The 114228-nt window shown below is 45.0% G+C and carries 117 protein-coding genes and 1 tRNA gene (2 of these 118 running past the window's edge); 52 read left to right on the top strand and 66 right to left on the bottom strand.

Going from position 1 to position 114228, the window contains the following annotated elements:
* The 4 genes from R7070_RS00845 to ompV form a co-directional block, all read left to right on the top strand.
* Positions 1–773: the 3' portion of an ABC transporter permease gene (locus tag R7070_RS00845; protein WP_005373926.1), read on the top strand. The gene continues 127 nt to the left of window position 1, outside the view; the window shows 773 of its 900 coding nt (coding positions 128–900); its start codon lies off the left edge, out of view; its stop codon occupies positions 771–773.
* Positions 766–1995, top strand: a complete 1230-nt coding sequence (locus tag R7070_RS00840; RefSeq protein ID WP_256900364.1) for a glycine betaine/L-proline ABC transporter ATP-binding protein — start codon at positions 766–768, stop codon at positions 1993–1995. Before R7070_RS00845 ends, R7070_RS00840 begins: the two co-directional genes overlap by 8 nt.
* Positions 1996–2255: 260 nt before the next feature.
* Positions 2256–2789 carry a copper resistance protein NlpE gene (locus R7070_RS00835; protein WP_005373930.1) on the top strand — a complete coding sequence of 178 codons (534 nt, stop codon included), beginning with the start codon at positions 2256–2258 and terminating at the stop codon, positions 2787–2789.
* A gap of 221 nt (positions 2790–3010) precedes the next feature.
* A complete protein-coding gene (gene ompV / locus R7070_RS00830) occupies positions 3011–3787 on the top strand; it encodes an outer membrane protein OmpV (RefSeq protein ID WP_017635134.1) in 777 nt (258 codons plus the stop codon).
* Between the two features lie 75 nt (positions 3788–3862).
* Here ompV and R7070_RS00825 read toward each other — a convergent pair whose 3' ends face one another.
* The 3 genes from R7070_RS00825 to R7070_RS00815 all read right to left on the bottom strand — a co-directional run bounded on the left by R7070_RS00825 (position 3863) and on the right by R7070_RS00815 (position 7373).
* Positions 3863–5533, bottom strand: coding sequence for an ABC transporter substrate-binding protein (locus R7070_RS00825; protein WP_238967305.1), 1671 nt, complete (start codon positions 5531–5533; stop codon positions 3863–3865).
* 160 nt (positions 5534–5693) lie between these two features.
* A complete protein-coding gene (locus R7070_RS00820; RefSeq protein WP_206970401.1) occupies positions 5694–6308 on the bottom strand; it encodes an outer membrane beta-barrel protein in 615 nt (204 codons plus the stop codon).
* Between the two features lie 180 nt (positions 6309–6488).
* Positions 6489–7373 carry a LysR family transcriptional regulator gene (locus tag R7070_RS00815; RefSeq protein ID WP_206970403.1) on the bottom strand — a complete coding sequence of 295 codons (885 nt, stop codon included), beginning with the start codon at positions 7371–7373 and terminating at the stop codon, positions 6489–6491.
* A 93-nt stretch (positions 7374–7466) separates the two neighbouring features.
* On the opposite strand from R7070_RS00815, the gene R7070_RS00810 reads away from it, so the two are divergent.
* Complete coding sequence (locus R7070_RS00810; protein ID WP_005373940.1) at positions 7467–8348, top strand: DMT family transporter; 882 nt, start codon at positions 7467–7469, stop codon at positions 8346–8348.
* Positions 8349–8411: 63 nt separating this feature from the next.
* Here the strand turns inward: R7070_RS00810 and R7070_RS00805 are convergent, their stop codons facing one another.
* From R7070_RS00805 to pncB, 4 genes are all read right to left on the bottom strand, one after another.
* Complete coding sequence (locus tag R7070_RS00805; RefSeq protein WP_206970406.1) at positions 8412–9191, bottom strand: methyltransferase domain-containing protein; 780 nt, start codon at positions 9189–9191, stop codon at positions 8412–8414.
* A gap of 170 nt (positions 9192–9361) precedes the next feature.
* Entirely contained in the window at positions 9362–9880 is a 519-nt protein-coding gene (locus R7070_RS00800; protein ID WP_005373945.1) for a glycine zipper 2TM domain-containing protein, read from the bottom strand.
* A gap of 214 nt (positions 9881–10094) precedes the next feature.
* Positions 10095–10454: a hypothetical protein gene (locus tag R7070_RS00795; protein ID WP_033906302.1), complete on the bottom strand. Its 360-nt coding sequence runs from the start codon at positions 10452–10454 to the stop codon at positions 10095–10097.
* Between the two features lie 320 nt (positions 10455–10774).
* Positions 10775–12085: a nicotinate phosphoribosyltransferase gene (gene pncB, locus R7070_RS00790; RefSeq protein ID WP_005373949.1), complete on the bottom strand. Its 1311-nt coding sequence runs from the start codon at positions 12083–12085 to the stop codon at positions 10775–10777.
* A gap of 298 nt (positions 12086–12383) precedes the next feature.
* Between pncB and R7070_RS00785 the strand changes: the two genes are divergently transcribed.
* The 4 genes from R7070_RS00785 (at position 12384) to R7070_RS00770 (ending at position 15229) form a co-directional block, all read left to right on the top strand.
* Entirely contained in the window at positions 12384–13109 is a 726-nt protein-coding gene (locus tag R7070_RS00785) for an NUDIX domain-containing protein (protein ID WP_005373953.1), read from the top strand.
* 32 nt (positions 13110–13141) lie between these two features.
* On the top strand, positions 13142–13795 hold the full coding sequence (locus R7070_RS00780; protein ID WP_213903201.1) for an isochorismatase family protein: 654 nt from the start codon (positions 13142–13144) through the stop codon (positions 13793–13795).
* Between the two features lie 29 nt (positions 13796–13824).
* On the top strand, positions 13825–14181 hold the full coding sequence (locus R7070_RS00775; RefSeq protein WP_042523322.1) for a VOC family protein: 357 nt from the start codon (positions 13825–13827) through the stop codon (positions 14179–14181).
* A gap of 154 nt (positions 14182–14335) precedes the next feature.
* A complete protein-coding gene (locus R7070_RS00770; protein WP_005373960.1) occupies positions 14336–15229 on the top strand; it encodes a DMT family transporter in 894 nt (297 codons plus the stop codon).
* Here R7070_RS00770 and R7070_RS00765 read toward each other — a convergent pair whose 3' ends face one another.
* The gene (locus R7070_RS00765; protein ID WP_054865466.1) at positions 15230–15970 is read right to left on the bottom strand and encodes a DNA-binding transcriptional regulator YciT; all 741 of its coding nucleotides are present in this window, start codon (positions 15968–15970) and stop codon (positions 15230–15232) included. It lies immediately after the preceding gene.
* A gap of 217 nt (positions 15971–16187) precedes the next feature.
* On the opposite strand from R7070_RS00765, the gene R7070_RS00760 reads away from it, so the two are divergent.
* The gene (locus R7070_RS00760; protein WP_005388723.1) at positions 16188–16667 is read left to right on the top strand and encodes a peptide-methionine (S)-S-oxide reductase; all 480 of its coding nucleotides are present in this window, start codon (positions 16188–16190) and stop codon (positions 16665–16667) included.
* 38 nt (positions 16668–16705) lie between these two features.
* Here R7070_RS00760 and R7070_RS00755 read toward each other — a convergent pair whose 3' ends face one another.
* From R7070_RS00755 to R7070_RS00740, 4 genes are all read right to left on the bottom strand, one after another.
* On the bottom strand, positions 16706–17761 hold the full coding sequence (locus R7070_RS00755; protein WP_042523324.1) for an NAD(P)H-dependent flavin oxidoreductase: 1056 nt from the start codon (positions 17759–17761) through the stop codon (positions 16706–16708).
* A gap of 187 nt (positions 17762–17948) precedes the next feature.
* Positions 17949–19352: an ethanolamine permease gene (gene eat / locus R7070_RS00750; protein ID WP_149192166.1), complete on the bottom strand. Its 1404-nt coding sequence runs from the start codon at positions 19350–19352 to the stop codon at positions 17949–17951.
* An 11-nt stretch (positions 19353–19363) separates the two neighbouring features.
* Entirely contained in the window at positions 19364–20248 is an 885-nt protein-coding gene (eutC, locus tag R7070_RS00745; protein WP_238844260.1) for an ethanolamine ammonia-lyase subunit EutC, read from the bottom strand.
* On the bottom strand, positions 20241–21653 hold the full coding sequence (locus R7070_RS00740) for an ethanolamine ammonia-lyase subunit EutB (protein ID WP_025768012.1): 1413 nt from the start codon (positions 21651–21653) through the stop codon (positions 20241–20243). The genes eutC and R7070_RS00740 overlap by 8 nt, the downstream gene beginning before the upstream one ends.
* Before the next feature lie 184 nt (positions 21654–21837).
* Here R7070_RS00740 and R7070_RS00735 point away from each other — a divergent pair, with 184 nt between their 5' ends.
* Complete coding sequence (locus R7070_RS00735) at positions 21838–22788, top strand: helix-turn-helix domain-containing protein (protein WP_031781237.1); 951 nt, start codon at positions 21838–21840, stop codon at positions 22786–22788.
* A 44-nt stretch (positions 22789–22832) separates the two neighbouring features.
* Here R7070_RS00735 and R7070_RS00730 read toward each other — a convergent pair whose 3' ends face one another.
* Positions 22833–23360 (bottom strand): TetR/AcrR family transcriptional regulator, encoded by a 528-nt coding sequence (locus R7070_RS00730; protein ID WP_005373975.1) that lies wholly within the window; start codon positions 23358–23360, stop codon positions 22833–22835.
* Positions 23361–23482: 122 nt separating this feature from the next.
* On the opposite strand from R7070_RS00730, the gene R7070_RS00725 reads away from it, so the two are divergent.
* A complete protein-coding gene (locus tag R7070_RS00725; protein WP_017635120.1) occupies positions 23483–23704 on the top strand; it encodes a hypothetical protein in 222 nt (73 codons plus the stop codon).
* Between the two features lie 98 nt (positions 23705–23802).
* On the opposite strand, the gene R7070_RS00720 is transcribed toward R7070_RS00725, so the two are convergent.
* Both R7070_RS00720 and R7070_RS00715 read right to left on the bottom strand, forming a co-directional pair.
* Positions 23803–24174: a VOC family protein gene (locus R7070_RS00720; RefSeq protein WP_054865462.1), complete on the bottom strand. Its 372-nt coding sequence runs from the start codon at positions 24172–24174 to the stop codon at positions 23803–23805.
* Positions 24175–24233: 59 nt separating this feature from the next.
* Positions 24234–25124, bottom strand: coding sequence for a LysR family transcriptional regulator (locus R7070_RS00715; RefSeq protein ID WP_054865461.1), 891 nt, complete (start codon positions 25122–25124; stop codon positions 24234–24236).
* A gap of 109 nt (positions 25125–25233) precedes the next feature.
* On the opposite strand from R7070_RS00715, the gene R7070_RS00710 reads away from it, so the two are divergent.
* On the top strand, positions 25234–25845 hold the full coding sequence (locus R7070_RS00710) for a LysE family translocator (RefSeq protein WP_258664356.1): 612 nt from the start codon (positions 25234–25236) through the stop codon (positions 25843–25845).
* Positions 25846–25975: 130 nt separating this feature from the next.
* On the opposite strand, the gene R7070_RS00705 is transcribed toward R7070_RS00710, so the two are convergent.
* The 3 genes from R7070_RS00705 to R7070_RS00695 all read right to left on the bottom strand — a co-directional run bounded on the left by R7070_RS00705 (position 25976) and on the right by R7070_RS00695 (position 28213).
* A complete protein-coding gene (locus R7070_RS00705) occupies positions 25976–26185 on the bottom strand; it encodes a hypothetical protein (RefSeq protein WP_115386481.1) in 210 nt (69 codons plus the stop codon).
* Between the two features lie 105 nt (positions 26186–26290).
* Positions 26291–27889 carry a chaperonin GroEL gene (gene groL / locus R7070_RS00700; protein ID WP_053304624.1) on the bottom strand — a complete coding sequence of 533 codons (1599 nt, stop codon included), beginning with the start codon at positions 27887–27889 and terminating at the stop codon, positions 26291–26293.
* Between the two features lie 33 nt (positions 27890–27922).
* Entirely contained in the window at positions 27923–28213 is a 291-nt protein-coding gene (locus R7070_RS00695; RefSeq protein WP_005373989.1) for a co-chaperone GroES, read from the bottom strand.
* Positions 28214–28480: 267 nt separating this feature from the next.
* Here R7070_RS00695 and R7070_RS00690 point away from each other — a divergent pair, with 267 nt between their 5' ends.
* Positions 28481–28831, top strand: a complete 351-nt coding sequence (locus R7070_RS00690) for a rhodanese-like domain-containing protein (RefSeq protein WP_025768015.1) — start codon at positions 28481–28483, stop codon at positions 28829–28831.
* A 96-nt stretch (positions 28832–28927) separates the two neighbouring features.
* Here the strand turns inward: R7070_RS00690 and R7070_RS00685 are convergent, their stop codons facing one another.
* From R7070_RS00685 to R7070_RS00670, 4 genes are all read right to left on the bottom strand, one after another.
* On the bottom strand, positions 28928–29326 hold the full coding sequence (locus R7070_RS00685; RefSeq protein ID WP_005373991.1) for a GFA family protein: 399 nt from the start codon (positions 29324–29326) through the stop codon (positions 28928–28930).
* Between the two features lie 251 nt (positions 29327–29577).
* Complete coding sequence (locus tag R7070_RS00680) at positions 29578–29841, bottom strand: DUF3012 domain-containing protein (RefSeq protein ID WP_005373992.1); 264 nt, start codon at positions 29839–29841, stop codon at positions 29578–29580.
* Positions 29842–30035: 194 nt separating this feature from the next.
* Positions 30036–31055, bottom strand: coding sequence for a type 2 isopentenyl-diphosphate Delta-isomerase (gene fni / locus R7070_RS00675; protein WP_005373993.1), 1020 nt, complete (start codon positions 31053–31055; stop codon positions 30036–30038).
* 238 nt (positions 31056–31293) lie between these two features.
* Complete coding sequence (locus R7070_RS00670) at positions 31294–33093, bottom strand: cation:proton antiporter (RefSeq protein ID WP_005373994.1); 1800 nt, start codon at positions 33091–33093, stop codon at positions 31294–31296.
* Positions 33094–33533: 440 nt separating this feature from the next.
* On the opposite strand from R7070_RS00670, the gene R7070_RS00665 reads away from it, so the two are divergent.
* Positions 33534–36197, top strand: a complete 2664-nt coding sequence (locus tag R7070_RS00665; protein WP_411912984.1) for a DUF2339 domain-containing protein — start codon at positions 33534–33536, stop codon at positions 36195–36197.
* Positions 36198–36285: 88 nt separating this feature from the next.
* On the opposite strand, the gene R7070_RS00660 is transcribed toward R7070_RS00665, so the two are convergent.
* Genes R7070_RS00660 through flgB form a run of 12 tightly spaced genes read right to left on the bottom strand, consistent with a single transcriptional unit; the run spans position 36286 to position 46276 of the window.
* Positions 36286–37326 (bottom strand): flagellin, encoded by a 1041-nt coding sequence (locus tag R7070_RS00660; protein ID WP_042523339.1) that lies wholly within the window; start codon positions 37324–37326, stop codon positions 36286–36288.
* A gap of 18 nt (positions 37327–37344) precedes the next feature.
* Positions 37345–38244, bottom strand: coding sequence for a flagellar hook-associated protein FlgL (gene flgL / locus R7070_RS00655; protein WP_005373998.1), 900 nt, complete (start codon positions 38242–38244; stop codon positions 37345–37347).
* A gap of 13 nt (positions 38245–38257) precedes the next feature.
* The gene (flgK, locus tag R7070_RS00650; protein ID WP_005374000.1) at positions 38258–39631 is read right to left on the bottom strand and encodes a flagellar hook-associated protein FlgK; all 1374 of its coding nucleotides are present in this window, start codon (positions 39629–39631) and stop codon (positions 38258–38260) included.
* The gene (locus R7070_RS00645; RefSeq protein WP_005374002.1) at positions 39632–40180 is read right to left on the bottom strand and encodes a rod-binding protein; all 549 of its coding nucleotides are present in this window, start codon (positions 40178–40180) and stop codon (positions 39632–39634) included.
* A gap of 10 nt (positions 40181–40190) precedes the next feature.
* Positions 40191–41327 (bottom strand): flagellar basal body P-ring protein FlgI, encoded by a 1137-nt coding sequence (locus R7070_RS00640; RefSeq protein WP_086026720.1) that lies wholly within the window; start codon positions 41325–41327, stop codon positions 40191–40193.
* Positions 41312–41983 (bottom strand): flagellar basal body L-ring protein FlgH, encoded by a 672-nt coding sequence (flgH, locus tag R7070_RS00635; RefSeq protein ID WP_017635111.1) that lies wholly within the window; start codon positions 41981–41983, stop codon positions 41312–41314. Before flgH ends, R7070_RS00640 begins: the two co-directional genes overlap by 16 nt.
* Positions 41984–42015: 32 nt before the next feature.
* Positions 42016–42801, bottom strand: a complete 786-nt coding sequence (gene flgG, locus R7070_RS00630) for a flagellar basal-body rod protein FlgG (RefSeq protein ID WP_005374008.1) — start codon at positions 42799–42801, stop codon at positions 42016–42018.
* Positions 42802–42825: 24 nt separating this feature from the next.
* Complete coding sequence (flgF, locus tag R7070_RS00625; protein WP_005374009.1) at positions 42826–43557, bottom strand: flagellar basal-body rod protein FlgF; 732 nt, start codon at positions 43555–43557, stop codon at positions 42826–42828.
* Positions 43558–43569: 12 nt separating this feature from the next.
* Positions 43570–44766 (bottom strand): flagellar hook protein FlgE, encoded by a 1197-nt coding sequence (gene flgE / locus R7070_RS00620; protein WP_005374010.1) that lies wholly within the window; start codon positions 44764–44766, stop codon positions 43570–43572.
* Between the two features lie 27 nt (positions 44767–44793).
* Positions 44794–45477, bottom strand: coding sequence for a flagellar hook assembly protein FlgD (gene flgD / locus R7070_RS00615; RefSeq protein WP_318141071.1), 684 nt, complete (start codon positions 45475–45477; stop codon positions 44794–44796).
* A complete protein-coding gene (gene flgC, locus R7070_RS00610) occupies positions 45477–45911 on the bottom strand; it encodes a flagellar basal body rod protein FlgC (RefSeq protein ID WP_176311422.1) in 435 nt (144 codons plus the stop codon). Before flgC ends, flgD begins: the two co-directional genes overlap by 1 nt.
* 2 nt (positions 45912–45913) lie before the next feature.
* Positions 45914–46276: a flagellar basal body rod protein FlgB gene (gene flgB / locus R7070_RS00605; protein ID WP_005374013.1), complete on the bottom strand. Its 363-nt coding sequence runs from the start codon at positions 46274–46276 to the stop codon at positions 45914–45916.
* Between the two features lie 77 nt (positions 46277–46353).
* On the opposite strand from flgB, the gene flgA reads away from it, so the two are divergent.
* The 4 genes from flgA to R7070_RS00585 all read left to right on the top strand — a co-directional run bounded on the left by flgA (position 46354) and on the right by R7070_RS00585 (position 48754).
* Positions 46354–47151 carry a flagellar basal body P-ring formation chaperone FlgA gene (gene flgA, locus R7070_RS00600; protein ID WP_025768020.1) on the top strand — a complete coding sequence of 266 codons (798 nt, stop codon included), beginning with the start codon at positions 46354–46356 and terminating at the stop codon, positions 47149–47151.
* Positions 47152–47287: 136 nt separating this feature from the next.
* Positions 47288–47569, top strand: a complete 282-nt coding sequence (flgM, locus tag R7070_RS00595; RefSeq protein ID WP_005374016.1) for a flagellar biosynthesis anti-sigma factor FlgM — start codon at positions 47288–47290, stop codon at positions 47567–47569.
* 20 nt (positions 47570–47589) lie between these two features.
* Positions 47590–48027 carry a flagellar export chaperone FlgN gene (gene flgN, locus R7070_RS00590; RefSeq protein WP_005374018.1) on the top strand — a complete coding sequence of 146 codons (438 nt, stop codon included), beginning with the start codon at positions 47590–47592 and terminating at the stop codon, positions 48025–48027.
* On the top strand, positions 48008–48754 hold the full coding sequence (locus R7070_RS00585; protein ID WP_042523341.1) for a lytic transglycosylase domain-containing protein: 747 nt from the start codon (positions 48008–48010) through the stop codon (positions 48752–48754). Before flgN ends, R7070_RS00585 begins: the two co-directional genes overlap by 20 nt.
* A 435-nt stretch (positions 48755–49189) precedes the next feature.
* On the opposite strand, the gene R7070_RS00580 is transcribed toward R7070_RS00585, so the two are convergent.
* The gene (locus R7070_RS00580) at positions 49190–49708 is read right to left on the bottom strand and encodes an NUDIX hydrolase (protein WP_005374021.1); all 519 of its coding nucleotides are present in this window, start codon (positions 49706–49708) and stop codon (positions 49190–49192) included.
* Between the two features lie 277 nt (positions 49709–49985).
* Between R7070_RS00580 and R7070_RS00575 the strand changes: the two genes are divergently transcribed.
* Together R7070_RS00575 and R7070_RS00570 are read left to right on the top strand one after the other, a co-directional pair.
* Positions 49986–50252, top strand: coding sequence for a DUF333 domain-containing protein (locus tag R7070_RS00575; RefSeq protein ID WP_005374023.1), 267 nt, complete (start codon positions 49986–49988; stop codon positions 50250–50252).
* 249 nt (positions 50253–50501) lie between these two features.
* A complete protein-coding gene (locus R7070_RS00570) occupies positions 50502–51158 on the top strand; it encodes a hypothetical protein (protein ID WP_256900359.1) in 657 nt (218 codons plus the stop codon).
* On the opposite strand, the gene R7070_RS00565 is transcribed toward R7070_RS00570, so the two are convergent.
* Complete coding sequence (locus R7070_RS00565) at positions 51148–51990, bottom strand: YdcF family protein (protein ID WP_318141070.1); 843 nt, start codon at positions 51988–51990, stop codon at positions 51148–51150. The two genes, R7070_RS00570 and R7070_RS00565, sit on opposite strands and share 11 nt — an antisense overlap.
* Positions 51991–52121: 131 nt before the next feature.
* Between R7070_RS00565 and R7070_RS00560 the strand changes: the two genes are divergently transcribed.
* The gene (locus tag R7070_RS00560; RefSeq protein WP_017819764.1) at positions 52122–53492 is read left to right on the top strand and encodes an L-serine ammonia-lyase; all 1371 of its coding nucleotides are present in this window, start codon (positions 52122–52124) and stop codon (positions 53490–53492) included.
* A gap of 121 nt (positions 53493–53613) precedes the next feature.
* Here R7070_RS00560 and R7070_RS00555 read toward each other — a convergent pair whose 3' ends face one another.
* On the bottom strand, positions 53614–53850 hold the full coding sequence (locus tag R7070_RS00555; RefSeq protein ID WP_054579233.1) for a hypothetical protein: 237 nt from the start codon (positions 53848–53850) through the stop codon (positions 53614–53616).
* A gap of 248 nt (positions 53851–54098) precedes the next feature.
* Between R7070_RS00555 and R7070_RS00550 the strand changes: the two genes are divergently transcribed.
* On the top strand, positions 54099–54974 hold the full coding sequence (locus R7070_RS00550; RefSeq protein ID WP_318141069.1) for a LysR family transcriptional regulator: 876 nt from the start codon (positions 54099–54101) through the stop codon (positions 54972–54974).
* A 68-nt stretch (positions 54975–55042) separates the two neighbouring features.
* Here R7070_RS00550 and R7070_RS00545 read toward each other — a convergent pair whose 3' ends face one another.
* The 5 genes from R7070_RS00545 to R7070_RS00525 all read right to left on the bottom strand — a co-directional run bounded on the left by R7070_RS00545 (position 55043) and on the right by R7070_RS00525 (position 60701).
* A complete protein-coding gene (locus R7070_RS00545) occupies positions 55043–55912 on the bottom strand; it encodes a LysR substrate-binding domain-containing protein (protein ID WP_115386473.1) in 870 nt (289 codons plus the stop codon).
* A gap of 136 nt (positions 55913–56048) precedes the next feature.
* Entirely contained in the window at positions 56049–57029 is a 981-nt protein-coding gene (locus R7070_RS00540; protein WP_065275126.1) for an OmpA family protein, read from the bottom strand.
* A 455-nt stretch (positions 57030–57484) separates the two neighbouring features.
* Entirely contained in the window at positions 57485–58609 is a 1125-nt protein-coding gene (locus tag R7070_RS00535; RefSeq protein ID WP_115386472.1) for a M14-type cytosolic carboxypeptidase, read from the bottom strand.
* A gap of 113 nt (positions 58610–58722) precedes the next feature.
* A complete protein-coding gene (locus tag R7070_RS00530; RefSeq protein WP_115386471.1) occupies positions 58723–60123 on the bottom strand; it encodes an FAD-dependent oxidoreductase in 1401 nt (466 codons plus the stop codon).
* Between the two features lie 218 nt (positions 60124–60341).
* Positions 60342–60701: a DUF3316 domain-containing protein gene (locus tag R7070_RS00525; protein WP_064369428.1), complete on the bottom strand. Its 360-nt coding sequence runs from the start codon at positions 60699–60701 to the stop codon at positions 60342–60344.
* A gap of 412 nt (positions 60702–61113) precedes the next feature.
* Here R7070_RS00525 and R7070_RS00520 point away from each other — a divergent pair, with 412 nt between their 5' ends.
* Together R7070_RS00520 and R7070_RS00515 are read left to right on the top strand one after the other, a co-directional pair.
* Positions 61114–62040, top strand: a complete 927-nt coding sequence (locus R7070_RS00520) for a VirK/YbjX family protein (RefSeq protein WP_181881307.1) — start codon at positions 61114–61116, stop codon at positions 62038–62040.
* Between the two features lie 12 nt (positions 62041–62052).
* Positions 62053–62604, top strand: coding sequence for an outer membrane beta-barrel protein (locus R7070_RS00515; RefSeq protein WP_085569210.1), 552 nt, complete (start codon positions 62053–62055; stop codon positions 62602–62604).
* Between the two features lie 68 nt (positions 62605–62672).
* Here the strand turns inward: R7070_RS00515 and R7070_RS00510 are convergent, their stop codons facing one another.
* The 5 genes from R7070_RS00510 to R7070_RS00490 form a co-directional block, all read right to left on the bottom strand.
* Positions 62673–63578, bottom strand: a complete 906-nt coding sequence (locus tag R7070_RS00510; RefSeq protein WP_225455338.1) for an EamA family transporter — start codon at positions 63576–63578, stop codon at positions 62673–62675.
* 66 nt (positions 63579–63644) lie between these two features.
* Positions 63645–64349 carry a phosphonate utilization transcriptional regulator PhnR gene (gene phnR, locus R7070_RS00505; protein WP_005374048.1) on the bottom strand — a complete coding sequence of 235 codons (705 nt, stop codon included), beginning with the start codon at positions 64347–64349 and terminating at the stop codon, positions 63645–63647.
* Between the two features lie 9 nt (positions 64350–64358).
* A complete protein-coding gene (locus R7070_RS00500) occupies positions 64359–66083 on the bottom strand; it encodes a putative 2-aminoethylphosphonate ABC transporter permease subunit (protein ID WP_256900356.1) in 1725 nt (574 codons plus the stop codon).
* 8 nt (positions 66084–66091) lie between these two features.
* The gene (locus tag R7070_RS00495) at positions 66092–67198 is read right to left on the bottom strand and encodes a putative 2-aminoethylphosphonate ABC transporter ATP-binding protein (RefSeq protein WP_256900355.1); all 1107 of its coding nucleotides are present in this window, start codon (positions 67196–67198) and stop codon (positions 66092–66094) included.
* A gap of 260 nt (positions 67199–67458) precedes the next feature.
* The gene (locus tag R7070_RS00490; RefSeq protein WP_171342663.1) at positions 67459–68469 is read right to left on the bottom strand and encodes a putative 2-aminoethylphosphonate ABC transporter substrate-binding protein; all 1011 of its coding nucleotides are present in this window, start codon (positions 68467–68469) and stop codon (positions 67459–67461) included.
* A 266-nt stretch (positions 68470–68735) separates the two neighbouring features.
* Here R7070_RS00490 and phnW point away from each other — a divergent pair, with 266 nt between their 5' ends.
* From phnW to phnX, 3 genes are all read left to right on the top strand, one after another.
* Positions 68736–69839 carry a 2-aminoethylphosphonate--pyruvate transaminase gene (phnW, locus tag R7070_RS00485; protein ID WP_005432490.1) on the top strand — a complete coding sequence of 368 codons (1104 nt, stop codon included), beginning with the start codon at positions 68736–68738 and terminating at the stop codon, positions 69837–69839.
* Positions 69840–69865: 26 nt separating this feature from the next.
* Positions 69866–71245, top strand: coding sequence for an aspartate aminotransferase family protein (locus R7070_RS00480; RefSeq protein WP_171345927.1), 1380 nt, complete (start codon positions 69866–69868; stop codon positions 71243–71245).
* Positions 71246–71325: 80 nt separating this feature from the next.
* A complete protein-coding gene (gene phnX / locus R7070_RS00475) occupies positions 71326–72141 on the top strand; it encodes a phosphonoacetaldehyde hydrolase (RefSeq protein WP_171345928.1) in 816 nt (271 codons plus the stop codon).
* An 85-nt stretch (positions 72142–72226) separates the two neighbouring features.
* Here the strand turns inward: phnX and R7070_RS00470 are convergent, their stop codons facing one another.
* Positions 72227–73255, bottom strand: a complete 1029-nt coding sequence (locus R7070_RS00470) for a LacI family DNA-binding transcriptional regulator (RefSeq protein WP_005442357.1) — start codon at positions 73253–73255, stop codon at positions 72227–72229.
* A 248-nt stretch (positions 73256–73503) separates the two neighbouring features.
* Between R7070_RS00470 and R7070_RS00465 the strand changes: the two genes are divergently transcribed.
* The 3 genes from R7070_RS00465 to R7070_RS00455 are packed head-to-tail and all read left to right on the top strand — an operon-like array spanning position 73504 to position 75560.
* Positions 73504–73947 (top strand): PTS sugar transporter subunit IIA, encoded by a 444-nt coding sequence (locus R7070_RS00465; protein WP_005384357.1) that lies wholly within the window; start codon positions 73504–73506, stop codon positions 73945–73947.
* A 59-nt stretch (positions 73948–74006) separates the two neighbouring features.
* Positions 74007–74294, top strand: coding sequence for a PTS sugar transporter subunit IIB (locus R7070_RS00460; protein WP_005374080.1), 288 nt, complete (start codon positions 74007–74009; stop codon positions 74292–74294).
* A gap of 9 nt (positions 74295–74303) precedes the next feature.
* Positions 74304–75560, top strand: coding sequence for a PTS ascorbate transporter subunit IIC (locus tag R7070_RS00455; protein WP_005384349.1), 1257 nt, complete (start codon positions 74304–74306; stop codon positions 75558–75560).
* 187 nt (positions 75561–75747) lie between these two features.
* Here the strand turns inward: R7070_RS00455 and R7070_RS00450 are convergent, their stop codons facing one another.
* Both R7070_RS00450 and R7070_RS00445 read right to left on the bottom strand, forming a co-directional pair.
* On the bottom strand, positions 75748–76110 hold the full coding sequence (locus tag R7070_RS00450; protein WP_053307151.1) for a hypothetical protein: 363 nt from the start codon (positions 76108–76110) through the stop codon (positions 75748–75750).
* Between the two features lie 9 nt (positions 76111–76119).
* On the bottom strand, positions 76120–78150 hold the full coding sequence (locus R7070_RS00445) for a S8 family serine peptidase (protein ID WP_256900353.1): 2031 nt from the start codon (positions 78148–78150) through the stop codon (positions 76120–76122).
* Positions 78151–78616: 466 nt separating this feature from the next.
* Between R7070_RS00445 and R7070_RS00440 the strand changes: the two genes are divergently transcribed.
* Positions 78617–79873, top strand: coding sequence for a type 2 secretion system lipase (locus tag R7070_RS00440; protein ID WP_017819748.1), 1257 nt, complete (start codon positions 78617–78619; stop codon positions 79871–79873).
* A 155-nt stretch (positions 79874–80028) separates the two neighbouring features.
* Here the strand turns inward: R7070_RS00440 and R7070_RS00435 are convergent, their stop codons facing one another.
* Positions 80029–80628, bottom strand: a complete 600-nt coding sequence (locus R7070_RS00435) for a TetR/AcrR family transcriptional regulator (RefSeq protein ID WP_033906273.1) — start codon at positions 80626–80628, stop codon at positions 80029–80031.
* 111 nt (positions 80629–80739) lie between these two features.
* On the opposite strand from R7070_RS00435, the gene R7070_RS00430 reads away from it, so the two are divergent.
* On the top strand, positions 80740–81282 hold the full coding sequence (locus tag R7070_RS00430) for a carboxymuconolactone decarboxylase family protein (protein WP_005374097.1): 543 nt from the start codon (positions 80740–80742) through the stop codon (positions 81280–81282).
* A gap of 96 nt (positions 81283–81378) precedes the next feature.
* On the opposite strand, the gene R7070_RS00425 is transcribed toward R7070_RS00430, so the two are convergent.
* The 3 genes from R7070_RS00425 to R7070_RS00415 are packed head-to-tail and all read right to left on the bottom strand — an operon-like array spanning position 81379 to position 85911.
* On the bottom strand, positions 81379–82755 hold the full coding sequence (locus R7070_RS00425; RefSeq protein ID WP_081886416.1) for an efflux transporter outer membrane subunit: 1377 nt from the start codon (positions 82753–82755) through the stop codon (positions 81379–81381).
* 14 nt (positions 82756–82769) lie between these two features.
* On the bottom strand, positions 82770–84734 hold the full coding sequence (locus R7070_RS00420) for a MacB family efflux pump subunit (RefSeq protein WP_033906271.1): 1965 nt from the start codon (positions 84732–84734) through the stop codon (positions 82770–82772).
* Between the two features lies 1 nt (position 84735).
* Positions 84736–85911 (bottom strand): efflux RND transporter periplasmic adaptor subunit, encoded by a 1176-nt coding sequence (locus R7070_RS00415; protein WP_033906270.1) that lies wholly within the window; start codon positions 85909–85911, stop codon positions 84736–84738.
* 771 nt (positions 85912–86682) lie between these two features.
* On the opposite strand from R7070_RS00415, the gene R7070_RS00410 reads away from it, so the two are divergent.
* The 4 genes from R7070_RS00410 (at position 86683) to R7070_RS00395 (ending at position 89910) form a co-directional block, all read left to right on the top strand.
* Positions 86683–88026, top strand: a complete 1344-nt coding sequence (locus R7070_RS00410) for an OmpP1/FadL family transporter (RefSeq protein WP_115386462.1) — start codon at positions 86683–86685, stop codon at positions 88024–88026.
* A gap of 78 nt (positions 88027–88104) precedes the next feature.
* Positions 88105–88824, top strand: coding sequence for a carbonic anhydrase (locus R7070_RS00405; protein ID WP_054574512.1), 720 nt, complete (start codon positions 88105–88107; stop codon positions 88822–88824).
* A gap of 79 nt (positions 88825–88903) precedes the next feature.
* The gene (locus R7070_RS00400) at positions 88904–89455 is read left to right on the top strand and encodes a YtfJ family protein (RefSeq protein WP_005374105.1); all 552 of its coding nucleotides are present in this window, start codon (positions 88904–88906) and stop codon (positions 89453–89455) included.
* Positions 89456–89475: 20 nt separating this feature from the next.
* A complete protein-coding gene (locus tag R7070_RS00395; RefSeq protein ID WP_047102813.1) occupies positions 89476–89910 on the top strand; it encodes a hypothetical protein in 435 nt (144 codons plus the stop codon).
* Between the two features lie 79 nt (positions 89911–89989).
* Here the strand turns inward: R7070_RS00395 and R7070_RS00390 are convergent, their stop codons facing one another.
* Together R7070_RS00390 and yjjG are read right to left on the bottom strand one after the other, a co-directional pair.
* Positions 89990–90529 carry an NUDIX domain-containing protein gene (locus tag R7070_RS00390; protein WP_017635078.1) on the bottom strand — a complete coding sequence of 180 codons (540 nt, stop codon included), beginning with the start codon at positions 90527–90529 and terminating at the stop codon, positions 89990–89992.
* 51 nt (positions 90530–90580) lie between these two features.
* Positions 90581–91255 (bottom strand): pyrimidine 5'-nucleotidase, encoded by a 675-nt coding sequence (gene yjjG, locus R7070_RS00385; RefSeq protein ID WP_005374109.1) that lies wholly within the window; start codon positions 91253–91255, stop codon positions 90581–90583.
* 138 nt (positions 91256–91393) lie between these two features.
* Here yjjG and R7070_RS00380 point away from each other — a divergent pair, with 138 nt between their 5' ends.
* The 6 genes from R7070_RS00380 (at position 91394) to R7070_RS00355 (ending at position 95578) form a co-directional block, all read left to right on the top strand.
* Entirely contained in the window at positions 91394–92317 is a 924-nt protein-coding gene (locus R7070_RS00380; protein ID WP_053307145.1) for a LysR family transcriptional regulator, read from the top strand.
* 115 nt (positions 92318–92432) lie between these two features.
* A complete protein-coding gene (locus tag R7070_RS00375; RefSeq protein ID WP_029795225.1) occupies positions 92433–92747 on the top strand; it encodes a hypothetical protein in 315 nt (104 codons plus the stop codon).
* A gap of 47 nt (positions 92748–92794) precedes the next feature.
* Positions 92795–93481, top strand: coding sequence for a helix-turn-helix transcriptional regulator (locus tag R7070_RS00370; RefSeq protein WP_005497912.1), 687 nt, complete (start codon positions 92795–92797; stop codon positions 93479–93481).
* A gap of 164 nt (positions 93482–93645) precedes the next feature.
* Positions 93646–93828: a hypothetical protein gene (locus R7070_RS00365; RefSeq protein WP_021035913.1), complete on the top strand. Its 183-nt coding sequence runs from the start codon at positions 93646–93648 to the stop codon at positions 93826–93828.
* A 1064-nt stretch (positions 93829–94892) separates the two neighbouring features.
* Positions 94893–95210 carry a hypothetical protein gene (locus R7070_RS00360; protein ID WP_235213034.1) on the top strand — a complete coding sequence of 106 codons (318 nt, stop codon included), beginning with the start codon at positions 94893–94895 and terminating at the stop codon, positions 95208–95210.
* Positions 95198–95578, top strand: coding sequence for a hypothetical protein (locus R7070_RS00355; protein ID WP_005374128.1), 381 nt, complete (start codon positions 95198–95200; stop codon positions 95576–95578). Before R7070_RS00360 ends, R7070_RS00355 begins: the two co-directional genes overlap by 13 nt.
* Positions 95579–95665: 87 nt before the next feature.
* Here R7070_RS00355 and R7070_RS00350 read toward each other — a convergent pair whose 3' ends face one another.
* Positions 95666–96220, bottom strand: coding sequence for a sugar O-acetyltransferase (locus R7070_RS00350; protein WP_256900352.1), 555 nt, complete (start codon positions 96218–96220; stop codon positions 95666–95668).
* Between the two features lie 129 nt (positions 96221–96349).
* Positions 96350–96748, bottom strand: coding sequence for an OsmC family protein (locus R7070_RS00345; RefSeq protein WP_005374132.1), 399 nt, complete (start codon positions 96746–96748; stop codon positions 96350–96352).
* Between the two features lie 202 nt (positions 96749–96950).
* On the opposite strand from R7070_RS00345, the gene msrB reads away from it, so the two are divergent.
* A complete protein-coding gene (gene msrB, locus R7070_RS00340) occupies positions 96951–98093 on the top strand; it encodes a peptide-methionine (R)-S-oxide reductase MsrB (protein WP_047102816.1) in 1143 nt (380 codons plus the stop codon).
* A gap of 33 nt (positions 98094–98126) precedes the next feature.
* Positions 98127–98273: a DUF2256 domain-containing protein gene (locus R7070_RS00335; protein ID WP_005374142.1), complete on the top strand. Its 147-nt coding sequence runs from the start codon at positions 98127–98129 to the stop codon at positions 98271–98273.
* A 61-nt stretch (positions 98274–98334) separates the two neighbouring features.
* On the opposite strand, the gene R7070_RS00330 is transcribed toward R7070_RS00335, so the two are convergent.
* The 3 genes from R7070_RS00330 to R7070_RS00320 are packed head-to-tail and all read right to left on the bottom strand — an operon-like array spanning position 98335 to position 101938.
* The gene (locus R7070_RS00330; protein WP_017819732.1) at positions 98335–99042 is read right to left on the bottom strand and encodes an SDR family oxidoreductase; all 708 of its coding nucleotides are present in this window, start codon (positions 99040–99042) and stop codon (positions 98335–98337) included.
* Positions 99042–100586, bottom strand: coding sequence for a cryptochrome/photolyase family protein (locus R7070_RS00325; RefSeq protein WP_053307139.1), 1545 nt, complete (start codon positions 100584–100586; stop codon positions 99042–99044). The genes R7070_RS00330 and R7070_RS00325 overlap by 1 nt, the downstream gene beginning before the upstream one ends.
* Entirely contained in the window at positions 100586–101938 is a 1353-nt protein-coding gene (locus R7070_RS00320) for a DASH family cryptochrome (protein WP_047102819.1), read from the bottom strand. Before R7070_RS00320 ends, R7070_RS00325 begins: the two co-directional genes overlap by 1 nt.
* A gap of 349 nt (positions 101939–102287) precedes the next feature.
* On the opposite strand from R7070_RS00320, the gene R7070_RS00315 reads away from it, so the two are divergent.
* Positions 102288–103301 carry a GGDEF domain-containing protein gene (locus R7070_RS00315; RefSeq protein WP_256900351.1) on the top strand — a complete coding sequence of 338 codons (1014 nt, stop codon included), beginning with the start codon at positions 102288–102290 and terminating at the stop codon, positions 103299–103301.
* 90 nt (positions 103302–103391) lie between these two features.
* On the opposite strand, the gene R7070_RS00310 is transcribed toward R7070_RS00315, so the two are convergent.
* A complete protein-coding gene (locus tag R7070_RS00310; protein WP_005374156.1) occupies positions 103392–103970 on the bottom strand; it encodes a malate synthase in 579 nt (192 codons plus the stop codon).
* A gap of 174 nt (positions 103971–104144) precedes the next feature.
* On the opposite strand from R7070_RS00310, the gene R7070_RS00305 reads away from it, so the two are divergent.
* Complete coding sequence (locus tag R7070_RS00305; protein ID WP_080773721.1) at positions 104145–105701, top strand: DUF3612 domain-containing protein; 1557 nt, start codon at positions 104145–104147, stop codon at positions 105699–105701.
* Between the two features lie 387 nt (positions 105702–106088).
* Here R7070_RS00305 and R7070_RS00300 read toward each other — a convergent pair whose 3' ends face one another.
* A complete protein-coding gene (locus R7070_RS00300; protein WP_053307138.1) occupies positions 106089–107444 on the bottom strand; it encodes a diguanylate cyclase in 1356 nt (451 codons plus the stop codon).
* A gap of 132 nt (positions 107445–107576) precedes the next feature.
* On the opposite strand from R7070_RS00300, the gene R7070_RS00295 reads away from it, so the two are divergent.
* Together R7070_RS00295 and R7070_RS00290 are read left to right on the top strand one after the other, a co-directional pair.
* Complete coding sequence (locus R7070_RS00295; protein WP_005374161.1) at positions 107577–108182, top strand: alpha-ketoglutarate-dependent dioxygenase AlkB family protein; 606 nt, start codon at positions 107577–107579, stop codon at positions 108180–108182.
* A 69-nt stretch (positions 108183–108251) separates the two neighbouring features.
* Positions 108252–109340: a DUF3541 domain-containing protein gene (locus R7070_RS00290; protein WP_256900350.1), complete on the top strand. Its 1089-nt coding sequence runs from the start codon at positions 108252–108254 to the stop codon at positions 109338–109340.
* 54 nt (positions 109341–109394) lie between these two features.
* Here R7070_RS00290 and R7070_RS00285 read toward each other — a convergent pair whose 3' ends face one another.
* Complete coding sequence (locus R7070_RS00285) at positions 109395–110603, bottom strand: NupC/NupG family nucleoside CNT transporter (protein WP_017635515.1); 1209 nt, start codon at positions 110601–110603, stop codon at positions 109395–109397.
* Positions 110604–111015: 412 nt separating this feature from the next.
* Between R7070_RS00285 and R7070_RS00280 the strand changes: the two genes are divergently transcribed.
* From R7070_RS00280 to R7070_RS00270, 3 genes are all read left to right on the top strand, one after another.
* Positions 111016–111198, top strand: coding sequence for a hypothetical protein (locus R7070_RS00280; protein ID WP_021035910.1), 183 nt, complete (start codon positions 111016–111018; stop codon positions 111196–111198).
* Positions 111163–111246, top strand: a tRNA-Leu gene (locus R7070_RS00275). The genes R7070_RS00280 and R7070_RS00275 overlap by 36 nt, the downstream gene beginning before the upstream one ends.
* A gap of 32 nt (positions 111247–111278) precedes the next feature.
* Positions 111279–111890, top strand: a complete 612-nt coding sequence (locus R7070_RS00270) for a DUF2913 family protein (protein ID WP_005384170.1) — start codon at positions 111279–111281, stop codon at positions 111888–111890.
* A 78-nt stretch (positions 111891–111968) separates the two neighbouring features.
* Here the strand turns inward: R7070_RS00270 and R7070_RS00265 are convergent, their stop codons facing one another.
* Positions 111969–113369, bottom strand: coding sequence for a tryptophanase (locus tag R7070_RS00265; protein ID WP_104976313.1), 1401 nt, complete (start codon positions 113367–113369; stop codon positions 111969–111971).
* A gap of 298 nt (positions 113370–113667) precedes the next feature.
* Positions 113668–114228 carry the 3' end of an NADH:ubiquinone reductase (Na(+)-transporting) subunit B gene (locus R7070_RS00260; RefSeq protein ID WP_054579217.1) on the bottom strand. The gene runs 684 nt beyond the window's last position, so the window shows 561 of its 1245 coding nt (coding positions 685–1245); its start codon lies off the right edge, out of view; the stop codon is at positions 113668–113670.

Below are 114228 nucleotides of genomic sequence, written 5' to 3'. Positions count from 1 at the left end.
TGTTTGATCCACTCCTTGCGTTTCTTGTCTGGTTTGAAAAACTTCTGATTTCTACACCTTGGTTCATTATTTTAGGTGTCTGCACCACTCTCGTTTATGCCGCCAGCCGCTCTTGGAAACTGGCCGCTGCATGTTTTGGTTCGCTGATTCTGATTGGCTATTTTGGAATGTGGGAAGACACTATGCGTACGCTCAGTATCATCACTGTATGTACTATGCTTGCCATCGCACTTGGTATCCCTATAGGCATCGCTATGGCGCGCTCTAATCGCATTCAGTCGGTGGTAACACCATTACTCGACGTCATGCAAACCATGCCGGCATTTGTGTATCTCATTCCAGTTGTGATGTTATTGGGCATCGGGAAAATTCCTGGCCTTATCGCAGTAGTGATCTACGCGATTCCACCGGTTATTCGTTTAACCAATTTGGGCATTCGTCTAGTTGATAAAGAAGTATTGGAAGCCGCAACCGCATTTGGTGCCAGCACTCGGCAACGGCTTTTTGGGGTTCAGCTTCCGCTTGCAATGCCAACCATCATGGCGGGAATTAACCAAACGATCATGATGGCACTGTCAATGGTGGTCATCGCATCAATGATTGGGGTAAAAGGTTTAGGTCAGCCTGTTCTAAAGTCTATTACCAATCAATATTTCACTCTTGGTCTTCTCAATGGTTTAGCAATTGTCGCCCTAGCAATCCTTTTTGATCGTGCTTCACAAGCGTATGCGAAACGCACTCAAGCTCATTTAGGAGACTCAAAACATGACTAGTCCACTTATCGAAATCAGCGGTCTGTATAAAATCTTCGGTACCAGACCCAATAGCGTGATTGAGCGCGTTAAGTTGGGACATAGTAAAGAGCAGGTTTTAACGGAAACGGGCCACACGGTCGGACTAAAAGACATCAACCTGCAAATTCAAAAGGGTGAAATTTTTGTCATTATGGGATTATCCGGTTCTGGAAAATCCACCATGATTCGCCACTTCAACCGATTAATCGATCCAACCATGGGGCAGATTTTGGTAGAAGGGGTGGATGTCATGCAACTTTCGAACAAAGAGCTTGAACAGTTTCGCCGTCACAAGATGTCTATGGTGTTCCAGCGCTTTGGTTTGCTGCCTCATCGCACTGTTATCGACAACATCGCATATGGTTTGGAAGTTCAGGGAATGAATAAAGAGGCGCGCTTAGAAAAAGCAAATGAATGGTTAGAAACCGTTGGACTGACGGGTTATAAGCACCAGTATCCTGCTCAACTATCGGGTGGACAGCAACAGCGTGTGGGCCTTGCACGGGCACTGGCTACCGACGCCGAAATACTGTTGATGGACGAGGCTTTTTCAGCATTGGACCCTCTGATTCGGAGCGAAATGCAAGATCAGTTGGTAGAGCTGCAACAGAAGCTGCACAAAACCATTATTTTCATTACTCATGATTTAGATGAAGCGCTTCGACTTGGCGATCGCATCGCGATTCTTAAAGACGGTGAACTTGTCCAACAAGGTTCACCAGACGAAATCTTACTGCATCCTGCCGATGAGTACGTTGAAGCCTTTGTAAAAGACGTCAATAGAGCGCGAGCACTGACGGTCGAAACGCTGATGCAGCCACCTTCGTACTGTGTTCGCGCTGAAACCATTGAAGATGCGCTGAGTGAAATGAAACGTGTTAAACGTGATTATGCCTACCATGAGACCAATGCAGGCTATCAAGGCGTGATAACACAGCAAGGATTGCTAAACGCAGCGAAGTTAACTCACCTATCAGATTGGCGTGATGATATCTATGAAGAGGTGCCTATCATCTCTCCACATTTAGCCATTGAGCAAGTGCTGACTGAAGTCATGTCGTGTGAATATTCACTGCCCGTCATCGATAAGCACGGCAATTTGAAAGGCGAATTAAATCGTCAGGTTATTGCGGAGCTGTTTTCTGATCAACGAAGCACAAAACGAGGCACTTCACGCTCAAGCTTCAATAACGTTTCTTAGATGATGTTGATAATACAACTCACAATAATGTGGGCTGTTATCAATTAACTCGCTCCCACTCCCCTTTTAGATATTTGTCTGTGGGCTCAAGCTTGATACCCAAAGCAACATTTACATTGTTCTGATTTTCCTGACAATTTCATGCTCATATCCGGTTTTATTGACATAGTTAGATCATTCTATTGCTTTTTGATGACGCAAATCCTCGATAAATGTCTACTATTACTCTCATACAAAATCTTGATTTAAAGAGGGATAAAATGAAAAAGACAATGTTGGCACTAACAGGCGCGGTAATCATTCTTGCAGGCTGTCAAGATGAGAAACCTGCCGAAACAAGCGCAGTTGAAGTACCTCAGGCAACGGAAACTGAAGTCACCACCAGTGCAGACGTTACGACTGAGACAATTGACACGTTACCAGTAGAAGAAGAACAGGTAATTACTGAAGAGACATTTGTAGACTCTGAACACAACGCACAAAGTGCTCTGGACTGGAACGGCACCTACAAAGGAACACTACCTTGCGCGGATTGTGCTGGTATCGATATGACCATCACACTAAATCAAGATGGCACTTACGTACTTGAAGAAAGCTACCAAGACAAAGAAGACGGTCAATCAAAATCTGAAGGTCAATTCACTTGGGACGCAAATGGCAGCATCGTAACGTTGACAAATGAAGATGCACCAAACCAATACTTTGTTGGTGAAAACGTACTTATGAAGCTAGACATGAATGGCGAAAAAGTAACGGGTGACCTAGCACCACTATACAACTTAACGAAACAGTAAGAAGTTAGTATCAATACCTGATAAATATCCCAAATCCGAGCCACCCCAGCTCGGATTTTTTGTTATTTTAACGAACGCTATTCCAGCAACCTTTCTATTCTGAAGCAACATTCCGCTTCTTACCCTGATTATTCATTACATTTCCATACGCTTTGCCGATAGATGCTTACAACATCATTTTGTACAGTGTTCAAAACAAAACAGAACAACTCGGAAAAATGATGAAAAAAACATTAATTGCACTACTTACTTTGACAGCTGCTGGCTCAGCTTTCGCTGGCGATACTTACATTCGTAACGGTAATATCTACAACAACGAAGGCGGTTGGAACGTAGAAGCTGGTGTGGCTCAAGGCAGCGATCTTTTCAAAGATCAAAAGCATAATACAGCACCAATTCTCAACGGTGGTTACCATGGTGACGACTTTAATGCCGACCTAAGTGGCATTAACTACCGCTTCTTCGGTAACACCAATGAGTTAATCAACATGAGTGCCTACCTTGTAGGTAGCGGTGTAATGCGCGACGGTGATACAGCGAAAAGCCTGAAAGGCACAGATAAACGCCGTTTCGCCGTCGATCTAGGTTTAAACGCAGACTTTACACTGGATCAAAACAACGTCATTTCTACGTACCTTCAGCACGATATCAGTGGTGCTTATAAAGGTTACTTAGCGGGCGCGACTTACTTCCACATCATGAAATTCGGTAGTGTTGATTTTGTTCCTTTTGCTAACCTAACTTATCAAAGTGAAGACTACGTAGATTACTACTTTGGTGTAAAACAACGCGAAGCAAACGCAAACCGCAAAGCATACAAAGGTGATTCAACGGTAAGCTATGGTGTGGGCTACAAACTTGTTATGCCAATCAACGACAACTGGCAAGTAAGCCAAATGACACAATACACGCGCCTAGGCAGCGGTATCAGCGACTCTTCTATCGTTGATAGTGCAAACCAATGGGTTGTTGGCGCAAGTGTGTCGTACAACTTCTAATCCGATACGCCCTTATAAAGCCATCATTTCGATGGCTTTATGCGTTGGACATTTGCATAATCTTGAACACAGACTCTAGTGTGAATGAGCAATCCATAACCTATGTAAGTCGCTATAGCCTGTATTCTTCACCTGCACACCTCGCACTTGCTGTGTTTTTGTCACTTCTTCGTAGCCAACAAACAAAGGCAAATATAGGTACTGATCGCGCAGCGCTTTCTCTAGGTTTAATAAAGACTGTAGCGAGTGATCATCTGCCATCGCCCTGCGAACCTTTTCTCTATGGCTTAACATCTGGCTTTGATCAAAAAAACTAAAACGCAGTCCAGTTGCTATCGACAGCCATTCGAAGATGCCATATTCAAATGGTGCTTCCATGACTTCCTCAATGAAGAGCAAATCTGCTTGGTGAGACACTACCTCAGGAAAACTAATGTCATCAATAACGACGATCTCCAACTCCAATCCCGTTGCACGAATCACACTGTGCAACCATTCGGAATGGCGAATTAGACTCGGTATCGTCCAAACAGGTTCAGCTAATACCACTTTACCTTTCAGTTTAGGTATCACACCACCATCTGTTATTGATAAATCTTGCTCATGAGTCTCTAACTGAATGCTGTCAACGGCACTTGGCGCATCATAAATTCGCTTTTGCACATGGATGTAATCAGCGAGTTGATACCAGGTCTCTTTTGTGAGTTGGGATTCCACGCGTTCGCGGTAGGTCAGATATGAAAATGCGCTAATTTTTTCCACTTCAACGTGATCGGAGCTTTGGTTAAAGCTCAACATATTTAAGGTTTTAACATCACCATGAGACAGCGTTATTTGATCTAACAATGCGCGTGCTGAAAAATACTCTTTGTGCGCTTCAAGAGTCATACTCTCCTGGTTCCAGCCGCTGATTTTAAATGGCCCAGTCCCTATGTGGTAGGAATAACTAGAACCGAAAGAGACGACATCTCGACACAGAATAGACGCATGAGGAGTTGCTAGCATGTATGGAAACAACTTGTTCGGATGCTTCAATATAATTTTTAAGCAGTTAGATGTTTCTGCAACCACGCTATCAATGCATTGCCAGAGCTCGTGAACTGGTCCTTTTATCTCCCTAAGTCTTTCTATACTCCAAACCACATCCTGTATGTTAAGGGGCTCGCCATCATGGCGATATATGCCTGGCCGCAACCATAACGTCATTACCTTGCCTTCCATTTTCCATTCGTGTGCTAACGATGGCTCGATACCACCATTGGAATTTTGGGTCAGCAATACGTCATAAACGCTTTTCGCGACGTGTAATTCAGTGTGACGGTAAGTATTCGCAGGGTCGATTTTGGATACCCAAGGGTAAGAAGAAATCAAAATAGCGTTATTTGATTCATTCAATCGATTCACTTTTTCAGAAGCGATGGTTAGTGCTCTAACCGCGGTTTGACCGAACCAATCAATAAGTTTCGTTATTGAGTTCATTCTTCCTCTGCCAAGCTCCTCAACCAAAAACTCGGTCATCGCTTGTTGGAGGGAAATATTAATACTGAGACGGCTAGCGTTACTTCGGCCAATCGCAGGTTGCCAATCGACCCAATCGTAAGTGGCAAGCTTTTTCATCACAATAGAAACATTGCGCCTCGACGTGCAAATCACCGCTTCTAGCTCAGAAAGCGTAACAAGGTGATACTGGTGAGGTTCAAAGTGCTTTAACAGTAGATCCAGATACCTAAGATTGACATCGTTCACAAAGATTCCTAAGAGTTATTCCAAAGCAAAAAAATAGCACAGGACGCTTAGCAACTAAACTTCCTGTGCTATATCTAAACAAATTCAAAGCTTGGACTCAGCTCGACCAACAGAAGTCAAAAACGTTTACTAAGCCAAGAGGTAACTTGAATAAGTATTCTTAGAAACGGTAGCTCATACCTACAGAGAATACATTGATGTCTGCATCAACCGTTACTTTTTCATTGCCAAATTTCGCAATGTCTAGCTCAGGCATCATGTATTCCCATTCAACTTGTAGAGCAAAGCTTTCAGTAATAGCGAACTCTGCGCCTAAACCGTACATGCCTGTTACAGTGCTGTCAGAAATGGTGGTATGGCCTGCGCTACCGTCAATCACAGAGTTGCTAATTTTGAATTCAGCATTGAAGTAAGAAAGACCAGCTTTAGCAAAAAGGTTGAAACGATCGCCAATCGGTAGAGTCGCTTTTGGCTGAATCGATAGATACTTCATATCACCAACAGTAACAACTTTGCCGTCTAAAGCATCGTAGCCACCAATGGCTGCTTCTAGAGAAATGTATTCGTTGAATTTGTAACCACCGAATACTTTGCCTGAAAGGCTTGAGTCATCTTCAAGTTTAAGTTTAGTGCTAGCGTTAGTACCACCACCATTGATAGAGCCATTAACATCACCAAACGATGCTTGACCTACAGATGCACCAACGTAAGGAGCTGCGTTTGCAACAGAACATGTTGCTAGAAGGGCTGTCATTAGCCATGTTTTTTTAAACATTGTATTTCACTGCCTGTTAATTATTGAGGTTGTGTTTTGCCCATCCTTAAGCATGCCATGCTATCCATTTCACTTGGTTTCAAAACCAAGTGGATGTTAATGAATAAAAACTCAATAAAACATGAAATATTTAGACACAACTTTGCCACTTTCTTTCTTAATTTTGACAATTTAGTCATTTCACAAGCATTGCTGCTTCAACCAGTTAGTGAGTTTGATGATTTCCGTTTGCTTGGCTCTACTCTTTTTATGAATAAAATAAAAGCTGTCGCCGGTTTCCAATCCATGAGAAGGGATGTACACCAAATCGTGCGCTTTATCTCTTTCATTGAGCATAAAATCATTCGCAAATGCGATGCCTTGGTCATAACGCGCCGCCTCTATTGCCAACAACATATGACTAAAATGTTGAACATCGACATCTTTCGGCAAGGTGTAACCGCCCGCTCTGCACCACTCAGCCCAATCTTTTCCTCTCTCTCGATAAATTGAGTCTGTCGACAAAATAGGGTATCGCCAAAGCGCTTCTGGAATAGGTTGATCTTGCAACTCTTTCCAAATTTTATGGCTGCAGACCGGATACAACGTCTCCGCGTATAACTTTACCGACATGTAGTTTCGCTTTGGCTTCTCTACCGTGATAAAACAATCGCCAACGCTGTCTGTCTGTTCAGGATCACCAACGACCATATTGAGTGTCAGATCGATTTCTGGATGTAAGCGCTTAAAATCAGACAAACGCGGAATAAGCCACTTTACGGCAAGCGAGCTATAAATCGCCAACCGTATGCTGCCTTTGTCCCCTTCTCGCACCTTTTGGCTGGCCATCGCAATTGAGCTAATTGCTGGGCTGATATCCTCTAAATAGCGGGTGCCCGTATCGGACAAAGAGAGCTTTCTGCCTTGACGGATAAATAATGATTCACCCAAATAATCTTCTAATAATCGTATCTGGTGGCTAACGGCACTTTGCGTCACATTGAGTTCTTCAGCAGCAAGCGAAAAGCTAGAGTTTCTGGCAACAGATTCAAAACAGTGAACCGCTCTGAGTGGTGGCAATTTCATTATCTAAAAATCTCATACTTAAACTAATAAATATCACTTCACTTCATCCTATGACATCACCTACTCTTTGGCAAAGAAAGAGGAGAGGAAAAAGTGAAAGTTACATCGGTCGGAGCAGCGATGCTGCTATTAATTGTTGGAAATCTCATTGCGGTGCTTTCGGACTCTTTAATTAAAAGTGTCGGAAATGAAGTGCCTATTTTTCAATTTGTCTTTTTCCGACAAATTTCAGCGGTGCTTTTCCTGCTGCCAGTCTACTTGCTAACAAAAAATGCGCCTTTTCTTGAAGGGTTTAAGTGGCATGCTGTTCGCGCTCACGTATGGTTACTTGGTGCAATATTCATGGTTTTGGCGATCTCATCTTTACCGCTCGCAACTGCGAACGCGATCTTTTACGCCGCGCCATTGATCATGTTGCCGCTTGCAGCAATCTTTTTTGGAGAACAGTTGTCTAAGCAATCGGTCGCCGCAGCGATAATGGGCTTTGCCGGTGTATTGGTCATCATTCGTCCAGACCAAATCGATTGGGCAGCCATTTCAGCTTTAGTTGTTGCAATTACTTTAGCAATCAATAACTTGCTCATTCGAAAACTGCCAAAAAATCAGTCTGTGATGCAAACGTTATTGATGACAAACTTGGCAGGTATTCCAGTAGCCTTCTTGCTTGTTCTGATCGAAGCAGAACCTTGGGACTGGAGTGCTTTCCCTGTTGCTGCTGGCTCAAGTCTGTTCATCATGATTTATGCAGCAACATGTGTCATCGCTTACCGCTCGATCGATAGCAACAAAATTGCCAGCGCTGAATACAGTGGCTTAATTGGTGCCGTGTTTGTGGGATTGATTTGGTTTGGAGAAGTGCCAGACATATTTATGGCAATAGGAACCATTATGATTGTTGTGCCTCTGGTTTGGCTTTCTAAACGAGAACGTCGTAAGAAAAAGTTGCAAGAGCAACAAGAAGCGCACGTTACTTAAAGTTGTGCTCTAACCCAAAGACTAAAAAACCGAGCCGTAAGTGCTCGGTTTTTTTATGTGGCTCTAATCGGTTTTTACGTAAGCGACTACGTGAGATAAAAACTGCCTTGCAAAGCGATCATTAAACCGGATACGATATTCATGCTCGGCTTCCGACACTAGACGCCAGCCTTCAGCAAAGTATTCTTTGATATCATCAACCGCCTCTTCTTTATTGTTGATGTGTTTCGCGTTCCACTGATAAGTGCAAGAGACAACGATCAGCCCACCCACCTTGGTGGTTTTTTTTAGAGCATTGATCACGCTAAGTGGCGACTCACATTGATCAATCACATTTAAACATACGACTAAATCAAAGCGAGATTGGAGAGTATCGAGCTCAAAAGGCTGGTTAATTAGCGTCAAATCAACATGAGCACATTTCTGTACGATATCTCTATTCTCTACCTCTAAAGTGTTTAAGGTGTTCACATCGTGAAGGTAAGTAAGCTCGACGCATTGTTCTTCTATTAATAGTTGCTTCAAGCCATCCATTAACCTATTTGAAGGCTCCACAAGCGTCGCTTCTTTAAGGTTAGGTAAGCGTTGCACTAACTCATAATAATTTCTTCCCAGCGCCGCCCCAACCTCAAGTAGGGAACACGGCTGAACGCTGATTTCGATTACCGCCTGCGCAATAAAATCAGCAACTTGGGAGCAGTGAGGTGATGACAAAAAAGAAAGTGGGACTTGTTTTGAGCGACTGGTTATCATCTCAATCTGTTGATCCTCAATGAACTTGTCGAACCATTGAGCTTCGAAATAACCAGCCAGACCGTGCTCGGTCAGGTAAAAATCTTCCATGTTTTTTCCGTTCGTACTTTTAGAAAAGTGATTGTATCGAACGCGGAAATTAACGGGTATTTCTGGCCGCACATTCCAATGGGAAAACAGATGAAAACGCCGCTTATGTGAAAAAGCCCTTTCATCTCAAAGATAAAAGGGCTTGTTAATCGCTTCGGTTAAGTCGCTAACTATTGTGGTAGAACAACGTTACCATCTTGAATTGGGAACGTTTTTGTCGCTGGCTTGCTCGCCAAACGAACCGTCGTTGGTGCACCTGAAACTTCGTAAGTGACGTCGTAACCCACTACTTTATCAGATGTCGTATATTCTGTATGACACTGTTTTTTCGTCGTTGTTACTACATCACCTTTTTGCACATTCTCCTGGATCTTACGACCTGTCAGTGCACCAGCAATCGTACCAGCTGCAGTTGCAATCACTTTACCTGAGCCACCACCGATTTGGTTGCCCAGCGCTGCTCCAGCTGCTGCGCCACCAACCGTACCAATAATTTTATTGTCATCCGCAGGGGCAACTTGCTCGGTTACTACCACGTCTTTACATACTTGGTGCGGCTTTTTCACCGTTTCAGTCACCGCTTCAACCAAAGTAATGTTTGCTTGAGTTGGAGCTGGTGGCGTTTTGTCTTTACAGCCTGCTAGTACAGCAACAACTGCCGTTGCAATTGCGATAGATTTCATATTCATGATTTACATCCCAGTATGGTTTGCTTTGATGAGCGTTATGGTAAATCGCAAAAGGGAAATCACATCAGACGAAAACAAACCCTCTGTTATTAACAAGTAAAGAAACACTGTTTTATAAGAGATACGTCAAGAAACACTCAGCAGAATGTCAACAGAGCTAAAACTGTATCACTACTGATTATGATTGGGCTGGACTAGTCTATGAGATTTATTTTTAAGCCAAGCTCAAAAATAGTTCGTCATCCGTTAAATACTTATGACGGTGGCTTAGATTACGCACGTGCATAAACATAAAATCAGGGAAACCAGGCGCTATAATGTTATTTGGTTCCCAGCATACACCGCCAACAAACACATATCGCCCCTGCTTGCCATCTTCGTGAAGGGGGTTATTAAGAGGAGAAGAAAACTCTGCTCGGCAACCTTCAACCACACAAACAATTTGTCCTTTAAAAAGGCCAATCACGCGCTTTACAAGATTTGCCTTGATACCACACTTCCATGCTTGGCGAGTGGCCATCTCATAGCCATATTTTCGGATCGCTTTCTTTTGCAAATGTACTACTAGGTTCATTTTGACTCCTGATTCAAGCAACTACGTGAAGCCCAAAGTCATAAAAGCAGATAGACGTCTATACCCGAGTGAGCTCATGGTACGTGGGAATAAACTACGTGATTAGACTGAGTTTAGTGTCGGATGAGATACACCGTCCACGATGCTGTAACGTATCGATTTACACCAATCAAAGGCAGATAACACATCAACTTTTGAGTGCTTTCCTGCGCTGTATCTGGTTACTTCTGTATATTACTATAACGAAATCACCCTCCACGTTTACCTATATAAATTTGTCGTAACGATAGAGGGTGCTTATCATGGAGAGAGGATAACGCCTACGCGTCGATGAGATAATTTTGACCTTCAGTTTCTAAACGATCAATCATTTTACGACACTCATTTAAATCAAGAGGTTGTTCAAAGCGGCGCTTGAGATTCATCAAAAAGAAGATATCTTCACACATGGCTTTCTCAGGTTCGTCACTGATTTTGGCGACCGGTGAACCATTGCACGTGACCATTTTTATCACGATAGAAAGTGGCTGGTAGGCTTCACCATCTTTATTGACATAATCACCCATATCATTGGCAAGAAAAGTACCGATACCAAAACTCACCTGAATACGTCCTTGGAAATACTCGCAAATATCTAACGCTTGTTCGAAGTTAAGTCCGTCGGTAAACACCAGTGTTTTTGTTAATGGGTCTATATTCAGCGACTGGTAGTGTGCAATCATTTTTTCACCCCAGCTATAAGGGCAACCACTATCGTGACGTACACCGAAGTATGCGTTACTTAGTTCTTCATCAAAGTCTTTAAGGAAAGCATCGATACCAATCGTATCGGTTAACGCAATACCTAGTGCACCATTAAACATTTTTTGCCAACGTTGCAACGCCACTTTTTGCGAATCTCGCACATTCACCAGAGCTTGGTGTCCCATAAACCATTCATGAGCAACGGTGCCGATAGGCGTCAAGTTTAGCTCTTTTGCTAAGTGATAGTTACTTGTTCCTGTCAAACATTCCGGCACTTCCTGGCACAAATATTCCAGCATAGTGCGCTGAGCTTGGAAGGAAAAACGTCGACGCGTCGACATGTCAGAAAATTTAAAGTTAGTGATTTTACGACGTTTTAGTTCCGACTTTAGGTGCCGAACTTTCTCTTCTAAAACAGTGGTAAATTGCGCAACAGGGATATCTGACCAACGCTGACGGCTACGAACTTCAGACACGATACTCATGATGATCGTTTCGTACAAGATGGTATCTCGCCACAAACCGTTAATGGTAATTCTTAACTGGCTTGAGCCATCAGCCATGGCTTTATTATGGAAAGAGACATCACTTTGTGGGTTGAAACGGAAATGGCGCAGTGCATCAACAAAGTCAGGATTCAGGTAAGGCGCGACACGCTTAATATATTCAATTTCTTCTTGCGTAAATTGAATATCTTGCAGTTTAAGGACTTCGGCTTTTACCTCAGGCAAAAGCTCAGAGAGGTCTTCCTCACTGCGCACGATAAACTTATATGACACCATCGCATCAGGGTAAAGCGCTGTTACAGCACTCATCATATTGACTTTGTAGACATCGAAATCCAAAGCGCTTTGAATGATGCGGGAAGAAAATAGTTTGGTGGTCATTAGGTGCCCTTCTACATGCCCTTCCTGGGTATATAACTTTTTGTTACTAACTAATTTGCGTAAACAATAAACACCCATCTATAGTTTGTCAACTTTTGTTACTAACCACTCATTTTTATAAGGTTTTTTTGTCTAGAATTCGAGCAAGCATTGTGAATAAGTCAGAGTCATCCGTAAATTTATGCTCAAACCGTATTACGAACACTACCAAAAACGTTTCTAACAACTCGTTACTTACCCATTGATTGACCACTTGTTATGCGCTAGATTACTTACAAATCAATATTAGGACCCAACCATGATCGTATCTGTCGACATTATTCCATTCAGGCTATCTGGCTGTGCCGATAAGGGATTGGAAGTGTTGTTGATTAAACGTTCAAATCCAAATCGGCCATACCATGGAGTCTGGGCACTACCGGGCGGATTTGTCTTTGATAAAGACTTAACCAGTGAAGGCGGACGCCCGGCCGATGAAAACTTTGAAGCGGCGCGTCGCCGAATTTGCCGTGAGAAAATCCATACCTACCCTCGCCATTTTAGCGAAGCATTTATCGACGGTGATCCAAAGCGCGATCCAGAAGACTGGAGCTTAAACATTACGCACTACGCCTTAGTTGATCGTAACAATGTAGAGCAAATAAATAATGCAGGTGTACCGGAATGCCAACTTAAATGGTTTTCGCTACAGGCTATTCTCAATGGAGAAGAAACCCTCGCATTTGATCATCAAAAAACCATTGAAAAAGCGTGGCAAAAGCTTCGTGCATCCATTGAATACACATCGGTTCTTTTGTTTGCATTAGACAAAGAGTTTTTGGTTGCGGACATCATTTCTGCTTATCAAGAGTTTGGTATTGATATCAGCCGAATGACGATTAAGCGCCGCTTGATAGATTCGGGCGTACTAAAACCCACTAATAAAGTCGCTTCTACCAACAAAGGTAAAGGTGGAAAACCCGCAATGGTATATACGCTGACTAGCGACGAAGTAACCTTTTTTCAAAACTGTTTGCGTGGATAAACGCAGACAATCAGACAGACAAGGAGTCTGCCATGACTGTTCGAGTAAACTATCAAACTACAGCAGTGATCGACGTTGATCCAGAGAAAGGCTTTAGTGAGTTATGTCCAAATGAACTGCCCGTTGCAGGTGCGTTGGAAATCGTACCGGAGCTTCTGAGTAATCATGCCAAAGGCCGATTAAAACTGGTCAGTCGTGACTTACACCCACCAAAAGCAAAGTGGGATGCAGAATCGCCATCCAATATGCTTGAGCCCGTTGGTTTACCGAATGTGGATATAAAGTGGAACCGTCACTGTGTGCTTGGCACAACAGGCGCTGAACTGCTAGATGGTTTACCACCCGTGTTGGACTACGATTTTCAAGTTAATAAAGGCATGGATCCTGATGCGCACCCTTACGGTATTTTTTTCCATGATATTGCCGACACCAGAACGACAGGCGCGCATGAATTTCTAAAGTTCAACGGGATTGATACCTTAGTTATCGGTGGCCTTGCCTTAGACTTTTGTGTGAAAAAATCCGTCATGCAAGCGCTGGAACTTGGCTACAATGTGGTAGTTAATCTTGCTTCAACTCGTGCGGTGCTGCCTGATAATGTAGAGAATGTGCTGACAGAGCTCAGAGATAATGGCGCATTATTTGTCGAAAAAGCGGACGACATCATCGTAGAAAAGTTCGCTTAGAAACGATAGTAACCGAGAAGGATTTCACCATGCATCAACATGAAAAATTGAATTACGTTGAATTTGGTTCCACTAATGTCAGTGCGACCAAACAATTTTTTGAGCGTGCTTTTGACTGGAGCTTTACCGATTATGGTCCAGAATATTCTGCATTTTCAGGACAAGGGTTGGATGGCGGATTCTTCAAATCTGAGTTTATAAACCAAACCGCAAATGGTGGCGCACTTTTAGTATTTTATAGCTCAGACATTCAGGCCACTCAGACAAAAGTAGAGCAGCATGGTGGAAAAATTATCCGCCCTATTTTCGAATTCCCCGGCGGCTGTCGATTCCACTTCACTGAACCGAGTGGAAATGAATTCGCAGTATGGTCAGAGAGCCATTAAGTCATCACAAATCAACAACACACTATCAACGTGATCCCAAGCTAGCCAGATCCGGAACTGGCATTACATTTCTGGTTGACCTCATCCTTGGTTTAATTCACTGTTAGCGCAACAATTAATCGATGAGGCGCTAGACCTCGACCAAGGATGTCAAATGACTGCCGTCAGTTTTTTTCGCTTACTCTGCCTCGCTGCTATTTGGGGTGGCTCGTTTCTGTTTATGCGAGTCGCCGCCAACACATTCGGGCCGGCTTACTTAATCGAATTTCGAGTTACATTTGCCGCCGTCGCTTTGTTATTGATCGCCGTATATTTGAAGAAGAAACTCACGTTAACTGCGCATACTAAACACTTCTTTATTATTGGCTTATTCAATAGCGCAGTTCCATTTTTACTCTTTGCGTACGCAGCCCAGACACTGAATGCATCAACTTTAGCAATATTGAACTCAACCGCCCCAATATGGGGAGCACTAGTTGGCTTTGTTTGGTACCGCAGCCCACTCACAGCGAAATCTGTTCTCGGTATGCTAATAGGCATAGGAGGCGTTGCAGTCTTGGTCGGCTTAGATACTTCAACCATAGGTGAAGAAGCCATGCTCCCTATTGCCGCCAGTTTGATGGCTTCTTTCAGCTATGGCATTGCTACCAACTACACTAAAAATGCGCCACAAGTACCTGCTTTTGACAATGCTCACGGCAGCATGTGGGCGGCGGTTATTTGGGTACTGCCGCTGCTACCATTCTTACCAATGCGTGCAGAACCAAGTCATTTCGAATGGAGCTCTGTTGTCACGCTCGGCGTTGTATGCACAGGGTTCGCTTATTTGCTCTATTTCCGCTTAGTTTCTGATATCGGCCCAGCGTCAGCACTGACTGTCACTTTTCTTGTTCCTGTTTTTGGTATCTTATGGGGCTACTTGGTGCTAGATGAGCCCGTCGGCTCTAACACCATCATAGGAACAATTCTAGTGCTTAGCGGCACTATGCTAGTCACCGGTTTCTCCCCAACAGCAATGCTCGCGAAGCGAAAACGAAGCGTGGCTTAATCAGCCTAATATAACTTCCACACCTCGCTTTTTGATTTGTTCAAGGTCGCTTTTCGGAGCGGCTTTGTCAGTCAGCAGCACTGATATTTCGTCAGTCTTACCAATTGATGAGGGATAAATTTGCCCAAATTTACTAGAATCCGTTAGAACAATATTGCGCCTTTTTTTCGCAATGATGGTTTCTGCGATCTCAGCGCGCATCATGTCGCGGCTAGTAAAGCCAGTGTCTTGATGGAAGCCGTCAATACCCAAGAAGGCCGTGCTGAAATGAATGTTCTCAATACACAACTTAGTCAGCGGTCCGACCAAGCTCTCGCCTTGGTGCTGATACACGCCACCAAGCAAGATAATGTTGGCAGAAGTGTTACGGATGAGATGGGCGATATACGCCGATGGCGTAATGATGGTCACATCGCCGCGCTCAGCCAATGTCCGAGCCAACAACGCATTGGCACTGCCTCCTTCAATCAGCACTGTCTCATTCGATGCGACCAAATCCGCAGCTTGGTTTGCGAGCGATTGTTTAATATCGAAACGTACTTCTAGGCGGGCATCAATGTCATCACTTTGCAACGCGGTAGCTGCGCCGTGAACGCGCTTTAGGTAGCCCTGTTGCTCCAGAAAGTTCAAATCCTGTCTGATGGTCACACCCGACACGCCAATGATATCAGAAAGCTCCGTGACTTGAACGCGTTTACGGTCGTTCACTAATTGCAGGATTTCATTTTGTCTTGGGTTCACAGGTTCGCTCCTTATTGATGGGCTTACAGTATACTCACCTGATGTTTCATATGAAAAGAAATTGAAAGTAAAAAGGAAAAAACGCGAGGTCTGATTAGCCAAGCTGTACCTTGCGAATATCGCTCCCATCAACAGATAATAGGGCAACGAAAATGGGATGGAAGAAGAGGGGTTAACTCCCTACATCCCAACAACGATAGAGACTAGGATCAAAGTAATGGAAGAAATTTACTTCGCAGGCGGCTGCCTTTGGGGCGTGCAAGAATTTATGCGCCACCTTCCGGGCGTAATCAACACAGAAGCCGGGCGAGCAAATGGCACAACGGATAACACTCAATCCGAATACGATGGCTACGCAGAGTGCGTGAAAACCCAGTTCGATGCTGAGCAAGTTTCGGTTGAAACTTTAATGGGGTATTTGTTTGAGATAATCGACCCTTACAGCGTTAACAAGCAAGGTGAAGACGTAGGTGAGAAGTACCGTACTGGTGTTTATAGCCAAAACGAACAGCATCTCACCATCGCGAAAGCGTTTATCGCAGCACGACCGGACGCCGACAAGATCGCCGTAGAAGTACTGCCACTCACAAATTATGTGCCAAGTGATGATGAGCACCAAGACAGACTCACAAACTTTCCGAATGATTACTGCCACATCCCATTAGATTTACTACATAAATACAGGGATAACTCGTAACCATTCAGTCAGCATCGCTTTAAAAGGCAAGATGCATATCAGTTTAAATCGATGCCTTCCACTAATGACAATGTCATTTCTGCCGCCGATATTTCCTTACAACCCGACGAGTTTTGTCCGCACCACAACGGTGTGAATTCATCTCGGTTTTGCTTTTCCATAAGCGCTCTTAGTTGAGCCATTTCAATGGAGGCGTATGGGAATTTCGGCGCAAACTCACTGATGTAGCCTAGCTCCGACATCGCGCGATTCACAATGCCTCTCGCTGGTCGGCCCGAGAAAACATTGGTCACAGCGGTATGTTGCGCGCGTTCACTGGCAATGGCATATCGATGTAAAGACGATGTTTTCGCCTCATCACACAACAAATAGGCGCTGCCAACTTGAACGGCACTCGCTCCTAATCTCAACGCGGCTTCCACCCCACTTCTATCAGCGATTCCGCCTGCAGCAATAACAGGCAAATTCACCCGTTTGGCGATTTGTGGTAATAACGCCATCAAACTTAATTGAGTAGTTAAATCATCCGATAAAAACATACCTCGGTGTCCACCAGCCTCCAAGCCTTGGGCGATAATACCGTCAACGCCTTTTGCTTCTAGCCAAAGTGCTTCGTCCACCGTAGTCGCTGACGAAAGGATCTTCCCTCCCCACCCTCTAATTCGAGCTAACAGATCATCGTCTGGCAAACCAAAGTGGAAACTGATCACTGGCGGTGCAAATGGTTCAATCGCGTCAGCAATATCATGATTGAAAGGCATCCTTGTCGGAGCGTTTGGCTGAGCCTGAACGGTTGCATCAACCTCGGAAAAATACGGTTGCAGCGTTTTTTGCCACTTTTCGTGCTTGTTGGCGTCATACTCCGGCATTTCATGGCAAAAGAAATTGAGGTTAAACGGTCGGTTAGTTGCCTGCTTGATAAGTTGAAGTTCTTTTACGATGGCGTCTTTGTTCAGCATTCCACAAGGTAACGAGCCAAGCCCGCCAACATTACTGACGGCTATGGTCATTTGGCTGTCTTGCACACCGGCCATTGGCGCTTGAATAATCGGTAACTCTGTTCCCAAAAGTGTATTAAATACCTTGTTTATCATGCTCTTTCCTTGAAAACTTAACCTTTACCTGTGATGGATCTGCGCCATCGTTATCCAGACTAGACTTTCACATGATTAACCGCTTATAAAGTTAAAGTGATGCATTTGTGCGCTATGCACTTTTGATAGAAATGACAAAGGGAGCCTATGGCTCCCTTAATGTGCTGAATAACAAGAATCAAAGTGACTATCGTACGACATCTGATTCAAGCTCTAGCTCTGCTACAGACAGCATGGCAAACTCTTCCTCGGCGGTTGCTGCCACCAATTTGTTGCGGCTGTATAACCCATAATAAACACCACCGATAAGAAACAATCCCATTGTCATGAAAAAGGCTGAGGGATCAAAAGCATAAACACCTGTCATTGCGATCAAAGAAAGCACCAGAGAAATACTCGAAGTAATTATCCCACCAGGCGTTTTATATGGACGAGTTAATTCCGGCTGTTTAATTCGCAATAAAATATGGCTCAAGGACATTAATGCGTACGATACAGTCGCACCGACAACAGCCATCGCCAAGATTAAGTCCCCCTCACCCGTAAGTGAAACCAAGAACCCAAAAACGCCCGGAACCAAAAGCGCACGAGAAGGCACTTTTTTGTCACTGGTTAATGACAAAGTTTGCGGTAAATAACCCGCGCGGGAAAGCGCAAACACCAAGCGACTGTAACCATAAATGATTGAAAAGAAAGAAGCGATAAGGCCAGCCAATCCAAGTAAGTTCACGGCCATTGCTACCGTTGAATTGCCCGTAAGCTTTAGGGCGTCAACTAATGGCACCGCGCTATCGCCTATGACCTTTGAGCCAACCGCACCAGCCAAAAGGACGACTACGATAGTTGCGGTTAGCAATAAAAACAGCATCGCACCAATGATGCCTTTGGGAACATCTTTTGCCGGATTTTTTGCCTCCTCTGCCGCTAAAGGCACACCTTCAACCGCAAGAAACAACCACATTGCAAATGGCAACGCAGCCCATACGCCATACCACCCAAACGGCAAGATTTCTGTTGCCTGAGCCGTCGCCGGAGCAATATCGAATAAGTTGTTAACATCAAAATGACCAATAAGCACAGCAGCAGTAATTAGAATAGCTAGCACAGCCAAACCGCTGATGACCATCATTACTTTGAGAGCTTCGCCAACCCCTGCCATATGAATAGCGATAAAGACGGCGTAGAAAAGTGCGTAAACAACAGGGCCATCGATACCAACCAATTCATTCACTGCTGAGCCAATAAAAATCACTATCGCAGCAGGCGCGAGCGCATATTCAATCAAAACTGATAAGCCAGTGAAAAAGCCACCTGTCGGCCCCATCGCCTGTCTTGCGAAGCTGTAACCACCACCCGCAGCAGGAATAGCCGCAGACATTTCAGCTAAAGACAATACTAGCGTGAAATACATTACTGCCATCGCGATAGCAGCAATAAGAAAGCCTCCCCATCCTGCTTGAGCGATGCCAAAGTTCCAACCGGCGAAGTCACCAGATATAACATACGAGACACCTAAGCCAGCAAGTAAAATCCAACCTGCGGTGCCTCTTTTTAGCTGCCTTTTGGCCAAGTACTCCTGATGTTTAGACATAGTAAATCCTTCTACTTTGATGAAATTAAAAAGTTGTCGCTGTGTTTATCTTCAACGCTTGCGCCACTTGGCTCATTGATATCGGAGCGATCTTTCAGATTCACTCCTGACAGTTGTAATTTTCGAGCCTCCTTGAGCAAGTAAAATGCGCGTTCACAGGCATCGTCATAGTTGAGCCCCTGGGGACGCACATTGGAAATGCAGTTTCTTTGGGAATCTTTAGAGCCTCGTTTAGCCCCCCAAGTGAGATACATACCCATGCTATCCGGAGAAGTTAGACCGGGTCTCTCTCCAATTAAAACCAGCACGGCCTTGGCGTTAAAACATTCACCAACATCATCCCCTACCGCTACTCTTCCTTGCTTTACGACTGTGATAGGTGCGAATTTCCATTGATGTTCATCATCAGCGCTTAAAAGAGAAATCAATCGAGTAACAACAGGCACGGCATGGTTTTGAATTGCGACGGAAGAAAGTCCATCAGCAATAACAATCGCAAGATCAATGTCAGTGTTATGCTCATTTGCTATCAAGTTGAGCGTTTGCCAAGAAGATTCATCAAGCAGCCTTCCTAGATCGGGCCTTTGCAGGTACATAAGCCGGTCACTCACTTGACTGCTCACTACCACTGGAGGTTCTAAGGTATTTTCAAGAATCGAGTAAGAGTCCGATAAACCAGCAACGAGAGACTCAATATTCAAACTGCAATGCACTGCATCCATAGCTTGGGCATGATCCAGCTGAAATGAGAGTAACTCGTTGGTTGGTACACTGTTTCCGCTGCGACCCAGAGCGATCCGAGCAGAGGTGAAGTCGCGTAACTTGCCCCAAGGGTTGTGTGTGACAACTCCAGACTCATCTTGTGGGGACTGAGCAATGGTGATTACTTTACCCATGAGAATACCCCTTATTCAGTTGGTTAATTGCTCCCGAAAACGAGCGAGAGATTTGCTCACTTAACCGAACGTCTTGCACGCTCTCGAAAATCTGCATCTCCATTAACCATTTTTCAAACTCTGGTGCTGGCTTCAAACCGAGTACTTTTCTTGCGTAAAGGGCATCGTGAAATGAGGTAGTTTGATAGTTGAGCATGATGTCATCAGACCCTGGAATACCCATGATGAACGAGCACTCGGCCACACCTAATAGTGTCAGCAAGTTATCCATGTCATTCTGATCGGCATAGGCATGATTGGTGTAACAGATATCGCAACCCATAGGTAAACCAAGCAACTTCCCACAGAAATGATCTTCAAGCCCAGCACGAATGATCTGTTTGCCATCAAACAGATACTCAGGGCCAATAAACCCAACGACAGTATTAACCAACAAAGGATCGAACTGTTTCGCGACAGCATAAGCGCGGGCTTCACAAGTCTGCTGATCGACCCCATGAAATGCATTCGCAGACAGTGCTGTACCTTGTCCGGTTTCAAAATACATCACATTGTTTCCTACGCTACCTCGATTCAAAGACAACGCGGCTTCATGGGCCTCTTTCAAAATCGACAAGTCGATTCCGAAGGTATCATTCGTCCCTTGCGTGCCGCCTATCGACTGAAAAACAAGATCGACTGGTGCACCCATTTCAATGGCTTCGATCGTGTTCGTGACATGAGTTAACACACAAGACTGAGTCGGTATTTGATAGTGTTGAATCACCTCATCCATTAAGTTCATTAACTTAATAGCTTGAGGTACATTATCTGTTGCCGGATTGATACCGATAACCGCATCGCCATTTCCGTACATCAGACCATCAAAAATGGTCGCTGCGATACCGTTGAGAGAATCAGTGGGATGATTCGGCTGTAAGCGAGTAGACAGGCGACTCGGCAAGCCTATCGTATTCCGAAAAGCCGTGACAACTTGGCATTTTTTAGCAACGAGAATCAAATCCTGGTTGCGCATAATCTTACTGACTGCGGCCACCATTTCTGGTGTTAAACCTTGACGAATTTTAGCCAACGTTTCACCATCGGCTTCTTCACTCAGCAGCCAATTTCGAAAATCTCCAACCGTCAAGTGCTCAATCGGCTTAAAGGCTTCAAGGTCATGCGTATCGATAATTAGGCGAGTGATATCGTCGCTTTCGTATGGAATAACCGCCTCGTTAAGAAAAGTTTTAAGTGGTAACTCAGACAGCGCCATTTGTGCGACTACACGTTCTGCCGCTGACTGAGCACAAACCCCGGCTAACGCATCGCCTGAGCGCTCCGGTGTCGCTTTCGCCATCAAGTCAGCTAATGACTTAAAGGTATAGACTTTACTTCCTTGTTGCCGACGATAAGTTGCCGTCATTGCTCTTCCTCTTCACTATTTGGTTCGCTTTTTGCTGAACTATCAATAAGCTTTAAGAAAGTATTGCCAAATGTGTTCCGTAGCGTTATCAAAAACTGGCAACATTTATAAACCAATAATAAACAATGAGTTATGTAAATACTGCTCCAACATAACTCACAAAAAAGGAATGAGCATCACAAGGATGAGTAACCAAATGCCCCAAACTGCACCAATGCTGTGCATCCATCACACTAAGGATGCAAACCAACAAGCTGCGAGTCTGATAAACTGGCAACAGGAATATGACCAACTCAGCGATGGTCGATTTTTAGGTCAAATTCGAGAACGACGATTTCCCAATTTCCATGTGTTTCGTGAAGACAGTAACCGCTCGCTAAGACAGCAATGCAGGGTTGAAGAGGGAGGTATTTGGTTGGGTTTGAGTGCGGAAAATAAGCCGCTACACCTAAATCACAGTCAGTTTAATTCAAGCCAACTTTTGCTTAGGCAAGGTGGCGCTGATTTTGAGTTAATGACACCGGAGCAGTTTTCTATCTATGGAATAGTGCTCGACAAAAACTTCGTTCACATCATAGAAAATCAACTTGAGCTTGGGAGTATCCAAAACAACACATTTCACTTAACGGGTTTGACGGAAAAACACATTCAACAACTAAAATACTACTTAGGCACGTTACTTGGTTCCGCCGAGCCAAGATGGTCTGAAACCACACATCAAGCAATCTTAAAAGACATTGTGCTGGAGTTGTTCTCACTCAGTTCACTGCACACGAGCCATCCGATATCAATCTCTCATCGTCAACACGTGATGCAGCGTATAAAACAACAGCTACAGGATCTAGACTACCGTACACCAATAACCGTCAGTGAACTGTGTGACGCAGTACACGTCAGTCGTCGCACACTACAGTACACCTTTGAACATTGCTGTAATACTTCCCCAAAGCAGTTCATACATCGAATGCGCCTAAATCAAGTACGTAGAGTGCTACAAAGCCCTGAAGATAATCGAACAATTGCAGAAATCGCTTTTGACTTTGGTTTTTTCCATCTCGGGCAGTTCAGTCAAAGCTACAAGCGGCTATTTGGTGAGACGCCAACTGAAACGAGAAAATGGGAGTCCAGCAAATAAAATGACAGGCAGTATATTCTTTCACATCCTGCGTTGGGGCCATGTTATGCAGTCGCAATGATTTGCTGAAACTTAGCATGAAGCTCTTCAAGTGCCGCTTCAACATCCGGTTCTGCACGGCTCAAGTGCGAGATTAACGTCATAAAATAGCAGTCAAAAATCAGCGGTATTTTTCCCTCAAGGACGGAGCTTCCGTTTACAGATTGAAACAAAGCTTGGTTAAACGACTGATAATAATCCAAATCCCAAATCACCTCTTTCAACAAAGCTCGGCTCAGCTCAACGTTCGCAAAATAGTAGCGATAGTATTTCTCCGTCAGCGCCAAACCAATGTCGATATCGGTTTTACCTTCCACACTGACTAGCGTTTCTTGACTGATCTGTTGCAGTTGCGCCAGCATCCCTTCGCGCAAAATCGACAGTTTAGTCGGGAAATGGCTAAACACTGTGCCATCGGCTACTCCTGCTTCTCTCGCTATCTGCCTTGTGGTCGTCATGTCATAGCCATTTTGAGCAAAAGATGCCCATGCGGCTTTTAGAATTTTATCTCTGGTTTGTTGTCGCTTCGTCATTGATGTGTCTGCTTAATGAGCCTGAAAGGATCATACCTTGCGTGGTTGAGATTGACAAATTGAGCGCGCTCATTTATAAAATTGAGCATGCTCATTTTATATAAATACAAAAGGAATCGCTCATGTACGTATTAAACAAACTAGGCCAAGGATTGATTTTCTTCCCGACCATCTTCTGCTTTTCGTATATTTTAAGACCGATATTAATGGTCATCCTTATTCCAGGAGGACTCGCACTTTTGGCGTTAATCGGTGGCGCAGAAGTCAGAGCGGAACTCAAAGCCATGCTGCTTGAGGAGTTTTTTGGCGTTAGCCCATCGCACACCACCTCGAAAAAGGCGTGAGTGCGCTACAAACGTTGGCAAGGCTAAGTAAAAAAGAAAACGCGCAGATATCGAGATCTCAATACCTGCGCGTAGATGCGGTGAAAATAAGACTGGCTTTAGTCAGTATTCATGTTCTGGCCAATTCGCCATAAAACGCCACTAGGGTCAAACAAACAACATTCGCGCATGCCCCAAGGTTGCTCGACTAGCTCTGTCAAACGCGAACCAAATTCCTCATGACCCACTTTGGATAAGTGCTGATGCCAACTTTCTGCGTCTTCTACGAGCAAGTGCATCATGAAGTTATTGCCGTGTTCTGACTCATAAAAATTCTGTAAAAGAAACGCGCAGCTACCTTGAGAGAAGTATGCTACATCACCGAAGTCCGACGCCATTTCAAAGCCAATCGCCTCATAAAAGCGTTTTGATAGCGCGTAATCTTTCGCCGGAACAAATGATTTGATTTCAACAATATTGAGGTTTTCCATTTCCAATTTCCTAAGCCTTTTTCCATAAAACTGACTGACGTAATCTCGCTCTATGCCTTCTATTCGCCTTGCGTAATCTGCTGTGATGGCTGTGGCACACACTCTGCCATTTGCGTTTGTAACCACGTGATAAATTTATGTTCGAGTTCTGTACGCTTTTTATCTTGACTCAATAAAACGTAATTGCAACTTGATGGAGAAAACCCAAATGGTGCGACCAAATTACCACGCTTAATATCGTCCATGACAAAAGGATACGATCCCATTGCGACGCCTAAGCCATCCACTGCGGCTTGTATGCCAAAATAAAAATGCGCGAATGATTGCTGAGTGTTGCCGTTGAAAGTTTGACAACGCGTTGATTGCTGCCAATCCGCCCAAGCATTCGGTCTGGTTTGGCTATTCAACAATCGAGCTGCTTTCAAATTGTCTTTAATGGATTGCCAATACTCAGGAGAAAATACCGGCCCCACCCACTCTTCCACAAGAATGGTTTTGTCGTAATCGTGATGCTGCGCAAAATCGTCTCGACGAATCGCCATCGAAAGCCCAGTTGATCCTAATGTTACCGGGCCACCAGCCGTCGACAAACGAACATCAGCACGGTGTTCATCATTAAACGCGGCCAACCTTGGCATCAACCAGCGCATGGTTAATGTCGGTTCACAAGACACTTCAAGATGCTGATGCTTCTCTTGAATAAGCGTATTCACGCCTGTTTCTAGCGTTTGGAATGCCGTTTCTGTGTATGTCTTGAGTAATTCGCCTTCCGCCGTCAACACGACTTTCCTGCCCTCTTTGAAGAACAAAGGTTGAGACAGATATTGCTCAAGTTGCTTGATCTGCTTACTCACGGCTCCGTGGGTAATGTTTAGTTTGTCAGCCGCTTCAGTGTAGCTTGAAGAACTCGCCGCAACGTGGAAGACATAAAAAGATTTCAGGTGACGCATCTGTGAGTTTTTCTCACCAATATGGGAATGTTTTTCGATTATAGTCAGTAATAAAGACGCCTACAATTCCGCTACATCCCAGACTTCATCATTCAAACAGGAAATCGATATGGAATTTGTAACTCTTGCGTTATTAGGTGTGCTTATTGTCATTAGCCCTGGCGCAGACTTTGTTTTGGTATTAAGAAATAGCTTAAATCAAGGACGAAAAGCAGGCGTATACAGTGCGATTGGTATCAGCATGGCGATAAGCATCCACACCGCTTACTCCATGCTAGGGATCAGTTACTTAATTTCACAAAATGAATGGTTATTTAATCTCGTGCGCTACCTAGGAGCTGCTTATCTTGTTTACCTTGGGCTTAAAGGAATATTCTCCTCGCAGCCTGCGTCAAACTCAGAAACCATTCAACAGAGCGAGTATTCAATGTGGCGATTTTTCATGCAGGGATTTCTGTGTAATTTACTCAACCCCAAGACGATGCTGTTTTTTCTGAGTATTTTTAGCCAAGTGATTTCTCCCGACTCTAGTCAGCAACACATCGCCTTGTTTTACGGGATTTATATGATTGCGCTGCATGGTATTTGGTTTTCTATCGTTGCTGTTTTATTCACGTCACCCAAGCTACAAGCCTTCTTGTTGAAGATTAAGCATCGACTCAATCAAGCATGTGGGGCGGGATTAATCATTTTCGGCGCGATGCTGGGCTTAAAAGTGTAGTACGCTTGCGGTCCGATTACCCCAATTCAAATTGATCATTGAACAAGTGGCTGTAATCAAATAAAAATCTGCATTATCAATACCTTAAATTAGAAAAAACAGCCAACGTGCGCTGGCTGTTTCGATACAGTTAATGGATGACCCGGGCGTCCCCTTTAAATAACTGAGACAGATCGATAGTGAATATCGTCACCGTCGGACGTTTAGGCAGAGCATTTTCGATCGAAAACTCTGGCCCAGCTGGAACGAGGGGGAAGTGAATAGCAGTCGGCCACGTTGACGAAGCTTCATTACCGCCCGGCTCAGATATTGAGAAAGAAAACTCAGGTAAACGGGTCATAACACTTACCTCAAATGACTGATTAGCGGGCTCAAGCGAGCCCGCTTAGGTTTTGCAATGTTATTGTTATTTTAACGCTTACTTAATCACTAACGGTTGATGACGTTAGATATCAAGTTCTTTGTCTTCAACGTGGTTGGTGATCATCGCTTCAGTGGTGATCATCAAGCCAGCAACAGACGCTGCGAATTGAAGCGCTGAACGTGTTACTTTCGCAGGGTCCAAGATGCCCATTTCGATCATGTTGCCGTATTCACCTGTTGCAGCGTTGTAACCGTAATCGGAATCACCAGCTTTGACAGCGTTCGCCACAACAGAAGCTTCGTCACCTGCGTTAGTTGCGATTTGACGAAGAGGCTCTTCCATTGCACGTAACGCAACTCGGATACCCACGTTTTGGTCATCATTGTCGCCTTTTAGATCCGCCAATTCTTTCGCGATCTTAGTTAGGGCAACACCACCACCAGCAACAATACCTTCTTCAACCGCTGCGCGAGTAGCGTGTAGTGCATCGTCCACGCGATCTTTCTTCTCTTTCATCTCAACTTCGGTTGCAGCGCCGATCTTGATCACCGCTACGCCGCCAGAAAGCTTCGCAACACGTTGTTGAAGCTTGTCTTTATCGTATTGAGAGGTGGTTGTTTCGATTTGTTTTTCAATCGAAGCCACACGATCAGCAATCGCGCTTGCTTCTGCTGCGCCACCCACAATGGTTGTTGTGTCTTTGGTGATGGTCACTTTCTTCGCACTACCTAGTTGCTCTAACGTTGCTTTTTCAAGCTCTAGGCCGATTTCTTCAGAGATGACCGTACCAGCAGTTAGTACCGCAATGTCTTCCATCATCGCTTTACGGTTGTCACCAAAGCCAGGCGCTTTCACCGCGGTCGCACGCACGATGCCGCGCATGTTGTTCACAACCAATGTCGCTAGCGCTTCACCTTCGATGTCTTCAGCAATGATCAATAGCGAGCGAGAAGATTTCGCCACTTCTTCTAGTACAGGCAATAGCTCGCGGATGCTGCTGACTTTTTTGTCCACCAATAGGATGTATGGGTTGTCTAGCTCGACGCTGCCATTTTCTTGGTTAGTGATGAAGTATGGCGACAAGTAACCGCGGTCGAATTGCATACCTTCAACCACAGACAATTCGTTGTTTAGACCTTGGCCTTCTTCAACCGTAATCACGCCATTGCGACCCACTTTTTCCATCGCTTCTGCAATGATTTCACCGATCGCGCGATCGCTGTTTGCAGAAATGCTACCCACTTGGGTAATGGATTCTTTGTCGCTGCATGGCTTAGACATTTCACGTAGTTTCTCAACCGCCGCTTCAGTGGCTTTGTCGATACCACGTTTTAGGTCCATTGGGTTCATGCCAGAGGCTACCGCTTTAAGACCTTCATTGATGAAAGATTGCGCCAGTACGGTAGCCGTCGTTGTACCGTCCCCCGCTTCATCATTCGCTTTGGACGCCACTTGTTTCACCATTTGTGCGCCCATGTTTTCGAACTTATCTTTCAGTTCGATTTCTTTCGCTACAGACACGCCATCTTTGGTGATGGTTGGCGCGCCGTAAGATTTATCAAGCACAACGTTGCGGCCTTTCGGGCCTAGTGTCACTTTTACTGCGTCCGCCAGTAAGTTCACACCTTTCAGCATTTTTTGACGTGCGTCATTAGCAAATAATACGTCTTTTGCAGCCATGGTTATCTCCTCAAAAAACTACTACAAAAATAATTACTCAACGATTGCTAACACATCAGATTCGGACAGAATTAAGTATTCTGCGCCGTCAATTTTCTCGGTTTTCACGCCGTAACCGTCATTGAAAATGATTTGGTCGCCCACTTTGACTTCCATCGCAGCGCGTTCGCCATTTTCAAGACGTTTACCTAAACCAACAGCAATGACTTTCCCGCGGTTTGATTTTTTCACCGACTGAGAAGTTAAAACGATTCCCCCTTCAGATTTATTTTCCACCTCTTGTCTTTCAACAATTAGCTTGTCATTTAAAGGACGAATTTTCATTTTTAAGTGCCTCCTACTTGGAACCAAAAATAAAAGACAAAATAAACATCAAGATGGATTTGCGAGTCGACAGCTCGCTTTCGATGAAAATAATAAGGTCGAAAAATGAGAGTTCAAGAGGTGAATTTGATAAAAATTTTTTATTAAATTAAATAAAATTTTCTATCGAATTATCGCATTCACAACCACTTAGCATCTCTTTATGATAGAAAATGTGCTCAATCAAATCTAGAGTGGTTACGTACTCTTAAAAAGGATAATCAAACAATGAAAAAGGCCGTATCTCTATTTCTTGCAACGTTATGCGTTGGCTTCCTCTCACCCAACGTGTCAGCTTCTGAACGCGCTGAACAAGGTTGGCAATTGATTGACGAGGGCGCGATGATTGTCGATGTGCGCACGCCGCAAGAGTTTTCTGAAGGGCATTTGGATAATGCCGTCAACTTCCCTTTATCTGAACTTGATAAACATTTTCAAGACGTCGATAAAGATCAAGCTATCGTGTTGTACTGTCGCAGTGGTAACCGCTCTGGCAAAGCGTATCAATACTTACAATCGCAAGGCTTTACGAATCTGCACAATGCAGGTGGCTTTGAAGAACTACAAGACGCCAAATAGTCGTCTCCGTTCTAATATACAAAGTAAAAGCACAGAGCGCGTCGCAAGCGTATTGTAACGCGCTCTGTTTCTAAATACTTATCTACAACAACTCTACTATCTGGGCCCTGCATCAAATTGAGTCAGGTTATCCGATATCTCGATCCATGGCGCTTTCGATGCGACAAAAATATGGAAATCAGGCTTGTGAGAAGGTGTGTCATCCAAGATACCAAGGCGAATATTGACGATCCCATTGTTCTTTTTCGAATACAGGCTCGATCCGCAGTGGCGACAAAAGCATAGCATGGTATTTTCGCTTTTCTGATAAGTTTGAATATCTTCTTTCCCTTGGATAATAAGCAGTTTATCCAACGCAATACCACCGGCAGATGAATAGTCAGAACCTGTGAACTTGCGGCATTCAGAGCAATGGCAATTTCCCATGTACTTAAATTCATCTGCCACTTCCAACTTTACCTTGCCGCACAGACATGAGCCTTTTAGTACTTCCATTTGAATTCCTTTTTGTTATGAATCTAATTGAATTAGATGGCTATCTCGACACCATGCCATTGCAATACGAAAAATTAAAGACAGGCAATACAGGTTTTCAAAAATGAAACGAAAATGTAAAACTTTCCATTCAGAGGGAAGTGCGCTGACACGTGAAAAATAGAGCTATTTTAGATACAAAAACACCAAGCAATAACGCTTGGTGTTTACCTCACAGAATGTCGCCTCAGAAAAGGCGCTTTCCGCTGTGCTTAAAAAATGCAGTGTTTAGTAAAGCTGGTCGCTTCGTTTGCAGTCCAGTCACCTTTCGGCTTATCTTTCAGGTTTTCACACCATTGCTCGCTGCCGACACCATCTTGCAGAACACAATGCTTTGCAAAGTCTACCGCGTTGTCTGCTGTCCATTCTGTTTTTGGCTTATCGCGCATGTCGTTACACCAGCCTTCAGTGCCCACTTCATCACTACAAGCGGTCAAAGCAGAAGCCGCCAACATCAGCATGACTAGTTTTTTCATAAATTTAAGGTTCCAGTTGCAAACAATAGTAAAATTAAACTCAATCTCTTCAACACGTGCCCATTCAAGTGTCTGAATAAAGGCGTCACTAGCTGAAGTGACTTTTGTATCAACTATAACGAAATTATCAGTCTACGTGTTAAGACATCGAAAAATTATTGAGCGACTCTGTGTAAAGCGCGCCATTCTAAAAGCTATAGGCAGCGCGCTTTTGTTAGCTCACCAACCTTAAAAGAGCCAGTACCAAAGCACGTTAAACGCAGCTCTAATGCCATTTGTTCAAAGTGATCGACGACAGACTGCGTGCTGATCGTCGCAGCTTTTAATACCGCACCAGCTTGCCCAATGAGATTAGCCCCCAAATGAATGGCTTTCGCCGCTTCAAGTCCGTTATGAACACCTCCCGAGGCGATCAAGGGTAATGTAGGATGCAGTGCGCGGATTTGAGCCAAACATGTTGCTGTAGGGACACCCCAATCGCGGAAAAGCTCGGCTGCACGCTGCATTTTCGGATTATCTTGGCAATACCCTTCAACCGCACTCCAGCTTGTGCCACCCGCGCCCGCAACGTCAATTGCATCCACACCAGCATCAATTAATCGCTGCGCAACGTGTCCGCTAATACCAAAACCGACTTCTTTGATAATGATAGGAACCTTCACGCGAGATTTAAGCATCTCAATTGCCTGGAAAACACCAACCCAATTGTGGTCGCCATTTTTCTGAAACGCTTCCTGCATTGGATTAACGTGCACAAACAAGGCATCGGCTTGAATCGCCTCAACCGCACGTTGCGCATTATCGAGTTTACCTTTATCGAGCAATTGAGCGGCTCCAAGATTGGAATACAACGGTACTTCTTTCGCCAACTCACGAATGGTTTTACCCAAGCCCGAATGCTGACTTTCTTCTAAGCTAATCCGTTGCGAGCCCACACCCATGGCAATACCTAATTCACTTGCTGCTTCAGCTAAACGACAATTGATCGTTTCTGCGTCTTTTGCTCCGCCAGTCATCGAGCTAATCAAAAACGGTAGCGCTAATTGATGACCAAGAAACTCTGTCGATAAATCGATCGCGTGAAAGTCACATTCTGGCAGCGCACAGTGTTCAAACTCGACAGACTCAAAACCCGCCGTTTTATGCTTCATGCTCATATCATGATGTAAAACAGCATCTAGGTGTAAATCTTTTCGGTTAGTTTGCGGAGCCATAATGTCATCCTAAAGTAAAACAGTCGCGCAGTATTGCGATCCTTATCAGTAACGTCAATGCGAATTTTGTGAATTTGCCGGATTACTTTTCCGAAACGAGTAATGAATCTCGACTGCCCCTGACATTATAAGAAAAGAAACTCGCTTTCCGTTTTAAACAAGCCGGCAAGTTTCTCTTCAAATTGAGATAATCAGCGTACGATACCCATGATGAAAATGGATCACATTGCTCTGTAGTTTACTTTACGCTGTCCGACAGAATTAGCGACACAACAGTGCTTGTCGTCGTTGGTTCAAACTGTTCGGGATCATCACAGAATTGAATTTTTCCTTTTTCTTCTACATGGAACAGCGGTACAACTGAACTACCTTTGTGATGCGCTAAATAATCTTGATACGTGAAGTTATCGCTCAATTTCGTGTGTTTAACCTCTGCACCACGACTTAACATACTGGCTAGCTGGGTATAGCTTACATTGCCGCCCATCAGCAATTTACCATGGTACTCCTGAGCCACGGAGTGCTTCTCGCTGCCATTGCCGTTGGTTTTCACTTTTTGTAAGCAGTGAACTTTATCTTCCCCAAACTCGTCGACGAATTGCATGCAAGCCATAATGTTGAAATGCTGATCGGGCGTTAATGCAACCACTTGTCCAACTCCTATCAAGTTCAAGTTGTCGTCCGCGTGACTAGAAATAGGGTTGCCGTAATAGTAATCCAACCCCAACATACGAACCTGACTGATGTACTCCCAGTTTGAGTCAGTCATTAATACGCGGCGGTCATAACGCGCCAGCGCCTGCCCTATTTCTCTTGCTACTCGGTTAGCACCAATCAACAAGAAGCCGCGTGGTGCTGGCTCTGCAACGCCCAACGTCAGCGCTACAGGACGTGCCGTCGCACTTTGTAACACGACCGTTCCTATAATCACCATGAAGGTCATAGGGACCAGTAAAATCGCTTCATCAATGCCGTATTCGGTCAATTTGATCGCGAAAAGAGACGAAATCGAAGCAGCAACAATACCGCGCGGTGCAACCCAAGACAAAAACAGCTTATCTTTAAGACGCAAGTTGCTGCGGAAGGTTGAAAGAAAAATCGATAACGGACGCGACACTAACTGCATAAATACAAACAACAATAACGCACCGCTACCTAGCGCAGCAAAATCATCCAGACTGATTCGAGCCGCAAGGAAGATGAACAATCCGGTGATCAGTAAAATGGTTAAATGCTCTTTAAAGTGCAGAATTTGCTGAATATTGATGTCTTTAGCGTTTGCGAGCCACATACCCATTACGGTGACGGTTAGTAACCCAGCTTCAGACTCAATGTGGTTAGAGACCGAAAATACACCTAGAACCACCATCAAAACCGCAAATGGCTGCAAATATTCCGGTAGCCAAGAGCGACGCATGATCGTCGCAACTGCATAGCCTGAGGCCGCACCTAGCATGACACCGACAGCAATGATCGTCCCAAACACTTCGACGCTATTTATCGCGCTGTGAGATACGATAAACTCGTAAACCATCACAACAAAAAGCGCACCGAGCGGGTCAATCAAAATCCCTTCCCATCGCAAAATGTTAGCAAGCGTACTGTTAGGTCTTACGGTTCGTAGAAGTGGCACGATGACCGTCGGCCCTGTTACTACGGTTAAGCTGCCGAACAACATGGCAAGCTCCCAAGTAAAGCCGAGGAAATAGTGTGTTGCGATACTGGTCGCCGCCCACGAAATGATCGCCCCGATGGAAACAATGCTCCATACCGAACCACTCACGCCACGAATTTCTTTAAAATTTAAGGTCAAACTGCCTTCAAATAAAATCACTGCCACCGCCAAAGAGACCAACGGAAAGAGCAAATTACCTAATATCTCATCAGGATTTAACCACTGCATAAATGGCCCGACGATCAGCCCTGCCAACAACAAAAATAAAATCGCTGGCAAACGCAATCGCCAAGCTAACCATTGGCAACCTAAACCAATAACCCCAACCGCTGACAGCACCAGCGCTTCATTACCCACTTGCATCAATAATTACCTGTTTTTGTCTTTTTTCGCGTGAATGCGCTATACCCGAATACATTCAGCCTTACGGTCAAATAGAAACAACCGAACGTGCAAATCAAACGACTGACCTTCGATGACATCGCTACGAAACGCACATGTTTGAAGTCCTTTGGCGATCGCATCAGAACTATGAATATAGTTGACCCCCAATGACTTAACGACTCATTTTTGTTCATCAGGTCTTAAAGTGGCACACAAGTGTGCGACTTTGTCGAATTCATCATTACGCATTGAGTTTCATTATGTAGAATGATTTCTGAAGAAAGCGCGGAACCTAGCACTATATGAGGCTAAGGCATAGAGCATGAACTAAGCTTTAGCGTAAGTGCTCAAAGTTAAGAATCGTGGGTCACGCGACGTACGCAAGGAGAAATGGATTGTACGTTATACTAGCACTGTTCATGGCGTGTCTCGCCATCCTCATCGGAGTGAAAGCCGCCAACCGAGCTGCACTTTTAGAAAAAGAACTAACCAAACTTCGTGAGGAAGTCACATCACTACGAGCCAGTGTCCATGGGGGCTCAAACCCACAAGCGCACCAACAATCCAGCATCGAAAAAGACACACCATCTGTAGCGACGTCACCTCACATAGAATCACCACAGAAAAATGTCTCATCCTCTGGGGAACATGATCCAGCTGCCAACCTAGACTTGGACCAGAGCGCTGCGAATCAAGGGTACGCCCAGACAAGAGAAGTGCAACTGGATGTTTTTAGTCAAGAAAATGAGTCATTCCTTCAGAGTAAAGTTCAGAGCCTGCTTAGCAACATTCAAGAAAATTGGTTGGTTTGGGTAGGCGCATTGGCCATGCTGATCGGTGGAGGTTATCTCGTACAGGTGATTGGTAGTCACATCCAGTTTTCGCCATTTATGCGAGTGTCCTTTGCCTTTGTGATCTCATTACTTATGGTGCTTGTTGGCGAGTGGTTTCACCGTAAAGAACAACAGAATCCGCAACGGGCAGCACGAGCCCAAGGCTTTACGTATGTTCCTGCTGCTGTTACCGGTACGGGATTAACGGGCATTTACTGCACCGTCATTTTTGCCTTTGTGGTTTATCAAATGCTAACGCCGAGTATCTCGTTGATCATCTTGGCTTCAGCGGCATTTTTCAGTTTAGCATTATCATTGCGACAAGGGCCGTTAATGGCCGTGCTTGGCTTAATTGGTGGCTACACAGCACCACTGTGGATTGGGGGTAATGAACCCAACTACTTTTTGTTAGCCGGATACATCTGCGCAATTTCGTTCGCGGCGACCTTATTGATGCAAAAAGTGCGTAGGTCATGGATTACGCCAAGTATCGCGATTCCACATGTCATTTGGATGTTGCTGTTGATTGAGAGTACACCAACAGAACGGTTGTTCTCGTGGCTCGCGATTTATCTCTCCATCACTTTGTATCTCATTTTCGCGGTTCCGAGAATGGGTTGGATGCTCAATCCTCGCTTTCGTCACTATCAAAGCAAGTGGACAAACTCGCCGACCGCTACCGCTCTCGCAACTGCTTTATTGACCTTTTCTGCCGTCACCAGAATGCCGGATCTGAACACTCTACAAATGGCGTACTGTTATACGCTGCTTGTTGCGATCATCTGGCTACCAGCACTTCGTACAGGCTGGTCATTACGTGTATTTTTGCCATCCATTCTCGTCTCAGCAACCGCGCTGATTGTTCTTACCATCGCTTTTAATGCGCTGTATATGTTAGAGCGAGAAGCTAGCATCCTATTCGCATTGGCGGTGAGTATTGCGCTGATCTGCTATCGAACATATTGCCAATCACTTAGTGACCGTTCGCAACTCAGTGGGCTGCTTCTGCTGGTACTGGCTCCCGCGATGAGCTTAATTACGTTGTTTTATATTGACGAATTTATGCAAGGCTACCTGTGGTATTGGACTGCATTCTGCGCATTGATGGCCACTTACTACGTTGTGCTTGGTCAGCGTGCACGTTCGTTGGCATTAGAATGCTCTGCCGTTATGCATGCTTTAATCGTAGGTATCGCTTTTGTTTGGTTGAGTGATACTTGGTTAACAACAGCAATCTCAATACAAGTTGCGATAATGGCCTTACAGGCTCAAGTCGGGTTATTTCGACCTGCGAGTTGGGCGATTAAAGTGGCAATGGGAATACTGGTTATCCGACTCACGCTGCTACCTTTCATACCCGAATGGCAACCGGTAGAAGCTGGGCATTGGGCTTGGGTTCTGGTGAGTTATCTGCCTTCTCTCTTCATCTTGTCTTATGCTCGTTCAACACTAAAACAAGTGGACCGAGAACTGACCAACTGGTTTGAAGGGGCGTTTTTACATGTATTCTTAATGGCATTGTTCACCCAAACTAACTACTGGTTAACGGGGCAATATGGTTACTTGGGGAACATCGACTTCACAAGTGCGGCAGTCTTTGCCAATCAAGCATTAGTTATGGGTTTGGTATACAGCTACCGCAGCCAATTTGCGCAACGCTTAAGCCGTATCTACGAAATCTATAGTTACTTGCTTTGGTGCGCGTTCGCTATATTGATTGTTTTGCTTAATACGGCAGAATCGCCGTTGGTGACTGATAACGTCTCGGCACAAGCACTTCCCATCTTTAACATGCTGAGTATCGGCTGGCTGTTACCAGCTTGCATCCTGCTTATCGCAACCTTTAAACGCTGGAATACGTTGCAAGTTCATCGATTTGCGATTGCTAGTCTAGGCTTTTTACTTGCAGCCATTTGGTTGGGGATGTCTATCCGTCAATTCTGGCAAACCACATCGATGATGCTGTATCAGCCAACCAGCATGGCAGAGTTGTTCAGTTATTCAGTGGCTGGCTTGCTCGTAGGTGGATTGCTGACTTGGCGCGGCGTGACCCAACAGGGGCTGATGATGCAGCGTGTCGGTCTAGTGGTCCTTGCCGGTGTCGCACTGAAAGTATTCTTATGGGATGTGAGCTCTCTGGATGGGTTCTGGCGAGCAATAAGCTTCTTAGGCTTAGGTGCATCTTTGATAGCACTTGGATGGCTATTCCAGAAATTGAATCGTTCGGTGGCAAAAGCACTCGAGCCCTAGACGAGTCAAAGAGAGATTCCCGACAGTGCGCTGTTTTCGTTATTGGGGGACGATAACAGTGTAAAGCCGGGAATCATTGGAGTGTTCGTTACTTCAGTAAAGCGACCACGGTATGACGACGCACGTTTGCTTGCGCATTCAATGCCTGAAAAGTCGAAGTAAACTCGCCAGACTTTTGCATGAATCCATCCAGTTTTGCATTCACCTCATTGACTGAAAGCTGTGCGGTTTTGGTTTGGATAGAACGCATTTGAGTATTCAGTTCACCATGAAAAGCTTTCGCCTCCTGCAAGCTCGTTTGAACTTGTTTCAGATGCTGATTTACTTTGGCAATCGTCTGCTTGATGCCGTCGCGTGAGCCTAAATCAAACCCGAGCTCCGCAATACCATCTGGCTCAGACTTTAAGTTCAAAACGTTAGGCTGCCCCGCAGGGAATCGGTGCCCTTCCCCCGTTACCATCACCTTTTGCTGCATTTGTTGATAAGCGTTGTCTCTGGCTTCAAATAAAATGCTGCCATCATCGGCTAATGAGGCTCGCATTCCTAACGCAATCAAGCTGCGATCCAGCATTTTGACCGTTCGCTCACCGTCTGATTGTCCATCAAACTGAATCATCACCGCTTGACCTTGAGGAAAATCCAAACGGATTTGCTCGGCCTTGTCGCTTAAGCGATGAACATTCAAACCTGGAATAGAAAAGCGACGAATGTCCGCTTTATCCAGTTTTAAGTGCAGTTCGTTATTTAGGACTTTCTGGCCATCGAAACGTGCTTGCTCAACGACTTTTTGGATGGTGGCTTTAGAGCGAACCAATGTATCCTGCAAACTAGGAACATTTTGTACGCCTTGATTCACAGCTTGCGTCAAACCACGTTTAATTTGCGTGAGCTCTTTGCCAATCACCTGCAGCGATTTGGACGCGATCTGAACCGCCGTGGCTTGCTGCTGACCCTGCGTAAGCTGAATACCAGATACAGAGTAGGCTGACGCAGTGTCAGCCTGAATTTGCGCCGGGCGCGGTTTAATTGCCGTACTTGAGTCTGCAGAACGGGTCGGCATGATAGAGGCTTGTTCTTGTCCACCTAAGCGTATGCTATGGGGTCTAACCTCTACTGTACTCATTACCATAAAAAGAACTTCCTAACCTTATAAACGGTCAAACAGCGACAAACCATCGATCTTCACATAGCTTGCTTGCGTTGCTTGCAAAGCGGCCATGTAATTACTCAATCGTACCGACGCTTCACCATAGTCCAGAGCAGAGAGGTCTCCAGATACTTTGTCAACGAACAGCTTGTTTTCACTGTGCGCGCCACCAACAAGATCTAAGTTGTTGTGTCGACCACCAATCTCAGTCATGGTCCCTAGTACGTTTGAAAAAGTATCGTCGATAGCGCTGATACTCGCCTCAACTTCAGCTCTGAAGTTGGCGGTAGGGCTCTCAAACTCTTTGATCAGCGCATCAATTTGGTTAAGCACGTTATGGCCTCCCCCAAGGTCCAATATTTCTTTTGCAGTCATATTGGAATCCATCGTGACACCTTTAGCAATTGTTACTACGCGCTTGTCACTATTACCTTCAATTACGTAGCTGCCGCTCGCTTTACTTACAGCCGCAGTATCCGTTTTAGTACCAGAGAAAAGGTAGTGCCCTTCTTCATCCTGCGCGTTAAAAGACGACTCAATAGAGTCACGGTAACTCTTAAGCTCTGTAATCATACCGCCACGACTTTCGTCAGTAAGAGAGCCGTTCGCACCCCAAAGCGCGATGTCTCGCATGCTTTTTAAGCTTTCTTTGATCGAATCTAAATGGGTTTCTTGACTCGATAGCGTCGTTTTTACGTTTTCAATGTTGTTTTTGTACTGAGCAATCGCACTGGTTTCTCGGTCTAAGTTAAGCAACTTGATCGAAGCCATTGGATCGTCAGACAGCTTGGTCAAGCGCTTGCCAGTAGACATCTGTTGCAGAGCTTCGCCTAATCCCGCGCTATTGCTCTGCAAGCTGTGCAACATCATTTGACTAAATTGATTGTCACTAATTCGCATCTAAACTTTCCTCTTAGAATAACTGCAGAATAGAATCGAGCAGTTGATTTGCTGTGCTGATCACTTTCATGTTGGCATTGTGCGCATTAGCAAACATCATTAGGTTAGCCGCTTCTTCATCGCTGTTTACGGAACTAACATTATCGCGAGCTGCGTGCGCTTGCTTGTTCATGGCTAACTTCGCTTGATAATCAGCATTAGCTTGGCGTGCTTTAATTGCGGTTTGACCCACCATTGAACTAAAGGCATCGTTCAAGCTTACTGAGCCGTAACCTGATACCGCCACTGGCTTGTTGCTTAACTCGATCAATGATTGCAACGCATCTGCGTTACCAGGTGTTCCATCACTTGAGAACGCAAGCTCATCTGGAGTTAGCTTGGTAATATCCAAACTGGCTGCAGGGTTTGCTGGGTCATAGCTGAACAAAGGTTTACCTGGGTTGCCATTTAAGTCTTTGCCAGTCGCAAGCACGGCGTTGTATTCATCCGCGAGAGCTTTCGCCATGTCATTCAGAGCCAGTTGGTTTGGTTTCAACACTTCGGTTTGATAGTCATTAATCGCACCTAATTTGCCACCAAGCGAGTCACCAATCGCAAAGCTTTGATTCGAGAACGTGACGTGTAAGTCCGCCAAGTAAGGATCACTCGGGTCAGGAATGGCTTCCAGTTTGCCATGGTCCGTACCCATCACAAGCGGTTGACCAGAGGTTAGTGTGACCTGAACACTGCCGTCATGCTGCTGTGTTGTTTTGATTTCAATGGTTTGAGATAACTCACCGATTAACCTATCTCGTTCATCCATTAACTGTGATGGGTTACCACCTGTACCTTGCATCTCTACCAGTTGCTTGTTCACCTTCGCGATATTTTCCATAAGGCTATTCGCGTGGTTAAGCGCTGCATTACGTTGGTCGCTCATGTCTTTATGTTGATTGTATAAAGACTCGGTAAGCGTATTAAAACGGCGGGCCAAAGCTTCAGATTCGTTAATGATCTGCTGGCGGTAGGGTATGGATTCTGGCTTAACAGTCGCATCGTTAAGCGCGGCGTTTAGTGAGTCCAAGCCAGCCGATATACTGAAACCATCGGCACCAAGCGTATTCTCCAGCTGACTCATGTTACTGGTGTATCCAGATGCGTATGCCGCCATACTGTTAGTCGACCACGTTTGCTTAATCAGAAATTGATCAGTAACGCGGCGAATGCTAGTGACTTCTACCCCTAAACCTGGACTTAAGCGATTGGCTTTACCATCATCGACAGACGCCATCAACGCTTGTTGACGACTGTAACCCACGGTATTCACGTTTGCCACGTTTTGCGCGGTTACGTCTAGGGCCACACGGTTCGCGCCTAAACCTGAAAGGGCAATATTAACTAGGTTCATTTACAGCTCCATTTTTCTGATCAACGGCTGAGAAAACGCGGTAGTCATACCGGCCTCACCGAATACCTGTTTAACAGAGGCGACGGCTTGAGAAGCGGTATTAAATAGGCTTGAATTCTTCTCCACCTCTTTAGAATCTACTTGTGAGATAGATTCAGAATTCGAAGCTTTACCATCGTTAGCGGATGAGATGTTGCGCGCAGCATCGAAAGCAACCTCACGCATAGACGGGCTCAGCTGCTGGATGAGCATATTGGCAATGCCTGAGCTCTGTTTCTTTGCTAGTTCCATCGCCAGCTGACCGTCATACATATCACGGAATACCCCTTGTTGCTGACTGGCGAACGGGCTGTCTTTATCAGCAAGAGCATCACTACTGCTGCGCATTTGGCGTAACACCATTTGTAGGAACATTGCCTCAAATTGACCTGCGACGACTTCAAGTGCGCCTTCTTGATCACGACTATGCTTGATGTTAGCCAATGCACTATTGTCGTGATAAAGCATCGAATTTAACTGAGTTTGTTCATTGGTACTGTCTAGCTTCATCCTTAACTCCTTATATCACGACCAATTCAGCGTTCAATGCACCTGCTTCACTCAAAGCTTGCAGGATAGACATCAAGTCTGTAGGCGTGGCACCTAAACTATTTACCGCATTAACTATGGTGTTAAGTTCCGTGCCTGGAGGCCAAATCACCATCTGAGCGAGATCTTCATTCACATCAAGGTCCGTTTGGTTAACGACTTTCGTATCGCCATTTGCAAACGCATTAGGCTGACTAACTTGTTGTGATTCAGAAATTCGCACGGTCAAGTTACCGTGACTTACTGCTGCTTCACTCACTTTGACACTCTTACCGATCACTACGGTGCCAGTGCGAGAGTTAAAGACAATACGAGCAGGTTTACGGCCTTCAACGACGCTCATTTCTTCAAGCATCGACATCATGACGACACGCTGCTGTGTATCTTTTGGTGCACGCATATCAATGCGCGCTTTATTGATCGCAACTGCAACGTTAGGCCCAAAAGTGTTGTTAATTTCACGCGCAATATTTTTTGCTGTAGTGAAGCTAGGCTTGCGCAGGTTTAGGGTGATTTCATCACGTTGGTTGAAATCGGTTTTGATTTCTCTCTCTAAAGTCGCACCATTCGGAACGCGACCCGCCGTTGGTGTGTTTACTTCTACTTTGGAGCCACTTCGCCCCTCTGCAGATAAGCCGCCCACAACCACGTTACCTTGCGCAATCGCGTACACTTCGCCATCAATACCACGTAAAGGCGTTAGCAATAACGTACCACCGCGAAGGCTCTTTGCATCACCGATTGAAGACACAACCACATCCAACGTTTGTCCTGGGCCTGCCATTGGGTCAACGGACGCTGTCACACTCACAGAAGCCACATTTCGTAGCTTAGGGTTCATACTGTCATCAATTTGAACCCCAAACTGACGTAGCATGTTGGTAATAGATTGAGAGGTAAATTTCACTTGGTTTCGGTCACCTTGGCCGGCTAAGCCAACTACCAAACCATAACCAACCAGTTGGTTTTCTCGAATGCCGCGAACATCGACCAAGTCCATGATCGGAATTTCCGCTTCAGCACGTGAAGTGCCTGGTAGTCCCAAGGTCAACACCAATAGGAGAGACATAAAGAAAGATTGCATTGTCTTCATTAGAAAGGTACCCATGGGCTGTTGAAGAACTGAGTTAGCCACCCGGCTGCGTTGCTGTCAGCTAGCGCTCCGCGACCTGCGTAGGTAATTCTTGCATCAGCAATTCGTTGAGAAGAAACTTGGTTACTGCGGTTAATATCATCCACACGGACGATACCGGTTAGACGAATAAACTCGTCGCCTTGATTCAGACGAAGCCATTTTTCACCGCTGATACGCAATACGCCATTAGGTAATACTTCGTGTACCGTTACCGTAATGGCACCTTGAAGCTTGTTGCCTTGTGAACTTGATGCACTGCCATCGAAGTTACGTTTGCCATCCACGCTAACCCCTAACTCATCGATAGTTTTCGTGCCTATGGTCGGAGCCACAAAGTTAATTGCTGAACTTTTACCGAACTTAGTACCCGCATTTTTACTCGATGAGGTTTCTTCTGATAATTGAACCGTTAATACATCGCCAACTCGGTAAGCACGACGATCCTGAAACAGGGTCATCGTGTATTGGTGACGATAAAGGCTACCAGATTGGGTTTCCGGCAGCGTGTAATCGAGCGTTGGTGGTGCATATTCCTCAGCATTCGGCTCAGGCGGAATAAATTCCTGACGGCCAGCACATCCCACCAGCAACACGGCGGCTACTGCCCAACTCTTAGAAAGCCATTTCATTGCTTTTTCCTTCATCATCACCAATTTCATACTTACATTGATTGCGAAACAAACTTCAGCATGTCATCTGCAGCAGAGACCACTTTCGCATTCATCTCATACGCACGTTGAGTGGTGATCATGTCGACCATCTCTTCTACTACTTGTACGTTTGACCCTTCCAGTGCACCTTGCTTGATAATGCCGGCGCCATCAGCTCCTGCAATCAGCTCATCAGCTGGACCGCTGGCTTCCGTTTCACGGAATAAGTTGCCACCCATGGCCTCTAAGCCGGCTGGATTGATGAATTTTGCAAGTGTAATTTGACCAAGCTGCTGAGGTGTTGGATCATCTGCTGTTGTTGTAGTCACTGTGCCATCAACACCCACAGAGAAAGAGACCGCATTGTCTGGGATCTGGATTTGAGGCTCTAAAGGCAGGCCCTGACTGTTCACCATTAAGCCTTCTGAGTTTCGATGGAACTGACCATTACGTGTATACATGATCTGTCCGTCCGAGTTTTCTATTTGGAAGAAACCCTGACCCATTACAGCAAGATCCAACTCTTGCGTTGTGTTTTGGGTATTACCTTGCGTGAACACTTTTTGTGTGCCAACAACGCGAACACCGCTACCTAGCTGAATACCACTTGGTAGTTCGTTAACTTGGTCTACTTGTGCGCCTGGTTGACGCTGAATGCTGTAGAAAAGATCTTCAAATACGACTCGGTCACGCTTAAAGCCAACCGTGTTTACGTTTGCTAGGTTGTTAGAAATGGCAGTCATCTTCGTGTCTTGCGCTGCCATGCCTGTCTTACTTACCCATAATGCTGAATGCATTTTTTACTCCTTGCGGGGCGAGACTTAGCTCGCCGCCATTAATTTGTTACCAGCTTTTGCTAGAGTTTCCGCCGTTTTCATCATGCGAACTTGCATTTCAAAGTTGCGCGTCAGCGACATCACACTAACCAATTCATCAATAGCAGATACGTTACTGCCCTCAATGTGCTCAGGAGAGAGTTGCACGGTTTCATCTGCCGCGAATGGCACGCCATCTACGCTGTGCAGCAAGCTATCGCTCTCTTTTTGCAGTTGATTAATTTCCGGTTTAACCAACTTCAAAGTGCCTGCCACAATTTCTGCGCCGCCACCTGGTGGGATCACTGAGACTTGACCACGCTCGCTGATTTCAATCTTTTGATAATCCGGCACAACCAAAGGACCATTGTCACCGAGGACAGGGAACCCATTGATTGTTAGAGCGCCAAAAGTATCGACCTGAATATTGCCTGCACGGGTGTAAGCTTCGTTACCCGCTGGGGTTTCTACAGAGAGATATCCCTCCCCCATAACCGCAACGTCCAACGGACGTCCTGTTTTCACAATATCGCCAGCGTCGAAACGTGTTGAGGCAGAGTTGGTCACAACCATAGTGCGACCATCAAAACCTGGGCCTTGCATCTCTACACTACGCACACGCTCCATATCCGCTCGAAAACCCGCAGTATCAGCATTTGATAAGTTGTTTGAACGAACGTGCTGCGCTTTAAGAACTCGGCTGGCACCCGACGTTGCCGTAAATAACAAACTATCCATGCAAAACTCCCATTACACCGCGTTAAACAAAGCTTGAGTAAGCTTGTCGCTGGTAGAAATTGTCTTTGCGTTTGCTTGGTAGTTGCGTTGTGCAGTCATTAGAGCAACAAGCTCGCTGGTTAAGTCAACGTTAGAACCTTCTAATGCACCCGGAGTTAGGTCACCCATCGTACCTGAACCCGGAACACCCATAATTGGAGCACCTGAGCTAAAGCTTTGAGTCCATGATGTTCCACTCACTTTCGCTAAGCCTTGTGTGTTTGCAAAATCAGCAAGAACAACCTGACCTTGTAGCTGTGATTGGCCGTTAGTGTAAGTCGCGTAAACCATGCCGTTACCTTCAACGCGTACACCTGCAAGTTCACCTGATGTGTAACCGTTAGGACTATTAGTACTTACGCCAAAAGCTGCACCAAATTGCGTGCTGCCTTTCAGGTTAATGTCTACACTCATCGCGTTCGCGCCTGCAGCAGGGAATGAAACATTAAACGGCGCAGTTGGTGCTGAAAGCGAGCCGTCTTTACCAAACGTTACAGGCACAGTTGCTACTGGCGTCGTACCGCCATCTACTTGAACGTTCACTTCCCACGAGTTAGAAGCAGTCTTAGTAAAGTACTGAGTTACCGTGTGCGAGTTACCCAGTGAGTCGTAGACTTTTGTTGTGTAAGACGAGTTAAATGAGCTTGGATCTTTTGGATTGAATGGCGTTACGGCTTTATCAATAACAGACGCGCTTGCGTCGAAGTTCGCAACAAAATCTAAGCTGTCTGTTGCTTTAGCATTCAGTGAGGAAGTCGATACCTGAATATTACCCACAGAACCTGTCATTAGGTTGTTGTTGCTATCGACACTGTAACCTTGAAGCTTTGCACCGCTGTTAGCCGTAACAAAGTTGTTCTTATCCGTTGAGAACACACCTGAACGTGTGTACAACATTTGACCCATATTATCTTTAGTAACAAAAAAGCCACCGCCATTAATAGCTAGGTCCATCGCACGACCAGTTCCTGTGATACTGCCGTCTTTGTCGAAGTTCTGTGAAATTGACGCGACTTCCACACCACCAGGTTGCATGCCGTTATATACAGCGGAGAATTCTGTGCGGCCACCTTTAAAACCATACGTTGATGCGTTGGCAATGTTGTGACTGATTGTGTTTAGCTCTGTGTTGGTCGCGTCCAGACCACTTAGTGCGATGTTAAAACTCATAAATAGACCTCTGATTTCCGTATTTGGTTAAGCACCAAACTGAGTGATTTGATAGAAAGGAACGTTGCCAACGCCATGGACATTGACTAATGCTGCGCCACCGGTATTAGGAATGCGCACTTGCTCAACAGTGCCTGCCATCAGCACATTTGGACTTGCTTGCCCTTCTTGCACTTCTACGGCCACTGAGTATTTGCCTGGTTTAAGACCAAGTTCTTCAGGATTAATTGAAAAGTCGACGTCACCTTTGCCGTGAGCACCTAGTGGCACTTTAGTTGATTGACCAAATTCATCTTTAACAACTAACGTGACTTGGTTTAAGCTATGAGCGAGTTCGATTTTTCCGTTTTGTACGTCTTCACCAAGCTGAAATTCATCCGCATTGACGTAAACCGTTTGCCCAACAAGGCCCGCTGTTGATAGCACTTGCATGTTGTCCAGTAACACCATGCTCTGTTGCATTGTCTTAGACATATTCTCGGTACTTTGTACCTGCGAGAACTGAGCCAATTGACCAACGTATTCCGTACCATCAAGGGGATTAAGTGGGTCTTGGTTTTGAATTTGAGCCACCATCAAAGAAATAAACTCATTCTCCAATGAAGAAGCGCTGTTCATGTCTTTAGGGTTTGGTGAGATACCGTTGCTGTCTTTTGCTTTTGTATTTACTGGAGCGTCAGACGATAAAGGGGTGTATTGTGCAATACTCATTAGCTGCCCTGCCCTAATCTAAGCAGACCTTGCTGCATACTTTTTACATTGGCTAATACTTCAACATTCGTTTCGAAGCTGCGTGTTGCGGACATCATGTCTGCCATTTCAGCAACTACATCAATATCTGGGTAAAACACATAACCGTCATCATTAGCCAGTGGGTTGTTCGGCTCAAAACGCTTCTCTGCATCTCCAGCATTTTTAACAACGTCAACAATGCGAACTTCTGCATTGGGATAAGCTCCATTTTCTGTTGTCATTTGCGTTTTTTGGTACACAGTCGCAAATACTGGCTTAAGCGCTTTATAAGCATCTTCTGGATTTGCAGATACTGCATCTGCGTTTGCTAAGTTACTGGCTACCGTATTAAGACGCACAGTTTGTGCTGTCATCGCGGAACCAGTGATCGAGTAAATATCAGTGAATGACATAATTAACGTCCCTCAATCGCTTTCGCTAAGCCATTAAATTTCATGTTGAGAAACGTCAGGCTAGTTTGAAAGTCCATGTTGTTTTGCGTGAATTTTGCTTGTTCAACACCAAGCTCTACGGTGTTGCCATTTTTGCTATTCTGGTAAGGCACCGAGTATTGGGCCTGAACCTGGAACTTTGGCACCGGTTTGTTCACACCACCTGCCGTTACTTGGTTCATTACGGTGGTGAAACTTAGGTCTTTCGCCAAATACCCAGGGGTGTCAACATTTGCTAGGTTACTGGCGAGGACTTTGGTACGCTGAACGCGAAAATTAAGTGCCTCTGGATGTACTCCTAAAGCATTTTCAAATGTGATCGCCATGCATCTTCCTTACAGTTGGCTCGAATACGCCAACATACAAACAAGATACGTGCCATAAAAAATAGCTATATATATCAATGACTTACAAACAAGGATGGAAGCCAAACTTCCGGTTCTCGGAAAGCATTAAAAACAAGAGGAAAGTGTCCACTTCCTCAACAATAATGCTGACGTTACTCGCTTTGACATCAGAACAAGCATTCGCCAACACCAATGACAAAACCCTCAGCGTTGAAGAGATAAAGTCCGTTGTAGCAACGGATTTCGAACAAGAGGTGGATCGCGTAGCGCTCTCCAATCAGTGGGGGAAGTACAAACTGGACTTCGACATGTGGGTGCCCGGTTCCGCCAATCACTTGCCAGAATGTCAATCGCCTTTAGTTATCACAGGTCGTGACAACAACACGTTGCCAGTCGGTAACCTCAAGCGCTCAGTCAGCTGCGACAATATCGCATCACCATGGCGAATTAACGTTACGATAAAGTCTTCGCTGACTCTGCCTGTTTTGGTCGCGACAACCACGGTTGGCCGAAATGAAGTCGTAACGGCTAAACACATAAAGCTTGAAACCCGAACCATCTCTCGCCAAGACGATTTTTATACTCGCCCCGAGCAAGCAGTAGGCTTAGAAACCTCTCGTCGTTTGAGGGCTGGACAAGTGGTTAATCCATCCAATTTGTCGGCCCCACCTCTAATCGAGAAAGGCAATGAAGTCATAGTCATTGCGAGCAAAAATGGATTTAGTGCCAGCACAAAAGGAGTCGCCTTAGAAGATGGAGCGAAAGGGCAACAAATTGACGTGGAAAACCCAAGTTCGGGCAAGGTCATAAGAGCAGTCGTAACTGGATTAAACCAGGTTCATACTCAATTTTGATTTTTTGACTCGGGGTAACATTTTTTAATTTTGGCTCTCGTCAGTAACACTGAACTTCGAGTACAAAAAAAATATTTAATGTTTATCACATTCTAACCGCCTACTTAATTTAGAACATGATGATGAGGACCACAGCATGAAAATCGACAAAGTCGCGGGCGGTCATGTCCCACAAACAAAATTACAGCAAGCAAGCAAACAGCCTGTCGACGTCGTCGAACAGAGCAAAGTACACGAGCCTGCATTTCAAGCGAATACCGTAGCGATAGATCGCGCTCAAGCTGAAATGGCATCACTACCTGATGTTGATATGGAAAAAGTAGAACAAGTACGCAACGCATTAGCGCGTGGTGAACTTAGCCTAGATACAAAAGTGCTATCCAAGGCAATCATGCAGTTCCATACAGGTCACGAGTAATAAAACGCTAGGAAGACATCATGGCAAGCGCAGTATCGCAGCGAATTCAACAATTTGTTCGCTCTATATCTGAGGATATTAAGCTTTATCAACAACTGCTTCCTTTGCTTCAGCAGCAAAAGGTATTGTACTTAAAGTTTGATGGAGAGGCACTGAACGACAATGTTCAGAAACAAATGCCGATACTCAATAAACTCAGCCGCTCCGCCAATGACAGAAGCCAGTGTATGCGAGCGCTGGGGTTAGCGTGTAATGACGCCAGCGTAAAACGAATTTTCAATGCTTTGCCTGCCCAAATAGGTATGCAAGCTAGAAAACAATGGGCGCTATTGGAAACGTTGGTAAGTCAGTGCCAACAATACAATCAGAGCAATGGCCACAGCTCTGCGGCGTTCCATGAGTTGGTCAGTCAACTCAAACAACCTGTGCAACACACTTATGAAGATAAATCGTTCTAAACGATGTTCGTCTTGCCTACAGATTCAGTCGCCATCTCGGCTGAGTACTGTAGGCCTTTTTATTTTTATTGCCTTTCTGTCCTACCTTCCATTCACATGCCAGGCAAAACCAAATGCTGTCGATATTCAAACGCAGTATCAAGTATTAGCCCCATACAAGCCACAAATTGCCAAGCGTCTCGATTCATCCAAGCCGGTAATTAACCACATTTTCAAACAGCTTCAAAACCACTCATTACCAAATAGCCTAGCCTTAGTGCCAATGTTAGAATCTTCTTACAACCCCAAAGCCGTTTCTCACGCTAACGCCGCCGGACTTTGGCAACTGATACCAGCCACAGCGAAACGTTTCGGATTAACGATAAATACAAAACAAGACGATCGCTTTGACACAGAAGCTAGCACAACGGCCGCGCTCAAGTACCTGGCGTTTTTATACAACAAATTCGATCAAAATATGGCTCTCACTTTAGCTGCATACAATGCCGGAGAAGGACGTGTTGCACGTGCTATTCAGCGAGCAGGAAGTCGAGATTTCCAACAACTCACGCTGCCTAACGAGACTCGCCAATATGTCAGCCGCTTCTATGCATTGGAAAAGTTGATAGATATCGGTCAGTTACAATCCTCATCATTTCAACCTTTACTCTTATTTGCTCCAGACGCTCCTATGATTTCACAACCGCTGGTCGACTTTAGCCGACTGCCTCCGCTAGTTAATTTGTGATAAAAGCTACGACAGAGCTCAATGTCAGAGAAACGTAAAATCACAAGATCCTGTTCGGCGGATTTGAAAACTCGTGATCTCTATGCAAACGTGTGCAAAAAAGTTGAGGTAAGGTATCTCAAAGATAAGAAAGAGTAGTGGTTTACTAAAAAGCGCCCCAATTGCGCTTGGCAATTGGGTAGATATGCGTCACATTGCGTTTGCAAAAAAACATGAAAACCAATGGTCAGACCTAATAATTATTTACACACTAAATGTAAAACAGCTATTGTTTTCATAGTTCGAAACAAATCTAACATATCAAGATGACGCTTCGCTTGCGCGTCTGGAATAAGTCCGGGTTCCGGGGGGGAGTCCGGACTTTTTTATTGCTCTAAAATCTTTGCCCACAATAGAGCCAACAGAAGCTAAGTCGTAATGATGCAAACTAGCTGTTTATAGTAATTCTTTAGAAATCAACTGAAGTAAAAACGTTTCGCGCTCAATGCTCATGCCTTTTTTCGGGCTTTCTGCCATCGTTTTTTCATTGTGTGCAATTGCTTCGTGTATGTTCATCCATACCGGGCGCATTCCATTTTTAACTTCGTAATCTTCATACGCCGTTTCGCCTAGCTCACGTTCGATTTTACATGTATAACAATACGACACCATGTGCATCACGTCAGCGTCATCCTTGTACCACGGACGAAACTCCTCAAAGATTCCGAAAGGCTTAATACCATGTATATTTTGGGCGCCCGTTTCTTCCTCTAATTCACGGACTAATCCAGCAATGACATCTTCACCATCATCAATACCACCGCCTGGTAGCGTGTAGTCATGGTAACGTTCTGTATAGAGCAACAGCACATCTTCACCATCAAGTACAATGGCTCGCGCTGCATTGCGCTGAAAAACAATTTTGTCATCCAAATGCTCTATGTCTGGATGAACGGTCGATTTTAAATGTCTCATCGAAAATACCACGGTCAATGTTTTGTGCGCATATTACCGAATTTCACACTTTAAATCATTGTTGTAGACCAGGTACGTTCGAGCGCTTGTCAGGAAGTGATTGATATGACCTTCACAACAATACGCCTAGAACAGAAGTGTGACGTGCTAATCAGCAATAAATGAGAATATCTAAATTCTTATACGTCCCTCTTACTTTTAACATCGATAAGACAATAATCTCTTAAAGTTGCCTATAATCAATACAATACTCGCCCACCCCATGCGGAGATAAAGAATGAAAAAGACAAATTTAATGATGGCTATGGCTGCAACATTGGTACTGGCTGGTTGTTCAACTTACGAGGGAGCGACCCGATCAACTGAGTATACCTCCGTTGCAAATCCCGCAGCCGTATACTGTGTTCAGCAAGGTGGTGAGCTGGATACCGTGTCGGAAAACGGCGAACGTGTCACTTACTGTGTGCTGTCGGACAATGAACGCGTCGAGCAATGGGAATACTATCGCGAGAATCACAAAGAAAATGAGGGTGACAACTACTAATTATTTTTGTCGATACGTCACCTTCCCTCTATCACTTAGGAGCCTTTTGGCTCCTTTTTTATTCGATTTATCAAAGTGTTCTTACGTTGTTTTTACATATCTCTGACTTTACCGCACATCGACCCTATATCGAACAGTGTTCTATTCTTGACATTCCTCTGACATAACTTTCCACTTGGACAATAAAATTCCAAACACAGATCACACTAATTCACATTTCTTCCACATTTTCTGGGACAGGTGAGCAAGATGAAAACACAAATAGTAAAAGAAGTCGAGTCAGCCCCAAGCAACGTTGTTACTGAAAAATCAAAGCGCATTATTTATAAATCAAGCTTAAACGCCTTGATGATTGTCGCTATAAGTATTCTCGTTAACCTTAGTCTTCGTCTTGATTATGTCGTGTTGGGATCAAGCCTTGGCGAGCTTTCCGTTACAGAAACGCTCCAGCTTGTGATGCTTGCTATTGCATCATGGTCGTTTTTCAGCTTATCGAAACAACAGCCTCAGCTAAAGCATGCGGCTATTTTGATTGCAGGATTTTTTGCAGTACTGATTATTCGCGAAACGGACTATTGGACAGATATGATTCATCATGGCTCTTGGGTTTTCCCAGCACTTGCTGTCACCGCACTGGCTTGCGCCAAAGCTTACCAAGGTGGTAAAGGTACCATGAACGAAATGGCGACCATTTTAACGGTGCCACATATGAAGCTATTAGTTGGTGCTGTAATGCTATTATTAGTCTTCTCTCGTTTGTATGGTATGGGTAGTTTTTGGCAACAAGTGATGGATGAAAATTACATCCGTGATGTTAAAAATATCTCAGAAGAAGGTATAGAACTGCTTTGCTACTGCTTGATCGCATTAAGCGCCGTCCGTACAAAACGCGAGCTTAATGAATAGACTCAGGATCAAAGCGACGGTTCAATGCAGTCAGTATCGGATGGAAGATACTTAATGCCTTTTCCGCAGCACCTATAGATTCATCCAAGGCCGTCATTTCGACGGCCTTTTTCATTTCTTCAATATGTTGCAAAGCCTCTTTATCGAGCGGTAAAGAGAGCAATTTGTGAATAGCATCTCTTGCGATCATAAGTGGCTTTTTTCGGACAATTGATAAATCTCGGAAAAATGCGCCATGCTTGACCCCTTCTAAATAAACTCGGTAGGTTGTGAGTTCATCGAGTAGCAAGAATGTCTCCGCCATAAGCCCTTTATGTGGGTATGGCACGCGAATATGTTTGCTGATATCCAGTGGAATATTGAGAGTCACCCCAATGGATTCGCAATCGGATTTAAGTACTCGTAATAAGCCTTGCTCATCCATCAACTTCTGGATATCAATGATTCGTTCGAGGTGGTAGTCATTAGATAGCAAGATAACCTCAACCGGATGCCCCAACCATAACTCGAACAACCCACTTTTGCACAAAACTTGGGAAACATAACGCATGTTTTGAAACGTGTTCAACGACTCCGTTTCTAAGAGTATATGACGTTCAGGGAACGGAGTCACAGAGTCTGCGTTTAGGGTTCTAAAATACGCGTACATCGCCTCTGCTTCAGAAACGCTTTGTCCTTGCGTTACTCCGCCACAAAAAATAATCGCCGTTCGCTCTGTCGGTAGTGATGCAGTCCTACAAGACAAAACTTCGACTCTGGTTATGCCCTCAGAGGTCAATTTGTTATTGACGAGGCGTTTACCTAAAACGATGACGATGTTGTCTAACTTCATTTTAAAATCTCACGCTTAGTTGGCAGTGTTACAAAAATCTTCTTTCACTCCCGACCCACAAGCTTTAACATCTAGTTAACAACACTGTTCTAGAGACCTTTATAAAGGTTCACTGCTAAAGGAAGTCAATTATGCTGTCGATTTTCGATATATTTAAAATTGGTGTCGGGCCATCCAGCTCCCATACTAATGGTCCTATGCTTGCCGGATTCCATTTCACTCAGCTAGTTAGCGACTCTATGGCGAAAGTGCATCGGGTGCAAGTGGACCTTTATGGCTCATTGTCACTGACAGGTCGAGGGCACCATACAGACCGAGCCACGGTCCTTGGTTTGATGGGAAATAAACCTGATACCATCAAAATGAGCAGTGCCAAAAGTGCGCTACAAAATACCATAGACAATAATACGCTCATGCTCGCCGGTACACACCAGATTGAGTTTAGCTACGACCATGACATCGTCTTTCATAGCGACAACCTTCCCCTGCATGAAAATGGCATGACGATTACGGCATTAGACGCTGCTGGAGATCAAGTAGCGTTTGAAATTTATTACTCCATTGGGGGCGGATTCATCGCCACCGCCGACGAACTAGAGAACGGCACGCAACAAGATGAGGTCGCAGTACCATTTCCGTTTACATCCGCAGATGAGATGCTGGAAAAAGCCGAGACGAACGGTTTCAGCTTGGGAGGCATGATCCTCCAAAACGAACTCGCATTTCGCTCAGACGAAGAAATTAACCAAAGAGCAGAGCAAATTTGGAAAGTGATGTCGCTCTGCATGCAACGTGGCTTCGATACGGAAGGGATTTTGGAAGGTGGTCTAAATGTCACTCGTCGAGCACCAAACCTTTTGAAAAAGCTCGAAGCCAACGCTGCAGTTGAAAACGATCCGATGGAGATCATGGATTGGATCAATCTCTTCGCCTTTGCGGTTAGTGAAGAAAATGCAGCAGGAGGGCAAGTCGTCACTTCTCCAACGAATGGTGCAGCAGGGGTGATTCCGGCGGTATTGATGTACTACCATCGCTTCATCAAAGAGCTCGATGTTAAACAGCTAAAAGACTTTCTCGCAGTCGCCGGCGCTATCGGCATCTTATATAAAACTAACGCGTCAATTTCTGGTGCAGAAGTGGGGTGTCAGGGAGAAGTTGGGGTTTCTTCATCCATGGCTGCCGCTGGCTTAACAGCGCTAAGAGGGGGCAGTAACGAGCAGATTTGTATTGCTGCGGAAATTGCGATGGAGCATTCATTGGGTATGACTTGTGACCCGATTGGCGGCTTGGTTCAAGTACCTTGTATTGAAAGAAATGCCATGGGAGCAATGAAAGCGATTAATGCATCGCGTATGGCATTAAAGCGCACAAGTAAATGTTTAATTTCTTTAGATAAAGTTATCGAAACCATGTATCAGACTGGTAAAGATATGAATAAAAAATACCGTGAAACCTCTTTGGGGGGCTTAGCTGTCATTCATATGGCACCGCCATGCGAATAATGGCAGGTGGTCATTGCGCTTAGCTTCTCACCATACGCTTATCTGGTAATTATGATCTGATGATATTACATATAGAAATGCCGCGTTCTTCGCGGCATTTTCTTAACAAGAAACTATTCGATTAATCACGTCGACCACGAAGTTCAATTTTTTGAGTTGCAGCATCCGAATGGATTGTTACACCGCCATAGGCCATTTCATTGCGACCCTTCAGCGTCAATTGAGAATCTGAACGCTCTACGTCAACCTGATTTTTCGTTGCCATCGTCATATCAATCGTGCCCGTGTATGACCCATCACCAGCAAATGCTACGTTTGTTGAGCAAACCATCAAAACAAGTGCGATTAGTTTTTTCATACATCACCTCTATTATCGTTCTTACTTTCTGTCGGTGGAAAAACTGTAACAACAGAAACGCGCTCATACGAGGAAAGCCATTATTTACCAAATGGAAATCCATGCTAATAAACTGATGTAACCAAGAATAACTTATCGTTACCTTCAATAAATCAGGGATAAGGCAGCAACTTAAATTGACCGAGCGTTGTCTTTTCTTAAGAAATTCAGCGATATGATTTGTCGACAAAAGCCAAGCGAGACAATGTATGAGCGTTAATCTGGATATTCAAAATATTTTGGTATTAAAACGGATGTATGAGTTACGTAACGTCCGGTTAGTCGCAGAATCACTCGGTAAAACGTCAGGAGCAATCAGCAAAAATCTGACAAAGATGAAAACTCAGCTCAATGATCCGCTATTCGTTCAGACCAAAAATGGCTTTGAACCAACAGCTTTTGTGGAAGCGAACATTGCGCATTTTGAGCAAATAATCAACAGTATTGATTCCATCAAACCACAGCATTTTTCACCAGCTCATTTTGACGGTTCAATCACTATTTATGCCAACACATTGTTTTGGGAGTACTTTGGTGACAAGTTTTACTTGGAGTTACTAAAGCACGCCCCAAACGCAAAATTCTCATGTTTGCGCTGGGGTAGCGAAGCAAAAAAACGATTAATTGACGGTGAAAACGCCATTGCGATTCATTACTTTGATGAAGATCTGCCACAGTCAATTGTTCAGACCGAACTAGGGCGAGGAAAAGTGGTATTTTTTGTTCGACAAGATCATCCCGCTCAAAACTCCCAAGAACTAGAAGAATACCCTTTTATACTTTTTAAAACGCCGGGATGGAACGACTACCGATACCCAGTGTTGGAAAGGCTCAAACATATGGGTTTTAGAACCACACCTAAAGTGGAAATTGAGCATCCAGCGATGATTCAAAAAGTGCTTCTGCAAACGAATCATTTTGGCATAACGATGAGTGGACATGTTCCTAAGGGTTGCCGGAGTATCGCGCTTCCTGCTGGGCTAGAGCTTGATGTTCGCTACGTGATGAGCTGTCGTCGCTCTCAACAGCAAGCTCCGGTAAATCAGTGGTTATTAGATGTCATTAAGCATGTCGCTCAGTCCTAGACTGATGACTTGCTACTGCTAATAATAGCCAAACCACACATGCGCTCTACTTACTCGCTGAACGAACATTAAAGACTCTGTATTAACCATTGAGCAAAGGTGTTTACGTGTGATTTTTCGGATGCTCGAACCACCATATAATGTGCACCAGAACTTGGCATATGCCAATTTCCAGCCTGGACTAATACGCCCTGTTGCAGCTCATCCTCAACAAGAAAGTCTCTTACCAGCAACACGCCAAGTTGATTAATCGCAGCATGAATAGCAAGCAATGAGTGTTCAAACTCGGCGACGACTTTGCTCACCTTCCCTTGGTAACCTTGGTGTGAAAGCCACTCTTGCCAAGATTCATGATAACCACTAGTACAGATTTTAGGCGCTTTAGCTAACTGCGAGAGGTCATTTATCGGGTTTAAATGCATAAAGCCGGGGCTTGCGACAACAATCCAGTTTTCTTGGGTTAATCGTATGGCTTCTTGCTCTTGCCAATCTCCATCTCCGTTAATAATTTCGATATCCGCAATCGCACTGGCGTTTGGAACTGTATTAGCAGTTGTCGAGACTTTAAAGGAAATGTCTGGGAATTGTCGCTGAAAATCAGCCAATCTTGGCATTAACCACTGAGAGCAAAAGCTGTGAGCGACATGTAAGTTAACTTGCGTATTCTTGGGACGAGTAAATAAATGCTGCGTCGTGGTCGATAATGTTTGAAGCACATGGTTAACCACAGGCCAGTATTCTTTTGCTGAGCTGGTCAGCGTAAGATGCGTACCCTTGCGCTCGAATAATGTTGCATTTAACTGCAGTTCTAGCGATTTCACCTGCTGACTGACGGCCGCACGGGTCACATTTAGCTCCTCTGCGGCTTTAGTGAAGCTCTGTAATCGCGCCGTGGCTTCAAACGCTCGGAGCAAATTAAGCGGCGGTAAACTTTGCATAACACTCTCCCAAACACTTGGCAGCCATGGTATGAACTGGTGATGACAAATTGATGAAAGTGCTGAGTTTGTTAAGCGGGATCAAAAAAGCCAGCGTGATACACGCTGGCTTTTGGAACTTTATCTTAAGCAGGAATTATTCTGCTTTCTCAGTGGTTTGGTATTCAAACGCAGGGACAACTACTTCAACACGACGGTTCATTTGACGACCTTGACGTGTTTCGTTGCTTGCTACTGGGTTAGCTTCACCCATGCCTTTCACTGTCATACGCTCAGCCGCAATACCTTTTGCTTGGAACTCGTCAGCAACGGCTTTCGCACGTTTTTCTGTGAGTTGCTTGTTGTAAGCAGCAGAACCTGTCGTATCGCTGTAACCCGTGATCTCAACTTGAGCTTGTGGGTAAGTATTCATCAAATCAACGGTACCAGAAAGGTTCGACGCGTCTTTCACTTCTGCACTTTCTAAGTCGAATTGTACTGTCGCTGTTGTTTGAGCAGGGTAAACGTGATCTACAATGCGGGTTGCAGGACGTGCTTCTACCACCTCTTCAACGGCTTTTTCTTGAACGACTGGCTCAGAACCAAACTTGTAGTTGAAACCGATACCGAAGAAATCTGAATCCATGTCTTCAATTACATCATCAGACATATCTTGGTAGCGTTGGTATTCAGCACGTAGGCTCCAGTTGTAGTTGATTTGGTATTCAGCACCCAGAGAGCCAGTTGGTACGAAATCTTTCTCGTCACCAGCCATCATGTATGCAGCACCAACTTTCGCGAATAGATTCCAAGAATCCGTTAGTGGTAGGTTGAACTTAGGAGCTAGAGTTAGTGCCCATAGGTCACCGTCAACTGTGTTTAGGCCAGGCTTTTTGAAGTTTGCAGTGAAGTCACCAAGGTAATCAACACCATACTCTGCTGCAACGTACTTGTTGAAGCTGTAGCCTAAGTGCATAGATGCTGCAAAACTGTCGTCGTCACAAGGTTCGTTTAGGTAACACGCATCGTTTAGAGAGTTGTAACCTATTTTACCGCCCATGTAAGTGTCAGCAAGTGCAACGTTTGAGATCACACCACCAGCAAGTACAGTAGCCACTGCTATAGCGATTTTTTTCATTATTCTTTTCCTTTTTCTTGTACACAAAGCAACACATCGCGGCAGCATACTGCCGTAAAATATGAAGCCGTAACTTTCTCTTTTCTTCGAATAGAAATAGCTAAATAGCGTAGGAAAGAATCAAAAATGATATTCAAACGCCAATGACGTAAAACGGAAAAAGGTAACCTCAAGACCATCTATTCATGAGCTTCATCCGCATACCCAACCGAAAAATAAAGTTCGTTGCGTTGGTTTAGCCATAGTCAATTCGTTGCGGAGAATATCACAAAGAAGCCAACTTTCTGTGACGCAAATCACCATAAAAAGCCACTTTCTCAAATTTAAGAATCATCATTTAAGCTTGTGAATGGCAACAAATTTTTACAGGGGAGCGTGGATATGGAGAGCACAAAAAAACAGCTCATTTAAAATGAGCTGTTTTCGAAATAATGAAAAAGCGTTAACTCGTCGCGCTAAATTTTATCCGCTACGGTTAACGTTGCAGCTAATACATCTTGTCCAAACAAGACACTACGCTCAGGAGACCAACCGTAAAGTGGATCTGGGTGATTGTTGTTATCTTTAAATGGCATTTCGATTGTGTAAGACAAGCATTTGAACTGCTCTGCAACCCAATTTGAACCCACAGTCAAATTCGCTTTACCACGCTCATCTTTATCGTAACCAATCTCATCTTGGAACTCTGGCGTAATAGTCAATAACGCTTGCTTAAATGATGCCTCTAAAGCGGCAAGATTTTCATCGTAAGAAGGAATACCTTCTGAGCCAGCGACGAAGTTATACGGAATCGCTTCATCGCCATGGATATCTAAAAACATGTCAACACCCGTTTCCAGCATGCGCTGACGCACAAGGTAGACTTCTGGGCTCTTTTCCATTGATGGCGTTTGCCATTCACGATTTAGGTTTACACCTACTGCGTTGGTACGCAAGTGACCGCGAATACCACCGTCTGGGTTCATATTTGGTACGACGTAAAGCACCGCTTTTTCAAGCAATGCACGCGCAACCGTGTCGTTTTCATCTAACAGACGTTGGATCATACCTTCCATGAACCATTCCGCCATTGTCTCACCTGGGTGCTGACGTGCAATCATCCAGATTTTCTTTTTGCCTTCTTCTGGCTCACCGAAAGTAAGCAAGCTCATGTCATTGCCATCTAGCGTATGACCAAGCGTCTCTAGTTGGCAGTGGTGCGCGCTTTGTGCCATGTGTAACAAGTCTAAATGACGATCGTACGTGTATGGCGCAAAGTACGCGAAGTAAATTGAGCTGCGCTCAGGGATTACAGTGAAAGTCAGCGTGTCGCCATCGAACTCTGCCGGTAGTCGGAACCATTCTTCACGATCGTAAGACGCAACCACATCGTAACCTTGCCATCCTTCTGGATAAGCCGATTTAGCCAAATCAAGCAATTTGATGGTGTGTGATTGCTCGACTTCTGTCTCAAGACGGAAGTGGAACCACTGGTAGAATTCCGACATATTGTCGTTAGGAATTTTGAGTTGGATGTCGTTTTTGTCGTCCGCTTTCACTACGTGAATGCTGCCGCTATCGAAGTTGCTGAATACTTTCATTTTATGACTCACCTTTTAAATCTGAGCTTGAAAGACAGAGGCTAACACAAGGCTTCATCGCGCCCCAATGACTTTCACTGCAAACTGTCTCGTTTGTGGCTAAAGTCTTCAGTTTAGTCAAGCTTATCCGCTTTACCTGCTGGTCCTGCAAGTTTTGCTAGCCACTTATCCCAGATAAACGGCGTTTTCTCGTTATCTTCTGCTTCCTCTTTTCGACGTACCGCGTTGCGCACTATCATAGCCCCGGTCCAGCGAAGCGGTTCTGGTGGGAAACACCCCAACGGTCCTTTGGCTAAACCACTGTTCGTCCACTCGTTATCGATTCCCAATATCAATGAAGATAGGATCTTTCCGCCCATGCGAGTCTGCGCTACACCATTGCCTGAATAACCAAATCCGTAAAAGATATTGCTCTGTTTATCTAGATCGCCGAAAAAAGGGAAACCAGTAGCAGAACGATCAGAGCCCCCCGTCCATGAATAAGCAAACTCCTCGCCTCTCAAACGAGGAAACAACTTATCGAACGACTTACGCAGTAGACCTTGGTAGCGTGTTGGCTTGTTAAACATTGCGTCAACTTGGTTATTGAAAGAAAACTGATTGCCGCCTTTCCCCAACATCAAACGGCCATCTGGCGTATCTCGGTAATAGTGTACAAAAATACGAGAATCCAACACACTAGAACCTGCCTGCCAACCAGATTGAGGTAGTGCGTCACCAAGCGGCTTGGTGATCACCATGTCGGAAGAGACCACCACGATACTGTTTTTAAACTGTTTAAACTGCTCCACCATCCATGCGTTCAATGCCAACACCACCTGCTGCGCTTGAACATTTCCTTTAGGTGTACAGACAGTGGCAGGTTTTCCATAATCTAGACGCGTCATCGGCGTATTCTCATAGATTTCAACATCCAACTCCATTGCGACGCGTCTTAATCCTCTCGCCAATAAAGCAGGTTGAACGCTGGCTGCAACTGGAGAGTGAAAGCCTTCTATATTGCGCGGCGATCCCGCATTGGCACGCAGTTCCTCCACCGAGCAACGACGCCAACTGTTCACTTCTAATCGCTTTAACTCGTCCACAACTGGCTGCATTCCCCCAGTTTGAGCCTGATTGGTTGCAGTGTAATAAACCCCTTTCAACGATAATTGCGCATCGATGTTGTGCTGCTGACAAAAGTCGTCAATCTCTAGCACTGCTTGTTCCGACTCTTTTACCAACCAAGCAGCATGTTCTTCACCGAATAACCGTTTCAATGTCGGAAACTTTGTCGACCAAGTCAGCATACAACCGCCGTTTGCGCCCGATGCACCACTGCCACAAAGGCCTTTTTCAATCACGACTACCTTTTTTTCCGGAGATTGCTGCTTAATCATAATCGCGGTCCAAAGTCCGGTGTATCCGCCACCAACAATCGCAACGTCAGTATTAATGTTCTGCTGTAACGGTTGTGGCGTTTCTGGTTGCTCAGCTTCAATTGCCTGCTTGAACCAATATGAATGATGTGTCATCGGGTATCCTCGTTAGTGCGTTACATCCATTTCCGCAAACACTTTACAAACGATGATGACAATCAACGAGCAAGAAAATCTAACGCTGAGCGATAGAAAATGTTGCACTGAGAGTGTGCGAATTTTCGCTTCCAACAAAAACAAAATGGGGAGCTCGTGGCTCCCCAAAACAAACAGCAAAAATATTAGTGGTAAACAATTCGAGTCCGTCTTACTGGTTAATATTTACCGGTATCACGCATGCGGTACTCGTATTGAACATTGAGAATAGGCTGGTAAACAACTTGCCCGTCACTTTGCAAGAACTCATTTACCATGACTTTTGAGTCAGTGATAGAAAACGATTGGCGATCAACATACGTTGTAAGGCTCGTAAACTCATCACGGAGTTGTCCAGATGATTTATTTTGGTAGCTTTGGATCATGTCTCGGCCCATTTCATAAGCCGCTTGTTTGCTATCCATTACGTCGCCATGGATAGTTTCGGTATCGTTTGTCCAATGATAACCACCAGCAAGAGCCATAGAAGGTGCAGCAATCAGAGCAATCGTACTTGCTAAAGTTGTTAAGCGTTTCATAAACCTCTCCTTACTTACCTTTACATCGGGCCAAAATTGGCTCGATACTTATAAGGTACGTATAAAGACCTAAAACACGTCAAAACAATTTCAAATAATGTTCAATTTTCGTTCAACTTATTTCACATTAACTTAGCAACTCAACGTCATATTCAGCCGACATTCGCATTTTCTTCCTTTTGAACAATGGGTTTCAACCTGACATTTCCTTACCAAACCATACAATACCTAAGGTCAATTTTCTCTTAGAATTCCAGCAAAAGAACAGTGTTCAAAACCTTACAAAAACGTCGGACACAGCAAAAACCACCTCTTTTCAGTCGTGCTTTGCATTCCTCCTTTTCGGGTTCTTCGCTGCTCGTCCGTCGGTTCTTAATTGTCGCTATTGAGCACAAGTTAATCTGGAGTGAAAATGACCGCGAACAAATCTATTTTTTACCATAGCAAATCGATTTACTCAGATGATTATGCTGATGTCTACAAGCCAATTTGGACCTACAGAGCTAAGTTCATCTTACGTGCGCTTTATTACAAACGTGCATTTAAGCACCTTTCAAACAATATTGAATCGTCATTGTTAGAGTTGCTTTGTACACGTACGCATCGGTTTTTAGAGAAACCGTTTCGTCCGTATATCATCAAAAACAACTCAGCGTTCGATCGTTCTAACTTGGTAGTTGATCACTATAAAACTATTTCAGAACTGTTTTCTAAACAAACAATCGAAGAAATCTACACAGACTCGAAAGGCCTAACATTAGCCTCTTTTGAAATTGACGAAATACTGTACTCGGTGAGATTAGTATACGAAGCACGTTATCAAAAAGAAGGCGACATGAGCCTAGTGCTGCACAGCGCTGAAGATGGCAACTTCTACACGCTCTCTTTTACGCTAGGTCACATCGAATCTGGACGCAGCATTATGATTGGAGGCTTACAAGGACCGCGAAGCAGTGAAGAAAACAACGCGAAAATTAAAAAGCTAACTCGTAAGCTTTACGGACAGAGACCAAAAAGCTTGATGGTGAGCTTGCTCACTTTGCTCGCACAAATTTGGGAAGTAAATACGATTCTAGCGGTGAAAACGCAGTCCCATACTTACGCAGCTAAACGTTACAGCAAAGGGCGAATAAAAACGGATTACGATGCACTCTGGCAAGAATTGGGCGGCACCGAATACAATCGTCATTTTTACTCAATTGATGTAAATGCACCCCGTAGAGATATCGAAGGCATGTCGCGCTCTAAGCGTTCGATGTATCGTCGCCGTTATGAATGGCTAGACAACACCAAGGTCACTTTCGAACAAATATTAAAAGGCGAGCAAGCTAAAAGCTAAGGAGAAGCGTTCATGCGTTATTCATTCATTACTGCTTTAGTGTTGTCGGCTTTTTCTTTGTCAGCCAATGCAGAAACCAGTGAGCACATCATAGGTACAAACATTGGCTATGGCGATGTGAACTACGATGCTCCGACAAGCAAAGAATCAGGCGACATGTTCTTAGGTGAAATATATTACCGCTACATGCCAACACATAACTTTGGTATCGAAGCAGGTTATAAAGGCGCGTTTGACGGTATCGGCTCGATACTCGTGAGTCCGATTTCAGAAGTCACCGATACGAGCTTCTCCGGACCTCGCTTGAGTGGCTATGCTAGCTATCCTCTGGGTTCAGGTTTCGAACTGTACGGCAAGGCAGGTGTCACTCTCTACACTCTCGAATACACTTATAGAGTGAACGGTCAGAGCAAGAACATCGAACACTCAAGTGTCGGAGGGGAAGCCGCTGGCGGTATCGGCTGGAGCTATAAACACTTTGGTTTGAATGCAGAATATGTGTACTCAAAAAACAGCGATTTTGACTCTAGCGGCGTGATGTTTGGTGCGCAACTGCGTTTTTAAACAAGGCTTACAAGTTAATACAAAAGGCAGCGAGAGGCTCATTCGCTGCCTTTTTTCGTGAATATAGGTCAATACACAAGCGCGAGAATAATCCCCGCCACGATAGAAGTAACGCCAAGCCCTCGGGTGAGATACCATTTCTCAGACAGAAACCAAATCCCCATAAACAACCCAAACACAATGCTGATTTGCCTTAGTGCCACCACCAAACTCACGTTGTCAGTCATGGTCATCGCAAACAGCACCAAGCCGTAGGTGGATGCCATCATTACCCCTGCCATGCTGGCTGTTTTGCGGATCTGCCACGCTGTCTTAATCTCATCTGGCTTGCCTGTAGCCAAGCACCACACAAGGGCAGGAATACCAATTGCCCAAAACTGCACGCCTAAGTAAAAGATCGCACTGTACTGATCATTCAAGATCTCTGATGCTTGCCCTGTAAGTAAACTCAGCGCTTCTTTATCGACCACCGAGTAACCCGTTGTGCCTATTGCGGCAATTAATGCCCAGAACACACCGACGTTCAAATAGGAGCCCAATGTCATTTGACGAAAATTCGTCAGTGGCACCAGCATACAACCAAGGGTAATCAGCAAGAACCCAAGCCACTGCTGACTGGATAATTCATGTCCCAATGCCACACTGATTGCGCCGACCATCATCACTGGCAGTGCCCGAGCAATGGGATAAACCACACCCACGTCAGCATGCTTATAAGCGACAATCAAACCAACCAGATAAACCATTTGTGAAATGCCGCTAATGAACAGCAACCCCCAAAACTCACTCGGTAATGATGTCCAGCCAATGGTTGCCAAATACCAAATCAAATAAGGGGTAAGAATGAAACATGCAGAAAAGCTGGCGGCCATAGTAAACGCGAGTCCAGAGCCTGAGTTGCTTTTACCAAGGATATTCCAACCCGCATGGAGAACAGCAGAAAAAACGACGAGACCAATCGCCAACAAATCCATTTCAATGTTCCTGTCTGAATAAAATAAAGGCCCCGAGATGGAGCCTTAGATAATGAGAAAATCCACTTAACGATTGAGTTCCGCCAGAGATTCAATGCTAATGGCATCGTGTCGCCAATATTCGATATCGCAATCAATCAACTCACCGTGTTGGTTGTAGTTGATGCGTTCCACCACCATCGCGGGCGTGCCGGCTGTCGCGCGCAGTGCCTGAGCCATTTCCCCCAACAAGGTGCTGGTTGAAATACGGTAGCGAATCTTTTGATACGTCACGCCATAATGCTCGCGGTAAATGTCCGTCAGTGAATTTGATAAATCGTAATCCAGCAGGTTCGGAAAAAGCTCTGGGCGAATGTAGTTTGTTACGAACACCACAGGTCTATCCTCAAGGTATCGCACACGGTCGACTCGATACACGTCCGAGAAAGGTTGCAAGTCCAGCAAGCGCGCGGCTTGTTTGTTTGCCAACGTCCCTTTTGCTGCGACCAACTCCGTTTTTGGCACACGATTTTGCGCTTTCGCCATGTTCGGGAAGTTCAGCGTTTGGGTTGGGTCGTAACGCAATGGCTCAGGTGAGATAAACCAACCTCGGCGATCTTCGCGATAGATTCGACCTTCCGCTTCTAGCAATGATAAAGCTTCACGCAGAGTGACGCGTGTAGTATCGAACGACTCAGCCAACTTACGCTCTGCTGGCAGTTTTTGACGCGGCGATAGCATGCCTGCTTCAATCTGTTCAACAATCGAATCTTTAATTTTTACGTATTGCACGAAGTGTCCTTATCTTTTGCGCCAAGCTTGTGTGCGATTCTCTAACAATTTACCCAAAGTCATCTGAACAATCTTCGCAATTGCGGCAGCCATCATGATCATCACAGCCATTGCCGCTGCAGCGCCAGTTTGACCTGCATCGTCCATATTCAGAATCGAGACCGAAGCCGGAATCGTATCGGTTGAGTAAAGGAATACTACCGCAGAAGTGGTGGTCAATGCATTAACAAACAAGTAAGTCGCAATGTCCAAAATCGCAGGTAAACACACAGGTAATGTCACTTTAAAGAACAACTTGTATTGAGGAAGCTTCACCGATGCCGCCGTGGCTTCAATCTCCGATGGCAACTGCTTTAGCGCTGTCAGGGCGGTCATGTGACCCACTGTGTAGTAATGCACTACCGTGTTAATTACCAAGAATGCCATGGTGCCATAAAGCACGTCCAGAGGATTGTTCGCATCATTGAAGTAAAAGATGTAACCCAAGCCAAGCACCATACCCGGAACTGCCATTGGCACCACGCTGAGCATTTGCATCACTTGGCGAATTGGACCAAACGCACGCCCTTTCTCAATGCAGTAAGCACCGACAAAGATGATGGCTGTACCAATAACTGCCGTCCAACCTGCCAGCGTTAGCGAGTTGAAGAATGGGCTCCAACCGTAAGTGCTCATTTCAGCAAAGTTGTAGTTGTTTAGCGTCAACGCTTTGTTCCAAGGCCAGAACGTAACTAACGAGCCATACACCGCCATGCCAAGCACTGCGAGCACTGCGATAGAAATGATGCTGCAGTAAACCAAACAAATGCTGTCGCGCGCTTTGTTAGGTTCTGGCTGATAAGGCACCGAGCGAGTGTCAAATAAGCTCTTTTGCTTTTTCTGAACCCAGCGGTCTGCGCCGAACGCCATTACCGCAGGGAATAGAAGCATAATGCTGGTCACCGCACCCATGGCAAAGTTTTGCTGTCCCACAACTTGTTTGAAGATGTCAGTCGCCAAAACGTTGTAGCTGCCCCCAATCACTTTCGGCACACCAAAGTCCGTGATAACAAGTGTAAAGACGACGATAAGCGTACTGATCAAACCATATTTCGCCGCAGGTAACGTCACCATAAAGAAAGTTTTGATTGGTGAGGTTTTAAGTGCGCAGGCTGCTTCATACAAACGGGCATCTGAAGTGCGCAGCGAAGTGGTTAAGATCATCAATGCATGAGGGAAGGTCCAGAAAATCAAACCCATCGAGATACCAATCACGCCGTAAATCGAGTTTCCTAACAGCATCTCTTTGGCAATGCCTTGATTACCGAAAAGGAAAATCAAACTGATCGCTGGTAACAACGAAGGCGCGAGAATCGGCGCAGTACCTAGGATTTGAAACAAACCTTTAAACGGCATGCATGAGCGAGTCAGCGCGTAGGCATATCCAAACGCAAGCACACCCACTACCGAGGTCACAATCACGCCTAAAGTGAAGGTGTTACCTACCGATACCCATAAGCTTGAAGAGGAAAAGTACGTCGCAAAGTTTGCCAATCCGACAAATTCGCCATTGGCATTTTGCACACTCTTGGTCAACATTGCCCAAAGCGGCATTAAGATGAAAATCACCATCATGGTCGACAAGCCAGCGAGCAAACCGAACAACACAAGGTTGTCGCGGCTAACACGTCCGAGTAAGGATTTTGCTTTGTCTTGTGTGGTCAGGCTATTCATCGTCATTGTCTTCGCATCCATGTTTACACCTACGCTGCTAACGCTTTATCAACCGAGGGCACGGCGTAACCATGCAGCCCTTCTTCAGCAAACTGGATGTAACGTACATCGCCCGTCTTGATATTGAGTTTTTGAACCGTTTCCACAGGCACATCCACGACGATGGTTTTCGTTGAGCTGTCGTTTTGCAATACGCAATCAATACGGAAAAACGCCCCCAAAAACTCGGTTGCGGTAACTCGCACTGGTAAAGAGTTGTTGTAGTTTTCAACGAACTTGATGCTTTCAGGACGCACCGCAAGGTCGAAGCGGTCACCACGTTGGATCTTACGATTGGTCAAGCTTGGCGCTGGCATCAAGGTTTCTGCAATTCGTACTTGGGAATCCGTTGCGACTGAGGTTTCAATAAAGTTCATGCTGCCGACAAACTCAGCAACAAAGCGCGTGGCTGGTTGTTGGTAAATCTCTTGAGGTGTGCCAACTTGCTCAATCACACCATGTTTCATTACCACGATACGATCCGCCATCGACAACGCTTCATCCTGATCGTGCGTAACCATGATGGTGGTGATGCCAAGCTTGCGTTGCAGCTTACAAATCTCGTCACGTAAGTGAACACGCACTTTTGCATCCAGCGCTGACAGCGGCTCATCCAATAACAGTAAACCCGGAGATAGCGCTAATGCGCGAGCGAGTGCTACACGCTGCTGTTGACCACCAGAAAGTTGGTTAGGGAATTTCTCGCCAGAGGTTGGAAGACCAATGGTTTCTAACCAGTAATCTACTTTCTCTAGCGCTTCTTTGGTCGACATACCTTGGTTCTTCAAACCCACTGCAATATTCTCTTGCACAGTTAGGTTCGGAAACAGCGCGTAAGATTGGAATACGATGCCGAAATCGCGCTTCTCTGGTGGTAGGAATGTGGTCTCTTGACCGTTTTGAAAAATCGCACCAGACGTTGGCAAGTCTAAACCTGCAATGGCACGTAGCAGAGTGGTTTTACCGCAGCCAGAAGGACCAAGAAAACAAACAAACTCGCCCTTTTCAATCGCTAGCGAGATTTTCTTTAATGCAGTGAACTGTCCGAATTGCTTCACTACATTTTCGATATTTAGGTAATGTTGGTTAGTTGACATAACACACGCTCCAGATGGTATATACCAACTTTAGTTTTGGAGTGTTACGTTCCAATGACAAATTTATAGCCAGAAGATGACAAATAGATGAAGGGAGATGAGAGTGGTAATTAGAGATTCCCGACTTTCTTAAGTCCGTCATTCCAGCGAACCTAGGTGAGACTAGGAATCTACTTGCAGCAAACTCTGAAATAACATAGAAAACAAAAAATCCACCTCAACCGAGGTGGATTTCAGTATTCAACTCAAAGCAAATTCAATTAAGATTTTGGCTCTGATTTCGCGTCAAATTTCTCAGACCATGCCGTTAGAATCTCTGCACGCTTGCTGCCCATTTGCGCAAAGTCCATCTTCGCCATGTTCTCTTGAACATTAGGGAAGTTAGACACAGTAGCTTTCACTTCTTTATGTGCAACCACTGGGTACATTTCTACGTAAAGCTCGTTTGCCGCTTTAGAGATTGACCAGTCGACAACACGTTTCGCTGCATCCGACTCTTTTACTAGACCAACGGCTTCTGATTCCCAACCGATGCCTTTTGGTGTGATCACCGCTAGTGGCGCGCCTTGTGTTTTCAACTTCGCGCCGCGGCTTGCCATCGAGATACCGATAGCCACTTCACCCATACCCGCTTGAACACATGGCTTAGAACCCGAGTGCGTGTAGTGTGCAATGTTCTTGTCTAAGTCACGCATGTAGTTCCATGCCTGATCTTCACCCATGTTTTGTAGCCACGCAGAAACTTGCATGTAGCCAGTGCCCGAAGACGCAGGGTTCGGCATTGCAATGTGACCTTTGTAAACCGGCTTCGTTAGGTCTTCCCAAGATGTTGGTTTCGGTAGGTTAAGTTGTTTCGCTACCGCTTCGTTGAAACAAACTGCGTTAAAGAACGCATCGTTACCGAACCAAGCTTGGTTTGATTGAGGGTCGTTTAGGTTCGCGTGCAGCTCTTCCAAACCTTTTGGTGTGTAAGGCTTAAGAAGACCTTCATCTTTAAGCAGTGCCATTGACGAGCCAGCCAGACCCCAAACCACTTCTGCTTGAGGGTTATTCTTTTCTGCCAGCAATTTCGCCGTCATGATACCTGTTGAATCACGAACCCACTTAATCTTGATATCTGGGTTATCTTTCTCAAACGCAGACTTGTATTTAGCAAGAATGTCAGTTTCGAAAGCGGTGTAAACCGTGACTTCCTGTGCTGCCATTGCATTCGTAGCTAGCAGAGAGACAAGTGCAGCCAGCGATCCTTTCATCAAACGGTTTTTCATCATTTTCTCCAGTTAATTTGGCTAAGTTTTCGTTTGGTCTGTACCAGTTGACGATATACACCCTACTGAGCCTTTGTGACGAAATCATGACCATTAAATGGCAGTTTTACGAAAATTTGCGCTGAATAATCGTTCAATTGATCCGCCATTTTCTGGATATTAAAGTTTTATGAAATTGGAGATTCGCCTATTTACTGCCCTTTTCTTCCTCGCTAAAGTGAACTCGAAATTTGGTGTAGACCAATTAGCCTATTCTGATGGAAATCGAGATGAAAAACGAATACCTACTACTGACTCCAGGTCCTCTATCTACTTCTGAAACGGTACGTGAAGCCATGCTAAAAGACTGGTGTACTTGGGATGATGAATACAACAAAGACATTGTAGAAGTGATCCGCACTAAGCTTGTAAAACTGGCGACGGAGCAAGACGGCTACACCAGTGTACTAATGCAAGGTAGCGGCACCGCATCAGTCGAAGCAACGATTGGCAGTGCCATTGGCAAAGATGGAAAATTGTTGGTTGTCGACAACGGTGCTTACGGTGCGCGTATCGCTCAGATCGCTGATTACCTAAATATTCCATGCCATGTAGTTTCCCCAGGCGAAACATCACAGCCACACTTGAACGAGGTGGAAACTGCATTGGCATCGGACCCTGCGATCACACACGTGGCGATTGTTCACTGTGAGACAACCACTGGCATGCTGAATCCAATTGAGGCATTTGCTTCTGCAGCGAAAGCACACGGTAAAGTCGTGATTCTCGATGCCATGTCGAGCTTTGGTGGCATTCCTATCGATATCGCAGAGCTAGGCATCGATTTTATGATCAGCTCTGCAAACAAATGTATTCAAGGCGTACCGGGTTTTGGCTTTGTGATTGCAAAACAAACTGAACTCGAAAAGTGCCAAGGTCAGGCACGTTCTTTGAGCCTTGATCTTTACGACCAATGGCATTGCATGGAAGTGAACCACGGCAAATGGCGTTTTACGTCTCCAACGCACACAGTTCGCGCTTTCTACCAAGCATTATTAGAGCTGGAACAAGAAGGCGGCATTGAGGCTCGTCATAACCGTTACCAAACTAACCAGAAAACACTGGTTGCAGGAATGCGTTCTCTGGGGTTCGAACCACTACTGAGTGATGACCTTCATTCGCCAATCATCACTTCTTTCTACTCTCCGACGCACAGTGATTACCAGTTCAAAGCGTTCTACACACGTTTGAAAGAGCAGGGCTTCGTGATTTATCCGGGTAAAGTATCGAACGCAGATTGCTTCCGCATCGGCAACATTGGCGAAGTTTACCCAGCAGATATCGAGCGCTTAATCGGTGCGATTGAAAAAGCAATGTACTGGCAAGTTGCTTAAAGCAGCCTTCTGATTGAGAGAGCGTTATGACTCAGAATATCAAACCGACCCATTTCCGCAGCGAAGGTGATGTCAACACGACACCAGCGCGCCAAGCTTGGAATGCATCGATGGACGACGAACGCACGCAAGCTTTGTTGAAGCGTGATTCGGAGGTCTTTCTTCATCAAGCCATGTCAACGCCTTGCTTAGATACCTTGGAAGCAGCAGAAGGCATCTACATCCAAGACGCCACCGGCAAAAAGTACATGGACTTCCATGGCAATAACGTCCATCAGTTGGGCTACGGTCATCCGCATGTGATTAAACGTGTGCAAGAGCAAATTGCCAAACTGCCGTTTTCACCACGTCGTTTTACCAATGAAACCGCAATTGAGTGTGCCGAAAAACTTACCCAAATATGTGGCGGCGAATTGAATCGCGTGCTGTTTGCGCCGGGTGGCACATCTGCAGTGGGCATGGCACTTAAACTAGCGCGCCATATCACGGGCAACTACAAGGTGGTGTCTCTGTGGGATTCCTTCCACGGCGCATCATTGGATGCCATCTCAGTGGGCGGCGAAGCGTGTTTTCGTCAAGGAATGGGACCATTAATGGCAGGTGTTGAACGCATTCCACCAGCAGTGTCTTACCGAGGCGCTTTTCCAGTCGCGGACGGCAGCGACGTGCATTACGCCGACTACCTTGAGTACGTGATTGAGAAAGAAGGCGGCGTGGGCGCGTTTATCGCAGAAGCAGTTCGTAATACCGACGTACAAGTGCCAAGTAAAGCCTACTGGAAACGCATCCGTGAAATCTGTGACAAACACAATGTCATGCTGATCATCGACGACATCCCGAATGGCATGGGTCGCAGCGGTGAATGGTTTACCTACCAAGCCTACGACATTGAGCCAGATATGCTCTGCATCGGTAAAGGTTTGGGCGGAGGCTTAGTACCTATCGCAGCCATGGTAACCAAAAACAAATACAACACTGCCGAGCAAATCTCAATGGGTCATTACACTCATGAGAAAAGCCCTATCGGTTGTGCTGCGGCACTGGCAACCATGGAAGCTATTGAGCAAGACGGCTTGCTAGATAAAGCCAAAGCTGACAGCCAGTTCATGCGTGAAAAGCTGCTAGAGATGAAAGCCAAATACCCAGTGATTGGTGATGTGCGTGGCATTGGCATGTTGTGGGGTATTGAGTTGGTCACTGACCACGAAAGCAAAGCACGCGCGTATGACGAAGCGGAAGCTGTATTGTACCAATGCCTCAACAACGGCGTGAGCTTCAAAGTATCGCAAGGCAATGTGATTCAACTCAGCCCACCGCTGATCATCACTCGCGAACAACTGACAGAAGCGTTGGCAATTTTCGAAGAAGCGATCGCCAAAGTGTGTAAAGACTTTAACTACTTCTAACCTCAACAAAAACCAATTTACCCAGAGCGCGGTTCCAACGTGTAGGCAAGCGCTCTGGCAAGCAAGAAAAAGGATTGAACATGAGCAACTCACCAATTCAAGCAGTGATCTTTGACTGGGCTGGCACTATCGTCGATTTCGGCTCTTTTGCACCGACCAGTATCTTTGTGGAAGCGTTCAAACAAGGCTTTGATTTCGATATCGACCTTGAAGAAGCGCGCGAACCAATGGGGCTTGGTAAGTGGGATCACATTCAAGCTGTGGGTCGCATCCCTGCGGTTGATAAGCGTTGGAATGAGAAGTTTGGTCGCTCAATGACCAGCGAAGACATCGACGCTATCTACGCAACATTCATGCCTCTACAAAAAGCAAAAGTGGCTGACCATGCAGACCCAATCCTTAATGCGATTGAAGTTGTGAACGGTCTGAAAGACAAAGGCATCAAGATCGGTTCTTGTTCTGGTTACCCTCGCGAAGTGATGGATGTACTGATTCCTGTTGCAGCGGATTACGGTTACAAGCCAGATTACGTAGTAGCAACGGATGACCTACCGCAAGGTGGTCGCCCGGCACCATTTATGGCACTGAAAAACGTGATTGAGCTGAATGTTACCGACGTTAATGCGTGTATCAAAGTGGATGACGCAGCACCGGGCATCGATGAAGGTCATAACGCCGGTATGTGGACCGTTGGTTTGCTGCTTTCTGGTAACGAAGCGGGTCTAACGTTTGAAGAATACCAAGCTGCGGACGAAGCAACACTTAATGCCGCTCGTGAAAAAGCGCGTGCAAAATTGCTCAAGAGCTCGCCGCACTACCTCATCGACACCATTGCTGACTTCCCAGAAGTGGTTGCAGATATCGAACGTCGCCTAGCGGCAGGTGAGCGTCCTTAGTCGACAATCACTATTCTCACGCATAAAAAAACCTCTCAGCATTGAGAGGTTTTTTGTATCGCGTTTTGTCGCTAACCAAATCAAATTAGTTGATCGCAGTACTTGCTCGGCGTTTTAGCTTAAAGCCCATGTCCGTTGCGTGCTCTACAGGCTCACCTTTAATGGCTTGCAGTAACTTGTCGGCGGCTTTCGTCCCCATACGTTCGTAATCGAATTCCGCACAGGTCAAACTTGGGTAGGCGTGCTCACCCATGGAAGAGCCTTCCAAACAGATAATCGCAATGTCGGTCGGGACTTTCAGCACTCGGCGGTGACACTCAAACAACGCGCCAATCGCAATCTCTTCATGGCTACATACCAAAGCATTCAAACTTGAATCGCGCAGCAATAGCTTTGCCAACCCTTCCGCACCTAATTGTGAAGATGGTGCTTCGTGGGTGGTTAAGAAATGGTCCGGTGCAAGGTAGTTCTCAATCATCGCGCTTTGCCAACCGTGTAGCTTACGTTGCAAAGTGGAGTGATCGCCGCGCGCACCAATGAAGCCAACGTTCTTGAAGCCTTGTTCAATCACATGCTTGGTACAGGCTTTGCCCACCTCAAAATGGTCAACACCGATATTGAGATAACTGGCTTTCGAACTTAACTCAGCAATTTCCAATACTGGCGTGTTCGAGGCTTCCAAAAGCTGATTAGTACGTTGGCTGTGTTCATTACCAAACAGCACCACTCCGGCTGGGCGGCTCTCAAGAAATGTCGAAAGCAGTTTCTCTTCTTGCTCTACCGAGTAGTCGCTGTAGCCAAGCAGCAACTGATAACCTGCTTTGTTCAACGCTTGTTGAAAGCTCGGTAAGAAAAGCGCGCACGCTTTTTCAAACAGGGAAGGAATGATAAGAGCGATGGAGTAACTTTCAGCAGACGCCAAAGCCCCTGCCGCTTTATTCGGGATATAGCCGAGCTCATCAACCACTTGTTGAATCTTTTCTCTCAGCTTGTCAGATACTAGCTCGGGCGTTCGTAATGCTCGCGACACCGTCATGGTGCCTACGCCGGCTTTTTTAGCGACGTCCGCCAAGGTGACATTGCCAGTACTTCTTCGTTTGCGAGGTTCGCTCATTGTTCTTATTTAGTGTTCTCTATTTTCTGCCGCGACATCTTACCACAGCGTTTTAGTGGTTTTGATATTAGCGCATTAGAAGTCGATCACAAGCATATGAAACTCGGATGACTGATAAAAATGGTAGCGCTATCACAATTTATGATAGCGCTATCAGATAGCGCTACCATTTGTGATCATTCTCAGGTTTTTCTGACAAATTGATCGATAAAGTACCCATCAACAAAACAACAAACCGGAAAGATCCAATGCTACGTGAACTGATTACCTCTGATGTGATTCGCATCCATTCTGATGCTACTGACTGGAAAGATGCGGTGAGCAAATCCTGTGAAGCACTGATTGAAAATGGCGCGATTGAGCCAAGCTACGTGGACGCTATTTACCGCTCACACGAAGAGCTCGGTCCTTACTACGTGGTAGGTCCTGGTATGGCAATGCCACACGCTCGCCCTGAAGATGGCGTTAACCGTTTGTCTCTTGCCATCACAGTGATTCAAAACGGCGTGAACTTCGATTCTGAAGGTAACGACCCAGTAAAAATGCTGGTTACGCTAGCCGCGACAGACAGTAACTCGCACGTGGATGCGATTTCTAAACTGGCTGAGTTGTTTATGAATGAAGAGCATGTAGAAGCCATCTGCACCGCTCAAAACACACAAGATGTTCTCGCGATCATCGAAAAATACTAACTCCTGATGTGCCCTTAAAAAATGGGCATACACCCCTATAAAAAGAAAAGGTCTGAATTATGAAAATTATGGTTGTTTGCGGTCACGGTCTTGGTACTAGCCTAATGATGGAAATGAGCATCAAAGGCATCGTGAAAGAATTGAATGTAAACGCAGAAGTGGATCATATCGATCTAGGCTCTGCAAAAGGTACGGATTGTGACATCTTCATCGGTACTAACGACATCGTTGAACAGTTGAACGCACTTGGCGTTGAACCTCGCATCGTTGCGCTTGATAACATGGTCGACAAAGTGGCAATGAAAGAGCGTCTATCTGTGGCACTTCAAGAGCTTGGCGCTCTATAAGGTGACGTTATGGAATTTTTCAGTTTCTTAATGAACGATGTCCTATCAGAGCCGGCGGTTCTGGTAGGTCTCATCGCTCTAATCGGCTTAATTGCCCAGAAAAAACCGGTCACCGAGTGCATTAAAGGCACGGTAAAAACCATTCTTGGTTTCATCGTGCTTGGCGCGGGTGCGGGTCTGGTTGTGACTTCTCTGGGTGACTTTGCGACGATTTTCCAACACGCGTTCGGCATCACAGGCGTGGTTCCAAACAACGAAGCTATCGTCTCTATCGCACAAGAAGCGTTTGGTAAAGAGATGGCGATGATCATGTTCTTCGGTATGTTAGTGAACATCTTGATCGCTCGCTTCACGCCATGGAAATTCATCTTCCTAACGGGTCACCACACGTTATTTATGTCGATGATGGTAGCGGCGATCCTTGCTTCTAGCGGCATGAAAGGTGTTCCACTGATCGCACTTGGCTCTCTGGTTGTGGGCTCTGTGATGGTGTTCTTCCCTGCGATTGCTCACAAGTACATGAAGCAAGTAACAGGTTCTGACGACGTTGCGATTGGTCACTTCTCTACCCTTTCTTACGTACTAGCGGGCTTTATTGGCAGCAAGTTCGGTAACAAAGAACACTCTACTGAAGAGATGAACGTACCTAAGAGCTTGTTGTTCCTACGTGATACGCCTGTAGCAATCTCGTTCACCATGGGCATCATCTTTATGGTGACGTGTATCTTCGCTGGCGGTGACTTTGTACGCGAAGTCAGTGGTGGTAAGCACTGGTTCATGTTCGCGCTAATGCAATCCATCACATTCGCCGGTGGTGTGTACGTTATCCTTCAAGGTGTACGTATGGTTATCGCAGAAATCGTTCCGGCGTTTAAAGGCATCTCAGACAAACTAGTACCAAACGCGAAACCTGCGCTTGATTGTCCGGTTGTATTCCCATACGCACCAAACGCAGTATTGGTTGGTTTCCTATCGAGCTTTGCGGCGGGTCTTTTGGGCATGTTCCTACTTTATGTGATGGGACTTACTGTGATTATCCCAGGCGTCGTTCCGCACTTCTTTGTAGGTGCAGCGGCAGGTGTATTTGGTAACGCTACAGGTGGTCGTCGCGGTGCAATCTTGGGTGCTTTTGCACAAGGTCTACTGATTACCTTCCTACCAGTATTCCTAATGCCAGTACTTGGTGACCTAGGTTTTGCTAACACGACCTTTAGTGACGCAGACTTCGGCGCTGTTGGTATCTTACTGGGTCTGATTGTTCGCTAAGTAGTCTGAATATGACTAGCTGATAACTGACTTGATTGATGCGCGAATAGGCTCATCGGCATCAATCTTCAAGAATCTCTAGTCATAGCAAACGACGAACTTTAGAAGAAAGCAATCGTAGAAAGAAAGCAAACGCCCCTCACGTGAGGGGCGTTTTTCTTTTTGGCACTATCTTAGAAAGTTTGGCTTATTGAAGCGTTGTTCCGTTAGATAGCAGCTTTCTTGTCGGCTCTTGCTCGGTGTATTCGACCGCATCATGTTCCGCGAGTTTATCGACTTCCGCCTGTTCACCCACCACAATCAACACGTGTTGTTTAACCAGAGCGTCGACCACTTCAATGTTGTGCTGACGAAGAAGCGCTCTCACCTCGCTCTCTTTTCCTTCATGATACTTAACAAAGTAACGCGCAGGTTGCTGCTCGGCTTGATCTTGGCGTTCATCCACGAGAGGAAATCCTTGATTGTTTGCCAAGCTGCTTGAGCTCAGTCCGATTGCCAATAGTGCGGTAGCGCCTACCACAGACAAAGAAAGTAAGGTCAACTTCTTCATAGTCACTCCTTATTGAAAGGTCAGAGTCCAACTGTTGATGGTGCCTGTGTCTCTTCTGGCACTGTCCACCGCTTTTAGTTCCCATGTACCTTGCGATTCAAAACCAGAAAAATCCGCTTGGAACGTGTTTTTTATATCGTTAGCGCTGCCGCCAGTATTATTGTGAAGTACAACTTCTCCACCAGTCGGTGACGTTAAAGTCACTCGTAGATCACCGATGTAAGTGTGGCTAATATCAACGTCAATACTTACTGTGCCTGAATCACCAGAGCGATCGACTTCTACTGCACTGATTACGCCAGAAGATTTATTATCTGGAATCGCAACAGGGCTGGTATTTGAGAAGCTAGAGTCCGAAGAGCTACCACCATCAGGTCCATTACAGCCAGCGTCCAAGAACAGCTTCGCCGCTTCAGCATTAACTAGGCCGTGGCCAGTACGGTTGTCTCGACCAGCAACATCAATATCTGTTGCAGTTTTCACTAGGGCATTACGTACTTGCGCTGCTGTACAGGTTGGGTGGTAACTCCACACCAAGCCAGCTACGCCCGTTACGTGCGGTGTCGCCATTGATGTACCATTGTAGTACTCGTAATCTTCACCAGAGGTTGTTGCAACAGTAATTTCCTGACCAACATACCCCAACAGCTCTTGACCAAATGCACGATCAACCGTTACCGAAACCATACGATAAGCGTTGTTTGTGTCTACCAAGAAAGGGTTTTGTAAACCAGGTAGTTCAGAGTTGCTGTATACGATTGCAGCTCGCGCACCCGCATTGTAACAAGCCTGAACCGCATCCACTTCAGGGTAGTTTCCTGAAGACTGGTTGCCGATACGCTCAGTCAAACAAATTTTGCCCGACATATCACCACAGTTAACGTTACCGCCAGATACATCACAGCTATCTAGCGTTGCCGTTACTGAACCCGCGATTGGATCCGGAACATACGAAGAACCGTTATTGATCAAACGATTGTGAGGAACAATCCCACGATCAAACTGGCTTACACCATTCAAGGTAATATCAGAAAGTTTACCTTCACCTACCGTAACCGTTGATAAGATCGCCACACCCGGGCCTGAGATCTCAACTTGATTAGTAGATTGTGAGAACGCCGCATGATCATTTTGATTATCAACAGCCGCAACAGACATCACTGAGTCATAAGAAGCTGGATAGCTGTGCGCTGTATTGCCATCATTACCCGCAGCGGCGATCAATAGAACGCCTTGATCGTAAATATTTTGCAGTGCATTTTGCTCAGTTCGGCTTGATTGACTACCACCAAGGCTCATGTTCACAACGTTAGCACCATTATCGGCACAGGTCTGGATTGCTTTAACAAGCCCAGATGAGTAACCCCAACCCGATTCGTTAAATACTTTCACGATGTGCAAATTAACATTCTGGTTTGGCATCACACCCTTTACACCTTCGGTGTTGGCAATCGCAGCAATCGTACCCGCGACGTGAGTACCGTGGGCATTGTTGTTACCCGGATCACTCCATGATCCCGTACCACTATCGTTAGTACCAGCAACGCGGTTACCGCTTAGGTCGTTGTGCGAAATGTCGTACCCTGAATCGATAATACATACAGTGCGATTACCCGCATTGAAGTCAGCTAGCAGTTGAGCATTAACCGCTTCATATCCCCATGGGGTCGTTTCGCTGAGCAAATAGCGAGGTGGATCGACTTCCACGTATTCCACATCACTACGATTGCGAAGCGGCTCTAAGTCATCGCCATCCAGTTCAACGCTGTAAATGGCGCGATTGCCCAGTTTTTCCACCTTACGTGCCTTCACCTGTTCTAGAACAGACTCCAGCGCGATTCGTGGCCCCCAGAATGAGTTACCACCCATTGAAGAACGGCTGACTGCATCTTCTTTGAATTTGACGATGTACTTCGTCGGTAACTTAGATTCATCAAATCCCATTGGTGGAGCCGCAAACGCTGACATCGAAGTGGTCAGTGCTATTGCTACAGCAGACAACGAAAATAAGCCTTGTTTTTTACTTGTTGTGTAGTGCATTTGCCCTATTCCTTATTTGAGCTAATTTTTATTCACTATATTCTCATGAAAAGTCATCATCATGATGTTTGCATGAGAGCTTCAGCTATAGTTTACAGAGCAAAAATGCCAAACAATTTGTTTCATGAATATACAAATTTGTACAAAAGATCATTCAATAAACACTTTAAGTTAACATTAAAAATCATCAACAAAACCTTATAAAGCAATTACTTAATTAACAAAAAGTGAATGTTAAATTAATGTTAGTGATTAATTATTCTAAATATCACCCATTTAATCGATTGCTATGCTGAATGGATTTTTTGACCGTGGTGCCAAAACTGAAATATTGAATATTTAGTTGTTGACTGTCTTGAGCATTTACTCAGAATTAGAAGGTTTAGTGAGAAAAATTCTCATCTAAATACTGTTATAGCCGAGCGTATTCACGCATTCGGAACAATAACCATTACAAGAAGAGTGAATGATGAAAAAAACAATCACACTATTAACTGCATTACTTCCGCTTGCCTCCGCCATTGCAGAGGAGCCAACTTTATCACCAGCAATGGTTTCTGCGGCTGAAGTGGTTAGCGCGCAAGAAAATCAAACTTATACGTACGTTCGATGCTGGTATCGTACGAGCCACTCCAAGGACGATGCGGCTACCGATTGGAAATGGGCAAAAAACCAAGATGGTAGTGACTTCACTATCGATGGTTATTGGTGGAGCTCTGTTTCATTTAAAAACATGTTCTACACCAATACCTCACAAAACGTAATTCGCCAGCGTTGTGAGGAAACACTAGATCTAGCGAACGAGAACGCAGACATTACATTTTTTGCTGCCGACAATCGTTATTCTTATAACCACACGATCTGGAGCAATGATGCTGCAATGCAACCAGATCAGATAAACAAAGTAGTGGCTTTAGGCGATAGCTTGTCTGACACAGGCAACATCTTTAACGCGTCCCAATGGCGCTTTCCTAACCCGAATAGCTGGTTCTTGGGTCACTTCTCAAACGGTTTTGTTTGGACGGAATACGTTGCTAAAGCCAAAAACTTACCGCTATACAACTGGGCAGTTGGTGGCGCAGCAGGTGAAAACCAATACATCGCGCTAACTGGTGTCGGCGAACAAGTTTCTTCTTACTTAACCTACACAAAGCTGGCGAAGAACTACAACCCTGCTAACACATTGTTTACGTTAGAGTTTGGTTTAAATGACTTCATGAACTACAACCGTAGCGTGCCGGAAGTAAAAGCGGATTACGCTGAAGCTCTGATTCGTTTAACAGACGCTGGCGCGAAGAACTTCATGTTGATGACACTGCCAGATGCAACCAAAGCACCACAGTTCAAATACTCAACACAGGAAGAAATTGAAACGATTCGTGCGAAAGTATTGAAGATGAACGAGTTCATCAAAGCACAAGCGATGTACTACAAAGCCCAAGGCTACAACATCGCATTGTTTGATACACACGCACTGTTTGAGAAGTTAACCTCGGCACCAGAAGAACACGGTTTCGTAAATGCAAGCGACCCTTGCTTAGACATCAACCGTTCATCCTCTGTTGACTACATGTACACTCACTCATTACGTTCTGAATGTGCAGCATCTGGCGCAGATAAGTTCGTGTTCTGGGATGTGACTCACCCAACCACAGCAACGCATCGTTATGTGGCTGAAAAAATGTTAGAAAGCAGCAATAACTTAGAAGAGTTTCGCTTTTAATGAGCCGTTGTTGTTCATTGCAAGTTAATCTGCATAAAAATGACCACGATGCTTCGTGGTCATTTTTTATCGATATCGAACCCCGATAACGGGTTTATTTGAGCTCGCTTACTTCAAGCCGTTGATTTAGAGACGTTGACTTTGAGCAGCCTCATTCAGCTTTCTGTTTTTGGTACGTTACCGCGGAAACTGTCCACCATAATAGAGATCAACGTCTTTAAGGTTACATCATCACTGCGGTATGAGTAGGCTCGTATACCCGTAAACTGAACCTGGAACAACTGAGCAAGAAGCAATGTATCCTGAGCTTCAATTTCGCCATTCTCGATTGCTCGCTCAAACAGCTTTGCAAGAAAAGATTCAAATTGGTTTGCTAAGCTGTTTGTTTGATTGCGCAGAGCATTAAAATCCTCAGCAAATTCACTTGCTGATTTGACTAACATGCACACTTCACTGGGATTGGAGTCTCGCTGATTGATAACCACATCAATCGCGAAAGCTTCTATTGCATCTAGAACCGTTGTGTTCTGAGTTAAATGCAACTCAAACAGGGCTTGTAAGTTCGCAACGTACATTTTTAGCGCTTCACAATATAGCCCCTCTTTTGACCCAAACGTCGCATAAATACTTCCAGGACGCAGATTAACGCTATCTTGTAAATCACGTGTAGATGTTGCATGAAAACCTTTCTTCCAGAATAGATCCGAGGCAGCTTTCACCACTTCATCACGTTGGAATTTCTTTGTATTCGCCATGAGCAATTATCAATTTTGAACATATGCTCAATTTTATATTGAGCGACCGCTCAAAATCAACTATCCTGTTCTTGCCTAATCCGCTCATATCCAATTACAGGAGATTTAAACATGGCAGAATTTAAACTGTATACCGCAGAAAACGCACCCGAAGGATCAAAGCACCTGATTGAAAATTCAGTCAAAGCGTTTGGCATGCTACCAAATCTTCATGCTGTTATGGCTGAAGCGCCAACCTTGCTTGAGGGTTATCAAGTCGTGCATGAGCTCTTTCAACAAACATCATTTAACGCAGAAGAATTGACCGTCGTATGGCAAACCATCAACGTTGAACATGGTTGTCACTACTGCGTTCCTGCTCATAGTGCGATCGCGGCGTCAATGAAAGTGGATCAGGAGATTGTTGATGCTCTCGTCAACCAAACACCATTGGCAGACGAAAAACTTGAAACACTACGAGAAACAACGCTTCAAATGGTGCGTCAACGTGGTGTAGTGGAAGAGTCTCAGATAGAGAAATTCTTTGCGGCAGGTTACGGACAGCAGCAACTGCTTGAAATTGTTCTTGGTCTAGCGCAAAAAGTGATGAGTAACTACACCAATCACCTAGCTGACACCCCGGTTGATGCACCTTTCAAGAAGTTCGCCAAGTAACTTAAGCTTTTATTACTGGTCCCATTCATGGGACCAGTAATACCTTCAAAAAAGGCTTTGTTGCATGGCGCTTCGCTAGTGTGAGCTGACACCTAATTACAACGGCGCAACGTCGGTTCCTCCTAAAGACTGGTAAAGCGTAACCTGAGTGAGAAACTGGTTGTAGCGGTTCTCCAACAAAGAAGCTTGTGCGTTTCTGGTGTCTTCTTGGGCATTCAAATAGTCCATGATCGATGTCGAGCCATACTGATACCGCGCAGCATATATGGACTCAGCGGCACTTGCGGCATCATATTGCTCTTGTAAACGCGCCGCCTGATACGTCAATTTCTCGCGTGCTGACAAGGCATTTTCGACATCTTGGAATGCGGCGTACAACACTTGGCGATAACTCACAATAGCCGATTGATAGTCTAAATCGGCAATGGCTTGGCTATTTTTCATCTCATTCCACTGCAAAAACGGCAACGTCATATCCGCACCTAAACTGCCGATCGGGTTGGAAAGCAGGTCTTTGAGCGCTTGTGACGATCCACCCAAAGCCCCAGTGAGCGTCAGCTTGGGCAAGTAGTCTAAATCTGCTGCGTCTTTATTTGCTAGCGCGGCTTTGACTTCATAAAGCGCTGCTTTAATGTCGGGTCTGCGGATCAATAAATCAGACGGAGCACCAACACTCAACGATGGCATATCGCCTTCAGGCAGCATTTGGATGTTTGCACTGATGCTCTTCGGCGGTTGATTGAACAAAATCGCAAAGGCGTTGTTTGCCTCAAGTAAACTCTGTTCAAACTCACTTTGCTGCGCTTGTAAGCTTGCCAACGTACGTTTGGCTTCAAGCACATCTAACTGATCCACAGCGCCAAGTTGGTACTGTTTTTCAATCAATTGTAGCGTTTGAGCTGCGTCTACCACATTACGCTGGCTGAGGTTTAAGCGCTGTTGCAGATAGCCGATTTGCCAATATAGCGATGCCGTCGTTGCTACCAAACTTTGTGCGGTCGCCTCGCGATCTTGTTGACTTGCCATCGCCGACCACTTGGCTTGGTCAACGTCTGCCGAGATTTTTCCCCATAAATCCAACTCGTAATTGACGGATAAGTTAGTGCTGTAACTATCTGCCGATTCCCCGCTATCAAGAGATTTTTGAACTTGTCCTGATGTGGAAGAACTCAACGTAGGGAAAAGGTCATCTTGCGCTAAACCCAGCTGTAAACGCGCTTTCTTTAGCGTTAGCGTTGCCAGCGTCAAATCGTTATTTTGAGCCAACACCTGAGTAATGTATTGATTAAGAGTTGGATCGTTAAACGCCAACCACCAAGGATCCATACTGACATCACCCGCAACATGCATCTGTTGCCAATTTGCAGGCACTTGCACCTCAGGAGCTTGATAGTCGCTACGCATAAGCGAACCACAACCTGACAACCACACTGCGCTTAAGGCAGCCGCGACCAATCGAGTCTTGAATTTCATTGTGTTACTCATTTTTAGTCTCTCGCTAGCGCTTCTATCGGATCGAGTTTGGCTGCATTGCGAGCGGGTAAAAAGCCGAAAGCGATGCCAATCAACGTTGAGCAAATAAACGCCCAGATGATCGAGTTCATTGAGTAAATCATTTGGAAGCTGCTGCCAGATGTACTGAATGCAAAACCAATCAAAAACGCCAAGCCAATACCAGCAATGCCACCACACAAACACACTAGTACCGCTTCAATCAAAAACTGACGCAAAATATCCGCTTGCCGCGCACCCACAGCCATTCGTACACCGATCTCTTTCGTGCGCTCTGTCACCGACACCAACATGATGTTCATTACGCCAATTCCGCCGACAATTAAGGAGATCACCGCAATCGCTGAGATCAGTAACGTCATGGTGGCGGTGGTTTTCTCGATGCTCTGACGAATGGTGTCAGTGTTAATCGTGAAGAAATCTTCTGTACCGTGACGCATTTTTAACAAGTTGATGATGCTCTGTTCTACCGCTGCGCTTGGGGCGTTCTCATCAATCCGTACAGTAATGCCGTTGAGGTAGCGTTGTCCCATCATTCGTCCCGACATGGTGGTGTATGGCACCCAAATTTTCAGCGCGTCGCTGTTGCCAAACGCGTCTTCTTTTTTCTGCGTGACACCCACAATACGCACTGGCAATGAACCTAGAAAAATCACTTCACCAATCGGATTTCTATCCGCAAACATTTCCTTTCTGGTGTTGTCATCAATCACTGCTTCTTGGGCGAGCGAATTCACACTCTCTTCATCCCAAAACTGACCTTTGGCGATCTCATAACCGCGCACACGGAAATAATCTTCCCCAACCCCTTCCACAGACGCGGTTGCATCCTGATTGGCGTAACGCACGGTTAAGCTGTTGGATAAAGACGGCGTGACACTGTCGACAAAAGGTAGACTCTCCAACGATTTAGCATCGTCGGCGGTTAGCGTTTTCACTCGTCCGGAGCGGCGGTCACCAAACCCTTTGCCCGGCCTGACATCAATGGTGTTTGTTCCCATGGATGAAATATTCGACAAAATTTGCTGTTGTGAACCATTACCTAGTGCCACCACGGAAACCACCGAGGCTATACCAATAATGATGCCGAGCATGGTCAAAAACGTGCGCATTCTGTGGCTAGACATCGCCAGCAGCGCCATTTTGAGCGCGTCAATAAAACTGTCCCACTTCCACCACTTACTGGCGGCTTGCGCTGGGCGATGAAAAGACGCGCTCGGTGTATTTGCTGCTTGCTCATTGATTACAACTTGTGTATTTGGCGTATCTGCAATGATTTCACCATCTTTGATTTCAATGATGCGATCCGCAAAGTTCGCCACGTTCATATCATGAGTCACTAAGATGATCGTATGCCCAAGTTGATGCAATTCTTTAAGCAGTGCCATCATCTCTTGCCCACTGTGACTGTCTAATGCGCCAGTGGGCTCATCGGCGAGAATCACCTCACCACCGTTCATCAGTGCACGAGCAACACTCACGCGCTGTTGCTGGCCACCACTCAGTTGGCTGGGCTTGTGAGTCAAACGATCTTCCAGCCCCAAGCGAGCCAATAGTGACTGCGCTCGCTCCGTTCTTTGACGATGAGGAACTCCCGCGTAAACCGCAGGTACTTCCACGTTTGCCACCGCGGTTAAATCCCCCAGCAGATGGTAACGCTGGAATATAAAGCCAAAATACTCGCGGCGCAGCTCCGCCAGTTGGTCGGATTCCAACGTCGATACATCTTGCCCATTAATGAAGTATCGACCGCTGGACGGTTTATCCAAGCAGCCGAGCACATTCATCAGCGTCGATTTACCTGAGCCCGAAGCCCCCACGATCGCGACCATTTCACCGCGTTTTATCTCTAAATTAATGTGGTTCAACACAGTAAGCGACTCGTCGCCAGAGACAAAACGTCGAGTTAAATCCTCAACTTTTAAAAGCACGTTACTCATCTTAGAACCTCATTGGAGGTCGACGACGATCACCTCGGCTTGATGATTCTCCATCCATAGCATTGCCAAGAACAACCTGGTCACCCTCCTTCAAACCTGAGAGAATTTCTGCGTTCACTTTGTTGTTAATACCCACTGTCACGGGCTTTTCCACCACTTGGCCCTGTTCAAGCACTGGCACGGTATAGTTGCCTTTGCCGCCAGATTTTTGCAGCACTTGTGAAGGGACAATCAAGGTATTTTCCGATTGCTCAAGGACAATCGAAACTTGCGCAGTCATGCCAATACGCAAAATACCTTGCGGGTTCTTCACATCAAATACAGCGTTGTAGTAAATGGCGTCGCTATCTGAAATGCTCAAATCGCTGTCATCGCCATCCATGATGGTTGGCCCCGGCTCAATGGCGCGTAATGTACCTTTAAACTGCTGATTCGGTTTGCCTAAAATGGTGAACAGCGCCGTTTGGCCTGGGTGAACAAAAATCACATCGGCTTCCGAAATTTCGGCTTTCACCGTCATCGTATCTAACTTGGCTAACTCGATAATCGTTGGCGTGGTTTGATTGGCGTTTACGGTTTGTCCTTCTTCCACCGCGGTGTAGACCACCGTGCCATCCATCGGTGCGTTGATGGTGGTGTAACCGAGATCTAACTGCGCATTGTCGACGTTGATTTTGGCTTTCTCGATTTCAGCATCCAGTTGCGCTAACTCGGCTTTGTAGATGGCGAGCGTCGCTTCGGCATTCTCGTAATCAGCTCGTGAGCTCGCTTTCGCTGCCAACATGCCTTTTTGGCGCACGTATTCATAGTTTGCTTGTTTAATCTGCGCTTGCTTAGCCTGGTACTGAGCGTTGAGACTATTAAGAGACGCTTGGGCTTCTTTGAGGCTATTTTGCTGAGTCAGGCTGTCAATCTGTGCAATCAAGTCTCCCTGTTTTATCTCATCCCCTAAGTTCACAGCGAGGCGTTGAATTTGCCCAGATACTTGCGCACCTACATTCACCAATTTGGACGCTTGCAACATGCCGTTGGCTAATACCGCCTTTTCGATATTGCCTTTGCGAACGACTTCTGTCGCGTAAGGAGAAATGGGTTCTGGACGTTGCAGATAATGATAACCACCAGCACCAATAGCAAGTAGGCCACACAAAACGAGCCATTTTTTATTGAGTTTCATAGCAGGAGTGAAGTAAATAATCGTTTTGATTTTATACTGCTATTTGTCTTAGCCGTACAGGGTACGAGACGTAAAGATAGGTAAATTAACGTCAAGAAACTGAATGAATAACTTCACTAACGTGAAAAATCAGAGATATTATAGTCACTTCAAAACTTTATTATTCAATACGTATAGCAAAGACCATTTTTAATATAGAAATTCAAGTTATAAGTATTATAAACAAAACTTTTAAATACCAACAAACCAGTAAAAATCTTAACTTATTCAATATGCAATCCATCAAAGTTTCATTATGGCCATTTTTAATTATTGAATTTCAAGAGGAGTTAAGTGGCAAGTTAAATAAAAAATACCCACATAACACAGGTAAGACCGAGAGGAGTGTGTCATGTGGGTTTAAACGATAGTTCTCTTGCTGATTCGAACTACCAACGTTGGGATGCAATGGAAATACAAATGACTCAGAGTTTCCATCACGGACACTTTATCGCTGGATTTCCCTCTATTTGTTAGGGAACAGTCAGTACAATAAAAATAGAGAAGTAATACCGCAAAAATAAAAATAGAGGTTCAGGATTTAATTTACACGTAAAATAACCACTATATTCACGCCATGAAGCATTAATAAATTCAACAATAAATATTTATTAAGTTAAATTTACTTATTGTCAGCACACTGTTAGTTTTACTCTTAAATGCACTGGTCAGATTTGTTTATTTTACTGATTTTCGTTGCAATACAACTTCTAATTAATTCATGAGAAAAACATGCAGCGACAATTAACTCTTTCACCGATTTATTTATTAATCGGGTTAGCCTCCTCGACGGCGTATGCCGGTGGTTTTCAAATTAACGAACATTCTGCGACGGGTCTTGGTCGTGCTTTTGCTGGTGATGCCGTCATTGGTGATAATGCGTCTGTAATCAGCCGCAACGCCGCAGCGATGACGCTGTTTAAACAAAATGCCTTATCGTTCGGTGTCACTTACGTCAAACCTGACGTTACCGTTAAAAATGCGCAATATCATCGAGCTAACATTAATGCGGATGTCAATGTTGGTATGGGTGGTTTTCCTCCGTCCCCTCAAGTTGACATTACCCCGTCCTTCTCTCAAACCGTGACCGACATTGATGACGTCGATGGCGTTGGTCAATCAGCCGTTGTACCCAATTTTTACTTTATTCACCCTATCAACGACGACTGGTATCTAGGCTTATCGGCATACTCCAACTTCGGAACCGACATGGAGTTTAAACCAAACTATGGCGCACCTGTTTTTGGCGGTGTCACCAGCGTAGCGAGTGTCAACCTTGGCGCAAGCTTGGCATACAAGGTGAACGATCGTTTTAGTATCGGTGGTGGTATTGATGTGATTTACGGCTCTGGTGAGCTGTACCGCGATATGGACGTGGGTGTTTGCGTTGGTGGGAACATACTTGGAAACGAACTAGAACAACGCTGTGGATCCGTAAAAGGCAACGCACTTGATGTGGAAGCTGGCGGCATTGGGCTTGGTGCGAATATTGGCATGATGTACGAGTTTAACGAACGTCATCGCTTAGGTTTAAGCTACAAGCACAGCCCTAACATAGATGCCAAGGGCGACATCCACTTTGCTGGCGAATCGTACGACTCACTTGCGATGCCGCTACCGGATATTGCGGAGTTTTCCGGTTATCACCGCGTCTTACCTAAATTTGCCCTGCACTATTCTGTGCAGTGGATTGGTTGGTCAGCATTTGACAGCTTGAAAGCTGATGATCAGTTGCTAAAAGATTTTCAGTGGCAAGACTCCGCACACTACTCCATCGGTGCGACTTGGTACGCCAATGAACGTTGGACACTTCGCACGGGTTACATGTTCGACAAAACACCTGTCGATGAGCTGACTTCGCTTTCTATCCCAGATTCGAACCGTCACTGGTTATCTGCGGGTGCCTCTTACCAATGGTCATCAGATACCACGGTTGACATCGGCATGACGTACTTGATTGGTGAAGATGTCAACGTAGAAGAGTACGCGTATGAAGGTGTTCCTGCACCGATGGTGACGGGCGTGACCCATTCAAATGCGTTCCTAATTGGTGCCCAACTCAGCCACCGTTTCTAATTTGTCAGGCAGTGATCAAACCTCTAGGTCATTGCCTTGTAACAACGCTTATCGAAGCGACCGAACAGAGACATTATTATGAACAAAACACTACTTGCTTTTTCACTCTCACTTCTCACTTTAAGCGCGGCTCAGGCTTCGGAATGGGGCTATGGCAATGACAAACACGGGCCAGAGCACTGGGGAGAAATCGCCAAAGACTGCGCAACCACGAAAAACCAAAGCCCAATCAACATCGACAACCCAGCCGATGCAAAACTGGAAGCACTGAACCTTTCGTACACTGGTCAGGTCATTGGTTTAACCAACAATGGTCATACGCTGCAAGCGCAAGTGAACGGACGTAACAGCTTCACCATTGATGGCGAGACGTTCGAGCTGCAACAGTTCCATTTCCACACACCATCAGAAAACCAAATCAAAGGCCGCCAATATCCACTTGAAGCGCACTTTGTACACGCCAACGCAGACGGCGAGTTGGCGGTAATTTCGGTGATGTTTGATGCTGGCGATCAAAACGCAGCACTGTCTAAACTGATCAACGCAATCCCACAAGAGAATCAAACCACTTTCTTTAAAGATACGTTTGAGATTAACGACTTACTGCCAAAAACTGCAAACCACTATCGATTTAACGGCTCTTTAACCACACCGCCATGTTCAGAAGGTGTGCGCTGGTTTGTGCTTAAAGACACTCAAACCTTATCCAAAGATCAAGCCGCGAAACTGATGGAAGTCATGGGACAAAACAATCGTCCGCTGCAACCGTTAAATGCGCGCGTTGTACTTTCTAACTAATCGCCACATCCGATAAGGGGCATCGTATTTGCCCCTTATTTTGATTCGCTCTAACCTCACTTAGTTACAGGAACCCCCAATGAAAACTCCATCTGTTCTGTCACTCTTACTCGCACTCGCCCCTACACTCGCCTTCTCTCATAACCTTTCTGTCGGTCAAACCACCCCTTCCGTCAGCATTGATACCTATGGCGAAATGACGCTGCAAGGAGACGATGTGGCTTATCAACCTTGGGCAACTCAGCAGATGTTAGGCAAAGTCCGTGTGATACAAGCCATTGCAGGTCGTAGTAAAGCCAAAGAGATGAACGCGCCGCTGATGTCAGCAATCACTGCCGCTCACTTTCCTGAAGATCAGTATCAGACCACAACCGTGATCAACCAAGAAGACGCCATTTGGGGAACCGGTACATTTGTTAAATCGTCGGCAGAGGACAGCAAAAAGACATTCTCTTGGTCTTCCATGGTGTTAGACAAAAATGGCGTATTAGCAACAACTTGGGATCTGCAGCAAGAAAGTTCTGCGATTATCGTACAAAATAAGCAAGGCGAAATTTTATTCGTGAAAGAAGGGGCTTTAACTCAAGACGAAGTCACACACGTCATCGAACTGATTAAACAGAATATCTAAACCTAAGGTAAGGAAAAGCTATGAAACTGTTCAACACCATCGCACTCTGTCTTTTAGCGGCTGTGGCCTCTTTCCAATCGGTTGCTGGAGACAACGATTGGGAGAAGATTGCAGATAAAACCGTCAGTTTTAAATCGGAAACCGGCACAGTCAATCCACTGTCCCCATTTGCTAACGCTCGTTTTAGCCACATCAAAATCAAATGTACGCAAGGTACGGTCGATCTGAAAAGCGTTAAAGTAATCATGAAAGATGGTCAGGAAAAGACGTTCGACAGTTTAGGTGTTCTGACTAAAGGCATGTCATCAAGAAGTTTAAGCCTACCAACAAAAGATAACGCGAAATTAGACAAGATCGAGTTGAACTATGAATCGGTTGGCAGCACAGCGCTGCAAGTCGCGGGAGTGACCAAAAAAGCGCAAGTGGAAATCTTAGGTAAGAAAATCGACGAGTAAGCGATGGCTCAACGAACTCACCCAAACTAAAAACAGCGGCACTAGGCCGCTGTTTTCATTAAAAAATCGTCATGGATAACTAAATGAATTTCTTCAGCTTCGCCAAACCATAAGCGGCGATGGTGACACAATCTTTGATCGTGCCGTCGATCATCATCTGTTCGAACTCCTCAACAGAAAAAGCGCGAGTGATCAAATCCTCTTCTTCACTGTCGAGTTGATTGCCCACGTCCGTTAAATCAGTGGCGAAGTAGACGTGACATGTCTGATTCAAAAAGCCGTATGCGATAAACTGCGCGCCGACATACGCCATTGCGCTCGCCTGCATGCCCGTTTCTTCACGCAGCTCGCCTTTGGCAAGCTCAAGATGATCCGCATCTGGGTTTGATTCCCACGCCCCTTGTGGGATCTCCCAACAACGTTGACCTACGGTGTAACGGTACTGCTGAACCAAGTGAATCATCCCGTTATCGATAGCCAGAATCGCAGCACAATCAGGTTTGTCGACCACACCATAGATGCCCTCTGCGCCGCTCGGACGTAAAATTTTGTCCTCACGCACCGTCATCCACTTATTCTGGTAAACGACTTTGCTGTCTAACTGTTTGATGTCTGACATGATTATTCCTTGATTTTTCTGAGGGTTACTACGGAATAATACCCGATTCGGTTACGCCACCAAAATGTTCTTTAGTTCACTCAAAGACTCAACGGTGTAATTTGGTGCGATACGCTCATCGACGCTTGCGCCTGTGGTATTTAACCAGCAAGTTTCAATACCAAAATTATTACCACCCAGAATATCGGAATGCAGGTTGTCACCCACCATCAGTACGCGCGTTTTGCATGGGTTGCCCATTTGCTGCATCGCGTATTCAAAAATACCTAAGTCCGGTTTTGCTACGCCCACTTGTTCAGAGATCACCACTTTATCGAAGTACTCAGTCATCCCTGTGCGCTCAAGGCGAATTGCTTGCAACTCTGTAAAACCGTTGGTGATGATGCCCATTTTGGCTTTGCCTTGCAGCGCTTCCATCAGCTCTTTTGCACCTGGCAACAAGCTGCAAATATCGGCCATTGCTTCTAAAAATGCGCTATTGAGATCTGCTGTTGTGGTATTCAGCTTCTCAGCCCACTCGGTAAAACGCTTATGTTTTAGCTCATCTGCCGTTACTTTGCCGTCTTGGTAATCCACCCAAAGCGGTTTGTTTACGGTTTGGTAATGAGCAAAATCTTGTTCAGTAAAATCTACGCCTTTGCGAGAAAACATAAGCTGCAAACCTTTGAAAGCATCAAAGTGGAATAAGGTTTCGTCAGCGTCAAACAGGATCCAATCGTACTTCATTTTCTTCTTCCCAAAATCAAGGTCGTAATACTGGTGCATAGTCTAGATTGTTTTCTTCTTGAAGATAATCTCTATAATTGGAAATTAATTGTATCCTTGTGCTCAACAATAAATGCTTCACGATAATAGGAGATTGATGTGAACGCGATTGCCTCCCTGCCCGTTTTTGTTGCTGTTGTCGAATGCGGCAGCTTTTCCCTTGCGGCCAAACAGCTGAATCTGACGAAATCGGCGATCAGCAAACGCATCAACCAACTAGAAGACGATTTGGGCATTCGTCTCCTTAACCGAACTACGCGTAAGCTGAGCCTGACCGAAGCGGGAGAACGCTATTTTGAGTACGCTTCTCAAGCGCTCAATCTGGCCCAGCAAGGCGTAGACGCGGTATCTGAGCTGCAAGGCTCTCCACAAGGTCGGCTCAAAATTACCGTGCCGATGTCTTTCGGTGTGCTGCATATCGCGCCTTTGATCAGCGAGTTTCTCGCTCGTTACCCGAAAATTGAAGTGGATTTAAACCTCGAAGACAAAATGGTCGATTTGGTTAAAGACGGTTTTGATTTGGGGATCCGTATTGGTGAACTCACCTCTTCCAATCTAATCGCAAAACGTCTCGCCCCTTGTAAAAGTGTGCTTTGTGCCTCACCAGATTACTTAGCGGAGTTTGGAACACCACAAAAACCAAGTGATTTAGTCGGTCACAACTGCCTGCGCTACTCCTATTTCCGTGGTGGCGTCGAATGGATGTTCATCAACAACGGCAGCGAATACAAGGTACTTCCAAAAGGAAACTTTATCGTCAATAACAGCGAAGCCATTCGCCAGTTGCTGTTAAGAGGTTCGGGCATTGCGCAACTGCCAACATTTATTGCAGGAAGAGACTTTGCCGCAGGAAATCTAAAACCGGTGATGGAAGAGTACTCTCTACCAGAACACGCCATTTATGCGGTTTTTCCTGAGCGCAAGCACATGCCGTTGAAAGTAAGAGCCTTTATCGATTTTATCAGCGAAAAACTCGGCACAGATTTACCTTACTGGGATCGTTACAACAGCCCAGAAAAATAACCATATTGATGATAAGTGAGTGAGATTTCACTACTGACATGTTCTGACATTCCATCCGCGTAACCTTATTTGGAACTCAACAGGCAATCCGCCAAAACCAATAAGGAATCACAATATGGAAACCGTTATCGAAACTGTGCAATTTCGTCTAACCGCAGGCACAACAGAGCAAGACGTGATCGCCGCTGCCAAACAGTCACAAACGTTTGTGAAGAATCTGCCGGGCTTTTTGTATCGCTCACTCAGTCACGAAGCGACGGACGATGTGTGGACAGACATCATTTACTGGCGTTCAATGGACGATGCAAAACAGGCGGGAAAACAGCTTAAGCAAGCCGCTGAATTTCAGCCTCTGTTATCAATGATTGACTGCGAAAGCTTCGAGCTTATACATCACAACTTAAAAATGTGCAGTGAGCTAGAGAAGTAATCAGCCACACTACTACTAACAACCAGTAGGTCTAGATAAGGAACATCATGAGCAAATCAGAACGACTGTTTGAGCTACTGACGCTTTTGCGCGCAAAGCGTTACGCAGTGACAGCGAAAGAGCTCGCAGAAAGAATGGAAGTCAGCGAACGTACGATTTATCGCGATATTCAGTCGTTGCTCAGTTCTGGTGTTCCGATTCAAGGTGAAGCAGGTGTCGGCTACCTGTTGCAAGCTGGCTCTCATCTGCCACCTTTGATGTTCTCAGAAAAGGAGATGATGGCGCTTGAACTGGGTATGCGGATGGTTCGAGCCTGGTCGGACGCCGAACTCGCCGAAGCGTCTCACTCTGCGTCCACCAAAATACTTTCGGTATTGCCAGATAAGCTCAAACAACAAGTGGAAGATTGTCCGCTGATTGTGCCCGATTATCACACCCAATCCGAGACTGCCAAACGAGGGCAGCTTCTGCGCCACGCGATTGATCATCAGTTTAAGGTCAGTTTGGATTACCAAGATGAAAGCGGACAGGTGACCGAGAGAAAAATCCAACCGTTAGGCCAGTTCTTTTGGGGCAAAGTCTGGACGCTGGTCGCCTGGTGCGAATTGCGCGATGACTATCGCCAGTTCCGCCTCGACCGTATCCAAGCACTGCGTATGCACGATGAAGAGTTTCAGAGTGCGGAAACCAAATCTCTCAAACATTATATTGCGCAGTATGAATCGAAAGATTGAGTGTTCTTCATCCTTCCATCACAAGGATTCTACATTGCTCTGCTCAATGCGAGATATTTGGAAAGGCACATTTAGTTAAACTAATGTTTCATTTTTAACAGATGCGCAACCAACCTAAGATCGTTAACTTAAGTAGCACGTCAACCACACCGGAGCGTGAAGCTATGAAAGTACTGATTCAATACACCCAAGCAGGGAAATATCGAGATCAAGCGTGGGAGTCTTTAACTCTTCGATCTAAAGGTGATATGCAGGCAGTTACCCCTTCTTATGCTGCCCAACTTATCGAACAAAGCAAAGCGACACTTGTGATGACAGAGGAGCAACAAATCGTTATTCATCCATAACCGATTATTAGCCTTGTTTAACCAACCTTTGTTAGTTGTGCAAGGCTTACATCTCGCCATTTCACGTTATCAATTTTATACACGACCAACTATATTTACATAAAAATCAATAAAATAGTTCTTATTTTCGTTCTCGACACTCCTTCAAAACGGCCTTACATTCATAGCTAAGATATAGGTTATCTGTTAGTCTCTTTATTTCTTCATGATAAAAATTAGGATAAAACCTTTGAAAAAGCATCGGTTTATTATAAGGATAGGTGCAATATGCAATTGATCTGGAACATTATTGGATACTTAATGTTCTCTGGTGTATTAGTTATTTTTTTTCAAACATTCTTTATAGGTATCATGCACCTTTTAATGCCAAAAGACATTGTCAATAGCTACTTTAAAGAACCTTATTTTAACACTTTCGAACTAGCTCTATTTACAGGTTGGCCTTACGCATTTTTCCGAACATTGATGTTTGTTCGTTTAATCGTTCAACCTAACTCAGGTAAAAAACGAAAGTTACCCGATGTATCCCAAGAGGTGCCTAGGTGGTACCGTCTATTATCCTTCATAATAATATGGGTAATTATCATAAACTCTACAATGTTAGCACTTGTATTTTTTATCGCAGGTTTTTTATCACTAGCAAATCATGTATGACCTTCACTTATCCAACCAAGTTTAATATCACACTTTAAATGTAAAAAATCACATTAACAATTTCATACAAATAATAAATACATCAGCTAATTTGTAACTTTTTAAAATGAAAGTCTAGAAGGAAAAAAATAAACCTTTTTAAATATAGTTTTTTGTTAGTATCTGCACAAACAAATTATTAGCTAGAGGTGCTCTGTGTCGGGATTATTTGAGTATAAAATAAAAACTCATGATAACTTATCATCAATTATATTAAACATGTATGGTACTCCATATGAAAGGCTAAATTTATCACTTGATAATAAAAAGCTTACGAGTCTATCCGCATCGCTCGAAGTTGAGGGTTACCTGCGAATGCTCATATAGTTAAACAAGCCGAAAAACTGAATAAAATAGCTCAAGCATCTAAAGTGGGCGGACATGTTTTAGTCGGTGTTGGTCTGACGGCTTCCTGCATTCAGATTGCGAATACACAAGACCAACATGAGAAGAATGAAATTTTTGTTGAGTCAATAACTAGCACAGCTGTAGGAATGGGTACCAGCGCGTTAGTCGGTCTATTTTTAGTATCAAACCCTATTGGCTGGGTGACTGCCATTGTACTCGCTGCCGGTTCAACGGCTGTAGGTTATGCATCCGGTAAAGTGGCAAAAAGCTTTTATAATTCAATTGAAAGCAAGCCAAACTTAGTCGCTAGTACTGGAATAGAGTCTATATGCAGCAAGTAATCACATTTCTTTTTTACACTTTAATGACTGGTGTGATTATTATTTTCTTACAAACCATTTTTATCGGTGTCATGCACTTTCTGATGCCGAAGGAGATTGTTGGGAACTATTTTAAAAAACCATATTTTAATGAATTTGAGCTTTCTTTATTCACAGGGTGGCCTTACGCATTTTTCCGAACATTGATGTTTGTTCGTTTAATCGTTCAACCTAGCTCAGGTGAAAAGCGAAAATTACCTAATATTTCTAGAGAAGTACCAAAATGGTATCGTTATTTGTCGATTCTATTACTGGGTATTATCATTGTTAACTCTGTTGTCGTTGCCCTGACTTTATCAATTGGTGCCGTTCTTTTAGCAATTGAATGAGAAATTAACATTAAAATATAACGATGTACTCGACGAAGAGAGCTCAGTCAGAACTCTCTAATCGCCAGTGTTATTGCATACTGATCTCTACTCTTCTTCGTTGAGACGACGAATCAACTTAGCTGGCGTGCCTCCGTATAGACAATCTGGCGGCACATCATGGTTAACGACTGAATTCGCCGCAATTACTGAGCGAGCACCTATCGTCACACCTTGGTTAATGACCGAATTTCCGCCAATCCACACATCATCTTCAATCGTGATGGGTTTACAAAACGTTTCCCAACGTCGGCGACTGCGGTAATCAACAGAATGAGAAGCGGTATAAAATTGCACGCTCGGTCCAATGAGCACGTGGTTCCCGATGGTAATTTTGGCACCATCGAGCATGACCACGTTCATGTTGATAAAGGTTTCTTCACCTATTTCGATGGTCTTACCAAATTCACAATGAAAAGGGGACTGGACAATACAACGGCCTACCTTGCCAAATAGCTGCTTTTGCAATTCGTCGCGCTGACTTTCGTCGGTGTTATTATTGAGCGCTCTAAGTGCTTGAAGAGCATAGCTTCTAATGGCGTCAATTTCTTTGTCCATGCCATCAAAGACCTGGCCAGACATCATTTTTTCTAGTTCTGTCACTGGAAGACTCCTACAACCTGCAATTACTGCTTTCAGATTCTTCACAAGGTACGTGAATTGCGAAATAAAAAAAGAGAAAAGCCCGGACTTTTCTCTTTCCTGTTTTTATATTTTGTGGAGTCTGTCGGCTTACACAATTTCCCAGCTGTGGGTCATCTCAACACCTTCGCCTAGCATTAAGCAAACCGAGCAGTATTTTTCTAGCGAGTCAGCCGCCACTTTTGCTACGACTTCTGGGTCAAGCTCGTCACCTGACACTTCAAAGTGGATATTCACTTGCGTAAAGATACGCGGCGCGGTTTCACGACGCTCTGTGGTTAGCTTGGCATTAACTGACGAAACCTTTTGGCCTGCTGTTTTCAAACCATCAACAACATCGACAGAGCTACAGCCACCAGCAGCCATTAGTACCATTTCCATTGGGCTTGGTGCGGTTGCACCACCATTGCCATCCATCACTACGGAGTGGCCCGACTGAGATTGCCCAAGGAATTTAAAATCTTCTATCCATTTAACTTCAGCTTGCATGATTTACCTCATTTAGCATCGCTTATTCAAGGCATCGTTGCCCTTACTAGCGGTGTGTTTATTGTCGATACTTTAGCTCTATCGCATAAAAGGGCAACGGAATTTTCAACATTACTGTAATTTTTTCGCTCGGTTACCTTTCTCTATACGTAACACTTTTTATTTAAGTAACACTTTCTACAAAAATAACGATGAGGTAGCTATGAAGAATATGTCTAAGTTATTGGCCGGTTTCTCCTTCGCACTTCCAGTCTTGTTTCTACTATTGAGTAAAACAGGTACCGCCGATACGATGGATAAGCTGAAGGCTTCAGAGAATACAAGAATCGCAACACTAGCTGGCGGTTGTTTCTGGTGTACAGAATCGGATTTAGAGCAACTTCCCGGCGTAATCGATGTTGTATCAGGTTATTCAGGCGGTCATATTGAAAACCCGACTTACCGCCAAGTCTCTTCTGGTAAATCTGGTCATATTGAAGTGATTGAGGTGAAGTTCGATCCTGCTGTCGTGAACTACGAGCAAGTGCTGGACTACTTCTTCCGTCATATCGACCCTACCGACGATAAAGGTTCATTTGTTGACCGTGGCCCTCAATACCGTCCAGCGATCTTCTACCATAATGCGGAGCAAAAGCAGATTGCTAAGCAGTTTATGATGGAAATCGACAAGGCGATGATCTATCCAAAACCGTTGAAAACAGAGCTGATCGAGTTTGAAAAGTTTTACCCTGCGGAGTCGTACCATCAGGATTACTACAAGAAGAGTAGTCTGAAATACAAATACTACCGCTACGCATCAGGTCGCGATAAATATCTCGACGAAGTGTTTGGTGAAGATCGAAAAGAAAGCCCTAAAACACTTCGACAGTTGATTGAAGAAAACAAGCTGCTTTCGAAAGTGAAAGCGTACAGTAAACCTGCTCAGTCTGAAATCAGATCAAACTTAACAGAGCTACAGTATTACGTGACGCAAGAAGAAGGCACGGAGCGTCCGTTTGATAATGAATACTGGGACAACAAAGAAGCGGGAATTTATGTTGATATTGTGACCGGTGAACCGCTATTTTCTTCTACTGATAAATACAAATCTGGCACAGGTTGGCCAAGCTTTACTCGACCAATTAACCCGGGTTACATCGTGGAGAAAACCGATTATAAACTGCTCTACCCTAGAACGGAGATCCGCAGTAAGTTTGGTGATTCACACCTAGGTCATGTGTTTAAAGATGGTCCGAAGCCGACGGGATTACGCTATTGCATGAACTCTGCTGCGATGAAATTTGTACCTGTGAACAAGATGGCGAGTTTAGGCTACGGCGATTACCTGTACCTATTTGATAAGTAGTTTTAGCCAAATTAGGAGTGAACATTCAGCGCGATGAAAGGTTTTAAATCCAACCTTCCCATGAAAGTCTGTCCGGTCTGTCAGCGCCCATTTTCTTGGAGAAAGAAGTGGGCGCGAAATTGGGAGGAAATCGTTTATTGTTCTGAGCGTTGCCGAAGAAATAAATCAACGAAAACGTAGGTCACTCCGACCCTCTCTGGAGTATGTTATTTCATTTGTATTAACGTTTGTACGCGTTCTCTTACCAAGGTAATAACGTCCCATCATAAGCCCAAAACGCCCCGCTATCTTGCGGGGTTGCTTTTTCTATCAAGCCTAATAAATCCTTAGCAACTCGCTCTGGCGTGAACAACTTTCCCTCTGGGACATTGGTTTGAAAAGGTGCCGACAAAGCGGTATCTGTGGTGCCAGGGTGAAGTGAAAGCACCGTGCCATGTTTGACCACTCTTTGCCATTCGATCGACATGGTTTTTAGGAACATGTTTAATGCGGCTTTCGATGCTCGATAGCTGTACCAACCACCTAACTGATTATCGCTAATGCTGCCAACTTTGGCCGAAATGGTCGCAAACTTGGGTGCAGTACTGCGCTTTAGCTTGGGCGTGAAGTATTTTGCCAACAGTAAACTTGGCAAAGTATTAACCGTGATGGTTTGCTGAAAGAAGTCTGCGTCGAGCGAGCTAAGATTCTTCTCAGGACCTTTCTCTTGGGTGTGCAACATACCAACACAGTTCACCAACCAATCGACGTGTTCAATCTGCTCACTGAACGCTTTTACCTGCTCGTCTTGCGATACATCCACTTGATGCCAAACGACATTTGGGTGTTGCCAATCTGGTTGCTGCTTACGATAAGTGGCATGCACGCGAGCTTGAGGAAACCGAGCTGCGGCTTCTCTCACCATCGCCAAACCAATTCCACCATTGCCACCGACGATGAGTATTTCCATCACAAGTTCTCCACGTTTTCTATGTAGTGCTCTGCGGTATCAAGAATCGCTTGGCGTTGTTGTTCTTCCATGTTGTCCCAAGAGCGGAAAATCATCCCGATTCGTGGATTGGCTGCGAGGCGCTTGTCGTGTTTGTTCATAAAGCGCCAATAAAGGCTGTTAAACGGACACGATCCTTCCCCACTCCTCGCCTTATTGTCGTAATGGCAACCCTTACAGTAGTCGCTCATTTTGTTGATGTAAGAACCACTCGCCGCGTAAGGTTTGGTGCCAACAATGCCGCCATCCGCAAACAATGCCATGCCACGAGTGTTCGGCATTTCGACCCATTCAATCGCATCAACATAGATACCGAGATACCACTCATCCACTTGATCTGGGTCGATCTCGGTTAGCAAGCAAAAGTTACCAGTGACCATCAAACGTTGGATGTGGTGTGCGTAGGCATAATCAAGGGACTGACCAATCGCATTGCGCATACAGGCCATTTTGGTTTCGCCACTCCAAAAGAAGTTTGGCAGCTTTCTTTCTGCGCCCAGCTCGTTCTTTTTCGGGTAATGAGGCATGTTCGCCCAATAGACGCCTCGGATGTACTCTCGCCATCCTAAGATTTGGCGAATAAACCCCTCAACTTGAGAAATGTCGATGTCCGCGTTGGAGTGAAATGCCTTGAGTGATGCATCAATGACTTCTCTCGGGTGCAGCAATTTGCTGTTGAGCGAGAATGAAATTCGGCTGTGATACAAGCTCCACTTAGCGTCGTGCTGGCCTGTCATAGCATCTTGAAAACGTCCGAATAACGGCAGACAGACTTGGCAGAAATGCGCGAGTAAAGAGAGGCTTTGCGCGCGATTAATCGGCCACAACAATTCCCCTTCGAGATTTCCGATAGTTTTGATGTCATGTCGTGCCAACCGCTCAGTAATATCGCGCACGTCGGTACTGAACATCAAAGGTTGTGGCAGTTGTTCAATGTCTTTGGCTTTGAGCTTGTTACGGTTATTGGCATCGTAATTCCATTTTCCGCCGACGGGTTTTCCGTCTTGCATCAAGATGTCGAAGCGCTTGCGCATACGGCGGTAAAAGTGCTCCATCATGATGTGTTTGCCTTGAGGAAACTGCGATTCTATCTCTTCAAACGGCAACAAAAAGTGTTCCGAATCGACACAACGCGCCACGACCCCATCAAGCTTTAGTTTGGCTAACTGCTCTAGTAAACGGTATTCATCCGGGCGTTGATATTCAAACTTACTTGCACCAACTTCGCTCACGTAGTGTTGCAAGACTTGCTCAAGATCGTCGAAGGATTGTGTGTCATCCAACGTGAGGTGCTGAACTTGGTGACCTTCACTCTGACGCTCTTTCGCAAACTGTTCCATTGCAGAAAAGAACGCACACACTTTCTGAATATGATGCGTGACGTAAGTATTCTCTTGCTTGAGCTCCGCAATCAGGTAAAGCACTTGCTCATCCGGTTGATGAAACCAAGAGTGCTCACTGTTAAGTTGATCGCCCAAGATCAATCGTACGGTTTCAAATTGCATTACGGTTTCTCCGACGACGAAGCTTTGTCACTGCTGCCCATCACAATCGGCCAATCGACCATGTCTACACTATCCAAATGCGCGCCAGGACAACGACCTTGCCACCTATCGATGAACTCCATGTGCGGATCGTACATTTCGGTTTGCTTTTCGAGGTTGAATTGTCGTGAACCACGCGGATCAGCACCAACGCCCGCTAGGTATTGCCAATTTCCCCAGTTTGATGCCACATCGTAATCAACCAGTTGTGACTCAAAGTACGCCGCGCCATAACGCCAATCGAGGCTAAGTTCATGCACCAAACAACTGGCGACTAACTGTCTGCCACGATTCGACATATAACCCGTTTCATTAAGTTGGTGCATACACGCATTGACGATAGGAAATGGCGTTTCACCTTTCTTCCATTGTTGGAAACGGTGCGCGTAAAAGCTAGTGAGTGGTGCTTGATTTTGGATGCCACCGAATCGGAACAGCTGCCGCTTGTATCGACGGGCATACCAATAAAAGTATTCACGCCAAAGCAGTTCGAAGTAAATCCAATAGGTTGAATCATTTGCACCACTCTCCGCTTCATAACGTTTCAACATGGCATAAATAGTTTTCGGAGAAACGCACCCATGAGCTAGCCAAGGAGAGAACTTAGTGGAGTAATCCATGCCATCTAAACCGTTGCGTGTTTGTTTGTATTCACTGGCTAGTGTGGACGCAAAATACTGGCGACAATGTTCAAGCCCGCGGCTTTCTCCACCATGAAACGCAGCTTTTGTGTCAAAGTAATATGCAGTAACGGAAGGAAGATTCACACCTAAAGGAATTGGAGGTAACGAACGGATACTCTCGTGGGGCCGAGAGATGTCTAAACCTTCAACTTGCTTTCTAAACTGCGTGAAAGTCGTAGGCAGTTTGCTCAAGTCAAATGGCAGTTGTTCTTCCCTTAACAGGGTCCGGATTGCTTGCTGTTTTATTTTTACATGAGAAGCGCCTTCAGCTACGCGATCTAACGCTTGTTGCTCATCCGAACCGGGAAAGGCGTCAGCATATATATGTGTGACGCCGAAGCGATTAACAGCATACTTGATTGCTTGATCGGGCGTCAGTTCAACCGCCCATAATCGCTGACCAAGGTGATTCAAAGATCGATTGAGTTCACTAAGCGATGAGTCGAGAAACTGCAATTTCGCGCGCCCGAAAGAGGCTTCCTGCGCAAAGTGATGCAAGTAAGGCGTCATTGAAGGGTAGCAATACAAGCAAATTAACTCGTCCATTTCTACACTGGCGCTTTTCAACAGTGGGTTGTCGTGCAATCGCAAGTCGTTCGTGAACCAATAAAGTCCTATTTTCTTTTTCAATTCGCACCCTCAGATGTTAATTCTTCGTCTACGAGTTCTTTTCACGGAGACCCTGACGTTAAGCCTTTTGATTTACTTGCTTTTATACGAAAACGAGAGTTTGACGATCATTAGGTTACTAACGTTTACACGGAATCCATTTGCTGGATATCTCAAAACACGCAATACCACCAAATGCCTGTACATGTTTCATACTGATATTTTATAAAATTTGAATCCAACGGTATTGATCACGATCTTAATCACTCATTTTCTATATAAACCATGCAAAAGTGATAAAAATTAAAGCGACATTAGTTAATATCCGTTAATCTAAGCCCAATCCCATTTTGCTAGTACCATCGCAGAAATGACCGACGAGTTTAAGAAATCAACCGCTAATTTAAAAAAAGCGGTCCCACTGATGATCAAAAACCATGTTGCTGCCACGCCAGCCAACTACGCGCTTTGGTATACCTACGTTGACAAGACCATTCCAGAACTCAACTTTGAGTTAGACATGGTGTTAGAAAACTACGGTATTTGCCCGCCAGCAACCAATAAACAGCTTTACAACAACTATGTGGCCAGCAAAGCAGAAACCAGCCTTGAAGATCTTAGAACCAATGTAGAAGTTCTGCTACACGAAGTATCCAGTTCAATGAGCGATACGATTTCAGATACTTCCTCCTTTTCCGAGATGATAGACAAAAGCTTTAATAAACTGGAAAAAGTTGAGGACAATAGCCTAAGCATTGAAGAAGTGATGGTGGTGATTCGTCAACTTGTCGCAGAGTCACATGAAATTCGTCACTCAACAAAGTTTTTGAATAGCCAATTGACTAACGCGAGTGAAGAAATTTCTCGCCTCAAAAACCAACTGGCTGAAGTACAGCAAGATGCGTTGTTCGATGGTTTGTCAAACCTATACAACCGCCGAGCATTTGACAAAGATCTCTCTTCACTTATTGCATCAAATCAGGCAATGACCTTGATCATGCTTGATATCGATCATTTCAAATCATTTAACGACAATTACGGGCACCTTTTTGGCGATACAGTATTAAAAGCCATTGCCCGCCGGCTACAACAAAGCTGTCGAGATGGGATATGTGCGTACCGTTTTGGTGGTGAAGAATTCGCGTTAATTGTACCTAACAAATCTCTGCGAATTGCTCGCCAATATGCAGACACACTACGCCGGATGATAGAAAAACTGCGTATCAGAGATAAGCGCTCAGGCACACAAGTTCACAGCATTACAGCTTCTTTTGGGGTAGCAGAATTTGAGCCGGGTGATACGCCTGAAGCCTTAATCAATAAAGCCGATAAACAGCTTTATGAAGCAAAACAACTCGGTCGTAACCGCGTGATGCCAATTTAAATAAACTGACTAAGCGAAAACGACTTTTACGATGAAAAAGAAAACCCCGCGACGTAAAGTGCGGGGTTTTTATATCCAATCATGAGTATCTTAATCGACGCTGTAGCAGTAACTTAGAATGTAGTCGTCACCATTTTTTGCGGTATATTCTTTATCTTCACTGCATGCCATCGGCTTACCTTTTTTGTCGCCTTTGATTAGGCTTATCCAATGGCGCATCGCAGTTGGTGCATTGCCAGTTAGTTCAGGATGAAACGTCGTGCGAGTTTCCAATTGAATATCGTCAATGTCCACTAATTCCACGCAACCAGTGCCTTTGTGACAGCCAAACAGCACTTCGACATGATTGCCCGAATCATCTTTAAACAAAATCGACTTTGGATCTTCCTTTTCACCAGTGTACGCCACGAAGTGTTTTGGGCTTTTCAGGCCGCTGTGTGTACCGTCTTTGAAATAAGCCAAAACATGGCGGTAATCAATCACGTAACTTGATACATCTTGGTGCGACCCGTTCTCCAATGGGAACATGCGGTCAAGCAGTTGCTTCGCTTTTACTTGTTTCTCACTCTGCTGCTCAGCACTTACCGCTTCGACGGCAAATACGGCTTCAGCGATAAATGGGCGTTGTTGTTGTTGCATCTCTTTTTTATCGAAGTTCAGCATATTCATCGTCATATCCTCGCACTTAAAAACTCGTCCTAGAGTAAAAACTTAAATCCTTTATTTAAGTTTCAGGCAATTCTGTGAAGTGGATGGTTAATTTCCTTGCCTGCTCATTATGTAGACTAGCGAAATATTGACTACAATTTCACAACAAAAATTTTACAATGTGAATTTTACAAAATGTCTGTGTCAAAAAGCCTTATTCGTCAGTCTCATTTTCTTGGTACGAAAATTCGTAACCTAAGAAAAAACAACCATTTAACGATGGAAGATTTATCTGCCCGTTGTGTAAGAATTAATCCAGAGTACGCTCCGTCGGTTTCTTACCTTTCGATGATTGAGCGCGGAAAACGCGTACCGAGTATCGATATGCTCGAAGTGATCGCGGAAGTTTTTCAAAAAGATCCGGCGTGGTTTTTAGATGATGAACCCGAATTAGAAGCCATCACACCCAACAAAGGAAATCGTGGCGGGATTAGTGGCATGGCGTTGGAACCGAGCTTCCTGTTTTCCAATGATATTCTTCAAATCGCGATACCAGAAATGCTCTCCCAAACAGGTATCACGGGGCGTCAATTCGCCCACTTACTGATCCGCGCACACCAAGAAAACCACCAAAACCATTTCCCAGACTTAGAACGGGCAGCGGAAGAAGTGGGCTTAAAGCGGCTGAATCTATCTGTAGAAGATCTCGTAGACATTGCAAAGAGTATGGGATTGGATATCCGCTGGGTAGATCGAGCGCCACAAGATGTGATTGATGAACTGGGCGTCAGCGCCAAACAGTTGATTACGTCTTTCATGGAGCCACCTGGGACTATTTATCTCAATAAACGAATGCGTGACTATCCAACCCGATTGAAGTATGACTTGGCGGTATATATTGGTCATCGAGTGCTCCATAGCAGCGATGCAATGAATAACGTTTTATCTATCGGGCATCAAAACAATTGGGAGCAAATGGACAGCCCTGTGTCGAACTCTGAACTCAATTCGCAAGATATCCTGCAAGCTTGGCGTGATTTTGAGTCCAGCTTCTTTGCCGGTGCCCTACTCTGCCCCAAAGTACCCTTTCGTCAGTTGCTTGACCGTTCTGGTTACGAGATTGATGTTCACAAAAAGGCCGGCGTTTCTCCTTCCGTTGCAATGCGTCGCATGACGGTGGTCTCGCCTTACCCTCATTGGCACTATTTTGATGCCTATGGCCCTGGCAAGTTAAAAGCCGTGTATCGCGGAAATGGTATTCCATTGCCTTGGGGCAACATGCGCAAAGTGAACGACCCTTGCCAGCACTGGGCCGTATTCCGACGCCTTTCCCAGCCTTTGGATACAAGTTCAGCGCAAATTTCGATTTTAAATGTTGGTGACGAGCCACGTATCTACTGCTGCGAATCGGTCAACGTATTTGATCCTGCGGGAAATAATCGCGTGCTATGTGCCGGTATTGATCTTAACCCTGCTATTTCTGCACAAGGTGGCGATGCCGTTTCCATAGCGGAAGAACTTAAGTCCCTTTGTGTCGCTTCCGGCGGAAGTAGTGTTATTCCTCCCCACATCAAAAAAGACTTAACGACTATCGCTAAGATATTAAACATCAACTGGATAGAGCGCGGGATTCAAACCCAAGCAAGGTTGATCTGCTCCAGAGGGGCGGTTTGTCCAAGACAACCTAGTTGTTACAGCAAGTGCGGAGAAGCTGATGAGACGGGCAGCGACGTGAATATCATCGGGCTTTAGAAAGAAAAAACGCCAATCACAATAAACGTGATTGGCGGTATATACTTGTGAACAATTTGTATTCACTAACAACGTCAGTTGGCTAGGTGACCCTCGGCTTAATAAGGGTCACTCTAAGTAAAGCACGATGCGTGCCAACTTTAAAAAAGCCGTTTTTTAGTAGATCCAGATGCATATCGTTGCTTTATTAACCATTAATTTCGCAAACTGCATTTGCAAAATGCAACGTTATGCAAATATGCCACTGAATGCACTGCTAATAACGACTCTCTCAGCAAAGTGTCTGTGAACATATGAAGTCACATATTCTTGCACCTCAATGATGATGAGATTTCGGGCTCCCAACTTTACCATTCCTCTAACCCCTTATTGAAACTGGGTTCAGGCTCATCCGCCATGCTTTTGTTGATACATTCTCTCATCGGCTATTTTCATCATTTGCTCAGGAGATGACATTTGCGGGTCAAATATCGCGTACCCAATACTGGCTTTCAAATAGATAAGCGTTTCATCGTAAATGACGGGCGTAGAGCATAGCGCTAATCGAAGTTTTTGTAGAAGAGACTGAACATTTTCTTCCGTTCCTGGGTGATGGACTACAACTAAGAACTCATCACCGCCCATTCTGGCCACGATGTCTGATTTACGCAGAGAGCTTTTTACCCTTTCAGCCGTAGCGATTAAAACTTTGTCACCTGCGTCGTGACCATAGGTGTCGTTAATGTGTTTAAACCTATCTAGGTCAATATTAATTAAGGCGAAGCTATAACGCTTTTTATAACGTTTCGCTATTTCGAACTGCTGCTTGTAAAACTTCATAAAATAGCGACGGTTTGGTAAATTCGTGAGTTCATCGTGTAAAGCTCTGTCATCTGCAATGGTATACAGTCGATAAATGGCGAACAGCGCGAGGCTAAGTGCGAATATAATGGGATAGCCGATTACTCTAGCTAAATGCAACTGATGCCAAGAGATTTGGCGATCAGCTTTGCCTCCAGAGAAAACCACCATACTCCACCCACCATAAGGAAAATGAACCATCTCTTTTGCATATGCCATGCTATTTACACTTTGCGCGCCAAAGAAAGCATCACCAAATGAGCCACCGCTATCGTAACCACGGATCATTAAAGGGTAACGATACGAGAAATCAATTACGCCGGTTTCTCTCATCAGAGCATCGAAATCAATCACCGCACTGATCACTCCCCAGTAGTCCTGATTCATTGGAGGATCAAGAAAAACAGGCACACGCACGATCAAACCTCGGCCACCTTGAATCAAAGTCACTGGCCCTGCGATGAAAATTTCTTGTACATCCTTGGCTTTTTGCACCTGTACCCACTGCTGTGGCACTGCGCGGTAATCAAGGCCGATTAGGCGCTCATTACCTTGGCGTGGAAATACATGACTAATTACATCATTTTTCGCGATACCGATGATTGTAATATGTTTACTTTTATTTAGGATTCGGTGAGCGGCGATACTCAATTCTTCTTCTTGGTTTTTAGGAAGTAAAGTAATGAGTGTCGCTAAAGTACTGGCTTTGTAGATATCCGCCATAAGTACCGCTTCCAAATTGGAACGGAGAATGGAAAGTTGTTCTTTGGCCTCAACTTGAACTCGCTCTTTGTGAAGCTCTTGCTGGTTTCGATTTAACAGCTCAATAACCCCAATACACAAAGCGAAAAAGGTGAGGAAGAACAATGCAAAATAGCATCGCTTTCTGGGTAAATAACGCATTTTCTCCCCACAACTCGTATACAACTACGAGATTTTTTATTTATTGTTAAAATTCTTATTATCACAAGAATAACCAATCATAATCAGAAAGGTAACAGTGATTGACAACTTTTATGTTTTAGGTGTGAGATGATGCATCAACAAGGCGATTTATTTGGCGGCGATCTATGGCAAGAAGTAGAAAGAGGAAAACTTTATTATGATCCTCATTTTCTTAGCCATCTTGAGGCGGATAATTACTTTGACCAACTTCGAAAGACACTGCCATGGCACCAAGAACACATTACTATGTTCGGCAAGTCAGTACTTCAACCTCGCTTACAAGCGTGGCACGGTGATGCAGCATATACTTACTCAGGCTTAACCATGCAGCCTCACCCTTGGACTCCTGAGTTAACTCAGCTCAAAGTGCGTTGTGAATCAGTTGCTGATGTCACTTTTAATTCTGTTCTCGCTAACTTATATCGACACGGGCAAGACTCAATGGGCTGGCACCAAGATAATGAACCAGAGTTAGGTAGAAACCCTGTTATCGCATCTTTGAACTTAGGTGAAACACGTCGATTTTTGCTTAGAAATTTACATTGTAAAACTGAGATTGAATATGAGCTTTCTCACGGCTCCTTACTGATTATGGCTGGCGAGCTCCAGCATCACTGGAAGCACTGCGTACCAAAAACCGCGAAAACCAAAGATGAACGTATCAACCTGACTTTTAGGCAAATTTTCAACTATTGACTCAGCTTTTACATTCTCAATTAATATTGATGGTAGGTTTAGGTTCAGGACTTCATAGGGAATGGATTTATGCGTATTAAACCTCTTAGCTTAGCGGTCTTACTCTTTTACTCACTTACCTTTGCTGCTCAGGCATCACAGGAAGACGTACCGCTTCTCGATAATACTCAATCAGCGCAGTTGATTCGTAGTACCTACGAACAAGAACTGTTCACTTTCCCGGCGTTTAAAGAGGGCCATTTTGGCTTACGCATGTACCGCCAAACATTAGATGAGAAATATCACGCTGCCATTTGGACCGACATGGCACAAGTAGCCAGCCGGTTAAACCTATTTGCTAATGAAGTCGTTGAACCAGAAGACATCATTCTCTATTCATCTCAAAGGTTGACCACGTATCAAGAGAAAGAAACCGAACGAGGGCAGCGACGCTATACCGTGACTAAACACCATCCTGAGTACCTTTATCTTGGTGTGGATTTGCTTGGCGCAATGGCAAGAGCAAACGAATATGGCCTACAACATAAACAAGACAAAACGCTGAGAAAAATTATTAGGCGCTACGATTTCTCGCGTTACGTTACGGACAAAGAGATGATAGAGGCATGGGCAGCTCAGCTTGCAAACCAAGTCTACTGGCTTCGTCAGCTAGGAGAGCAAGATGTGGTCGAGGAATTCACTCAAACCTTCCGGAACACCTACCCCGACGATAAAGATAAGATGCTTTCTGCTCAGCAGTATTGGAACAAACTCTATGGTATGACGCACATCATCTTTGCCGATTCACAGTATTATCAGGAGCGAGTAAGCGAGAAGAAACACCAATGGATTTATGATTACTTTCGCAACAACATCGACACTATCCTACTGCGCGCCAAAGAAGACGTGATTGCGGAAGTCGGCATTTCGTTTTTGTTAGCAGGCTTGGACCATGATCCGGTCGTAAAGAAGACCCGCCAAGCCATTCGTCATGCAATCAACGCAGAAAAAGGGATGATTCCGTCGGTCGACGGTAACTTTGATCTCAAGTACGGCGAACACCGTAACGTGCTAGCCATCATGCTGCTCGATTGGAAAGGGATACATAAAGCGCCAACTTATCAAGAGCACCCAGAGGCTTTTAAATCGATACCTTACGGCTTAATGCCCAAGCCTTAGAAATAACAAAACCCGCCATTTAGGCGGGTTTTTAGTGTGGATCTTCAATCTAAATTAGAGAGAGATAAAAATACCCGCTAAGCACGCACTCATCAGGTTAGCGAGTGTACCAGCAGCAACCGCTTTTAGGCCTAGACTTGCAACATCTTTGCGGCGCTCAGGTGCCATCACGCCGATAGAGCCCAACTGAATCGCAATTGAGCCAATGTTCGCAAAACCACACAACGCAAAAGTGATAATAATTTGAGTATGCTCAGACAGTGTCGCTTTGTGCTGCACAAAATCGATAAACGCAACAAACTCATTCATCACCACTTTCTGACCAATGTATGAACCCGCAGCTAGGATTTCGTGGCTTGGCACACCAATCAACCATGCGAGAGGTGCAAACAAATAACCAAAAATCGCTTGTAGCGTTACGCCAGAGAAACCAAGTATCTCACCCAAGTTTTCTAGCCCCGTGTTCACCATCGCGATAACACTCACGAAAGCGATAAGCATGGTACCAACAGCAACAGCAACTTTCATACCGCCCATAGCACCGCTTGCTAGCGCATCAATTACGTTGCTTTCTTCTGATTTATCTAGCTCAATATTGTTGTAATCGCTTGGCGTTTGACGCTCAGGAACGATAATTTTTGCCATCATCAAACTACCTGGCGCTGCCATAAAGCTTGCCGCGATCAAGTATTTGAGGTCGACACCCAAACCAGCATAACCACCAAGCACACTGCCCGCCACTGAAGCCATACCACCAGCCATCACAGCAAACAGTTCAGAGCGAGTCATGTTAGAAAGAAATGGACGAATAAGAAGTGGTGACTCGCCTTGAGATAAGAAGATGTTCCCTGTTGCAACCAAAGACTCTGCTTTACTCGTACCCAAGAACTTCTGGATAGCGCCGCCAATAAATTGAATCACTTTTTGCATAATGCCCAAATAGTAAAGGGCGGAGATAAGAGCACTGAAGAAGATGATGATAGGAAGGACACGAATAGCGAAGATAAAGCCAGAAGAAGCGAGGTCACCAAAGAGGAATTTAATCCCTTCATCAGCAAAGCTGAGTAGCCCCGCGACACCATTACTTAAACTCGCCAGCGCCGCTTGACCCAACGGGAAATAGAGCACCAAAGCAGCAAACCCCATTTGTAGCATCAAGGCGCGAGATACAGTTTTCCAATTAATGGAAGAACGACCCTCAGAAAGTAGGAAAGCACAACCTAGCAGTGCAACAATACCAAATAGACTAAATAGAACACTCATGAGCTGGACCTACTAAACGTTGAAAAAGAAAAAAGAGCCAAAGGAATTGGCAGAAGAAAGGGACAACGCAGCGAGTGATAACTCACTTTTAGATCCAGAATGTAGACAGAACGAATAGTTCGACATCTTATTTTTACCTTATACAAGCAATTGAACGTAGCTGGTCCGGTCCGTGGGGTCATTCACTGCTGGCGAGCATGTTGCTTGGCCTGCTCCATGTGACGGCTTGTATGGGTAAGGGTCCTGAACAACTAAACCCTAATTCCCGCTTAAACGGGACGCAAGTATAGCCAACAAAAAGAGATATTCATCACATTTATTTACGCAAACGTTCAAGCGTTCAAAATTTAGGCAAAAGTACTCTTTTGTCGTCATACCATTAATAAAAGTAAGGGCATAAGGATAGGCGTTGATGGTAAAAAACATAAAAGTGACCAATAAATATGCAATCAAACTCGAAAGAGCCAAAATTCGTCATTTTGCTCTCGCCAACAGGTGGATTTTGGTTATAATTCGCGTTGCTTCTTTCGAGGCCTCTGAGTATTCAGAGCATCATGATGCCGAGATGGTGAAATTGGTAGACACGCTAGCATGAGGTGCTAGTGCCTTTGGTGTGAGGGTTCGAGTCCCTCTCTCGGCACCATTATCCTTCTTCCCTAATTTTGTTCGAGTGTAATGCAAAGTTCTAAGCAGGCAAGACAGTCTACAGATGCTAACCAACTTCTGAGTGAGCTTGCGGTTCACGCTTTATTACACCTGCACTTTAAAATTCACGCGTCCTCGCATGGCCTCTCCCTTAAAGAACGTAATGACTTACTTCAGAAATGGCTGAAACCAAAACTGAAGAGTAATCGCTATAAGCTGATTAAAAAGCCGTTAAAATCTTTGACTCAGCAGGCAAAAGGTGAGAACGGAAATCTGGAAGAATTACTCGAGCGCTGCGTCGGTGCAGACAAACCCAGAAATCCTCAACCCGATCTAGATAGCTACTTGCTGCTGATCAACGAGATTGAGAAGAAACTGGGGACTACCGTGTTATTATCGCGACCGGAAGACGTCGACTTATCTCACGACCAACACGGCTGTTTGCTGTGTGTGCTTTCTGAGAACTTAAATCAGCACTTCGATGATAATAACGCCCTAATCGCTCCTATTTCGATGCTGTTCCGCGGACCAATGAGTCAACGCTCACTTTTCCTTGGCAGCATTTACGCCAGTGGTACCTTCAATTATGAAGTGCAGTATCAAGACGACCAGTTCGTTCGCATCACATTAGAGTTAGCGTAACTGTAACGCTAAGAAATAAACGAATCGAAAAAGGCCGTGAAACTCGCGGCCTTTTGCTTATCTAGATTTAAACTTGAGTTAATCGATCTCTTTAAATCGAGCAGTAAAGTGGCGCAGCACTGGTGGCTCGTACTCGAAAGTGAGCCCTTTTAACTCATGTGCACGATTTTTCAGTTCGATAATCGCATCCGCAATGTAATCCATATGATCGTTTGTGTAGACACGACGTGGAATGGTCAAACGCATCAACTCAAGCTCTGACGCTTTTTGTTTACCCGTTTCCGGATCTCGACCAAGCAGCAACGATCCTATCTCTACTGCTCGAATACCCGCTTCCAAGTACAAAGCATTACACAATACCTGCGCAGGAAACTGATCCGCTGGAATATGTGGCAAAATCTTAGCGGCATCCACAAACACCGCATGACCACCCGTTGGGTATTGAATCGGAATACCGCCTTCACGTAAGCGCTCACCTAAGTATTGAACTTGGCTAATTCTATAGTGAAGAAAATCCTCATCCGCGGCTTCATACAAACCGCGAGCGAGCGCTTCCATATCACGCCCAGCCATGCCGCCGTATGTTACAAATCCTTCCATGGGTACGCAGCGCGTCTGCACCGCCTGGAACAACTCCTTATGATCACGAATACAACACATGCCACCAATGTTTACCATCGGGTCTTTCTTAGCTGACATGGTGAGCATATCACCGTACTGGTACATCTCACGGATGATTTCCAGAATCGATTTATTCTCGTAACCCGCTTCACGCTGCTTGATAAAGTAGGCGTTCTCACAGTAACGAGCCGAGTCAATCACCACTGGAATATCGTACTTGGTTGCAATCTCGTACACACTGCGCATGTTTTCCATCGACACAGGCTGACCACCGGAGCTATTACAAGTAATCGTGGTGATAATTGCACAAATGTTATGCGAACCGTGCGCTTCAATTGTTGCCACCAGCTTATCGATATCAAAATTGCCCTTCCAATCATAAGGCGTAGTGGTGTCGAATGCTTCTTCCGTTACCACGTTAATCGCTTTACCGCCATTGAGTTCAATGTGACCCGCTGTGGTATCAAAATGGTAGTTCGAGATAAAGACTGGCGTTTCGCCACCACGCACCTGACGCATACGCTCAATCAAAGCTGGGAACAAAATTTGCTCGGCACCACGCCCTTGGTGTGCAGGCACGGTGAGCTTATAACCGAAGAAGTGCTCCACTGCATCACACAGGTTGTAGTAATTTCGACTCCCCGCATAGGATTCATCCCCCATCATGATGCCAGCCCACTGATTATCACTCATGGCACCAGTGCCAGAGTCAGTCAGCAAATCGATATAAACATCATCACTACGAAGAAGAAATGGATTATAGCCCGCTTCTTTTAACGCGACTTCACGGTCTGACAAAGTCGTCATTTTGATTGGCTCAACCATTTTGATACGGAAAGGTTCTGGAATACGTTTCATTGTTAATTTCCTTATACGCATTGTCCTACGCAGTTTCACGTAAGACTAAAAAACAAATAGATAGAATGCTTTTCAATGCGATTGCATTGAGGAAATCAACGAGAAGAGATTTTACTAAGAAGAGACAAGCAGTAGTCTAGGTTATACCAGAACGACAGCACCAAACGGCTATCGAGAATATCCTTTATTCTCATCGTCTTCGTCCTCCTGATAAAAATAAAAAGTCAGAAACCCTATGTCTCTGACCTTTTCAATATAGTGCAGTTTTCAATCAACTTTCAGTGAGGTCACCCTCATTTTAAGAAGGTCTCGCCCTTTTCATTCTGCGTTTGATATTACTTTCTTTGACTAGATAATCGAAAAGTGGCGCGAATAAGTTAGCAAATAGAATCGCTAACATGATGCCTTCTGGATAAGCCGGGTTCAGCACTCGGATAAAAATCGTCATCACACCGATTAATAGTCCGTATGCCCATTTCCCGTTATTGGTAAAAGCTGCCGAGACAGGGTCTGTCGCCATGAAGAAGGTACCAAACGCAACCCCACCAATCACGAAGTGCCAGTAGAACGGCATGGAGAACATGGGGTTAGAGTCTGAACCGATCGCATTCAATAGTAATGAAGCTCCGATTAAACCGACCAACACGCCCGCAACAATTCTCCACGATGCAATCTTCATAAAGATGAGAACCAAGCCTGTTAGTGCGATCAACAACGTGGAGACTTCACCCATCGAGCCTGGTAAATTGCCAACAAAAGCATCTCCCCATGAAATTGGCTCTCCCGTCATATTATTTATCAAAGCACTTTGCCCTCCTTCATACCATTGGCTAAGTGGAGTAGCGCCAGAGTAACCATC

The organism is Vibrio sp. 1557 (assembly GCF_033340175.1).
Taxonomy (GTDB): Bacteria; Pseudomonadota; Gammaproteobacteria; order Enterobacterales; family Vibrionaceae; genus Vibrio; species Vibrio alginolyticus.
Note: the sequence above shows the minus strand (reverse complement) of the source record. Positions and strands in the feature narration are given on the sequence as shown.

Bases quoted from the DNA above. Each gene is read 5' to 3' on its own strand.
- flgM (WP_005374016.1), top strand. From the start codon at position 47,288: ATGAAAATCGACAAAGTCGCGGGCGGTCATGTCCCACAAACAAAATTA.
- R7070_RS00570 (WP_256900359.1), top strand. From the start codon at position 50,502: ATGAAAACACAAATAGTAAAAGAAGTCGAGTCAGCCCCAAGCAACGTT.
- R7070_RS00835 (WP_005373930.1), top strand. From the start codon at position 2,256: ATGAAAAAGACAATGTTGGCACTAACAGGCGCGGTAATCATTCTTGCA.
- R7070_RS00780 (WP_213903201.1), top strand. From the start codon at position 13,142: ATGACTGTTCGAGTAAACTATCAAACTACAGCAGTGATCGACGTTGAT.
- flgD (WP_318141071.1), bottom strand. From the start codon at position 45,477: ATGAGTATTGCACAATACACCCCTTTATCGTCTGACGCTCCAGTAAAT.
- R7070_RS00450 (WP_053307151.1), bottom strand. From the start codon at position 76,110: ATGAAGAAGTTGACCTTACTTTCTTTGTCTGTGGTAGGCGCTACCGCA.
- eutC (WP_238844260.1), bottom strand. From the start codon at position 20,248: ATGGGTAAAGTAATCACCATTGCTCAGTCCCCACAAGATGAGTCTGGA.
- R7070_RS00680 (WP_005373992.1), bottom strand. From the start codon at position 29,841: ATGAAAAAACTAGTCATGCTGATGTTGGCGGCTTCTGCTTTGACCGCT.
- R7070_RS00730 (WP_005373975.1), bottom strand. From the start codon at position 23,360: ATGACGAAGCGACAACAAACCAGAGATAAAATTCTAAAAGCCGCATGG.
- R7070_RS00490 (WP_171342663.1), bottom strand. From the start codon at position 68,469: ATGATGAAAAACCGTTTGATGAAAGGATCGCTGGCTGCACTTGTCTCT.
- flgC (WP_176311422.1), bottom strand. From the start codon at position 45,911: ATGTCATTCACTGATATTTACTCGATCACTGGTTCCGCGATGACAGCA.
- R7070_RS00785 (WP_005373953.1), top strand. From the start codon at position 12,384: ATGATCGTATCTGTCGACATTATTCCATTCAGGCTATCTGGCTGTGCC.
- R7070_RS00440 (WP_017819748.1), top strand. From the start codon at position 78,617: ATGATGAAAAAAACAATCACACTATTAACTGCATTACTTCCGCTTGCC.
- R7070_RS00735 (WP_031781237.1), top strand. From the start codon at position 21,838: ATGAGTAACCAAATGCCCCAAACTGCACCAATGCTGTGCATCCATCAC.
- R7070_RS00365 (WP_021035913.1), top strand. From the start codon at position 93,646: ATGAAAGTACTGATTCAATACACCCAAGCAGGGAAATATCGAGATCAA.
- pncB (WP_005373949.1), bottom strand. From the start codon at position 12,085: ATGACCACCAAACTATTTTCTTCCCGCATCATTCAAAGCGCTTTGGAT.
- R7070_RS00280 (WP_021035910.1), top strand. From the start codon at position 111,016: ATGGTAAAAAACATAAAAGTGACCAATAAATATGCAATCAAACTCGAA.
- R7070_RS00370 (WP_005497912.1), top strand. From the start codon at position 92,795: ATGAGCAAATCAGAACGACTGTTTGAGCTACTGACGCTTTTGCGCGCA.
- R7070_RS00685 (WP_005373991.1), bottom strand. From the start codon at position 29,326: ATGGAAGTACTAAAAGGCTCATGTCTGTGCGGCAAGGTAAAGTTGGAA.
- flgN (WP_005374018.1), top strand. From the start codon at position 47,590: ATGGCAAGCGCAGTATCGCAGCGAATTCAACAATTTGTTCGCTCTATA.
- R7070_RS00335 (WP_005374142.1), top strand. From the start codon at position 98,127: ATGAAAGGTTTTAAATCCAACCTTCCCATGAAAGTCTGTCCGGTCTGT.
- R7070_RS00465 (WP_005384357.1), top strand. From the start codon at position 73,504: ATGCTACGTGAACTGATTACCTCTGATGTGATTCGCATCCATTCTGAT.
- R7070_RS00515 (WP_085569210.1), top strand. From the start codon at position 62,053: ATGCGTTATTCATTCATTACTGCTTTAGTGTTGTCGGCTTTTTCTTTG.
- R7070_RS00470 (WP_005442357.1), bottom strand. From the start codon at position 73,255: ATGAGCGAACCTCGCAAACGAAGAAGTACTGGCAATGTCACCTTGGCG.
- flgA (WP_025768020.1), top strand. From the start codon at position 46,354: ATGACTTACAAACAAGGATGGAAGCCAAACTTCCGGTTCTCGGAAAGC.
- R7070_RS00540 (WP_065275126.1), bottom strand. From the start codon at position 57,029: ATGAAAAAAATCGCTATAGCAGTGGCTACTGTACTTGCTGGTGGTGTG.
- R7070_RS00420 (WP_033906271.1), bottom strand. From the start codon at position 84,734: ATGAGTAACGTGCTTTTAAAAGTTGAGGATTTAACTCGACGTTTTGTC.
- R7070_RS00645 (WP_005374002.1), bottom strand. From the start codon at position 40,180: ATGAAGCTAGACAGTACCAATGAACAAACTCAGTTAAATTCGATGCTT.
- R7070_RS00520 (WP_181881307.1), top strand. From the start codon at position 61,114: ATGACCGCGAACAAATCTATTTTTTACCATAGCAAATCGATTTACTCA.
- R7070_RS00565 (WP_318141070.1), bottom strand. From the start codon at position 51,990: ATGAAGTTAGACAACATCGTCATCGTTTTAGGTAAACGCCTCGTCAAT.
- R7070_RS00375 (WP_029795225.1), top strand. From the start codon at position 92,433: ATGGAAACCGTTATCGAAACTGTGCAATTTCGTCTAACCGCAGGCACA.
- msrB (WP_047102816.1), top strand. From the start codon at position 96,951: ATGAAGAATATGTCTAAGTTATTGGCCGGTTTCTCCTTCGCACTTCCA.
- R7070_RS00435 (WP_033906273.1), bottom strand. From the start codon at position 80,628: ATGGCGAATACAAAGAAATTCCAACGTGATGAAGTGGTGAAAGCTGCC.
- R7070_RS00800 (WP_005373945.1), bottom strand. From the start codon at position 9,880: ATGAATATGAAATCTATCGCAATTGCAACGGCAGTTGTTGCTGTACTA.
- R7070_RS00695 (WP_005373989.1), bottom strand. From the start codon at position 28,213: ATGAAAATTCGTCCTTTAAATGACAAGCTAATTGTTGAAAGACAAGAG.
- flgH (WP_017635111.1), bottom strand. From the start codon at position 41,983: ATGAAATGGCTTTCTAAGAGTTGGGCAGTAGCCGCCGTGTTGCTGGTG.
- flgB (WP_005374013.1), bottom strand. From the start codon at position 46,276: ATGGCGATCACATTTGAAAATGCTTTAGGAGTACATCCAGAGGCACTT.
- R7070_RS00535 (WP_115386472.1), bottom strand. From the start codon at position 58,609: ATGAAAGTATTCAGCAACTTCGATAGCGGCAGCATTCACGTAGTGAAA.
- R7070_RS00760 (WP_005388723.1), top strand. From the start codon at position 16,188: ATGGAAGAAATTTACTTCGCAGGCGGCTGCCTTTGGGGCGTGCAAGAA.
- R7070_RS00430 (WP_005374097.1), top strand. From the start codon at position 80,740: ATGGCAGAATTTAAACTGTATACCGCAGAAAACGCACCCGAAGGATCA.
- R7070_RS00775 (WP_042523322.1), top strand. From the start codon at position 13,825: ATGCATCAACATGAAAAATTGAATTACGTTGAATTTGGTTCCACTAAT.
- R7070_RS00310 (WP_005374156.1), bottom strand. From the start codon at position 103,970: ATGAATATGCTGAACTTCGATAAAAAAGAGATGCAACAACAACAACGC.
- R7070_RS00690 (WP_025768015.1), top strand. From the start codon at position 28,481: ATGAAAAAGGCCGTATCTCTATTTCTTGCAACGTTATGCGTTGGCTTC.
- flgL (WP_005373998.1), bottom strand. From the start codon at position 38,244: ATGCGAATTAGTGACAATCAATTTAGTCAAATGATGTTGCACAGCTTG.
- R7070_RS00720 (WP_054865462.1), bottom strand. From the start codon at position 24,174: ATGGAAAACCTCAATATTGTTGAAATCAAATCATTTGTTCCGGCGAAA.
- R7070_RS00455 (WP_005384349.1), top strand. From the start codon at position 74,304: ATGGAATTTTTCAGTTTCTTAATGAACGATGTCCTATCAGAGCCGGCG.
- R7070_RS00710 (WP_258664356.1), top strand. From the start codon at position 25,234: ATGGAATTTGTAACTCTTGCGTTATTAGGTGTGCTTATTGTCATTAGC.
- R7070_RS00460 (WP_005374080.1), top strand. From the start codon at position 74,007: ATGAAAATTATGGTTGTTTGCGGTCACGGTCTTGGTACTAGCCTAATG.
- R7070_RS00405 (WP_054574512.1), top strand. From the start codon at position 88,105: ATGAACAAAACACTACTTGCTTTTTCACTCTCACTTCTCACTTTAAGC.
- yjjG (WP_005374109.1), bottom strand. From the start codon at position 91,255: ATGAAGTACGATTGGATCCTGTTTGACGCTGACGAAACCTTATTCCAC.
- R7070_RS00670 (WP_005373994.1), bottom strand. From the start codon at position 33,093: ATGCAAGTGGGTAATGAAGCGCTGGTGCTGTCAGCGGTTGGGGTTATT.
- R7070_RS00495 (WP_256900355.1), bottom strand. From the start codon at position 67,198: ATGTCAACTAACCAACATTACCTAAATATCGAAAATGTAGTGAAGCAA.
- R7070_RS00840 (WP_256900364.1), top strand. From the start codon at position 766: ATGACTAGTCCACTTATCGAAATCAGCGGTCTGTATAAAATCTTCGGT.
- R7070_RS00795 (WP_033906302.1), bottom strand. From the start codon at position 10,454: ATGAACCTAGTAGTACATTTGCAAAAGAAAGCGATCCGAAAATATGGC.
- R7070_RS00530 (WP_115386471.1), bottom strand. From the start codon at position 60,123: ATGACACATCATTCATATTGGTTCAAGCAGGCAATTGAAGCTGAGCAA.
- flgK (WP_005374000.1), bottom strand. From the start codon at position 39,631: ATGAACCTAGTTAATATTGCCCTTTCAGGTTTAGGCGCGAACCGTGTG.
- groL (WP_053304624.1), bottom strand. From the start codon at position 27,889: ATGGCTGCAAAAGACGTATTATTTGCTAATGACGCACGTCAAAAAATG.
- ompV (WP_017635134.1), top strand. From the start codon at position 3,011: ATGAAAAAAACATTAATTGCACTACTTACTTTGACAGCTGCTGGCTCA.
- R7070_RS00555 (WP_054579233.1), bottom strand. From the start codon at position 53,850: ATGAAAAAACTAATCGCACTTGTTTTGATGGTTTGCTCAACAAACGTA.
- R7070_RS00510 (WP_225455338.1), bottom strand. From the start codon at position 63,578: ATGGATTTGTTGGCGATTGGTCTCGTCGTTTTTTCTGCTGTTCTCCAT.
- eat (WP_149192166.1), bottom strand. From the start codon at position 19,352: ATGTCTAAACATCAGGAGTACTTGGCCAAAAGGCAGCTAAAAAGAGGC.
- R7070_RS00265 (WP_104976313.1), bottom strand. From the start codon at position 113,369: ATGAAACGTATTCCAGAACCTTTCCGTATCAAAATGGTTGAGCCAATC.
- R7070_RS00445 (WP_256900353.1), bottom strand. From the start codon at position 78,150: ATGCACTACACAACAAGTAAAAAACAAGGCTTATTTTCGTTGTCTGCT.
- R7070_RS00805 (WP_206970406.1), bottom strand. From the start codon at position 9,191: ATGGAAGATTTTTACCTGACCGAGCACGGTCTGGCTGGTTATTTCGAA.
- R7070_RS00390 (WP_017635078.1), bottom strand. From the start codon at position 90,529: ATGTCAGACATCAAACAGTTAGACAGCAAAGTCGTTTACCAGAATAAG.
- flgG (WP_005374008.1), bottom strand. From the start codon at position 42,801: ATGCATTCAGCATTATGGGTAAGTAAGACAGGCATGGCAGCGCAAGAC.
- R7070_RS00550 (WP_318141069.1), top strand. From the start codon at position 54,099: ATGAGCGTTAATCTGGATATTCAAAATATTTTGGTATTAAAACGGATG.
- R7070_RS00560 (WP_017819764.1), top strand. From the start codon at position 52,122: ATGCTGTCGATTTTCGATATATTTAAAATTGGTGTCGGGCCATCCAGC.
- R7070_RS00770 (WP_005373960.1), top strand. From the start codon at position 14,336: ATGACTGCCGTCAGTTTTTTTCGCTTACTCTGCCTCGCTGCTATTTGG.
- R7070_RS00820 (WP_206970401.1), bottom strand. From the start codon at position 6,308: ATGTTTAAAAAAACATGGCTAATGACAGCCCTTCTAGCAACATGTTCT.
- R7070_RS00545 (WP_115386473.1), bottom strand. From the start codon at position 55,912: ATGCAAAGTTTACCGCCGCTTAATTTGCTCCGAGCGTTTGAAGCCACG.
- R7070_RS00755 (WP_042523324.1), bottom strand. From the start codon at position 17,761: ATGATAAACAAGGTATTTAATACACTTTTGGGAACAGAGTTACCGATT.
- R7070_RS00400 (WP_005374105.1), top strand. From the start codon at position 88,904: ATGAAAACTCCATCTGTTCTGTCACTCTTACTCGCACTCGCCCCTACA.
- R7070_RS00640 (WP_086026720.1), bottom strand. From the start codon at position 41,327: ATGGGTACCTTTCTAATGAAGACAATGCAATCTTTCTTTATGTCTCTC.
- flgF (WP_005374009.1), bottom strand. From the start codon at position 43,557: ATGGATAGTTTGTTATTTACGGCAACGTCGGGTGCCAGCCGAGTTCTT.
- R7070_RS00295 (WP_005374161.1), top strand. From the start codon at position 107,577: ATGCATCAACAAGGCGATTTATTTGGCGGCGATCTATGGCAAGAAGTA.
- R7070_RS00815 (WP_206970403.1), bottom strand. From the start codon at position 7,373: ATGAAATTGCCACCACTCAGAGCGGTTCACTGTTTTGAATCTGTTGCC.
- R7070_RS00500 (WP_256900356.1), bottom strand. From the start codon at position 66,083: ATGGATGCGAAGACAATGACGATGAATAGCCTGACCACACAAGACAAA.
- R7070_RS00355 (WP_005374128.1), top strand. From the start codon at position 95,198: ATGCAGCAAGTAATCACATTTCTTTTTTACACTTTAATGACTGGTGTG.
- R7070_RS00585 (WP_042523341.1), top strand. From the start codon at position 48,008: ATGAAGATAAATCGTTCTAAACGATGTTCGTCTTGCCTACAGATTCAG.
- R7070_RS00395 (WP_047102813.1), top strand. From the start codon at position 89,476: ATGAAACTGTTCAACACCATCGCACTCTGTCTTTTAGCGGCTGTGGCC.
- R7070_RS00715 (WP_054865461.1), bottom strand. From the start codon at position 25,124: ATGCGTCACCTGAAATCTTTTTATGTCTTCCACGTTGCGGCGAGTTCT.
- phnX (WP_171345928.1), top strand. From the start codon at position 71,326: ATGAGCAACTCACCAATTCAAGCAGTGATCTTTGACTGGGCTGGCACT.
- R7070_RS00705 (WP_115386481.1), bottom strand. From the start codon at position 26,185: ATGACCCGTTTACCTGAGTTTTCTTTCTCAATATCTGAGCCGGGCGGT.
- R7070_RS00425 (WP_081886416.1), bottom strand. From the start codon at position 82,755: ATGAAATTCAAGACTCGATTGGTCGCGGCTGCCTTAAGCGCAGTGTGG.
- R7070_RS00415 (WP_033906270.1), bottom strand. From the start codon at position 85,911: ATGAAACTCAATAAAAAATGGCTCGTTTTGTGTGGCCTACTTGCTATT.
- R7070_RS00525 (WP_064369428.1), bottom strand. From the start codon at position 60,701: ATGAAACGCTTAACAACTTTAGCAAGTACGATTGCTCTGATTGCTGCA.
- phnW (WP_005432490.1), top strand. From the start codon at position 68,736: ATGAAAAACGAATACCTACTACTGACTCCAGGTCCTCTATCTACTTCT.
- R7070_RS00300 (WP_053307138.1), bottom strand. From the start codon at position 107,444: ATGCGTTATTTACCCAGAAAGCGATGCTATTTTGCATTGTTCTTCCTC.
- R7070_RS00740 (WP_025768012.1), bottom strand. From the start codon at position 21,653: ATGACGGCAACTTATCGTCGGCAACAAGGAAGTAAAGTCTATACCTTT.
- R7070_RS00315 (WP_256900351.1), top strand. From the start codon at position 102,288: ATGACCGACGAGTTTAAGAAATCAACCGCTAATTTAAAAAAAGCGGTC.
- R7070_RS00345 (WP_005374132.1), bottom strand. From the start codon at position 96,748: ATGCAAGCTGAAGTTAAATGGATAGAAGATTTTAAATTCCTTGGGCAA.
- R7070_RS00305 (WP_080773721.1), top strand. From the start codon at position 104,145: ATGTCTGTGTCAAAAAGCCTTATTCGTCAGTCTCATTTTCTTGGTACG.
- R7070_RS00575 (WP_005374023.1), top strand. From the start codon at position 49,986: ATGAAAAAGACAAATTTAATGATGGCTATGGCTGCAACATTGGTACTG.
- R7070_RS00410 (WP_115386462.1), top strand. From the start codon at position 86,683: ATGCAGCGACAATTAACTCTTTCACCGATTTATTTATTAATCGGGTTA.
- R7070_RS00480 (WP_171345927.1), top strand. From the start codon at position 69,866: ATGACTCAGAATATCAAACCGACCCATTTCCGCAGCGAAGGTGATGTC.
- R7070_RS00725 (WP_017635120.1), top strand. From the start codon at position 23,483: ATGTACGTATTAAACAAACTAGGCCAAGGATTGATTTTCTTCCCGACC.
- R7070_RS00580 (WP_005374021.1), bottom strand. From the start codon at position 49,708: ATGAGACATTTAAAATCGACCGTTCATCCAGACATAGAGCATTTGGAT.
- flgE (WP_005374010.1), bottom strand. From the start codon at position 44,766: ATGAGTTTTAACATCGCACTAAGTGGTCTGGACGCGACCAACACAGAG.
- R7070_RS00660 (WP_042523339.1), bottom strand. From the start codon at position 37,326: ATGGTAATGAGTACAGTAGAGGTTAGACCCCATAGCATACGCTTAGGT.
- R7070_RS00665 (WP_411912984.1), top strand. From the start codon at position 33,534: ATGGCGTGTCTCGCCATCCTCATCGGAGTGAAAGCCGCCAACCGAGCT.
- R7070_RS00325 (WP_053307139.1), bottom strand. From the start codon at position 100,586: ATGCAATTTGAAACCGTACGATTGATCTTGGGCGATCAACTTAACAGT.
- R7070_RS00270 (WP_005384170.1), top strand. From the start codon at position 111,279: ATGCAAAGTTCTAAGCAGGCAAGACAGTCTACAGATGCTAACCAACTT.
- fni (WP_005373993.1), bottom strand. From the start codon at position 31,055: ATGGCTCCGCAAACTAACCGAAAAGATTTACACCTAGATGCTGTTTTA.
- R7070_RS00285 (WP_017635515.1), bottom strand. From the start codon at position 110,603: ATGAGTGTTCTATTTAGTCTATTTGGTATTGTTGCACTGCTAGGTTGT.
- R7070_RS00330 (WP_017819732.1), bottom strand. From the start codon at position 99,042: ATGGAAATACTCATCGTCGGTGGCAATGGTGGAATTGGTTTGGCGATG.
- R7070_RS00290 (WP_256900350.1), top strand. From the start codon at position 108,252: ATGCGTATTAAACCTCTTAGCTTAGCGGTCTTACTCTTTTACTCACTT.